Annotated in this window: 107 protein-coding genes and 1 pseudogene (2 of these 108 cut by a window edge); 64 read left to right on the top strand and 44 right to left on the bottom strand. The window is 59.7% G+C overall.

The genetic code is table 11. The features are described 5' to 3' along the window. The 22 genes from mnmE to OH720_RS31535 all read left to right on the top strand — a co-directional run. Positions 1–523: the 3' end of a tRNA uridine-5-carboxymethylaminomethyl(34) synthesis GTPase MnmE gene (mnmE, locus tag OH720_RS31640; RefSeq protein WP_180202061.1), read on the top strand. Its footprint begins 848 nt before the window's first position; the window shows 523 of its 1,371 coding nt (coding positions 849–1,371); the start codon falls outside the window, past its left edge; the stop codon is at positions 521–523. A gap of 550 nt (positions 524–1,073) precedes the next feature. Next, on the top strand, positions 1,074–2,972 hold the full coding sequence (gene mnmG / locus OH720_RS31635; RefSeq protein WP_008064613.1) for a tRNA uridine-5-carboxymethylaminomethyl(34) synthesis enzyme MnmG: 1,899 nt from the start codon (positions 1,074–1,076) through the stop codon (positions 2,970–2,972). Further along, positions 2,969–3,613 carry a 16S rRNA (guanine(527)-N(7))-methyltransferase RsmG gene (gene rsmG, locus OH720_RS31630; RefSeq protein ID WP_008064612.1) on the top strand — a complete coding sequence of 215 codons (645 nt, stop codon included), beginning with the start codon at positions 2,969–2,971 and terminating at the stop codon, positions 3,611–3,613. Before mnmG ends, rsmG begins: the two co-directional genes overlap by 4 nt. An 18-nt stretch (positions 3,614–3,631) precedes the next feature. After that, positions 3,632–4,429 (top strand): ParA family protein, encoded by a 798-nt coding sequence (locus tag OH720_RS31625; protein ID WP_008064610.1) that lies wholly within the window; start codon positions 3,632–3,634, stop codon positions 4,427–4,429. Between the two features lie 9 nt (positions 4,430–4,438). Then, a complete protein-coding gene (locus OH720_RS31620; RefSeq protein WP_272604091.1) occupies positions 4,439–5,311 on the top strand; it encodes a ParB/RepB/Spo0J family partition protein in 873 nt (290 codons plus the stop codon). A 148-nt stretch (positions 5,312–5,459) separates the two neighbouring features. Continuing rightward, the gene (locus tag OH720_RS31615) at positions 5,460–5,867 is read left to right on the top strand and encodes a F0F1 ATP synthase subunit I (RefSeq protein ID WP_008064605.1); all 408 of its coding nucleotides are present in this window, start codon (positions 5,460–5,462) and stop codon (positions 5,865–5,867) included. Positions 5,868–5,883: 16 nt separating this feature from the next. After that, the gene (gene atpB, locus OH720_RS31610) at positions 5,884–6,753 is read left to right on the top strand and encodes a F0F1 ATP synthase subunit A (RefSeq protein ID WP_272604090.1); all 870 of its coding nucleotides are present in this window, start codon (positions 5,884–5,886) and stop codon (positions 6,751–6,753) included. Between the two features lie 134 nt (positions 6,754–6,887). Beyond that, entirely contained in the window at positions 6,888–7,145 is a 258-nt protein-coding gene (gene atpE, locus OH720_RS31605; RefSeq protein ID WP_003097235.1) for a F0F1 ATP synthase subunit C, read from the top strand. 58 nt (positions 7,146–7,203) lie between these two features. Further along, positions 7,204–7,674: a F0F1 ATP synthase subunit B gene (locus OH720_RS31600; RefSeq protein ID WP_008064601.1), complete on the top strand. Its 471-nt coding sequence runs from the start codon at positions 7,204–7,206 to the stop codon at positions 7,672–7,674. Positions 7,675–7,686: 12 nt separating this feature from the next. Then, a complete protein-coding gene (locus tag OH720_RS31595) occupies positions 7,687–8,223 on the top strand; it encodes a F0F1 ATP synthase subunit delta (protein ID WP_008064599.1) in 537 nt (178 codons plus the stop codon). Positions 8,224–8,244: 21 nt separating this feature from the next. Next, positions 8,245–9,789 (top strand): F0F1 ATP synthase subunit alpha, encoded by a 1,545-nt coding sequence (atpA, locus tag OH720_RS31590; protein ID WP_020797985.1) that lies wholly within the window; start codon positions 8,245–8,247, stop codon positions 9,787–9,789. Between the two features lie 50 nt (positions 9,790–9,839). Then, complete coding sequence (gene atpG, locus OH720_RS31585; protein ID WP_008064595.1) at positions 9,840–10,700, top strand: F0F1 ATP synthase subunit gamma; 861 nt, start codon at positions 9,840–9,842, stop codon at positions 10,698–10,700. A 27-nt stretch (positions 10,701–10,727) separates the two neighbouring features. Continuing rightward, positions 10,728–12,107 (top strand): F0F1 ATP synthase subunit beta, encoded by a 1,380-nt coding sequence (gene atpD / locus OH720_RS31580; RefSeq protein WP_008064593.1) that lies wholly within the window; start codon positions 10,728–10,730, stop codon positions 12,105–12,107. Between the two features lie 45 nt (positions 12,108–12,152). Continuing rightward, positions 12,153–12,578: a F0F1 ATP synthase subunit epsilon gene (locus OH720_RS31575; protein ID WP_007969909.1), complete on the top strand. Its 426-nt coding sequence runs from the start codon at positions 12,153–12,155 to the stop codon at positions 12,576–12,578. A gap of 114 nt (positions 12,579–12,692) precedes the next feature. Further along, complete coding sequence (gene glmU, locus OH720_RS31570; protein ID WP_272604089.1) at positions 12,693–14,060, top strand: bifunctional UDP-N-acetylglucosamine diphosphorylase/glucosamine-1-phosphate N-acetyltransferase GlmU; 1,368 nt, start codon at positions 12,693–12,695, stop codon at positions 14,058–14,060. Positions 14,061–14,260: 200 nt separating this feature from the next. After that, the gene (locus tag OH720_RS31565) at positions 14,261–15,040 is read left to right on the top strand and encodes a DeoR family transcriptional regulator (RefSeq protein WP_272606544.1); all 780 of its coding nucleotides are present in this window, start codon (positions 14,261–14,263) and stop codon (positions 15,038–15,040) included. A 1-nt stretch (position 15,041) separates the two neighbouring features. Further along, positions 15,042–16,874, top strand: coding sequence for a glutamine--fructose-6-phosphate transaminase (isomerizing) (gene glmS / locus OH720_RS31560; protein WP_272604088.1), 1,833 nt, complete (start codon positions 15,042–15,044; stop codon positions 16,872–16,874). Between the two features lie 79 nt (positions 16,875–16,953). Next, entirely contained in the window at positions 16,954–17,856 is a 903-nt protein-coding gene (locus OH720_RS31555; RefSeq protein ID WP_272604087.1) for a LysR family transcriptional regulator, read from the top strand. Between the two features lie 130 nt (positions 17,857–17,986). Further along, on the top strand, positions 17,987–18,613 hold the full coding sequence (locus tag OH720_RS31550) for a glutathione S-transferase family protein (protein ID WP_272604086.1): 627 nt from the start codon (positions 17,987–17,989) through the stop codon (positions 18,611–18,613). 63 nt (positions 18,614–18,676) lie between these two features. Further along, positions 18,677–20,707 (top strand): 2Fe-2S iron-sulfur cluster-binding protein, encoded by a 2,031-nt coding sequence (locus OH720_RS31545; RefSeq protein ID WP_272604085.1) that lies wholly within the window; start codon positions 18,677–18,679, stop codon positions 20,705–20,707. A 111-nt stretch (positions 20,708–20,818) separates the two neighbouring features. After that, the gene (locus OH720_RS31540; RefSeq protein WP_272604084.1) at positions 20,819–22,015 is read left to right on the top strand and encodes a DUF3142 domain-containing protein; all 1,197 of its coding nucleotides are present in this window, start codon (positions 20,819–20,821) and stop codon (positions 22,013–22,015) included. Continuing rightward, a complete protein-coding gene (locus OH720_RS31535) occupies positions 22,002–24,131 on the top strand; it encodes a hypothetical protein (protein WP_272604083.1) in 2,130 nt (709 codons plus the stop codon). The genes OH720_RS31540 and OH720_RS31535 overlap by 14 nt, the downstream gene beginning before the upstream one ends. Positions 24,132–24,134: 3 nt before the next feature. Here the strand turns inward: OH720_RS31535 and OH720_RS31530 are convergent, their stop codons facing one another. Continuing rightward, complete coding sequence (locus OH720_RS31530; protein WP_272604082.1) at positions 24,135–24,764, bottom strand: LysE family translocator; 630 nt, start codon at positions 24,762–24,764, stop codon at positions 24,135–24,137. Positions 24,765–24,910: 146 nt separating this feature from the next. Here OH720_RS31530 and OH720_RS31525 point away from each other — a divergent pair, with 146 nt between their 5' ends. Next, on the top strand, positions 24,911–25,384 hold the full coding sequence (locus OH720_RS31525; RefSeq protein WP_272604081.1) for an Lrp/AsnC family transcriptional regulator: 474 nt from the start codon (positions 24,911–24,913) through the stop codon (positions 25,382–25,384). Positions 25,385–25,417: 33 nt separating this feature from the next. On the opposite strand, the gene lpdA is transcribed toward OH720_RS31525, so the two are convergent. Further along, positions 25,418–26,818 carry a dihydrolipoyl dehydrogenase gene (lpdA, locus tag OH720_RS31520; RefSeq protein WP_272604080.1) on the bottom strand — a complete coding sequence of 467 codons (1,401 nt, stop codon included), beginning with the start codon at positions 26,816–26,818 and terminating at the stop codon, positions 25,418–25,420. A 217-nt stretch (positions 26,819–27,035) separates the two neighbouring features. On the opposite strand from lpdA, the gene hflK (OH720_RS31515) reads away from it, so the two are divergent. From hflK (OH720_RS31515) to cfaB, 5 genes are all read left to right on the top strand, one after another. After that, complete coding sequence (gene hflK, locus OH720_RS31515; protein ID WP_272604079.1) at positions 27,036–29,000, top strand: protease modulator HflK; 1,965 nt, start codon at positions 27,036–27,038, stop codon at positions 28,998–29,000. Further along, on the top strand, positions 28,997–30,037 hold the full coding sequence (gene hflC / locus OH720_RS31510) for a protease modulator HflC (protein WP_272604078.1): 1,041 nt from the start codon (positions 28,997–28,999) through the stop codon (positions 30,035–30,037). The genes hflK (OH720_RS31515) and hflC overlap by 4 nt, the downstream gene beginning before the upstream one ends. Beyond that, positions 30,034–31,092 carry a protease modulator HflK gene (gene hflK, locus OH720_RS31505; RefSeq protein WP_272604077.1) on the top strand — a complete coding sequence of 353 codons (1,059 nt, stop codon included), beginning with the start codon at positions 30,034–30,036 and terminating at the stop codon, positions 31,090–31,092. Before hflC ends, hflK (OH720_RS31505) begins: the two co-directional genes overlap by 4 nt. Next, positions 31,089–33,002, top strand: coding sequence for a heavy metal translocating P-type ATPase (locus OH720_RS31500; RefSeq protein WP_272604076.1), 1,914 nt, complete (start codon positions 31,089–31,091; stop codon positions 33,000–33,002). Before hflK (OH720_RS31505) ends, OH720_RS31500 begins: the two co-directional genes overlap by 4 nt. Before the next feature lie 168 nt (positions 33,003–33,170). Continuing rightward, on the top strand, positions 33,171–34,355 hold the full coding sequence (gene cfaB, locus OH720_RS31495) for a C17 cyclopropane fatty acid synthase CfaB (protein WP_272604075.1): 1,185 nt from the start codon (positions 33,171–33,173) through the stop codon (positions 34,353–34,355). Here cfaB and cls read toward each other — a convergent pair. Then, positions 34,352–35,791, bottom strand: coding sequence for a cardiolipin synthase (cls, locus tag OH720_RS31490; protein ID WP_272604074.1), 1,440 nt, complete (start codon positions 35,789–35,791; stop codon positions 34,352–34,354). The two genes, cfaB and cls, sit on opposite strands and share 4 nt — an antisense overlap. 133 nt (positions 35,792–35,924) lie before the next feature. Here cls and OH720_RS31485 point away from each other — a divergent pair, with 133 nt between their 5' ends. Beyond that, the gene (locus OH720_RS31485) at positions 35,925–36,446 is read left to right on the top strand and encodes a DUF3617 domain-containing protein (protein WP_020797958.1); all 522 of its coding nucleotides are present in this window, start codon (positions 35,925–35,927) and stop codon (positions 36,444–36,446) included. Between the two features lie 66 nt (positions 36,447–36,512). Here OH720_RS31485 and OH720_RS31480 read toward each other — a convergent pair whose 3' ends face one another. Together OH720_RS31480 and folE2 are read right to left on the bottom strand one after the other, a co-directional pair. Next, complete coding sequence (locus OH720_RS31480; RefSeq protein ID WP_272604073.1) at positions 36,513–37,403, bottom strand: His/Gly/Thr/Pro-type tRNA ligase C-terminal domain-containing protein; 891 nt, start codon at positions 37,401–37,403, stop codon at positions 36,513–36,515. Between the two features lie 195 nt (positions 37,404–37,598). Continuing rightward, a complete protein-coding gene (gene folE2 / locus OH720_RS31475; RefSeq protein ID WP_272604072.1) occupies positions 37,599–38,495 on the bottom strand; it encodes a GTP cyclohydrolase FolE2 in 897 nt (298 codons plus the stop codon). A 93-nt stretch (positions 38,496–38,588) separates the two neighbouring features. Here folE2 and zigA point away from each other — a divergent pair, with 93 nt between their 5' ends. Next, complete coding sequence (zigA, locus tag OH720_RS31470; RefSeq protein ID WP_272604071.1) at positions 38,589–39,794, top strand: zinc metallochaperone GTPase ZigA; 1,206 nt, start codon at positions 38,589–38,591, stop codon at positions 39,792–39,794. A gap of 3 nt (positions 39,795–39,797) precedes the next feature. Here the strand turns inward: zigA and OH720_RS31465 are convergent, their stop codons facing one another. Continuing rightward, positions 39,798–40,154 carry a hypothetical protein gene (locus tag OH720_RS31465; RefSeq protein ID WP_008064555.1) on the bottom strand — a complete coding sequence of 119 codons (357 nt, stop codon included), beginning with the start codon at positions 40,152–40,154 and terminating at the stop codon, positions 39,798–39,800. Positions 40,155–40,180: 26 nt separating this feature from the next. Here OH720_RS31465 and OH720_RS31460 point away from each other — a divergent pair, with 26 nt between their 5' ends. Continuing rightward, positions 40,181–41,146 carry a CobW family GTP-binding protein gene (locus OH720_RS31460; protein ID WP_272604070.1) on the top strand — a complete coding sequence of 322 codons (966 nt, stop codon included), beginning with the start codon at positions 40,181–40,183 and terminating at the stop codon, positions 41,144–41,146. Positions 41,147–41,158: 12 nt separating this feature from the next. Here OH720_RS31460 and OH720_RS31455 read toward each other — a convergent pair whose 3' ends face one another. Further along, entirely contained in the window at positions 41,159–41,572 is a 414-nt protein-coding gene (locus tag OH720_RS31455; RefSeq protein ID WP_008064553.1) for a DUF3301 domain-containing protein, read from the bottom strand. Between the two features lie 120 nt (positions 41,573–41,692). On the opposite strand from OH720_RS31455, the gene pdxY reads away from it, so the two are divergent. Next, positions 41,693–42,565 carry a pyridoxal kinase PdxY gene (gene pdxY, locus OH720_RS31450; protein WP_008064552.1) on the top strand — a complete coding sequence of 291 codons (873 nt, stop codon included), beginning with the start codon at positions 41,693–41,695 and terminating at the stop codon, positions 42,563–42,565. A gap of 63 nt (positions 42,566–42,628) precedes the next feature. Here pdxY and OH720_RS31445 read toward each other — a convergent pair whose 3' ends face one another. After that, positions 42,629–43,111 carry an acyl-CoA thioesterase gene (locus OH720_RS31445; RefSeq protein WP_008064551.1) on the bottom strand — a complete coding sequence of 161 codons (483 nt, stop codon included), beginning with the start codon at positions 43,109–43,111 and terminating at the stop codon, positions 42,629–42,631. Between the two features lie 286 nt (positions 43,112–43,397). On the opposite strand from OH720_RS31445, the gene OH720_RS31440 reads away from it, so the two are divergent. Further along, positions 43,398–45,161 (top strand): cation:proton antiporter, encoded by a 1,764-nt coding sequence (locus tag OH720_RS31440; protein WP_272604069.1) that lies wholly within the window; start codon positions 43,398–43,400, stop codon positions 45,159–45,161. 23 nt (positions 45,162–45,184) lie between these two features. On the opposite strand, the gene OH720_RS31435 is transcribed toward OH720_RS31440, so the two are convergent. The 4 genes from OH720_RS31435 to uvrD form a co-directional block, all read right to left on the bottom strand. Continuing rightward, positions 45,185–45,592 carry an SMI1/KNR4 family protein gene (locus OH720_RS31435; protein WP_003187120.1) on the bottom strand — a complete coding sequence of 136 codons (408 nt, stop codon included), beginning with the start codon at positions 45,590–45,592 and terminating at the stop codon, positions 45,185–45,187. A 138-nt stretch (positions 45,593–45,730) separates the two neighbouring features. Further along, entirely contained in the window at positions 45,731–46,609 is an 879-nt protein-coding gene (locus tag OH720_RS31430; RefSeq protein WP_180202111.1) for a Tim44 domain-containing protein, read from the bottom strand. Between the two features lie 180 nt (positions 46,610–46,789). Continuing rightward, a complete protein-coding gene (locus OH720_RS31425) occupies positions 46,790–47,230 on the bottom strand; it encodes an EamA family transporter (RefSeq protein WP_272604068.1) in 441 nt (146 codons plus the stop codon). Between the two features lie 159 nt (positions 47,231–47,389). Beyond that, the gene (gene uvrD, locus OH720_RS31420; protein WP_008064545.1) at positions 47,390–49,573 is read right to left on the bottom strand and encodes a DNA helicase II; all 2,184 of its coding nucleotides are present in this window, start codon (positions 49,571–49,573) and stop codon (positions 47,390–47,392) included. Positions 49,574–49,830: 257 nt separating this feature from the next. Between uvrD and OH720_RS31415 the strand changes: the two genes are divergently transcribed. Then, complete coding sequence (locus OH720_RS31415; protein WP_272604067.1) at positions 49,831–52,695, top strand: EAL domain-containing protein; 2,865 nt, start codon at positions 49,831–49,833, stop codon at positions 52,693–52,695. 73 nt (positions 52,696–52,768) lie between these two features. On the opposite strand, the gene OH720_RS31410 is transcribed toward OH720_RS31415, so the two are convergent. Next, complete coding sequence (locus OH720_RS31410) at positions 52,769–53,083, bottom strand: hypothetical protein (RefSeq protein ID WP_272604066.1); 315 nt, start codon at positions 53,081–53,083, stop codon at positions 52,769–52,771. Positions 53,084–53,318: 235 nt separating this feature from the next. Continuing rightward, positions 53,319–53,627, bottom strand: coding sequence for a hypothetical protein (locus OH720_RS31405; RefSeq protein ID WP_272604065.1), 309 nt, complete (start codon positions 53,625–53,627; stop codon positions 53,319–53,321). Positions 53,628–54,014: 387 nt separating this feature from the next. Between OH720_RS31405 and OH720_RS31400 the strand changes: the two genes are divergently transcribed. Then, positions 54,015–54,470, top strand: coding sequence for a hypothetical protein (locus OH720_RS31400; RefSeq protein WP_272604064.1), 456 nt, complete (start codon positions 54,015–54,017; stop codon positions 54,468–54,470). Between the two features lie 60 nt (positions 54,471–54,530). Here the strand turns inward: OH720_RS31400 and OH720_RS31395 are convergent, their stop codons facing one another. Together OH720_RS31395 and aspA are read right to left on the bottom strand one after the other, a co-directional pair. After that, positions 54,531–55,538: an asparaginase gene (locus tag OH720_RS31395; RefSeq protein ID WP_272604063.1), complete on the bottom strand. Its 1,008-nt coding sequence runs from the start codon at positions 55,536–55,538 to the stop codon at positions 54,531–54,533. 303 nt (positions 55,539–55,841) lie between these two features. Continuing rightward, complete coding sequence (gene aspA, locus OH720_RS31390; RefSeq protein WP_008064537.1) at positions 55,842–57,266, bottom strand: aspartate ammonia-lyase; 1,425 nt, start codon at positions 57,264–57,266, stop codon at positions 55,842–55,844. A 180-nt stretch (positions 57,267–57,446) separates the two neighbouring features. Here aspA and OH720_RS31385 point away from each other — a divergent pair, with 180 nt between their 5' ends. From OH720_RS31385 to OH720_RS31365, 5 genes are all read left to right on the top strand, one after another. After that, positions 57,447–58,364 carry a LysR substrate-binding domain-containing protein gene (locus OH720_RS31385; protein ID WP_272604062.1) on the top strand — a complete coding sequence of 306 codons (918 nt, stop codon included), beginning with the start codon at positions 57,447–57,449 and terminating at the stop codon, positions 58,362–58,364. 329 nt (positions 58,365–58,693) lie between these two features. Continuing rightward, complete coding sequence (gene purE / locus OH720_RS31380; protein ID WP_007971731.1) at positions 58,694–59,185, top strand: 5-(carboxyamino)imidazole ribonucleotide mutase; 492 nt, start codon at positions 58,694–58,696, stop codon at positions 59,183–59,185. A gap of 11 nt (positions 59,186–59,196) precedes the next feature. Further along, complete coding sequence (locus tag OH720_RS31375) at positions 59,197–60,279, top strand: 5-(carboxyamino)imidazole ribonucleotide synthase (RefSeq protein ID WP_059403824.1); 1,083 nt, start codon at positions 59,197–59,199, stop codon at positions 60,277–60,279. A gap of 107 nt (positions 60,280–60,386) precedes the next feature. Continuing rightward, the gene (locus OH720_RS31370; RefSeq protein ID WP_008064532.1) at positions 60,387–60,632 is read left to right on the top strand and encodes a GlsB/YeaQ/YmgE family stress response membrane protein; all 246 of its coding nucleotides are present in this window, start codon (positions 60,387–60,389) and stop codon (positions 60,630–60,632) included. An 83-nt stretch (positions 60,633–60,715) separates the two neighbouring features. Beyond that, positions 60,716–61,252, top strand: a complete 537-nt coding sequence (locus OH720_RS31365) for a DUF3299 domain-containing protein (protein WP_272604061.1) — start codon at positions 60,716–60,718, stop codon at positions 61,250–61,252. A gap of 136 nt (positions 61,253–61,388) precedes the next feature. Here OH720_RS31365 and OH720_RS31360 read toward each other — a convergent pair whose 3' ends face one another. After that, positions 61,389–62,288, bottom strand: a complete 900-nt coding sequence (locus tag OH720_RS31360; protein WP_272604060.1) for a D-hexose-6-phosphate mutarotase — start codon at positions 62,286–62,288, stop codon at positions 61,389–61,391. A gap of 73 nt (positions 62,289–62,361) precedes the next feature. Further along, entirely contained in the window at positions 62,362–62,766 is a 405-nt protein-coding gene (locus OH720_RS31355) for an acyl-CoA thioesterase (RefSeq protein ID WP_007896491.1), read from the bottom strand. Positions 62,767–63,127: 361 nt separating this feature from the next. On the opposite strand from OH720_RS31355, the gene OH720_RS31350 reads away from it, so the two are divergent. From OH720_RS31350 to OH720_RS31315, 8 genes are all read left to right on the top strand, one after another. Next, positions 63,128–64,426 (top strand): MFS transporter, encoded by a 1,299-nt coding sequence (locus OH720_RS31350; RefSeq protein WP_272604059.1) that lies wholly within the window; start codon positions 63,128–63,130, stop codon positions 64,424–64,426. A gap of 235 nt (positions 64,427–64,661) precedes the next feature. Beyond that, the gene (locus tag OH720_RS31345; protein ID WP_272604058.1) at positions 64,662–65,660 is read left to right on the top strand and encodes a phosphate ABC transporter substrate-binding protein PstS; all 999 of its coding nucleotides are present in this window, start codon (positions 64,662–64,664) and stop codon (positions 65,658–65,660) included. Positions 65,661–65,882: 222 nt separating this feature from the next. Beyond that, positions 65,883–68,165: an ABC transporter permease subunit gene (locus tag OH720_RS31340; RefSeq protein WP_272604057.1), complete on the top strand. Its 2,283-nt coding sequence runs from the start codon at positions 65,883–65,885 to the stop codon at positions 68,163–68,165. Positions 68,166–68,180: 15 nt separating this feature from the next. Then, complete coding sequence (gene pstA / locus OH720_RS31335; RefSeq protein WP_272604056.1) at positions 68,181–69,851, top strand: phosphate ABC transporter permease PstA; 1,671 nt, start codon at positions 68,181–68,183, stop codon at positions 69,849–69,851. Positions 69,852–70,010: 159 nt separating this feature from the next. Next, the gene (gene pstB / locus OH720_RS31330) at positions 70,011–70,844 is read left to right on the top strand and encodes a phosphate ABC transporter ATP-binding protein PstB (protein WP_008064516.1); all 834 of its coding nucleotides are present in this window, start codon (positions 70,011–70,013) and stop codon (positions 70,842–70,844) included. A 72-nt stretch (positions 70,845–70,916) separates the two neighbouring features. Beyond that, the gene (gene phoU, locus OH720_RS31325; protein ID WP_272604055.1) at positions 70,917–71,678 is read left to right on the top strand and encodes a phosphate signaling complex protein PhoU; all 762 of its coding nucleotides are present in this window, start codon (positions 70,917–70,919) and stop codon (positions 71,676–71,678) included. A 167-nt stretch (positions 71,679–71,845) separates the two neighbouring features. Next, positions 71,846–72,739, top strand: a complete 894-nt coding sequence (locus OH720_RS31320; RefSeq protein ID WP_272604054.1) for a response regulator — start codon at positions 71,846–71,848, stop codon at positions 72,737–72,739. A 197-nt stretch (positions 72,740–72,936) separates the two neighbouring features. After that, positions 72,937–73,833, top strand: coding sequence for a M23 family metallopeptidase (locus OH720_RS31315; protein ID WP_272604053.1), 897 nt, complete (start codon positions 72,937–72,939; stop codon positions 73,831–73,833). Positions 73,834–73,909: 76 nt separating this feature from the next. Here OH720_RS31315 and OH720_RS31310 read toward each other — a convergent pair whose 3' ends face one another. From OH720_RS31310 to phoB, 3 genes are all read right to left on the bottom strand, one after another. Beyond that, complete coding sequence (locus OH720_RS31310; RefSeq protein WP_272604052.1) at positions 73,910–75,250, bottom strand: hemolysin family protein; 1,341 nt, start codon at positions 75,248–75,250, stop codon at positions 73,910–73,912. Between the two features lie 123 nt (positions 75,251–75,373). Beyond that, a complete protein-coding gene (gene phoR, locus OH720_RS31305; RefSeq protein WP_272606543.1) occupies positions 75,374–76,660 on the bottom strand; it encodes a phosphate regulon sensor histidine kinase PhoR in 1,287 nt (428 codons plus the stop codon). A gap of 81 nt (positions 76,661–76,741) precedes the next feature. Then, positions 76,742–77,431 carry a phosphate regulon transcriptional regulator PhoB gene (phoB, locus tag OH720_RS31300; RefSeq protein ID WP_008064504.1) on the bottom strand — a complete coding sequence of 230 codons (690 nt, stop codon included), beginning with the start codon at positions 77,429–77,431 and terminating at the stop codon, positions 76,742–76,744. A gap of 152 nt (positions 77,432–77,583) precedes the next feature. Between phoB and OH720_RS31295 the strand changes: the two genes are divergently transcribed. Continuing rightward, positions 77,584–77,970 carry a COG4315 family predicted lipoprotein gene (locus tag OH720_RS31295; RefSeq protein WP_272604051.1) on the top strand — a complete coding sequence of 129 codons (387 nt, stop codon included), beginning with the start codon at positions 77,584–77,586 and terminating at the stop codon, positions 77,968–77,970. A 48-nt stretch (positions 77,971–78,018) separates the two neighbouring features. On the opposite strand, the gene ubiA is transcribed toward OH720_RS31295, so the two are convergent. Both ubiA and OH720_RS31285 read right to left on the bottom strand, forming a co-directional pair. Next, the gene (gene ubiA / locus OH720_RS31290; protein ID WP_272604050.1) at positions 78,019–78,909 is read right to left on the bottom strand and encodes a 4-hydroxybenzoate octaprenyltransferase; all 891 of its coding nucleotides are present in this window, start codon (positions 78,907–78,909) and stop codon (positions 78,019–78,021) included. Continuing rightward, a complete protein-coding gene (locus OH720_RS31285; protein ID WP_272604049.1) occupies positions 78,909–79,472 on the bottom strand; it encodes a chorismate--pyruvate lyase family protein in 564 nt (187 codons plus the stop codon). The genes ubiA and OH720_RS31285 overlap by 1 nt, the downstream gene beginning before the upstream one ends. 201 nt (positions 79,473–79,673) lie before the next feature. On the opposite strand from OH720_RS31285, the gene OH720_RS31280 reads away from it, so the two are divergent. The 5 genes from OH720_RS31280 to OH720_RS31260 all read left to right on the top strand — a co-directional run bounded on the left by OH720_RS31280 (position 79,674) and on the right by OH720_RS31260 (position 82,738). Next, a complete protein-coding gene (locus OH720_RS31280) occupies positions 79,674–79,844 on the top strand; it encodes a rubredoxin (RefSeq protein ID WP_007995385.1) in 171 nt (56 codons plus the stop codon). Between the two features lie 18 nt (positions 79,845–79,862). Continuing rightward, the gene (locus tag OH720_RS31275; protein ID WP_272604048.1) at positions 79,863–81,011 is read left to right on the top strand and encodes an NAD(P)/FAD-dependent oxidoreductase; all 1,149 of its coding nucleotides are present in this window, start codon (positions 79,863–79,865) and stop codon (positions 81,009–81,011) included. 194 nt (positions 81,012–81,205) lie between these two features. Further along, complete coding sequence (locus OH720_RS31270) at positions 81,206–81,481, top strand: HU family DNA-binding protein (RefSeq protein ID WP_003213368.1); 276 nt, start codon at positions 81,206–81,208, stop codon at positions 81,479–81,481. Positions 81,482–81,831: 350 nt separating this feature from the next. Further along, a complete protein-coding gene (locus OH720_RS31265) occupies positions 81,832–82,206 on the top strand; it encodes a DUF6124 family protein (protein ID WP_272604047.1) in 375 nt (124 codons plus the stop codon). A 148-nt stretch (positions 82,207–82,354) separates the two neighbouring features. Beyond that, positions 82,355–82,738 (top strand): helicase, encoded by a 384-nt coding sequence (locus tag OH720_RS31260; RefSeq protein WP_272604046.1) that lies wholly within the window; start codon positions 82,355–82,357, stop codon positions 82,736–82,738. Between the two features lie 123 nt (positions 82,739–82,861). On the opposite strand, the gene OH720_RS31255 is transcribed toward OH720_RS31260, so the two are convergent. From OH720_RS31255 to exbB, 6 genes are all read right to left on the bottom strand, one after another. After that, positions 82,862–84,262, bottom strand: a complete 1,401-nt coding sequence (locus OH720_RS31255) for an aminoacyl-tRNA deacylase and HDOD domain-containing protein (protein ID WP_272604045.1) — start codon at positions 84,260–84,262, stop codon at positions 82,862–82,864. A gap of 78 nt (positions 84,263–84,340) precedes the next feature. Next, positions 84,341–86,416, bottom strand: coding sequence for an ATP-dependent DNA helicase RecG (gene recG / locus OH720_RS31250; RefSeq protein WP_272604044.1), 2,076 nt, complete (start codon positions 86,414–86,416; stop codon positions 84,341–84,343). A gap of 8 nt (positions 86,417–86,424) precedes the next feature. Next, positions 86,425–87,354 (bottom strand): hydrogen peroxide-inducible genes activator, encoded by a 930-nt coding sequence (locus tag OH720_RS31245; RefSeq protein WP_008064487.1) that lies wholly within the window; start codon positions 87,352–87,354, stop codon positions 86,425–86,427. 173 nt (positions 87,355–87,527) lie between these two features. Next, a complete protein-coding gene (locus OH720_RS31240) occupies positions 87,528–88,277 on the bottom strand; it encodes a TonB family protein (RefSeq protein WP_180202137.1) in 750 nt (249 codons plus the stop codon). Further along, positions 88,274–88,702 carry a TonB system transport protein ExbD gene (exbD, locus tag OH720_RS31235; RefSeq protein ID WP_272604043.1) on the bottom strand — a complete coding sequence of 143 codons (429 nt, stop codon included), beginning with the start codon at positions 88,700–88,702 and terminating at the stop codon, positions 88,274–88,276. The genes OH720_RS31240 and exbD overlap by 4 nt, the downstream gene beginning before the upstream one ends. Positions 88,703–88,708: 6 nt before the next feature. Continuing rightward, positions 88,709–89,686 (bottom strand): tonB-system energizer ExbB, encoded by a 978-nt coding sequence (exbB, locus tag OH720_RS31230; protein WP_272604042.1) that lies wholly within the window; start codon positions 89,684–89,686, stop codon positions 88,709–88,711. Positions 89,687–89,876: 190 nt separating this feature from the next. Between exbB and OH720_RS31225 the strand changes: the two genes are divergently transcribed. Continuing rightward, entirely contained in the window at positions 89,877–90,734 is an 858-nt protein-coding gene (locus OH720_RS31225; protein WP_272604041.1) for an SDR family oxidoreductase, read from the top strand. Positions 90,735–90,861: 127 nt separating this feature from the next. Here the strand turns inward: OH720_RS31225 and OH720_RS31220 are convergent, their stop codons facing one another. The 6 genes from OH720_RS31220 to OH720_RS31195 all read right to left on the bottom strand — a co-directional run bounded on the left by OH720_RS31220 (position 90,862) and on the right by OH720_RS31195 (position 96,168). Next, positions 90,862–91,602: a hypothetical protein gene (locus OH720_RS31220; RefSeq protein WP_272604040.1), complete on the bottom strand. Its 741-nt coding sequence runs from the start codon at positions 91,600–91,602 to the stop codon at positions 90,862–90,864. Positions 91,603–91,669: 67 nt separating this feature from the next. After that, positions 91,670–92,050 carry a RidA family protein gene (locus tag OH720_RS31215; protein ID WP_003229509.1) on the bottom strand — a complete coding sequence of 127 codons (381 nt, stop codon included), beginning with the start codon at positions 92,048–92,050 and terminating at the stop codon, positions 91,670–91,672. Between the two features lie 27 nt (positions 92,051–92,077). Beyond that, on the bottom strand, positions 92,078–94,183 hold the full coding sequence (spoT, locus tag OH720_RS31210) for a bifunctional GTP diphosphokinase/guanosine-3',5'-bis pyrophosphate 3'-pyrophosphohydrolase (protein ID WP_008062824.1): 2,106 nt from the start codon (positions 94,181–94,183) through the stop codon (positions 92,078–92,080). A 57-nt stretch (positions 94,184–94,240) separates the two neighbouring features. Next, positions 94,241–94,504 carry a DNA-directed RNA polymerase subunit omega gene (rpoZ, locus tag OH720_RS31205; RefSeq protein ID WP_007921129.1) on the bottom strand — a complete coding sequence of 88 codons (264 nt, stop codon included), beginning with the start codon at positions 94,502–94,504 and terminating at the stop codon, positions 94,241–94,243. Positions 94,505–94,671: 167 nt separating this feature from the next. After that, positions 94,672–95,292 carry a guanylate kinase gene (gmk, locus tag OH720_RS31200; RefSeq protein ID WP_046818551.1) on the bottom strand — a complete coding sequence of 207 codons (621 nt, stop codon included), beginning with the start codon at positions 95,290–95,292 and terminating at the stop codon, positions 94,672–94,674. Between the two features lie 12 nt (positions 95,293–95,304). After that, positions 95,305–96,168 (bottom strand): YicC/YloC family endoribonuclease, encoded by an 864-nt coding sequence (locus OH720_RS31195; protein WP_272604039.1) that lies wholly within the window; start codon positions 96,166–96,168, stop codon positions 95,305–95,307. 267 nt (positions 96,169–96,435) lie between these two features. Here OH720_RS31195 and rph point away from each other — a divergent pair, with 267 nt between their 5' ends. The 3 genes from rph to gltS all read left to right on the top strand — a co-directional run bounded on the left by rph (position 96,436) and on the right by gltS (position 99,053). Beyond that, entirely contained in the window at positions 96,436–97,158 is a 723-nt protein-coding gene (gene rph, locus OH720_RS31190; RefSeq protein WP_008062828.1) for a ribonuclease PH, read from the top strand. A 28-nt stretch (positions 97,159–97,186) separates the two neighbouring features. Then, positions 97,187–97,555 carry a DUF4870 domain-containing protein gene (locus OH720_RS31185; RefSeq protein WP_008062830.1) on the top strand — a complete coding sequence of 123 codons (369 nt, stop codon included), beginning with the start codon at positions 97,187–97,189 and terminating at the stop codon, positions 97,553–97,555. 292 nt (positions 97,556–97,847) lie between these two features. Then, complete coding sequence (gltS, locus tag OH720_RS31180; RefSeq protein ID WP_272604038.1) at positions 97,848–99,053, top strand: sodium/glutamate symporter; 1,206 nt, start codon at positions 97,848–97,850, stop codon at positions 99,051–99,053. A 75-nt stretch (positions 99,054–99,128) separates the two neighbouring features. On the opposite strand, the gene OH720_RS31175 is transcribed toward gltS, so the two are convergent. Continuing rightward, complete coding sequence (locus OH720_RS31175) at positions 99,129–99,908, bottom strand: exodeoxyribonuclease III (protein WP_008062840.1); 780 nt, start codon at positions 99,906–99,908, stop codon at positions 99,129–99,131. Positions 99,909–99,990: 82 nt separating this feature from the next. Between OH720_RS31175 and pyrE the strand changes: the two genes are divergently transcribed. Then, entirely contained in the window at positions 99,991–100,635 is a 645-nt protein-coding gene (pyrE, locus tag OH720_RS31170; protein WP_272604037.1) for an orotate phosphoribosyltransferase, read from the top strand. Between the two features lie 82 nt (positions 100,636–100,717). Here the strand turns inward: pyrE and argB are convergent, their stop codons facing one another. The 4 genes and pseudogenes from argB to coaBC form a co-directional block, all read right to left on the bottom strand. Then, positions 100,718–101,623 (bottom strand): acetylglutamate kinase, encoded by a 906-nt coding sequence (argB, locus tag OH720_RS31165; protein ID WP_008047078.1) that lies wholly within the window; start codon positions 101,621–101,623, stop codon positions 100,718–100,720. 17 nt (positions 101,624–101,640) lie between these two features. Then, positions 101,641–103,044 (bottom strand): annotated as a pseudogene (locus tag OH720_RS31160) (phosphomannomutase/phosphoglucomutase); the annotation flags it as partial. A 176-nt stretch (positions 103,045–103,220) separates the two neighbouring features. Then, positions 103,221–103,676 (bottom strand): dUTP diphosphatase, encoded by a 456-nt coding sequence (dut, locus tag OH720_RS31155; RefSeq protein ID WP_272604036.1) that lies wholly within the window; start codon positions 103,674–103,676, stop codon positions 103,221–103,223. A 5-nt stretch (positions 103,677–103,681) separates the two neighbouring features. Continuing rightward, a complete protein-coding gene (gene coaBC, locus OH720_RS31150; protein WP_272604035.1) occupies positions 103,682–104,890 on the bottom strand; it encodes a bifunctional phosphopantothenoylcysteine decarboxylase/phosphopantothenate--cysteine ligase CoaBC in 1,209 nt (402 codons plus the stop codon). A 136-nt stretch (positions 104,891–105,026) separates the two neighbouring features. Between coaBC and radC the strand changes: the two genes are divergently transcribed. Further along, positions 105,027–105,701, top strand: a complete 675-nt coding sequence (radC, locus tag OH720_RS31145; protein ID WP_272604034.1) for a RadC family protein — start codon at positions 105,027–105,029, stop codon at positions 105,699–105,701. Positions 105,702–105,815: 114 nt separating this feature from the next. Here the strand turns inward: radC and OH720_RS31140 are convergent, their stop codons facing one another. Then, entirely contained in the window at positions 105,816–107,402 is a 1,587-nt protein-coding gene (locus OH720_RS31140) for an ABC transporter substrate-binding protein (RefSeq protein ID WP_272604033.1), read from the bottom strand. 446 nt (positions 107,403–107,848) lie between these two features. Here OH720_RS31140 and rpmB point away from each other — a divergent pair, with 446 nt between their 5' ends. Further along, complete coding sequence (rpmB, locus tag OH720_RS31135; RefSeq protein ID WP_003176907.1) at positions 107,849–108,082, top strand: 50S ribosomal protein L28; 234 nt, start codon at positions 107,849–107,851, stop codon at positions 108,080–108,082. An 11-nt stretch (positions 108,083–108,093) separates the two neighbouring features. After that, positions 108,094–108,249, top strand: coding sequence for a 50S ribosomal protein L33 (rpmG, locus tag OH720_RS31130; RefSeq protein WP_007894709.1), 156 nt, complete (start codon positions 108,094–108,096; stop codon positions 108,247–108,249). Between the two features lie 71 nt (positions 108,250–108,320). Here the strand turns inward: rpmG and OH720_RS31125 are convergent, their stop codons facing one another. Beyond that, entirely contained in the window at positions 108,321–108,683 is a 363-nt protein-coding gene (locus OH720_RS31125) for a cupin domain-containing protein (RefSeq protein WP_008054608.1), read from the bottom strand. Between the two features lie 234 nt (positions 108,684–108,917). On the opposite strand from OH720_RS31125, the gene OH720_RS31120 reads away from it, so the two are divergent. Then, on the top strand, positions 108,918–110,411 hold the full coding sequence (locus OH720_RS31120; protein WP_272604032.1) for an aldehyde dehydrogenase: 1,494 nt from the start codon (positions 108,918–108,920) through the stop codon (positions 110,409–110,411). Between the two features lie 176 nt (positions 110,412–110,587). Continuing rightward, positions 110,588–111,733 (top strand): MFS transporter, encoded by a 1,146-nt coding sequence (locus OH720_RS31115; protein ID WP_272604031.1) that lies wholly within the window; start codon positions 110,588–110,590, stop codon positions 111,731–111,733. On the opposite strand, the gene OH720_RS31110 is transcribed toward OH720_RS31115, so the two are convergent. Together OH720_RS31110 and OH720_RS31105 are read right to left on the bottom strand one after the other, a co-directional pair. Next, a complete protein-coding gene (locus tag OH720_RS31110; RefSeq protein WP_272604030.1) occupies positions 111,730–113,298 on the bottom strand; it encodes a phospholipase D family protein in 1,569 nt (522 codons plus the stop codon). The genes OH720_RS31115 and OH720_RS31110 overlap by 4 nt on opposite strands. Before the next feature lie 60 nt (positions 113,299–113,358). After that, positions 113,359–113,881: the final stretch of an aminotransferase-like domain-containing protein gene (locus tag OH720_RS31105; protein ID WP_272604029.1), read on the bottom strand. The gene runs 911 nt beyond the window's last position; only the last 523 of its 1,434 coding nucleotides appear in the window; the start codon falls outside the window, past its right edge; it ends in the stop codon at positions 113,359–113,361.

Below are 113,881 nucleotides of genomic sequence, written 5' to 3'. Positions count from 1 at the left end.
GATTGGTGTGGAGCGGGCATTGAAAGCCATCGGCGAGGCCGATCGGGTACTGCTGGTCGTCGATGCAACGGCGCCGGAAGCGCTCGATCCTTTCGCGCTATGGCCCGAGTTCCTCGAAACCCGCCCTGATCCTGCGAAAGTCACGTTGATCCGCAACAAAGCCGACCTCACAGGCGAAGCCATGGCCCTGGAAGTCAGCGATGACGGGCACGTCACCATCAGCCTCAGCGCCAAGTCCGCAGGAGTGGGCCTGGAGTTGCTGCGCGATCACCTGAAAGCTTGCATGGGATACGAACAGACCTCGGAAAGCAGCTTCAGTGCTCGCCGGCGCCACCTGGAAGCCTTGCGTCACGCCAGTGCATCCCTTGAGCATGGCCGCGCCCAATTGACCCTGGCGGGTGCCGGCGAACTTCTGGCCGAGGATTTGCGCCAAGCTCAGCAGTCCCTGGGCGAAATCACCGGTGCATTCAGCTCCGATGACCTGTTGGGGCGAATCTTTTCCAGCTTCTGCATCGGAAAATAGTCCTTCTGCCATTCACAGACAGGCCGTTCTGGCCTGTCTGCCTCCTCCATTTCCAAAACACCCCTCCAGTGCCGAGCAGATTTATTCCGCTTGAGCGGTTTTTCCCTGCCTGAATTTCCTTAGATTGACGCTTTTCTGTGGATTAAGCCCTGTTAATAACCCCGGCTAAGGGCAGTTGATAACAGGGCCTCAAAACTGAAGATAACCACCCCTGTGGATAAGCACCTCATTCATCCACAGGCTTAAACCGGTTATCCAAGGGCCTCATTGGCACATGACCACAGGGTTTTGAATCTCTGTACACGACGGATTTAAAGGGCTATAGCAATCTATCCACAGAAAGGCCGGTCAGTAGAAATAAACATAAAAACAAAGATTTAATAAATTTCTCTCTTTTTAATTTCTATAACCGCCACTTTTCCACAGCTGGTTAAATTTTGTGCAAAGGGTTCTTTAGGAAGGGCGAAGTCCCTATACTTGTCGACCAGGTCCAAAAACCTGAGCTCAAACTATTCCTGAATTACCTACTTAAGCAGGCACGAGGTGCGTGGTGGATTTCCCTTCCCGTTTTGAAGTGATCGTCATCGGCGGCGGTCATGCCGGTACCGAGGCAGCACTGGCCTCAGCACGTATGGGGGTCAAGACCCTGTTGCTGACGCATAACGTGGAAACCCTCGGTGCCATGAGTTGCAACCCGGCCATTGGCGGGATCGGCAAAAGCCATCTGGTCAAGGAAATCGACGCCCTCGGCGGTGCGATGGCCATTGCTACCGATAAAGGCGGCATCCAGTTTCGCGTCTTGAATAGCCGCAAAGGCCCAGCCGTGCGTGCAACCCGTGCTCAGGCGGATCGGGTTCTGTACAAGGCGGCCGTACGCGAAATCCTGGAAAACCAGCCGAACCTGTGGATATTTCAACAGGCTGCAGATGACCTGATCGTCGAGCAGGAACAAGTCCGCGGTGTCGTTACCCAAATGGGCCTGCGTTTCCTGGCCGATTCGGTGGTATTGACCACCGGTACGTTCCTCGGTGGACTTATCCACATCGGTTTGCAGAACTTTTCTGGCGGACGCGCCGGTGATCCGCCATCGATCGCGCTGGCTCACCGTCTGCGTGAACTGCCGTTGCGTGTCGGTCGGTTGAAAACCGGTACTCCACCGCGTATCGACAGCCGGTCTGTGGACTTTTCGGTAATGACCGAACAACCGGGCGATACACCGATCCCGGTGATGTCGTTCATGGGCAACAAGGAACAGCATCCACAGCAAGTCAGTTGCTGGATTACCCACACCAACGCGCGCACCCACGAAATCATTGCCGCGAACCTCGACCGTTCGCCGATGTATTCCGCGGCGGGTGAAATCGAAGGCATCGGCCCGCGTTACTGCCCGTCGATCGAAGACAAGATCCATCGTTTTGCCGACAAGCAAAGCCATCAGGTCTTCATCGAACCGGAAGGTCTGACGACAAACGAGCTGTATCCGAACGGAATCTCCACTTCCTTGCCGTTCGACGTGCAATTGCAGATCGTGCAATCGATCCGCGGCATGGAAAACGCACACATCGTGCGTCCGGGCTACGCCATCGAATACGATTACTTCGACCCGCGTGACCTGAAGTACAGCCTGGAAACCAAAGTCATCGGCGGTCTGTTTTTTGCCGGGCAAATCAATGGCACCACCGGTTACGAAGAAGCCGGCGCCCAGGGTTTGCTGGCCGGGACCAACGCCGCATTGCGAGCCCAAGGAAAAGATGCCTGGTGTCCGCGTCGCGACGAAGCCTACATAGGTGTGTTGGTCGACGACCTGATTACCCTCGGGACCCAGGAACCGTACCGGATGTTCACATCCCGTGCCGAATACCGCCTGATCCTGCGCGAAGACAACGCTGACCTGCGTTTGACCGAAAAAGGCCGCGAATTGGGTCTTGTCGATGACGTGCGTTGGGCAGCGTTCTGCAAAAAACGCGAAAGCATCGAGTTGGAAGAGCAGCGTCTGAAAAGTACCTGGGTACGGCCAGGCACCGAACAGGGCGACGCGATCGCCGAAAAATTCGGCACGCCACTGACCCACGAATACAACTTGCTCAATCTGCTGAGCCGTCCGGAAATCGACTACGCTGGTCTGGTCGCCGTGACCGGTGGCGGTGCAGAAGATCCACAGGTTGCCGAGCAGGTCGAAATCAAGACCAAATACGCCGGCTACATCGACCGCCAGCAGGATGAAATCGCGCGTCTGCGGGCCAGCGAAGACACCAAGTTGCCTGTGGATATCGATTACACGAACATTTCCGGACTTTCCAAAGAGATCCAGAGCAAGCTCGGCGCGACCCGTCCAGAAACCTTGGGTCAGGCGTCACGCATCCCGGGCGTGACACCGGCAGCCATTTCCTTGTTGATGATTCATCTGAAAAAACGCGGCGCGGGCCGTCAGTTGGAGCAAAGCGCTTGAGTTCGTTGGTCACCCCGCAACACGCAGAAGAGTTATCCACAGGCGCTCGTCAGCTCGGTGTCGCTCTGACCGAAACCCAGCATGCACAGCTGCTGGGTTATCTGGCCCTGTTGATAAAATGGAACAAGGCCTACAACCTCACGGCCGTGCGCGATCCCGATGAAATGGTGTCCCGTCATTTGCTCGATAGCCTGAGCGTGATGTCGTTCGTCGAAAACGGTCGCTGGCTCGATGTTGGCAGCGGCGGCGGCATGCCGGGCATTCCCTTGGCCATCCTGTTTCCCGAGTCGCAAGTGACCTGCCTGGACAGCAACGGCAAGAAAACCCGCTTCCTGACCCAGGTCAAACTCGAGCTGAAACTGGATAACCTGCAAGTTATCCACAGTCGCGTCGAAGCGTTCCAGCCTGCACAGCCATTCAACGGGATCATCTCCCGGGCCTTCAGCAGCATGGAAAACTTCAGCAACTGGACGCGCCACCTCGGTGACACCGATACACGCTGGCTGGCAATGAAGGGCGTTCATCCCGCCGATGAGCTGGTAGCATTGCCGACAGACTTCCACCTCGATAGCGAACACGCCCTGGCCGTTCCTGGTTGCCAAGGCCAACGCCATCTGCTGATACTGCGCCGCACGGCATGATTGGGAACACAAGCAAGAATGGCTAAGGTATTCGCGATTGCGAACCAAAAGGGTGGTGTGGGCAAGACCACCACCTGTATCAACCTCGCAGCATCCCTGGTCGCGACCAAGCGTCGGGTATTGCTGATCGATCTCGATCCACAGGGCAACGCCACCATGGGTAGCGGTGTGGATAAACACGGCCTGGAAAACTCGGTCTATGACCTGTTGATCGGTGAATGCGATCTGGCCCAGGCCATGCATTTCTCCGAACACGGCGGTTACCAGCTGTTGCCGGCCAACCGGGACCTGACCGCGGCCGAAGTGGTTCTGCTGGAAATGCAGATGAAGGAGAGCCGCTTGCGCAGTGCGTTGGCGCCGATCCGTGAAAACTACGATTACATTTTGATCGACTGCCCGCCGTCACTGTCGATGCTGACGTTGAACGCACTGGTTGCCGCCGACGGGGTAATTATCCCCATGCAGTGCGAGTACTTCGCACTCGAAGGCTTGAGCGACCTTGTGGATAACATCAAGCGCATCGCCGAGCTGCTCAATCCGAACCTCAAGGTCGAAGGCCTGTTGCGTACGATGTACGACCCGCGCCTGAGCCTGATGAACGATGTGTCGGCCCAGCTCAAGGAACACTTTGGCGATCAGCTGTACGACACGGTCATTCCGCGCAACATTCGCCTGGCCGAAGCGCCGAGCTACGGCATGCCGGCCCTGGCGTACGACAAATCATCGCGCGGTGCCGTGGCCTATCTGGCCCTGGCGGGCGAAATGGTCCGTCGCCAACGCAAAAACTCACGCATCGCCGCTGCTCAGGCAACTTAAGGAATCCCCATGGCCGTCAAGAAACGAGGTCTCGGACGTGGACTGGATGCACTGCTGAGTGGTCCGAGTATCAGCGCGCTGGAAGAACAGGCGGTGCAGGCCGATCAGCGAGAGCTGCAGCACCTGCCGCTGGATCTGCTGCAGCGCGGCAAGTACCAGCCGCGTCGCGATATGGATCCCCAGGCGCTGGAAGAACTGGCGCAATCGATCAAGGCACAAGGCGTGATGCAGCCGATCGTGGTGCGTCCGATCGGTGGCGGTCGCTACGAGATCATTGCCGGCGAACGCCGCTGGCGCGCCAGCCAGCAGGCTGGCCAGGAAACCATTCCGGCGATGGTGCGCGATGTCCCGGATGAAACGGCGATTGCCATTGCGCTGATCGAGAACATTCAGCGCGAAGACCTCAATCCGATCGAAGAAGCGGTGGCCTTGCAGCGTCTGCAGACGGAATTCCAGCTGACCCAGCAACAAGTCGCCGAAGCCGTGGGCAAGTCCCGGGTAACCGTGGCCAACCTGCTGCGCCTGATTTCGTTGCCGGAAGTTATCAAGACCATGCTTTCCCATGGTGACCTGGAAATGGGTCATGCCCGGGCATTGCTCGGTTTGCCGGATAATCAACAGGTTGAAGGGGCGCGACATGTTGTCGCACGCGGGCTGACCGTGCGCCAGACTGAAGCACTGGTTCGCCAGTGGTTGAGTGGCAAACCGGAGCCTGTGGAACCCTCCAAACCGGACCCGGATATTGCCCGCCTGGAACAGCGCCTGGCCGAGCGCCTAGGCTCTGCGGTGCAGATCCGCCACGGGAAGAAGGGTAAGGGACAACTGGTCATTGGTTACAATTCTTTGGATGAACTTCAGGGCGTGCTCGCACACATCCGCTGAAACAATTCCTTATGTAGCGCGCAGTCGGAAATCACTACCTGACAGTTGAATAGGGGCAGAACCGCCCCTATACTCTGCGCGCATTTTGTCGGCACAAATTATGCCAAGTTATTGAATTCTGGCAGCCGACCATTGGAGAGCAATAGTGATGGAAACCCGCACGCCAAACCGCTTGCCCTTCCATCGCCTGGCAGTTTTTCCGGTGTTAATGGCTCAATTTGTCGTTTTGCTGATTGCTGCTTTGGCGCTCTGGCAATGGCATGGAGTCGTTGCCGGGTACTCGGGACTTTGCGGAGGCCTGATAGCCTTGCTGCCCAATGTTTATTTCGCTCACAGGGCATTTCGGTTTTCCGGCGCCCGAGCAGCCCAGTCCATCGTCCGGTCTTTTTATGCCGGCGAGGCGGGCAAACTGATTTTGACGGCAGTGCTGTTTGCACTGGTGTTCGCAGGTGTGAAGCCACTGGCACCGATTGCAGTATTCGGTGTCTTCGTGCTGACTCAGTCGGTCAGCTGGTTCGCTCCCCTGCTGATGAGAACAAGACTTTCGAGACCTTAGGGCGTTTGAGGCAACCATGGCAGAAACAACCGCTTCGGGCTATATCCAGCACCACTTGCAGAACCTGACCTTCGGTCAGCTCCCTACCGGCGGCTGGGGCTTTGCCCACACCGCAGCAGAAGCCAAGGAAATGGGCTTCTGGGCTTTCCACGTCGATACCCTCGGCTGGTCGGTCGCATTGGGTCTGATCTTCGTTCTTCTTTTCCGCATGGCGGCCAAGAAAGCGACTTCCGGTCAACCAGGTGCTTTGCAGAACTTCGTTGAAGTATTGGTCGAATTCGTCGATGGCAGCGTGAAAGACAGCTTCCATGGCCGTAGCCCGGTGATTGCACCGCTGGCACTGACCATCTTCGTCTGGGTGTTCCTGATGAACGCCGTCGACCTGGTACCGGTCGACTGGATTCCTCAGCTGGCCATCCTGATCTCCGGCGACCACCACATCCCGTTCCGCGCCGTGTCGACTACCGACCCGAACGCGACCCTGGGCATGGCGTTCTCGGTTTTCGCACTGATCATCTTCTACAGCATCAAGATCAAGGGCTTCGGCGGCTTCATCGGCGAACTGACCCTGCACCCGTTCGGCAGCAAGAACATCTTCGTTCAAGCCCTGCTGATCCCGGTGAACTTCCTGCTGGAATTCGTGACCCTGATCGCCAAGCCGATCTCCCTGGCCCTGCGTCTGTTCGGCAACATGTATGCCGGTGAGCTGGTGTTCATTCTGATCGCTGTGATGTTCGGCAGCGGCCTGCTCTGGCTTAGTGGCCTGGGCGTTGTTCTGCAGTGGGCGTGGGCTGTGTTCCACATCCTGATCATCACCCTGCAGGCGTTCATCTTCATGATGCTGACCATCGTTTACCTGTCGATGGCGCACGAAGAAAACCATTAAGACCAGTCTCGACTAGTCTGATGTCCCTCCCGGTCAAACGGGAGGGTGCTCCTAACGGGGCATCTGAAACGATTTGTTTTACCGCTTTAAATTAAAAAAACCTAAACCATACGACGTAAAAGTCGGGAGGAAAGATGGAAACTGTAGTTGGTCTAACCGCTATCGCTGTTGCACTGTTGATCGGCCTGGGCGCACTGGGTACCGCAATTGGTTTCGGCCTGTTGGGCGGCAAGTTCCTGGAAGGCGCAGCGCGTCAGCCAGAAATGGTTCCAATGCTGCAAGTTAAAATGTTCATCGTTGCCGGTCTGCTCGACGCCGTAACCATGATCGGTGTTGGTATCGCTCTGTTCTTCACCTTTGCGAACCCGTTCGTTGGTCAAATCGCTGGCTGATTACTCGGATCTTCCGGGTAATTTGGTGTGATGGACAACGTAACTGCGAGGTGTTGGCGTGAACATTAATGCGACCCTGATTGGCCAGTCCGTTGCGTTCCTGATTTTTGTACTGTTCTGCATGAAGTTCGTATGGCCTCCGGTCATTGCGGCATTGCACGAACGTCAAAAGAAGATCGCTGATGGTCTGGACGCTGCCAGCCGTGCAGCTCGCGACCTGGAGTTGGCCCAAGAGAAAGCGGGTCAGCAACTGCGCGAAGCGAAAGCTCAGGCAGCTGAAATCATCGAGCAAGCCAAGAAACGCGGTAATCAGATTGTTGAAGAGGCTGTTGAAAAAGCCCGTATCGACGCTGACCGTGTGAAGGTTCAGGCTCAGGCCGAGATCGAACAGGAACTGAACAGTGTCAAAGACGCGCTGCGTGCCCAAGTGGGCTTGCTGGCAGTCGGCGGCGCCGAGAAGATCCTGGGTGCCACAATCGATCAAAACGCGCACGCAGAGCTGGTTAACCAACTGGCTGCTGAAATCTAAGCGAGGGCGATCATGGCAGAACTGACCACGTTGGCCCGACCTTACGCTAAGGCGGCCTTCGAGCACGCTCAGGCCCACCAGCAACTGGCCAATTGGTCAGCCATGCTCGGCCTGGCAGCAGCGGTATCGCAAGACGATACCCTGCAGCGCGTGCTCAAGGCCCCGCGACTGACGAGCGCAGAAAAGGCCGCCACGTTCATTGACGTGTGCGGCGACAAGTTCGATGCCAAGGCACAGAATTTCATCAACGTCGTTGCCGAAAACGACCGTCTCCCGCTGTTGCCGGAGATCTCCGCTCTGTTCGACCTGTACAAGGCCGAGCAAGAGAAGTCGGTAGACGTTGAAGTGACCAGTGCATTTGCATTGAACCAAGAACAGCAAGACAAACTCGCCAAGGTTCTCAGTGCACGACTCAACCGGGAAGTGCGCCTGCAAGTTGCGGAGGATGCCGCCCTGATAGGTGGTGTCGTAATCCGCGCCGGCGACCTGGTTATCGATGGCTCGATTCGCGGCAAAATCGCGAAACTTGCCGAAGCATTGAAATCTTGAGTTTGAAGGGGCAGCAGAGCAATGCAGCAACTCAATCCTTCCGAAATAAGTGAAATTATCAAGGGCCGCATCGACAAGCTCGATGTGACCTCCCAAGCCCGTAACGAAGGCACTGTCGTCAGCGTATCTGACGGTATCGTGCGGATTCACGGTCTGGCCGACGTAATGTACGGCGAGATGATCGAGTTTCCGGGCGGCGTCTACGGTATGGCCCTCAACCTGGAGCAAGACTCCGTAGGTGCCGTTGTACTGGGCGCTTACCAGTCTCTGGCTGAAGGCATGAGCGCCAAGTGCACCGGCCGCATCCTCGAAGTTCCGGTTGGTAAGGAACTGCTGGGTCGTGTAGTCGACGCACTGGGTAACCCTGTTGACGGCAAAGGTCCACTGGGCAACACCGAGACCGACGCGGTCGAGAAAGTTGCTCCAGGCGTGATCTGGCGTAAGTCGGTAGACCAGCCTGTACAGACTGGCTACAAGGCTGTCGATGCCATGATCCCTGTCGGCCGTGGCCAGCGTGAGCTGATCATCGGTGACCGTCAGATCGGTAAAACCGCTCTGGCGATCGACGCGATCATCAACCAGAAGAACAGCGGCATTTTCTGCGTCTACGTAGCCATTGGTCAGAAACAATCGACCATCGCCAACGTGGTTCGCAAGCTGGAAGAAAACGGCGCCCTGGCCAACACGATCATCGTGGCTGCCAGTGCTTCGGAATCTCCTGCGCTGCAATTCCTGGCACCGTACTCCGGTTGCACCATGGGTGAATTCTTCCGCGACCGCGGTGAAGACGCGCTGATCGTTTATGACGATCTGTCCAAGCAAGCAGTGGCTTACCGCCAGATTTCCCTGCTGCTGCGCCGTCCACCAGGTCGTGAAGCTTACCCAGGCGACGTGTTCTATCTCCACTCCCGTCTGCTGGAGCGCGCATCCCGCGTTTCGGAAGAGTACGTAGAGAAGTTCACCAACGGCGCAGTGACCGGCAAAACCGGTTCCCTGACCGCACTGCCGATCATCGAAACCCAGGCTGGCGACGTTTCCGCGTTCGTTCCGACCAACGTGATTTCCATCACCGACGGTCAGATCTTCCTGGAATCGGCCATGTTCAACTCGGGCATCCGCCCTGCAGTGAACGCCGGTGTTTCGGTATCCCGTGTGGGTGGTGCCGCTCAGACCAAGATCATCAAGAAGCTGTCCGGTGGTATCCGTACCGCTCTGGCTCAGTACCGTGAACTGGCGGCATTCGCCCAGTTCGCTTCTGACCTGGACGAAGCGACCCGTAAGCAACTTGAGCATGGTCAGCGCGTTACCGAGCTGATGAAGCAGAAGCAATACGCCCCAATGTCGATCGCTGACATGGCGTTGTCGCTGTATGCCGCTGAGCGTGGGTTCCTGACTGACGTCGAAATCGCCAAGGTCGGCAGCTTTGAACAAGCGCTGATTGCTTACTTCAACCGCGATCACGCCGAATTGATGGCGAAGATCAACGTGAAGGGTGACTTCAATGACGATATCGACGCTGGCATGAAAGCCGGTATCGAGAAGTTCAAGGCCACCCAAACCTGGTAAGCCGCAGCGGGAGCCGCAAGGCTCCCGCTTGCTAACCTGATAGGTGTTACATGGCAGGCGCAAAAGAGATTCGCAGTAAGATTGCGAGCATCAAAAGCACGCAAAAAATTACCAGCGCCATGGAAAAAGTGGCGGTCAGCAAAATGCGCAAGGCACAAATGCGCATGGCTGCTAGCCGTCCTTATGCGGAGCGCATCCGCCAGGTTATTGGGCATCTGGCCAACGCCAACCCGGAATACCGCCACCCGTTCATGATCGACCGCGAAATCAAGCGTGTTGGTTATGTCGTAGTGAGCAGTGACCGTGGTCTGTGCGGTGGCTTGAACACCAACCTGTTCAAGGCCCTGGTCAAGGACATGGCGGTAAACCGCGAGAAAGGCGTCGAGATTGATCTGTGTGTAGTAGGTAGCAAGGGTGCGGCCTTTTTCCGTAACTTCGGCGGCAACGTCGTAGCAGCTATCAGCCACCTGGGTGAAGAGCCGTCGATCAACGACCTGATCGGTAGCGTCAAAGTGATGCTGGATGCCTACCTGGACGGCCGTATTGACCGCCTGTCCGTGGTTTCCAACAAGTTCATCAACACCATGACGCAACAGCCTACCGTGGAGCAATTGATTCCACTGGTGGCAACCCCGGATCAGGACCTCAAGCACCACTGGGACTATCTCTACGAACCGGATGCCAAAGAGCTGCTTGACGGCTTGATGGTCCGCTACGTTGAGTCGCAGGTCTACCAGGCGGTGGTCGAGAACAACGCGGCTGAACAAGCTGCGCGGATGATCGCGATGAAGAACGCTACCGACAACGCCGGTGATTTGATCAGCGATTTGCAGCTGGTCTACAACAAGGCGCGTCAGGCTGCGATCACCCAAGAGATCTCGGAAATCGTCGGCGGCGCTGCCGCGGTTTAACGGTTCAAATATTCAGAGGATCCAGCTATGAGTAGCGGACGTATCGTTCAAATCATCGGCGCCGTTATCGACGTGGAATTTCCACGCGACAGCGTACCGAGCATCTACAACGCGCTTACAGTTCAAAGCGCGGCCGCAACCACCCTGGAAGTTCAGCAGCAGCTGGGCGACGGCGTGGTTCGCACCATTGCGATGGGTTCCACCGAGGGCTTGAAGCGCGGTCTGGAAGTGACCGACTCTGGCGCAGCCATCTCCGTACCGGTCGGTAAAGCGACCCTGGGCCGGATCATGGACGTACTGGGCAACCCGATCGACGAAGCTGGCCCAATCGCCACCGACGAGCGTTGGGGCATCCACCGTGCAGCGCCTTCGTTCGCTGAACAGGCAGGCGGCAACGACCTGCTGGAAACCGGCATCAAGGTTATCGACCTGGTTTGCCCGTTTGCCAAGGGTGGTAAAGTTGGTCTGTTCGGTGGTGCCGGTGTAGGCAAAACCGTAAACATGATGGAACTGATCCGTAACATCGCCATCGAGCACAGCGGTTATTCCGTGTTCGCAGGTGTTGGTGAGCGTACTCGTGAGGGTAACGACTTCTACCACGAGATGAAGGATTCCAACGTTCTGGACAAAGTGGCACTGGTTTACGGTCAGATGAACGAGCCGCCGGGTAACCGTCTGCGCGTAGCACTGACCGGCCTGACCATGGCCGAGAAGTTCCGTGACGAAGGTAACGACGTTCTGCTGTTCGTCGACAACATCTATCGTTACACCCTGGCCGGTACTGAAGTATCCGCACTGCTGGGCCGTATGCCTTCGGCAGTAGGTTACCAGCCGACCCTGGCTGAAGAGATGGGCGTTCTGCAAGAACGTATCACTTCGACCAAGGAAGGTTCGATCACTTCGATCCAAGCGGTATACGTACCTGCGGACGACCTGACCGACCCGTCGCCAGCGACCACCTTCGCCCACTTGGACGCCACCGTCGTTCTGTCCCGTGACATCGCTTCCCTGGGTATCTACCCAGCGGTAGACCCACTGGACTCGACTTCGCGCCAGCTGGACCCGAACGTTATCGGCCAGGACCACTACGACACCGCTCGCGGCGTTCAGTACGTTCTGCAGCGTTACAAAGAACTGAAGGACATCATTGCGATCCTGGGTATGGACGAGCTGTCGGAAGCCGACAAGCAGTTGGTAAACCGTGCTCGTAAGATCCAGCGTTTCTTGTCGCAGCCGTTCTTCGTGGCTGAAGTCTTCACCGGTGCATCGGGCAAATACGTTTCCCTGAAAGACACCATTGCTGGCTTCAAAGGCATCCTCAACGGTGACTACGACCACCTGCCAGAACAAGCGTTCTACATGGTTGGCGGCATCGAAGAAGCGATCGAGAAAGCCAAGAAACTGTAATCCCGGCGCCCGGAAACGGGCGCTAATTTAGGTTGAGGCAATCAGATGGCTATGACAGTCCATTGCGATATCGTCAGCGCGGAAGGAGAAATCTTTTCCGGTCTGGTCGAGATGGTGATTGCGCACGGTGCACTGGGTGATCTTGGTATCGCCCTGGGTCACGCGCCGCTGATCACTAATCTGAAGCCAGGTCCGATCCGCCTGGTCAAGCAGGGCGGGGAAGAGGAGGTGTACTACATCTCCGGTGGTTTCCTCGAGGTTCAGCCGAACATGGTCAAGGTTCTTGCCGACACCGTGCAACGTGCTGCCGACCTGGACGAAGCTTCCGCTCAGGAAGCCGTCAAGGCTGCCGAGAAGGCCTTGCATGAGCGGGGCGCGGAATTCGATTACGGTTCCGCTGCCGCACGTCTGGCCGAGGCCGCAGCCCAGCTGCGTACCGTCCAGCAGATCCGCAAGAAGTTCGGCCACTAAGGCAGCGCTTGTTGTGTGATTGATTAAAAAGGGTAGCCTCGGCTACCCTTTTTTATTTTCCGAAATTCATCACGTTGGTCGCAGCCGCTGACCACCCAGGATTGGTAGCCAGTCATGTCTCTTGAAATCGTTATCCTCGCTGCTGGCCAGGGCACCCGCATGCGTTCGGCCCTGCCGAAAGTCTTGCACCCGATTGCCGGCAATTCGATGCTCGGCCATGTTATCCACAGCGCCCGACAACTTGATCCACAGCGCATTCACGTGGTGATTGGCCATGGTGCCGATGTGGTGCGCGAGCGGCTGGCCGCTGACGATCTCAACTTTGTCCTCCAGGACAAACAACTGGGTACCGGTCATGCCGTGGCCCAGGCTGTTCCCTTCATCAAGGCCGACACCGTGCTGGTGCTTTACGGTGATGTGCCGTTGATTGAAATCGAAACCCTGCAGCGTTTGCTCAAGCTTGCAGTGCCCGGGCAGATGGGTCTGCTCACCGTCGAGCTGGATGACGCAACCGGTTACGGCCGTATTGTTCGCGGCACTGATGGCAAGGTCTCCGCCATTGTCGAGCACAAGGATGCGAACGAAGCCCAGCGCGCCATCAAGGAAGGCAATACCGGCATCCTCGCGGTTCCGGCCGATCGCCTGGCCGACTGGACGGGTCGCTTGTCGAACAATAACGCGCAGGGCGAGTACTACCTGACCGATGTGATCGAAATGGCAGTCAGTGACGGACTGGAGGTGGCCACTGAACAACCCCACGATGCCATGGAAGTGCAGGGCGCCAACGACCGCAAGCAGCTTTCCGATCTTGAGCGTCATTATCAGCTGCGCGCCGGCCGTCGCTTGATGGCCCAAGGCGTGACCCTGCGCGACCCGGCCCGTTTCGATGTTCGGGGTGAAGTCAGTGTGGGTCGCGATGTGCTGATCGATATCAACGTGATCCTCGAAGGCAACGTTGTCATCGAAGACGACGTGGTAATTGGCCCGAACTGCGTGATCAAGGACAGCACCTTGCGTAAAGGCGTGGTGATCAAAGCCAACAGCCATATCGAAGGAGCGATTCTCGGTGAAGGCAGCGATGCCGGTCCGTTCGCGCGTTTGCGTCCAGGCACTGTGCTCGAAGCGCGGGCGCATGTGGGTAACTTCGTCGAGCTGAAAAATGCACATCTGGGTGAAGGTGCAAAGGCTGGCCACCTGACTTATCTTGGCGATGCCGAGGTGGGCGCGCGCACCAACATCGGTGCCGGCACCATCACGTGCAACTACGATGGCGCGAACAAGTGGAAAACCGTGCTGGGCGAAGATGTGTTCATCGGTTCCAACAACTCGTTGGTGGCACCTGTGGATATCTTGGATGGTGCTACCACGGCGGCTGGTTCGACTATTACCTCCACTGTGGATAAAGCGCAGTTGGCAGTAGGCCGTGCGCGCCAAAAGAACATCGACGGTTGGAAGCGGCCGGAGAAGCTCAAGAAGAGCTAAGTTATCCACATATTAATGCTCGCCAGTAGTTATTCACAGGGTATAGCCTGTCAATAATATTAACCGGCAGGCCTCGCTTGGTTCGGGAGGCTTGCTGTTGATATTTTTATCCACAGGGTCTTTTGATCACTCCTCGCTTGACGAAGTTTCACTGATAGGGTTTGATTGCTTTCGTTATCTTTCGAATCGAAACTTATCAAATCATGTCGAAGCGCAACACACCTCAGCGACGCCACAACATCCTTGCCTTGCTGAACGAGCAGGGCGAAGTCAGTGTGGATGAGTTGGCCAAGCGTTTCGAAACCTCAGAAGTTACGATCCGCAAGGACTTGGCAGCTCTTGAGAGCAACGGCCTGTTACTGCGTCGTTATGGCGGCGCGATCACCCTGCCTCAAGAACTTGTGGCTGACCTTAGTCAACCGGTCTCCAGGTACAAGCAGGCCATCGCCCGCGCAGCCGTCGCGCGGATTCGCGAACATGCACGCATCATCATAGACAGCGGCAGCACGACCGCATCGATGATTCCGGAATTGGGCCAGCAACCGGGCCTGGTGGTGATGACCAATTCCCTGCACGTCGCCAACGCCTTGAGCGAACTTGAGCATGAACCGGTGCTGTTGATGACCGGTGGCACCTGGGACCCGCATTCCGAGTCCTTTCAGGGGCAGGTCGCCGAGCAGGTACTACGCTCCTACGACTTCGATCAATTGTTCATCGGCGCCGATGGTATTGATCTGGTCCGCGGTACAACGACCTTCAACGAATTGCTGGGGCTCAGCCGGGTCATGGCCGAAGTTGCCCGTGAAGTGGTCGTAATGGTGGAGGCCGACAAGATCGGCCGCAAGATTCCCAACCTGGAACTGCCCTGGAGCAGCGTCCATACCCTCATTACCGATGATCGCCTGTCGCTCGAAGCGCGGGATCAGATACAAGCCCGCGGTATCACTTTGATTTGCGTGGCTGTCAGTCAGGAGAAATAACATGTGTGGAATTGTCGGCGCAGTTGCAGAACGTAACATCACCGCCATCCTGGTCGAGGGCCTCAAGCGCCTGGAGTACCGTGGGTACGACAGCGCGGGCGTAGCGGTGTACACCAACGATCAGAAGCTCGAGCGCGCGCGTCGCCCGGGCAAGGTCAGCGAACTTGAGCAGGCCTTGGCCGAAGAACCGCTGGTTGGTCGACTGGGTATTGCCCACACTCGTTGGGCCACTCACGGTGCACCGTGCGAGCGCAACGCGCATCCGCACTTCTCTGGTGATCTGGCCGTGGTGCACAACGGCATCATCGAAAACCATGAAGCCCTGCGTGAACAACTCAAGGCTTTGGGTTACGTCTTCACCTCGGACACCGACACAGAAGTCATCGCCCACCTGCTGAACCACAAACTCAAGGATCTTCCTGACCTGGCCGAGGCCCTCAAGGCAACGGTGAAGGAACTGCACGGTGCTTACGGTCTGGCGGTGATCAGCGCTCAGCAACCTGATCGCCTGGTGGCGGCCCGCAGTGGCAGCCCGCTGGTGATCGGCCTGGGCCTGGGTGAGAACTTCCTGGCGTCCGACCAATTGGCGCTGCGCCAGGTGACTGACCGCTTCATGTACCTGGAAGAGGGCGATATCGCCGAAATTCGCCGCGACAACGTGCAAATCTGGGATGTCAGCGGCAAGGCTGTCGTGCGCGAGAACGTGCAGTATCGCGATGGCGCCGAAGCGGCTGAAAAAGGCGAGTTTCGCCATTTCATGCTCAAGGAAATCCACGAGCAACCGTCCGTGGTGCAGCGCACCCTGGAAGGTCGTTTGAGCCCGAACGGTGTGCTGGTACAGGCTTTCGGCCCACAGGCCGCCGAGCTGTTCGCCAAGGTGCGCAATGTACAGATCGTCGCCTGCGGCACCAGCTATCACGCTGGCATGGTTGCCCGTTACTGGCTCGAAGAACTGGCCGGCATTCCGTGCCAGGTCGAAGTCGCCAGCGAGTTCCGCTACCGCAAGGTCGTGGTGCAACCCAACACTCTGTTCGTGACTATCTCCCAATCCGGCGAAACCGCCGACACCCTGGCTGCGCTGCGCAATGCCAAGGAACTGGGCTTCCTCGCCAGCCTGGCAATCTGCAACGTCGGCATCAGCTCGCTGGTGCGTGAATCCGACCTGACCCTGCTGACCCAGGCCGGTCGCGAAATCGGCGTGGCGTCTACCAAAGCCTTCACCACACAATTGGTGGGTCTGCTGTTGCTGACTCTGTCCCTGGGCCAGGTACAGGGCTCGTTGGCCAATGGCGTTGAAGCAACGCTGGTCGAAGAGCTGCGTCGCTTGCCAACCCGACTGGGTGAAGCGCTGGCGATGGACAGCACCGTGGAGAAAATCGCTGAGCTGTTCGCCGAGAAGAATCACACCCTGTTCCTGGGACGCGGCGCGCAATTCCCGGTCGCGATGGAAGGGGCCCTCAAGCTCAAGGAAATTTCCTACATCCACGCCGAAGCCTACCCGGCTGGCGAACTGAAGCACGGCCCGTTGGCGCTTGTGGATAACGACATGCCAGTAGTCACCGTAGCGCCAAACAACGAACTGCTGGAGAAACTGAAATCCAACCTCCAGGAAGTCCGCGCCCGGGGTGGCCAACTGATCGTTTTCGCTGACGAGAAGGCTGGTATGACTAACGGTGAGGGCACCCACGTTGTGCACATGCCGCACATCCACGACATCCTGTCGCCGATCCTCTACACCATCCCGCTGCAGTTGCTGTCGTACTACGTTGCTGTGCTGAAAGGTACCGACGTTGACCAACCGCGGAACCTGGCGAAATCGGTGACTGTGGAATAAGTTATCCACAGCTGATCGAACCTTGAAAAATCGCAGCCCATTGGTTGCGATTTTTTTTATCTGAATCGAGGACACGCCCATGGACCGCTTCCAGGAAATGCAGGTCTTCGCCGCCGTCGCCCAGGACCAGGGCTTTTCGGCGGCGGCACGGCGGTTGGGCCTGTCGGCCGCCAGCGTTACTCGGGCGGTGGCGGCGCTGGAGAAGCGCATTGGCACGCAGTTGCTCACGCGCACTACGCGCAGTGTGTATTTGAGCGAGGCGGGGCAGCGTTATCTGGAGGACTGTCGGAGAATTTTGGCCGAGGTGCAGGAAGCTGAGGATTCGGCGGCGGGCAGTCACGCCCAGCCCCGTGGGCAATTGACGATCACGGCGCCGGTTTTGTTTGGTGAGTTGTTCGTCACTCCACTGATGGTGAGTTTTCTCACGCGATTTCCCGACGTGACGATCAATGCGCTGCTTGTAGATCGGGTGGTGAGTGTCGTCGAGGAAGGTGTTGATGTTGCCATCCGCATCGGTGAGCTTCCTGATAGCAACCAGCATGCGATCCGGGTGGGAGAAGTGCGGCGGGTGATCTGTGCATCGCCGCAGTTCCTGGCTATCCATGGTCGGCCAAAACATCCACAAGAGCTGGCTCAGGCGCCGATTATCGCGACGTCTGCCATTGGACAATTGAAGCACTGGCCTTTCCTCGAGCGTGGGGAGCCACTGAGTGTCCGGGCAGAACCGCGTTTGACGGTGACGGCGAATCAGGCAGCGATCACCGCTGCTGCGCTTGGACTGGGCTTCACCCGGGTTCTGTCCTATCAGTCGGCGAGCAAAGTGGCGGCCGGGGAGTTGGAGATCGTTCTGGCGGATTTCGAAATGCCGCCATTGCCCATCCATGTGCTCTATCAAGGCGGGCACAAAGCTGCGGCGCGCGTTCGCAGTTTTGTCGACTTTGTGGTGAAGGCACTGCGCGAACATCCGGCTTTGCAGGACTGATGATTTGTTTCACTGGATGAAATAATTGATTGCGTTTGCTGGGTATTCTGTTGTTTTGGTGACTGGTAGAAGATGGCCGCCATCGGTGCTGATCTCTCCCGACTAGCGCCACTGACCTGCGGAGTCGACCATGCAAGCCATCAAACTCTACAACTTCCCACGTTCCGGCCACGCGCATCGTGTGGAACTGATGCTTTCGCTGCTGCAACTGCCGACCGAGCTGATCTTCGTCGACCTGGCCAAGGGCGAGCATAAAAAACCGGAGTTCCTGGCCCTCAACGCTTTTGGCCAAGTGCCGGTGCTGGACGATCAAGGTGTGGTGCTGGCGGATTCCAATGCGATCCTGGTCTATCTGGCGCAAAAATACGGGAACGGTCGCTGGCTGCCAGCCGATCCGGTAGGTGCCGCTAAAGTGCAGCGCTGGTTGTCGGCCGCTGCCGGGCCAATCGCCTTTGGCCCCGCCCGGGCCAGGCTGATCACCGTTTTCGGTGCGCCGTACAACCCTGATGAAGTGATTCCTTACGCCCATAGCGTGCTTAAGGTGATCGATACGGAACTGGCCAACACGCCTTTCCTGGCTGGCAGCGAACCGACCATCGCCGACGTGGCTGCCTACAGCTACATCGCCCATGCACCGGAAGGCAATGTGTCGCTGGACGACTACGCCAACATCCGCGCGTGGCTGGCTAGGGTCGAAGCCTTGCCCGGTTTCGTCGGCATGCCGCGTACTGTCGCCGGCCTGCAAAAAACTGCCTGATGTTTTTCGCCCGACTCTGTCGGGCCCTTCACGCTGTGCCAATGGCGCAGGGGAGAAGCCGCAATGGACCATTCACCGTGGCATGCTGGAGAGAAAGAGTTGCAGGCTCATATTGGTGTCAGTGAGCGAATGGACGTACTAGGGCGCAGGGTGATTCGCGACCAGATGCCGGATCAACACCGCACCTTTTATCAGCAGCTTCCGTTCATGTTGTACGGCGCGGTGGATGCTGACGGTCGCCCTTGGGCCAGCGTGCTTGAAGGTGAACCGGGTTTTGCTCATTCACCCGAACCAGGATTGTTGCAATTTAGCAGCTTGCCGGCTGCCGATGATCCCGCGCAGTTGAGCGTGGGGGCGGCGATCGGGCTGCTGGGCATTGAATTGCATACCCGGCGCCGTAATCGCATCAATGGCCATATCGGTGCAATGAGCGCCAGCGAATTTGCAGTGAGGGTGGATCAGTCCTTTGGTAATTGCCCGCAGTACATCCAATTGAGGCAGTTCCGTTCGGTACCCCTGGCGGATCCGGCAACACGTCCCGCGCAGCAATTCAATGAACTGGATGACGCGGCCAAAGGCATGATTGCCGATGCGGACACCTTCTTTGTCGCGAGTTTCGTGGACGTCGATGGCGTACGGTCGGTGGATGTTTCCCACCGTGGCGGTCAGGCGGGTTTCGTCCAGGTGGAAGGCAATCGCCTGACCATCCCGGATTTTGCCGGCAACCTGTTTTTCAATACCCTGGGCAATTTGCTGATCAATCCAAAGGCTGGTTTGCTGTTCATCGATTTCAATACCGGTGACCTGCTACACCTCAGCGGGCGCACCGAAATCATTCTTGAAGGCCCGCAGGTTGAGGCATTTCAAGGTGCCGAACGTTTGTGGATGTTCCACGTGGAACACGTTGTGCGTCGTCCCGCTGCCCTCGGTTTGCGCTGGCGCTTTGACGGTGTTTCTCCCACCAGTTTGCTGACGGGTACTTGGGAGCAGGCCAAGGCGCGCTTGCAAGCCAAGACCTTGGGCGATCAATGGCGGCCGCTGCGGGTGGTGCGGATCGAAGCGGAAAGCCAGCACATCCGCTCGATCTATATGGAGCCAGCCGACGGCGCCGGGTTGCCATTGTTTCAGGCCGGCCAGCATTTACCGTTGCGCTTCAACATTGATGGCGAAACCCATATCCGCACGTACAGCCTGTCGAGTGCGCCATCGGATGACTTTTTCCGTATCAGCGTGAAGCGTGATGGTCGGGTATCGTCGCACCTGCATGAACAGGTTCGCGTCGGTGACCTGTTGGAGGCACGGGCGCCCCAAGGGCATTTCACCGTGGCGCCCCATGAGCGTCGGCCTCTGGTGTTGTTGGCCGCTGGCGTGGGAATTACGCCGCTGCTGTCGATGCTGCGTGAGGTGGTCTATCAAGGCTTGCGCACCCGCCACATCCGGCCGACCTGGTTCTTCCAGAGTTCGCGCACGTTGGCCGATCAGCCGTTTCGCCCCGAGGTGGATCGCTTGCTCGAGCGTGTCGGCGACGCGGTCAGGGTGGTACGCCTGCTCAGTCAACCTGAGCCAGGGGCGCAGGAGGGCGAGGACTTCGATTTGACCGGGCGAATCGATGTCGGTCGGCTCTCGGAACTGCTCGAGGTCGAGGACTACGATCAGCTGGATTTTGTCCTCTGTGGGCCCGGCAGTTTTACCCAGGCGCTGTACGACGCCCTGCGCGAACTGGATATTCGCGACGCGCGGATTCACGCTGAAACCTTCGGTCCCTCGACGTTGCGCCGTCGGCCCGACCCCGACGCCGTAATCATCGAACAACCGCCAGCGGCGACCACCTCGGTGCCGGTGGTGTTCGAGCGCTCAGCCAAGGAGGCGCGTTGGCAACCGGACGGCGGCACTCTGTTGGAGCTGGCGGAAAGCCGCGGATTGCACCCGGAGTTCAGTTGCCGTGGCGGTTCTTGTGGGACCTGCAAGACCCGGCTGATCAGCGGCCAGGTCAATTATCCGCAGCCACCCGCGGAGGTACCGGACGAAGGTCAGGTGCTGATTTGTTGTGCTGTACCGGCTCAAGGCGCGCAGCCTCTGGTCCTGGACCTCTGAGGGATCATCGCAGGAGCCATTGCCCATTGGTCGATGGCTGAGTAGGGTAGGAGTCGTACGAAAAAGGGCCGAGAAGGGCCCTTTGTGCATTTCAGGGACAGGCGTTTTCTCATGGTTTTTCTCACTCGCGTGATCGTCTCGCTGATGGCGCTCGCGCTGCTTGGTGGTTGCGAGCAGCACGACGCACCGCCACTCGATCAGCAACTCTATGTCTGGCAACGGCAATGGACTCCAGCGCATGACGCTGCATTGCGAGACAGTCGCGCCGATTTTTCCACCTTGCGGGTGCTTGCACTTCAGGCCTTCCCTCAGGCGGGCTGGAGTCGCGCGCGGATTGATCCGGCGCTGCTCAAGCGCGATGGCAGGCCGTTGATTGCGGTGGTTCGCCTGGATGGCCAGCTCAAGTCGCTGGATCAGGACGAGGTCATGGGGCAGATCCAGCAACTGATCAGCGATTGGCAGGGCCAGGGACTGATCCTCGCCGGGGTGGAAATCGACCACGATGCGGGCAACGCCCGGCTACCCGCCTATCGTGAGTTTCTTGCGCACCTGCGCTCTGTGCTGCCGACGTCCATGGCCTTGAGCATCACCGCATTGCCAGCGTGGCTCGACAGTCCAGAGTTGCCGGCGTTGTTATCCACCGTCGATAGCAGCGTGTTACAGGTACATGCCGTGAGCGATCCTCGACGCGGTTTGTTCGATCCCGACCTCGCTCGCCAATGGGCAATGGCCTGGAGTCGCCTCACGTCGAAACCCTTTTTCCTGGCCCTGCCGGCCTATGGTGTCGCGTTGTTGCCGAGTGTCGGTGGCGCGCCCATCGTGGAGAGCGAAGTTGCGATTGAACGTCACGGCAAGCGCCGGGAGCTGTTGGCTGATCCGCTGCAATTGAGCAAGCTTGCTGCCCGGTTGCGCGCGGATCCGCCGGCTCATCTGGCCGGCTTGATCTGGTTTCGCCTGCCTTTGACAAACGACCGTCGAGCCTGGAGCCTGGCGACCTTGCGCGCGGTGTCGCGTGGTGAAGTTCTTGGGAGTCATCTGGCACTGAATCTTTCGGAGCACGGAGGCCTCTATGACATCGCTATCACCAATGTGGGCAACCTCGATAATGCCTGGCCCGAGCGCGTGACGCTGGCGGTACAAGGTTGCGAGGGCGCCGATGCGCTGGCCGGTTATACGTTGCAACAAGAGCCGAACCTGCTTACCTTCACCCGCCTGCGCGACGGTCGGATAGCGGCTGGCGGACAGCGCGCCATCGGTTGGGCACGCTGCGCAACCATTGATCAAGGAGCTTCGAATGTTCACCCGTAACTGGCCCCGTCACTTGCTCTGTCTGAGCCTTGGCCTGCCGTTGGCGGCCATGGCGTGCGGGCCGGATTTCCCCATGCGGCTGCTGGACAATCGAGGACAATCGCTGGCGGAGTTGCCGGAAGGCAATTTCAGTTTCGAGGTGAGTCGCCTCGGTCATGGGATTACCGGTCTCAAGCCTGTCACGGCAGCCACCCTCGACCCGGGCGCAGCCTATGGTGAAACCTCCGATCACGCACAGCTGCGGGATCAGGCCGAGCAGGCGGGTTTGACCCATGAACAGCAGGCGCAGGTGAAACTGTTGCGCGGGCTCGCCGATGCCCGCCAGGTTGAAGCACAGGGTGCGAGCCTGCCCGCCGAGCTCAAGTTGTATCTGGCGGGCGCGGTGGCGTTCAATGCCGGCGACCAGGCGCTGGCTGCCGAATACTTCCGCCAGGTGCTGGCGCTGCCCGCTGATCAACGGGCATTGCGCAGTACCTGGGCTGGCTACTCGCTGGGGCGGGCGTTGTTCGCCATGAGTTCGCAGGCTGATGCGGCCCCCGACCTGCTGGAACAATCGCGCAAAGCCTTCGAGCAAACGCGTCAGCTGAGCATTGACGGCTTCAGCGATCCGCTGGAACTGGGCGTCGCCAGCCTCGGTGAAGAAGCCCGCGTGGCCCGGACGGCGGGTGACTGGAACCGCGCCATCGAACTCTATGCCACGCAAAACCTTCAGGGTTCGGCCGTGGGTTACACCTCGTTGAAGCTGTTGATGGCTGATCTGGCTTCGATGCCCGAGGACCAACTGGCCGTACTGCTCAAGGGAAAGCCCGTGCAGCAACTGGTGACCGCCTCCTTGATCAGTCGGCTGGGCTGGTCATTCGGTGATCAACCACCGAACGAGAAAAAACTGATCAAGCTGTTGCAGGACAGCACGCGCGGCAGCCTCGACAATGCGGACCGCCTGGCCGCGATGAATTATCAACAGGGCGATTTCAGCAGTGCCAAAACCTTTCTCGAGCACGCCGGCGATGGCGGCCTGGCCTGGTGGCTGCGGGCCAAACTGGCGGTGCGCGATGGCGATAAAGCGGCGGCGGCTGGAGCGTATGCCAAGGCAGCCAAGGCCTTCCCGCAGAATGAATCGTGGGGCGATCGGAGAACGCCGGACTTCGATTTCGAAACCCTGCAACCCAAATGTCGGGTCGAAGGCGAAAGCGCGATCCTGGCCCTGCAACGCGGGGATTATCTGCAGGCGTTCGACCAGTTGTACCGCAGCCAAGGCATCTATTGGTTCGATGCGGCCACTGTTGCCGAGCGTGTCCTGACGCTGGATGAGCTCAAGCACTACGTCGACACCCAGGTTCCGGCACCGCCACCACGCAGTCAGCAGGACATGGACAACTACGTACCTCTGCCGGTGGCGGCGAGCTTGCGCAATCTGCTGGGGCGGCGTTTGCTGCGCGAAGGGCACTACGAGCAAGCGCCGGCTTATTTCGATAACGATGGCTTGCGCCACAAAGCCAGGTTGTACGGCCAACAACGGATGGCGGCCGATTCGGCGTGGTGGCCGACGCGACGTGCCGCGGCACTGTTCAACGCGGCCTGGACCGCTCGGGAGTGGGGGATGGATATCCTCGGCTACGAAATGGCGCCGGACTATGCCACGTTAGGTGGCAACTTCAGTCTTGAGAGCACTGAACTCAAGGTCGGGCCACTGGTAGCCGAGGACGAAGTGAAGCGTCAGCAAGCCAGTGCCGCCCAACCCGATCAGCGCTACCACTATCGCTTCGTGGCGACCGCACTGGCCAGCCGAGCTGCCGACAATTTGCCGCACACCAGCCAGGCGTTTGCCGCAGTGCTGTGTGAAGCGGCCGGCTGGAACAGCAGCCTTGAAGAACAAAGTGCGCTCTACCAGCGATATGTCAACGAGGGGCCATTCGTGGAGTGGGCGGCGGATTTTGGGCATCAATGCCCATATCCCGACTTTGAGAACGCCGACAAGCGCTATGTCACCCAGGCCACCGACGCTGCTCGTTCGGCCCTGCGACCGTACAAGACTGCTCTGCAGATAGGTGGCGTGCTGCTGGTCATGGCAGTGGCGCTGGTGCAGGTCAAGCGCCGCCGCCGCAAGGTGCGATGAGGTTCAAGCCTGTTGAACAAAGGTCAGCCGCACGGCGAAACCGATCAACAGGCTACCGAACAGCCATTGTTGCAGGCGCTGGGCGCCGGGGCTGCGTTGCAGCCAACGACCCAGCGCGGCACCGGTCAAGGCGTAGGTGCTATCGAACAGCAAGCCGACACCGACCAACACCAGGCCCAGGACCGCAAATTGTGCGAGCACCGGTCCGTTGAGTGGATCGATGAACTGCGGGAGCAACACCGAGCAGAACAGCAGCGCCTTGGGATTGAGCAGATTGGTCAGTAAACCGCGGCGGATGGCTTCGCCCCAGCGTGGTTTTTCGTCCGTTGCACCTGGCCCGTTCAAGCTTGGCAGCATCGTCGTTCGCAAACATTGAATGCCGATCCACAGCAGATAGGCAGCGCCCACCAGGCGCACCACGTCAAACGTCCAGGGCGCTGCCTTGAACAATGCCGCCAACCCCAACGCCGCCAGCACCACATGACAACCACGGGCGATCCCCAGGCCGACCGCCGTGGCCAATGCAGCGCCTTTGCCCTGACGGGCACCCGTTTGCAGCAGCAGGATCATGTCCGGGCCGGGTAACAGATAGACCACTGCCAACGCCATGAAAAACAGCCCCAATCCCGCCATGTTGCACCCCTGTTCGTTGTCGATTCAGTAGGGCCAGTCTAGAGCCAGGGAGCAGGGCATGTGCTTGCGTAGTTCGCTTCTAAAGCTGTCTGGTTTGGCATAACCTGCCAACAAATCACAGCTCAGCCAGCAGGATCTGCCAAACGATGAAACTGGATGCCTACGACCGCAAGATTCTCGCCGCGCTGCAACGGGATGGTCGCCTGAGCAATGTGCAGTTGGCTGACGAAATCGGTCTGTCGGCTTCGCCATGCTTGCGCCGGGTACGGATGCTGGAAGAGGCTGGGGTGATTCGTGGTTATCAGGCCAATCTGGATCGCGACGAAGTCGGGCTCGGGTTGACCGTGTTCGTCGGGGTGAAAGTCGAGCGCCATAACGATGAACAGGCTGAATCTTTTCGCTTGGCCGTGACGGCATTGCCTGAGGTTATTTCGGCGTTCCTGGTGTCAGGAGAGTCGGATTTTCTGTTGCAAGTGGTGGTACCGGATTTACGTGCCTACGACCGGTTTCTTACTGGCTGTTTGTTGAAGCTGCCAGGTGTGAGCGATATCCGCAGTAACTTTGCGATTCATACGGTGAAGACGCCGGGAGCATTGCCGTTGGGGCATTTGCCGCTATAGACGGCCTATGCCCCATCGCGAGCAAGCTCGCTCCTACATCTGCGTCGCCATCCCCTCCACATTCATCGCCGCCTGGCGCAAGGCTTCGGAACGGGTCGGGTGTGGATGACAGGTCAGGGCAATGTCTTCGGCGGACGCGCTGAACTCCATGGCCACGCAATACTCGCCAATCATTTCACTGACGCTTGGCCCCACGAGATGCACACCGAGAATTTCGTCGGTGCGCTCATCGGCCAGCACTTTGGCGAAACCTTCGGTTTCGTGATTGATCTTCGCCCGGCTGTTGGCGGTAAACGGAAATTTGCCGACTTTGAATGCGCGACCTTCGGCCTTCAGTTGTTCTTCGGTCTTGCCAACACTGGCTAGCTCGGGTTTGGTGTAAATCACGTTGGGGATCAGCTCGTAATTGACCTCGCCAGCCTTGCCGACGATCTGTTCGACGCAGGCCATGGCTTCGTCCTCGGCCTTGTGGGCAAGCATGGGGCCGGAGGTGACATCGCCAATCACCCAGACCCCCGCGGCCTCAGTGCGGTGCCCCTTGTTGGCGAGCATGCCGCGTTTATCGGTAGCGAGGCCGACGTTCTCCAACCCCAGGCCTTGGGTGTAAGGCCGACGTCCGATCGCCACCAGCACGTAATCGGCCTCCAGCGACTCGGCGGTGCCGCCCGAGGCGGGCTCGACGCTGAGCTGCACACCGGTTGCGGACGTCGTGGCGCTGGTCACTTTTGAACTCAATTTGAAACTGATGCCTTGCTTGCTCAATGAGCGTTGCAGGGTTTTGCCTGCTTCGCCGTCGACACCCGGGCAGATCCGATCAAGGAATTCGACCACGGTCACTTGCGCTCCCAAGCGCCGCCAGACCGAACCCAGTTCCAGCCCGATCACCCCGGCGCCGATCACCACCAGGTGTTTCGGCACTTCTTTCAATGACAGTGCGCCGGTGGAATCGAGGATGCGTTGGTTATCGATGTCCACGCCGGGCAGGGGAGTGGGTTCGGAACCGGTGGCGATGATGATGTCTTTGCCGGTCAGTTCGGTCTTGCCGCTGGCGTTATCCGTCACGGTGACTTTGCCCGGACCGTCGATGTGGCCCCAGCCTTTGATCCAGTCGACCTTGTTTTTACGAAAGAGAAACTCGATGCCCTTGGTCAGCCCGGTCACGCTTTCATCTTTCTGTTTCATCATCTGGGCAAGGTTGAGCGTGGGCTTGACCTCGATCCCAAGGTTGGCGAATTCCGTTCCCATGGCTGCATCGTAAAGTTCGGAGGCGTGCAGCAATGCCTTGGACGGCATGCAGCCGACGTTCAGGCAGGTGCCGCCGAGCGTGGCGCGGCCTTCTACGCACGCCGCCTTCAATCCCAGTTGGCCCGCACGGATGGCTGCGTTGTAGCCACCGGGGCCACCACCGAGTATCACGACGTCATAGGTGCTCATGGATTTACTCCTGGATTGAAAGCGGATCGGGAGGGGTAAAAGTAGTCTTTGAATAAAATTACGAACGTAATATGTGCGTTCCGGTGCATTTCGGTCAAGGCTTCAGCTTGGCGACAGGTTGAGCATCTTTAGATAAGGCGATTGAGTACGAAAATTTCACCCATATCGTTATATCGTAACGAAATGCCGCGTGGGCAAAGATAAACACTGGAGTGGTATGCAAGTCGATCTCGAAGAGGGTGATGAGGGAGCGCAGGTAGCCAGGCTACCGCGCTTTCAGCAGGCAGTTTTTCAAGGGCCACGATTGCGCCAGTTCGCCATTGGTCTCGGCGCGCTCGCGGCAATGGGCTTGGTGCTGGGGTTTTTTGTCGGGCTGTTTGCGCCGCAATCCCTTTGGCCTCCTCTGTTATTCAATCAGAGCGCTGCGTTGCTGGTGTTGGTCGCTGGCTTGCAATCGGCCTGGTGGGTGACGAAATGGCGGGCGCGGGCGATGAATCCCTTGGCGCCAGTGGTCGACTCTGAAGAAGCTGAAGCACCGGTGGGCTGGTACGAACGGCTACTGGAGCGAATCAGCCAGCGCTGGCTGAAGCTACTCAGGCAAATCGGTGCGCCAACGCTGTGGCTGGGTGGTTGGGCGCTGCTGGCGTTGTTATGCGTCAATCAGGCCTGGAACCTTGCTTTGCCACCCGCAGCGCTGGGAATGTCGGCCACTATCGGCGCGGCCCTGGGGTTATTGCTGGCCTTTGGATTGCTGGTTCTGGAACGTCAGCTTGCCCAGGAAAACAGCGCTCAATGGCCCGAGGCGCAAGCCTTGGCGCAGCTGACTCGCGTTGCAATCATCAGCCTGATACTTGGAGCGTTATGCCTGCTGTTCGGCAATGAAACTTCGGTTTGGCCGGTGCGTCTGGCCGTACTGATCGGCCTGCTGCCGGGGTTCGTGGCCTTCGAATTGCTACTTCGTGCCGTACTGTCATTGTTCAGCCCACGTCGCGAACAACTTGAACCTGCGCTGCTGGCGCGCAGTTTTGTCGCCGATATGCTGCGCTGGCCACCGCAACCATTGCAGGCGTTGCAGCACGAATTGCACAACCGCTTTGGCATCGACCTGAGGCAGATCTGGGCCTTCACTTACATGCGCCGGGCATTGTTGCCGGTGCTGTTCGTTGTTGCCCTCGTCGGATGGTCACTCAGCGGTGTTCACGAAATTCCGCTGCAAGGGCGGGGGATCTACGAGCGTTTCGGCAAACCGGTGACGGTGTTCGGTCCGGGTCTGCATGCAGGTTTACCGTGGCCGTTGGGCCGGGTGCTGAGTGTCGAAAATGGCGTGGTTCACGAATTGGCCACCAGTGTCGGCGAAACGTCGGCACCCGTGCAGGCAGACCCCGCCGAAGGCCCGGCACCGATGACCGCCAACCGGTTGTGGGACGCCAGCCATGTGAATGACAAATCCCAGGTGATTGCCAGCAGCCGTGCGGACAAGCAGAGCTTTCAGATCGTCAACATGGACGTCCGTTTTGTCTATCGCATCGGTTTGAGCGATCAGGCGGCATTGGCAGCAACCTACAACAGCGCGGATGTGCCAACGCTGATTCGCAGCACCGCCAGCCGCATTCTGGTTCACGACTTCGCCTCACGAACCCTGGACGGTTTGCTCGGTGAGGACCGGGTAGGGCTCGCCGAGGAAATCGGCCGGGCCGTGCAGGTCGACCTGCAGAAACTAAACAGTGGCGTGGAAATTCTCGCCACGGTGGTCGAAGCGATTCACCCACCGGCAGGGGCGGCCAATGCTTATCACGGGGTGCAAGCCGCACAGATCGGCGCTCAGGCGTTGATCGCCCGCGAACGCGGAGCCGCCGCCGAAGCCACCAACCAGGCGCAGTTGCAGGCGAGCATTGCCCGGGATCAGGCAACGGCGAATGCCCATGAAATCAACGCGACGGCCAAGGCGGGCGAGCTGAAATTCAGCGCCGAGAAAAAGGCTTACGCCAGTGCCGGCCAGGCCTTCGTGCTGGAGCAATATCTCGGCCAACTTTCCCAGGGCCTGGCCAATGCCAGGTTACTGGTCCTCGATCATCGTCTGGGCGGCAGCAGCAATGCACCGACCATTGATCTGCGTACATTCACGTTGCCGGCTGACCCTGCGTCGTCGCGTAAAACTGCTCAGCCAGGAGCCGCCAATTGAGCCAACCACATACCCACGATCACGCCGACCACAGTGGCCACGATCACGGCCACGGCGGACATCACCACGGTCATCACCATCACCACCACGGTGATCCGCAGGAAGCCGGTCCATTCCCTTGGCGACGCATGGCCTGGGCGGCGTTGTTGGTGGCCTTTGCCGTGGCGGCTGCGAGCCTGGTGCAAGTGCGTTCGGGCGAAGCCACGGTCATCACTCGTTTTGGCAACCCATCGCGAGTGTTGCTGGAGCCGGGCCTTGGCTGGCGCTGGCCGGCACCCTTCGAAGCGGCGATCCCGGTGGATCTGCGACTGCGCACCACGTCCAGCGGTTTGCAGGATGTGGGCACGCGGGACGGCTTGCGCATCATCGTTCAGGCTTACGTTGCCTGGCAGGTGCAGGGTGATGCGGACAACGTGCAGCGCTTTATGCGCGCAGTGCAAAACCAGCCGGACGAAGCGGCTCGGCAGATCCGCACCTTCGTCGGCTCCGCCCTGGAAACCACGGCCAGTAGTTTCGATCTGGCTAACCTGGTGAACACCGACGCCAATCAAGTGCACATCGCCGATTTCGAAGCGCAGCTGCGCAAGCAAATCGATCAGCAGTTGCTGACCACCTATGGTGTGCGAGTGCTGCAAGTCGGCATCGAGCGCCTGACCTTGCCATCGGTCACGCTCACTGCGACGGTCGATCGCATGCGCGCCGAGCGTGAAACCATCGCGACCGAACGCACCGCCATCGGTAAGCGCGAAGCGGCGCAAATTCGCTCCGCGGCGGAACGTGATGCGCGAATCGTCCAGGCCGATGCCACGGTGAAAGCGGCTGACATCGAGGCGCAATCCCGGGTTGAAGCCGCGCAGATTTATGCGCGTGCCTACGCCGGCTCACCGCAGCTTTACAACCTGCTGCGCTCGCTTGACACCTTGGGCACGGTGATCACCCCAGGCACCAAACTGATCCTGCGTACCGATGCCGCGCCTTTCCGGGTGTTGGTTGACGGTCCGCCGACGCTCGATAGCAAACCCGGATCGCAGCCATGAATTTGGTTCCACGTGGAACACATGAGTTGAGCAGCCCGTGGATTCAGGCCGGACGCTTGGCGTTTCTCGCCCTATATGCAGTGACGGTGTTGGCCGCTTTGGCATGGGCGTTCTCCAATGTGCGGCAGATTGATCCGCAAAATCGCGCGGTTGTTTTGCACTTCGGCGCGCTGGATCGCATCCAGAATGCCGGTTTGCTGTTGGCCTGGCCGCGACCGTTTGAGCAGGTGATTTTGCTGCCAGCGGCGGACCGGGTAATCGAGCGTCGAGTGGAAAACCTGTTGCGCACGGATGCCGCATTGCAGGCCGATCGCGCGGCCAGTTTTGCGACGCCGATCAGTGACGCACTGGCAGGCTCCGGTTATTTGCTGACGGGGGATGCCGGTGTAGTGCAACTGGATGTGCGGGTTTTCTACAAGGTCACTGAGCCGTATGCCTTCGTACTTCAAGGCGAGCATGTGTTGCCAGCCCTGGATCGTCTGGTGACCCGCAGCGCCTTGGCACTCACGGCTGCACGAGATCTGGACACTATTCTGGTCGCACGTCCGGAGTTGATCGGCGCGGATAATCAGGCAGCAGAAAGGCGCGAGCGTCTGCGCGGCGATCTGGTGCAAGGTATCAACCAACGCTTGGCGCAATTGGCCGCGACGGGGCAGGGGCTGGGGATCGAAGTGGCTCGGGTTGACGTGCAGTCGAGTCTGCCGGCGCCGGCGATCAATGCGTTCAACGCCGTACTGACCGCCAGCCAGCAAGCCGACAAGGCCGTGGCCAACGCGCGCACCGAGGCCGAGAAGCTGACCCAGACCGCCAATGAACAAGCCGACCGCACGCTGCAAGTCGCCCATGCTCAATCGAGTGAACGGCTGGCGAAAGCGTCGGCTGATACCGCCACGGTAATGAGCCTGGCCAACGCCCAGCAACAAGCCGCGGACCCGCAAATGTTGCTGCGGATCTACCGCGAGCGGATGCCGAAAATTCTGGGTCAGGCCGGCTCAGTCACCACGGTTGATCCGAAAGACGATTCCCGCCTGATCATTCAGGGAGCTGCACAATGACCGCTCAAACCACCGCTGCACCGAGCATGTTGTCCTCGGCGGAACAACGCAGCGCTGCCCGTCAACTGACCCTGGCCATGCTCGCACTTGGCTTGCTCGCGCTGGGCCTCGTATGGCGCTGGTTGTCGCCGGAACAGACCGGGGTCAGCCAATTGCTACTGGGTGTTGCTTCCGTGCTGGTGGCCGTACCAGTGATGCGTTCGGCCTGGTACAGCCTGCGGTATCCAAGCCTGCATGGCATCACCGATCAACTGATCGCCCTGGCCATGCTCGGTGCGTGGGCGACAGGCGATTTGCTGACGGCGGCATTGCTGCCGATCATCATGATCTTCGGCCATGTGCTGGAAGAGCGCAGCGTGATCGGTTCGCAAGAAGCCATTCATGCTTTAGGCAAACTCACCCGCAGTCACGCGCGCAAGGTGCAGGCCGACGGCTCCATCGTCGAGGTCGACAACGGTACGCTCAGGGCTGGCGATCTGGTGGAAGTCCGTGCCGGTGATCGGGTGCCGGCGGATGGTCGGGTGATGTCCGGCCAAGCGAGTCTGGACACCGCCTCCATTACCGGCGAGTCGGTGCCGATGGAAGCGGGCGTCGGCATGGCGGTGTTCGGTGGCGCGATCAATCTCGATGGCCTGCTGCGCATTGAAGTGACTCGGACCGGCGACGAATCGACCCTCGGCAAAGTGATCGCGCTGATGCAAAACGCCGAGCGTTCCAAACCGCCGATCACCCGGTTGCTGGAGCGTTACGCCGGGAGCTACCTGGTGCTGGTATTGCTGCTGGCCGCAGTCACCTGGTTCATCACCAACGATGCCCAGGCCATGCTCGCGGTGCTGGTGGCTGCCTGTCCTTGTGCGTTGGTGTTGTCGGCGCCCGCGACGGCGATTGCCGGGGTAGCGGTAGCCGCGCGGCACGGCATTCTGATTCGCAGCTCGGCGTTTCTCGAGGAGCTGGCAGACCTCACATCGCTGGTGGTCGACAAGACCGGAACCCTGACCTTCGGTACCTTGCGCCTGCAATCCATCGAGAGCCCGCTGGAGGATCGCAACCCCGTCTTGAAGCTCGCCGCCAGTCTCGGGTCCGCCAGCAGTCACCCGGTCAGCCGGGCGCTGGCGGGGCTGGTCGCACAAGAGCATTTTCTGTTGCTGTCGGACATTCGCGAGCGGCAGGGTTTGGGCGTGGTGGCCATGACGGAGCAGGGCGAGGCCGCGCTGGGGCGCCCGGAGTTGTTCGCCCAATTGGGCATAGCGACCTCAGATGTTCCCGACCACGACGGCCCGATTGCCGGGCTGGCGCTCAACGGCGAGTTCCTCGCTTGGCTGTTGTTGGCCGACAGCGTCAAACCGGAAGCCAGGTTTGCCTTGAGCGAACTGAAGGACCTTGGATTGGGCCGGCAGCTTTTGCTCACCGGCGATCGGCACAGCGTCGCTCACACACTCGCGCGGGATGTAGGCATCAGTGAGGTCGAAGCGCAGGCCTTGCCCGAGGACAAATTGAATCGCGTGTTGAAAGAAATCGGTAACGGTTTTCGTCCTATGGTGGTGGGTGATGGCATCAACGATTCCCTGGCGCTCAAGGCTGGTGTTGTTGGTGTGGCGATGGGCGCAGGCGGGGCGGACATCGCGCTGGCATCAGCGGATATCGTGCTGATCGGTAGCGACCTGCGGCGCCTCGGTACCTGCGTGCGCTTGAGTCGACAGTGCCGTCAGACCTTGCAAGTGAACGTGATCATCGGTTTGGGCTGGACCTTGGCGATCGTTGCTTTCGCGGCGTTTGGTTGGCTCGGGGCAGCAGGGGCGATGATCGCCGCGTTGCTGCACAACCTCAGTACGTTGTTGGTATTGGGTAATGCCGGGCGTTTGCTGCGCTTTCAGGAACCACTGTTCAAGCTCAAGGAAGAGCAGTTCTAAAAATACAGAACTGTTGGCCGAATTTGCAGTCATCTAGGTGAGAGCGGTCATTTCTGCGAATTCGGAACAGTTTTGGAATCATAGAAGTTCACTATGAAATCGATAGCCAGCTATTTTTCAAGGATGGTCTAACCTCTCAGCAGACGTCTGAAACAAGGGGGATTTTCCATGCTCGCGCAACTTCCACCGGCCTTACAGAATCTGCAGCTACCGCTACGCCTGCGACTCTGGGACGGCCATGAGTTCAATCTGGGGCCGACGCCCAGTGTCACAATTGTGGTCAAGGACCCACAAATGGTCACCCAGTTCACCCATCCTAGCCTGGACGCGCTAGGGGCTGCGTTCGTCGAGGGCAAACTGGAACTGGAAGGTTCCATCAGCGATGTGATCCGCGTCTGTGATGAGTGGAGTCAGGCATTGCTCGGTGATCTCGACAGTCAGCCTGTGCGCACCCCCCACGACAAGGAAACAGACGCCAAGGCGATCTCCTACCATTACGACCTCTCGAACGCCTTTTATCAACTGTGGCTCGACAGCGACATGGCGTATTCCTGCGCGTACTTCGAGACGGGCAGTGAGTCCCTTGAACAGGCCCAACAGGCGAAATTCCGTCATCTGTGTCGCAAGTTGCGCCTGCAACCCGGCGAATATCTGCTGGATGTCGGCTGCGGTTGGGGCGGGTTGGCGCGGTATGCAGCCCGGGAATTTGGCGCGAAGGTGTTCGGTATTACCCTCAGCAAGGAACAACTTGCCCTGGCCCGGGAACGCGTAAAAGCGGAAGGGTTGGAGGATTTGGTCGAGCTGCAGTTACTCGACTACCGCGACCTGCCTCAGGACGGGCGCTTCGATAAAGTGGTCAGCGTCGGGATGTTCGAACACGTCGGGCACGAAAACCTGGCCGAGTATTGCAAAACCTTGTTCGGCGCGGTGAAAGAGGGCGGGCTGGTGATGAACCACGGGATCACCGCCAAGCACACCGATGGGCGTCCTGTGGGACGCGGTGCCGGGGAGTTCATCGAGAAGTATGTGTTCCCCAACGGCGAACTGCCGCACCTGTCGATGATCTCTGCCGAGATCAGTGAAGCAGGGCTGGAGATCGTCGATGTCGAGAGCCTGCGTCTGCATTACGCGCGCACCCTGGATCACTGGAGCGAACGCCTGGAAGACAACCTGGAGGCCGCCTCGAAACTGGTGCCGGATCAAGCCCTGCGCATCTGGCGCCTGTACCTGGCCGGTTGTGCTTATGCGTTCGCCCGAGGCTGGATCAACCTGCACCAGATACTCGCGGTGAAAGCCCACGCCGATGGCAGCCATGAGCTGCCCTGGACGCGAGACGATATCTACAATCCCTAGAGGATGGGCGAAATAAGCCGGGCGACCCGCATACCGACTTGCTGCAGGCGATGGGTCTCCCGGCCTTCTTCCTTGGCGATTTCATGAGCCTGGTCGAAGTCGTCGTTGAGCATCTGCTCCACCTGGGCAGCAAACGCCCTGTCGACCGTCAGTAACATCACTTCGAAATTCAATCGAAACGAACGGTTGTCCATGTTGGCACTGCCGATGGCGCTGATTTCACTGTCGATCAACACCACTTTCTGGTGCAGGAAACCGGGTTCGTAGCGGAACACCCGCACACCGGCGCGCACAGCTTCGAAGGCATAGAGGCTGGAAGCGGCGTAGACGATTCGGTGGTCGGGCCTCGACGGCAGCAAAATCCGCACATCCACCCCGCGCAAGACCGCCAGGCGTAACGCAGCGAGGACCGCTTCGTCGGGGATGAAATAAGGGCTGGTGATCCACACCCGTTCGGTCGACGCGTGAATCGCTTCGACGAAGAACAGTGAACAGGTTTCGTAGGCATCCGCCGGGCCGCTGGCAAGCATTTGGCACAGCACTCCGCCGTCCGGATAAACCTGCGGCAGGATCAGCTGCGGTAACTCGCGGGCCGCCCAGAACCAGTCTTCGGCGAAGGACTCCTGCATGCAGGCCACCACTGGCCCCCGTACTTGCACATGGGTATCGCGCCAAGGTGCGAGCGGTGGTTTCTCACCCATGTATTCATCGCCAACGTTGTGGCCTCCCACGAAGCCGAGGATGCCGTCGACGACCACGATCTTGCGGTGGTTGCGAAAGTTGACCTGGAAGCGATTGAGCCAGCCGCTGCGGGTGGCGAAGGCTTTGACCTTGACACCGCCGTCGCGCAGCGACTGGACGTAAGCGTGGGGCAGGGAGTGGCTGCCGATTCGGTCGTACAGCAGGTAAATCACCACGCCTTCGCTGGCCTTGTGTAGCAGCAGGTCACGCAGGCGTCGGCCCAGGCGGTCATCGTGGATGATGAAGAACTGGACCAGTACAGCTTCTCGGGCCTGGCTGATGGCGTGGAAAATCGCCTCGAAGGTCGCCTGTCCATTCACCAGCAAGCGCACTTCATTGTTTGCCAGGCAAGGCATGCGCCCCAGTTTCGGCATCGCCCTCAGTGAAGCGTAGGCGCTGGATGCGCGAGCGGTGAGGGCTTCCTCCACCCACGGTCGCCAGTTGAGCTCGGAGACAGCCTTGCGCATCTCCTCGTTGGCCTGGCGCCGAGCCTTGATGTAACCGTCGAAGGAGCTGCGGCCGAATACCAGATAGGGAATGAGGGTCAGGTAAGGCATGAACAACAGTGACAAGGCCCAGGCAATCGAGCCTTGTGCGGTGCGGACGGTCAACACGGCATGGATTGCCGCAACCAAGCCCAATGAGTGCAGCAGGGCGATGACATAGCCAAAGACATGCGGTCCAAAATAATCCATGGGGGGCAGCCTTGCTCCTGAAGATTCAATGCTTAACAGACCATGTTCCGTGCAGAATGTCGCTATTTAATTGGCCCATGAACCGAAGCCCGCCGGCGACGTCTAACGGCCACTACTGATCAGGAGTTACTCGATGAACGTTCGTCTGCTGGGTTTGGCCATGGCATTTGGTTTGGCACTTCCTGTGGCTGCTCAGGCGCAGATGCTTCAGCCAGGTTTGTGGGAATTGACCTCGAGCAACATGAAAGTCGATGACCAGAACCTGCCGGATCTGCAACTGATCCTGGGTCAAATACAAAGCCAGATGACCCCTGAACAGCGCGCGCAGCTGGAAAAACAGGGCATCACCATGGGTGGCAAAGGGATTCGGGCATGCTTGACCCCAGAGCAGGTCAAGAGCGACAACATTCCGCTGACCGACCCACAATCGGGTTGCAAACAGGAAATCACCGAGCGCACCGGCAACCAGTGGAAATTCCGCTTCAGCTGCCCGAAAGCGCAGGGCGCGGGTGTTGCCACCTTCCTCAGCGATCGCGAGTTCACCACCAAGGTCAACGGTACGTTCAACGCCACCGGCATCCAGCAGAAGGGTAGCCTCGATACCCGTGCGGTCTGGTTGGGGCAGGACTGCGGCACCGTGAAGCCAAGAGCCTAACCTTATCGGGAAAGCCTTGTTCTTGTAGGAGCGAGGCTTGCCCGGGAAGACGTCCGTTCAACCACCTCAAATCCCCGACTGACCCAACCACTCACACACCGCCTCAACCTTCATCCTGCCAAAATCCTCCCCGTTGCGATTGCGCACGCTGACAAACCCGCCAGCCTTTTCCTGTTCGCCGACCACCACCAGGTACGGCACCGTCTGGCTGTGATGCCGAATCTTGTGGCGAACTTTTTCGTTGCGCAGGTCCGCCAGGGCGCGTACGCCACTGCGGCGCAGGCGTTCGGTGACCGCGTGGGCGTAGCTCGCCTGCCTGTCATCCATGCTGACGACCACCACATGGGCCGGCAGGCGCCAATGCTGCAGCTCCAGGTGGCTGGACCAGCAGGTGCCATAGATGCGTTGCTGCAAGGTCCCGTTGATGTGATCGAGGGCAAACGCCTGCAAGACCCTGGTGGTGGGGACATGCGGGCCGCTCGTCAAATAGTCGGTGTCCCCGAGGCGATACAGCGACAGATCGGCGCAAGACGGGGAGTGACTGCGACTGCGGCGAATCGAATGGTTGGCCGCCGCCAATGAGTGCATGCGCGCTTCGATCAGCGGCAAATCAGCGGCCCTGATTGGGCGCTCGACAGCGAACTCGCAATAGAATCCGTCACCCAGCGCCGAGCCGGTTCGCAATTGGGTATGGGAATACAATTGCTTGACCGCCATCGCCAGCACCAGCGAACAGGAGCGCCGGAGAATCTCCAGGCCGTCGGGTTCCTGGGGCGTAACGATGCTGACCCTGGCATTGGCCCGGATCACAAACTCACAGTCCACCAACAGACCGTCCACCCGACCCGCTACCGCAGCGTTGGCCAGCCCGGGGCCAATACTCGCGGCAACTTCATGCACGGTCAGCGGTTGATCGTATTCACGCAATGAACCATCGGGCAGAGTGATCTGGATCATGATTGTTGTTCTCGAATGCTTCGATCACATGCGTCAGCGGATTAACCTTAGATCCAAACCCCGGTCGCTGTCATGTAGACGTTTGTCGTGCTCCCTCAAAACTCTTTCTGCAAAGCCCTGTAGTCGCGCAGAAGCGTGATTGTTGAGGCGCGGCATATCTTCGGTACATATCCCGGCGCAAAGCCTGGAAACGCATTAGGTGGCCTCCCAGTTCCAGCGACTTTCGGCAACGGCATCGTGGGCATGCAGGCTTTCGGCGTGGATGACGCGTATCTGAAAGCCGCTGATGCCGGGTGAGCGTTTCAGGGCCACGTTCAGGCGTCGAGCGGCGTCTTCGCAAAACATCAGGTTCTGTCCATTGGCCAAGGCGAACGCCTGTTCATCAGCACGCTTGACGGCGGTCTGCACGGCTGTGCCGAGCGCAGCCTCGGCATCGTTGATCACGGCGATCAGTGGCAACTCATCCACACACTCGTGCAAACGCAGACTCAATTGCGCCGTGCTGCGTTGACTGTGGGGCGTTGCGACGATGCCTTCAGGGGAGCCGAGCCAAGCCAGCACCTCGGTGTGATGCAACGTCCGGTTGGCAAAATCATCGACGAATTGCTGTTGAATCAATTGACGGGAAAGCGCTGCTGAACAAGGACAGGTTGAGGAATAAGGCAGCGCGATTTTAAGTTCCACGTGGAACATCTGGTTTTTCAAACGGGCTTCGATGCTGACGGGATAGCTTTTCCAGCCGGCCAAAGGACTGAGCAGAGCCGGTCTTTTCAGCAGCAGATCAGTGTGAATGGTCAGGTAGGCGTTGTTTGATAGCCCGTCGTGACTGCTCAGGAAATTGTGTAAAACCCGTCGCAGCTGCTTGGGTGTGAGCGGCTCTTGCTCGAGCGTTTCCAGCGCCAGGTACAACCGTGACATATGAATACCGCGTGCCTCGCCGTTATCGAGACTCACGCCGGCATCGGCCGTCGCAGGCGATTTTTTGCCGTCGAGCAAAACAGGAAGAGCAATGCCACACATGCCCACCCACTCCAGTGGCAGGGCTTGGCGTGAGGCCTGCGTGGCGATGTCCGGAAGAGTCAGTGCGTTCATGAGGAAATCCATCGTGGAGGCGTGCTTGTAATGTTATATGATAACATTCGCGCAACGATAGAATTTTGATGAATGGCCTGTGAGGAGCTTCTGATGTCAAATCGCCTTCCCGTAACCGTGCTTTCGGGCTTTCTTGGGGCCGGAAAAAGTACACTTCTTAATTACATACTACGTAATAGAAATGGCTTGCGCGTTGCTGTTATCGTCAATGACATGAGTGAAATCAACATCGACGGCAGCGAGGTCCAGCGCGATGTCAGCCTCAATCGTGCGCAAGAGAAACTCGTGGAAATGAGCAATGGCTGCATCTGCTGCACGTTGCGTGAAGACTTGTTGAAGGAGGTTAGCTCGCTCGCCCGGGAGGGTCGTTTTGATTACCTGTTGATCGAATCAACCGGCATTTCAGAGCCACTGCCAGTGGCGGAGACATTTACCTTTCGCGATGAAAACGGCCAGAGCCTCACCGACATCGCCCGGCTCGACACCATGGTCACCGTGGTCGATGGCATGAATTTCCTGCTCGACTTCCAGGCTGCCGAAACCCTGGCTTCCCGTGGCGAAACGCTGGGGGAGGGGGATGAGCGGGCGATCACCGATCTGTTGATCGAGCAGATCGAATTCGCCGACGTCATCCTGATCAGCAAGATCGACTTGATCAGCAGCCGCGAACGCGATGAGCTGACGGCAATCCTCAAGCGACTCAACGCTCAGGCGCAGATCATCCCGATGGTCATGGGCGAAGTGCCACTAGAGAAGATCCTCGATACCGGTCGCTTCGACTTCGAGAAAGCGGCGCAGGCGCCGGGCTGGTTGCAGGAGCTGCGCGGCGAGCATGTGCCGGAAACCGATGAATATGGCGTCGCGTCCTACGCCTACCGCGCGCGTCGCCCGTTCCATCCGCAGCGCTTCTTCAATTTCATCGACGGCCCGTGGCTCAATGGCAAGCTGCTGCGCTCCAAGGGTTTCTTCTGGTTGGCGAGTAAACACACCGACGCCGGCAGCTGGTCCCAGGCCGGTGGGATGATGCGTTATGGTTTTGCCGGGCGCTGGTGGCGGTTCGTGCCGAAGGACCAGTGGCCGCAGGACCCGGAAAGCACAGCCGCCATCCTGCAGAACTGGGACGCTGATAGCGGGGATTGCCGGCAGGAACTGGTGTTCATCGGCCAAAACATCGATTTCACGCAGCTTGCCGACGAGCTAGACGATTGCCTGTTGAGCGATGAAGAGATGGCGCTGGGGGCAGAGAGCTGGTGCTCGTTGCCTGATCCGTTCGGCCCTTGGTATGAAGAGGTCGCTTGACCCTCAAGGCTTGAGCCAGGTCCCCTGGCTCTGGGCTTCGCAAAACGGCTGCAAATACGCCGCATCCGTGGCGACGCCGTAATAGTGAATATCCTGCCGGTAAGGCATATTGGCGACTTGGGCGTTGCTGCACACACCGAACGCCCCACCAGGGCATTGGTCGACGTACTGCACCTCGACTTTCTGCCCGGCAAGGCTGGGCTGGCAGAAGCCTTCGGCAAAGAGTTTTTGCGGAATGTTGCGGTTTTGCTGGCAGACTTTCACGTCGAGCCGTTCCGCCTGGCTGTGGACCACACAAGCCTGCGCCAGCGCCTCGCCGCTATTGAGCGCCAGCAGCAACGACATGCCTATCCACCGCATCCTTACCTCCCAAGACATCTTCGATCATGTTGCAGAACATACCCACCCATGTCATCGCCGGGCCATTGGGGGCTGGCAAGACCAGCCTGATCAGGCACCTGCTGGCGCAACGTCCCGCTGGCGAGCGCTGGGCGGTGTTGATCAATGAATTCGGGCAGATCGGTATCGATGCCGCGTTGCTGACCCGTGACGCCGATGGTATCGCACTGGGTGAAGTGGCCGGAGGCTGTTTGTGTTGCGTCAACGGTGCGCCGTTTCAGATCGGCCTCGGGCGTTTGCTGCGCAAGGCGCGGCCGGATCGACTGTTCATCGAGCCGTCCGGGCTGGGGCATCCGGCGCAGTTGCTCCGGCAGTTGGGTGAAACACCGTGGCAAGGTGTCCTGAGTGTCCAACCCTGCGTTCTGGTTCTGGACGCCCAGGCGCTTGCCGCTGGCAAGCCGCTACCGCCGGCGCAACAGGAGGCCCTGGAGAGTGCCGGCCTGTTGCTGATGAACAAGTCGGAGCACCTTGATGAAACCGCTCGCCAACGCCTCGTCGTGCAGTTGCCGGTACGCCCGTTGTACTGGGCGCACCACGCGGCCTTGCCATTGAGCCAGTTGCCTGGCCTGGACGCTCAGGCGGTGGCGGGTGTGGATAACTTCGTGGCGCCCAAGGGGCTGGCGCAGTTGCCGGCGATCTGGACCGATCCTACGCTGCCGATTTGCTTGAGCCAGACGCAGGAGGGTGGCTGGAGCATTGGTTGGCGCTGGCATCCAGGCCAGACCTTTGACACCGACAGGATCGCTCGGTGGCTCGCAGGCCTTGAATGGCGGCGGGCCAAGTTGGTTATCCACGGCACCGAGGGCTGGGTGTCGGCGAATGCGCTGGATAACGCGGTGCTGGAATGGAAAAGCAGCGAATGGCGGCAAGATTCGCGGATTGAGCTCATTTTTAGTGAGTCGCAGGATGTCGAGGGGCTGAAGAAAGGTCTGGACGGCTGTCGGTTGGAGTGAAGACCAAACGACTCATGGCCGCCACTTGGTATGTTCCTGCCGCCACTGGCTCAATTCGATCACCTCGGCACGCGGCTTGACCACGTCGGCCACCGTGGGGGTGTCGTCGAATGGCACGGGATAAGGCGCCAGTTCGATCTGTGCGCTGTGGGGGCCGAATTGTGTGATGGTACCGTTGTGGCGGGTTTCGCCGGTTACGGTGAATTCGAAGTTATACACACGAGCCAATCGTCGCCGGCCATTGGCATCCTTGATGAAGGCGATTTTTTTCAATGCCACGTTGCCATCCAGCAACTCGATGCCGAGCTTGGCGCAATGCTGCTTGACCCGCTCCAGTGCGTGTTCGCGCAAGCCGTGGTTGTGCCATAGCCACGCACCCGCGGTAGCGAAAAGCATCAGTACTAGAATATTTCCGAGGGTCAGCATCAACAGGGCGCTCCAACAAGATAGTGTCAGCTTAACTGTGTCGCCGGTCTGTCGTACAGGCTGCGTTTAGTCGCATACTGCGTGGCTCGAATTTCAATCGTTTTACGGATAACTCACCGCATGAAACGTACACCCCATCTGCTCGCTATCCAGTCCCACGTGGTGTTCGGTCACGCCGGCAACAGTGCCGCGGTTTTCCCGATGCAGCGGGTCGGGGTGAATGTCTGGCCGCTCAACACCGTGCAGTTCTCCAATCACACCCAGTATGGCCAATGGGCGGGTGACGTACTGGCGCCGCACCAGATTCCCGATCTGGTCGAAGGTATCGCGGCCATTGGCGAGCTGGGCAATTGCGATGCGGTACTGTCCGGTTACCTCGGCAGTGCAGCCCAGGGCAGGGCGATACTGACGGGCGTGGCAAAGATCAAATCAATCAATCCCAAGGCGCTGTACCTGTGTGACCCGGTGATGGGCCATCCGGAGAAGGGCTGCAGCGTACCGGCGGAAGTCAGCGATTTCCTGCTGGAGGAGGCCGCCAGCGTGGCCGACTTCATGTGCCCCAATCAACTGGAGCTCGACAGCTTCTCGGGACGCAAGCCGCAGTCGCTGTTCGATTGCCTGGCGATGGCGCGTGCGCTGTTGGCACGTGGGCCGAAGGCGGTGCTGGTCAAGCACCTGGATTACCCTGGAAAAAAGGCGGATGTCTTCGAGATGTTGCTGGTGACAGCCGAAGGCAGCTGGCATCTGCAGCGTCCGCTGCTGGCGTTTCCGCGTCAGCCGGTGGGTGTTGGCGACCTGACGTCGGGGTTGTTCCTGGCGCGCGTCCTGCTGGGCGACAGCCTGGTGGCGGCTTTCGAATTCGCAGCATCGGCGGTGCATGAGGTGTTGCTGGAAACCCAGGCCTGCGCCAGTTACGAGATGGAGCTGGTTCGAGCTCAGGACCGGATCGCCCATCCGCGGGTGCGGTTCGAGGCAACCCCTATCAGTTTGTAATGCGGTTACGGCTAAAAGATCGCAGCCTTCGGCAGCGCCTACAAAAGGCTGCGATCCATTGCTTTAAGCGTCGCCCTTGATTTCCTGATAACGCTTTTCCAGCTCCTGACGAATCTGGCGGCGTTGCTGCGCCTGCATATAGCGGCGCTTGTCTTCACTGTTTTCAGGTTGCAGCGGCGGCACCGGCGCGGGCTTGCGCTGGTCATCCACGGCGACCATGGTGAAGAAGCAGCTGTTGGTATGGCGTACCGAGCGCTCACGGATATTCTCGGTCACCACCTTGATGCCCACCTCCATGGAGGTGTTGCCGGTGTAATTGACCGATGCCAGGAAGGTCACCAGCTCACCGACATGGATCGGCTCGCGGAAAATCACCTGGTCTACCGACAGGGTCACCACGTAGCGGCCGGCATAGCGGCTGGCGCAGGCATAGGCTACTTCGTCGAGGTACTTGAGCAGGGTGCCGCCATGAACATTGCCAGAGAAATTGGCCATGTCGGGGGTCATCAATACTGTCATCGACAGCTGGGCGTTTCCGGGTTCCATAGCGATCTCACGGGTCAAGGCAAGGTTTGAGGGACGCACCTCTGCGGGCGCTTCAGCGGTTTTTTCAAACCAACAGATATCGGGACGCCACGCGGACGACCGCCGTCACGCCCAATCGATCTGTTTCCATATATTGCACCGCCTTTGCGCCGGAAGTCGCGGTGTTACCCTGCAAAAGCCCAGACCCAGGGAATAGTCCTACACGAGAAGCAGATTTTTACACTGCTCAAATCGGAGACTTCCCGCGTCCGGTGATCAAGCCATTGCACCCAAGGAGCTCCACGCCATGCATGCCATCAGTTTTATTCAGGATCTGGCAGTGATCATGTTGGTCGCGGGCGTGGTGACCGTGCTTTTCCACCGGTTCAAGCAACCGGTGGTGCTGGGCTACATTGTGGCCGGCTTCATTATTGGCCCGCACACTCCGCCGTTCAGCCTGATCCACGACGAAGGGACCATCAAGACCCTGGCGGAGCTGGGGGTGATTTTCCTGATGTTCTGCCTGGGCCTGGAGTTCAGCCTGCGCAAGCTGTTCAAGGTCGGCGCCACGGCGTTTATCGCGGCGTTCCTGGAAATCGTGCTGATGATCTGGATCGGCTACGAAATCGGCCGCTGGTTCGATTGGAACACCATGGATTCGCTATTCCTCGGGGCGATCCTGGCCATTTCCTCGACCACCATCATCGTCAAGGCACTCAATGACCTGAAGATGAAAAACCAGCGCTTTGCGCAGTTGATATTCGGCGTACTGATCGTCGAAGACATCCTGGGTATCGGCATCATCGCCTTGCTGTCGAGTATCGCGGTCAGCGGCACGGTCAGTTCGAGCGAGGTGTTCTCCACCGTCGGCAAGCTTTCGCTGTTCATGATTGTCGCGCTGGTCATTGGCATCTTGCTGGTGCCGCGCTTGCTGGCCTACGTGGCCAAGTTCGAAAGCAACGAAATGCTGCTGATCACTGTGCTGGGCCTGTGTTTTGGCTTCTGCCTGCTGGTGGTCAAGCTTGAGTACAGCATGGTGCTCGGTGCGTTCCTGATTGGCGCGATCATGGCGGAGTCGCGGCAGTTGCTGAAAATCGAACGCCTGATCGAACCGGTTCGCGACCTGTTCAGTGCGATTTTTTTCGTCGCCATCGGCCTGATGCTCGATCCCATGATACTGCTGCAATACGCCTGGCCAATTGCGGTGATCACCGTGGCGGTGGTGCTCGGCAAGATGCTGTCGTGCGGCCTTGGCGCCTTTATCGCCGGCAACGACGGACGTACCTCACTGCGGGTCGGGATGGGGCTGTCGCAGATTGGCGAATTCTCTTTCATCATTGCGTCGCTGGGCATGACCCTGCAGGTCACCAGTAACTTCCTTTACCCGGTGGCCGTGGCGGTCTCGGTGCTTACCACGCTGATGACGCCCTATCTGATCCGCGCAGCCGACCCGCTGTCAATCAAACTGGCGGCGGTGATGCCGCAACGGTTGGCTCGGGTGTTGGGGATGTATGGCGAATGGCTGCGCAGCATCCAGCCGCAGGGCGAGGGTGCGTTGCTGGCTTCGATGATTCGGCGGATTTTGCTGCAGGTGGGGGTCAATCTGGCGTTGGTGATTGCGATCTTCTTCGCGGGTGCTTACTTCGCCGAAGGCATGTCTACTTACCTGCAAGACTGGATCAGTGACCCGAGCTGGCAGAAAGCGTTGATCTGGGGCGGGGCGCTGCTGCTGTCGCTGCCCTTCCTGATTGCCGCGTATCGCAAGCTCAAGGCGCTGTCGATGTTGCTGGCGGAAATGGGCGTCAAACCGGAGATGGCGGGCCGTCACACGCAGCGAGTGCGCCGGGTGATCTCCGAAGTGATCCCGATCCTCTCGCTGCTGGTGATTTTCCTGCTGCTGGCAGCCTTGTCGGCCAGTATTCTGCCGACCAACAAGTTGCTGGTCCTGATCGCCGTGGTTGCGGCCGCCGTGGCGGCGTTGCTCTGGCGCTGGTTCATCCGAGTGCACACACGGATGCAGGTGGCCTTGCTCGATACCCTGGAAAACCACAAGGATTCGCCGGGGCATTGATCATGTGAGGGGCGTCAAACGGCTCAGCTTTCCAGCCAGACGTCCCGCGCCCAGTGCCATACCGATTCCCAGGTTTCTTCGGCGATCAGTTCTTCTTCGGCCTGCCAAAGCACCACGGTGCCGTCTTCTTCGACGCAGTAGTAGTCGTCGCCGTCCTGGCAGATCGGGATCAGGCTGCGATCGACGCCTGCATCCCAGGCATTGGCGGCAACGTCCGGCAGGTAGGTGTGGGATTGCGGGTCAGTGACGGTGACCGGCTCCAGGCTGCCATAGACCACGTCGCTGACGGTCAGCAGGAATTCTCTGAAGACGAACGGAATGTCGATGAACAGTTGTTCTTCGATTTCGACCAGCAGATCTTCGTCGGGCAACTCCAAGGGGACCGGTACCGGTTCGTTGGCTTCACGCAGTTGTTCGATGATTTCTTCCACGTCCGGGATCCTCTTGCTTGTATGGCGCGGTTTATATGGGGCGGTTTATACAGTAGCTCGCTATAGATGCAACCGCGAAATAGAAAACCCCAGCCGAGGCTGGGGTTTTTATTACATCAAGTGAAGCGCGGAGGGGAATCAGCCGTTCTGGCGGATACCGGCCACCAGCCAAGGCTGGTTTTCGCCCTGTGCACGTTCCATGTTCCAGCTTTCGCTGAACACTTCACCCTGGTCGAAACGCGAGGTTTTCGACACGCCGCTGAAGGTGAGGGTGGCGATGGTCTTGTCGGCGCGATCATCCACACCGTCCAGTTGCACATTGAGGTTATCAATGTAGGTGGACTGGAAGCCGTCACCCAGGTCAGCACGCTCGCGCTTGAGGAATTCCAGCATTTGCGGGGTCACGAACTCGGCGATCTTGTCCATTTCGTTCGCGTCCCAGTGTTGCTGCAGGGACTGGAAGTGATTGCGCGCGGCTTCGATGAAGTTGTGTTCGTTGAACCAGGCTGGAGCGTTGATTACCGGACGAGCGGCGACCGGTGCTGCCGCTCCGCCGAAGATCGAACCGCCAGCAGGCTTGGGCTCGAACGCTTCACGCTGCATCGGCGCGTAGCCTGCCGGAGCCATTTGCGGCTGCTGCTTGCGACGACGAGCGGCGATGAAGCGGAAGACCAGGAACGCGATGACCGCCATGATCAGGATGTCGAAGATCTGCATGCCCTGGAAACCGTCGCCCATGAACATGGAGGCCAGCAGGCCACCGGCGGCGATACCGGCCAGAGGGCCGAGCCAGCGCGAAGCGCCACCGGCCTTGGCTGCGGCGCCAGCGGCACCGGCTGCACCAGCAGTCGCTGCAGCGCCGCCCATGCCTGGAGAAGAAGGAGCCATCTGGCTGGTCTGGTGTGTCGGCGCAGCGCCTGCGCTTTTGCCACCACCAAAGCGCTTGGCGGCATTGGCGTCGAGGCTCATCGTCAAGCCGATGCACAACGCCATGGCGATGCTAAGAAAACGTTTCATAAAGGGAATTCCCATTTGTGGAAGGCACGCGCGCCATGTTGCACAGCTGAAGTGTTACTGGCTAGCGGCAGAGTGTTTCGAGCTTTTGCCTGACAGGTTGCATTCAGCTTCAGTCAGCGCAATAGGGCTTGTTAACTTTGGTCTGTAGGAAAAGTGGATAAGTTCTGTAGGAAAGGATATCTAGCGTCGCAGCGCGAGCATGATGACGCCCGCCGTGATCAGGCCAATCCCACTCCATTGGCGCAGATCGAGCTTTTCGCCCAGCAGGACCACACCGAGCACGGCCACCAGCACCACGCTGAGTTTGTCCACGGGAGCGACCAGTGAGGCCGGGCCGACCTTGAGTGCGCGGAAGTAGCAAATCCACGACGCACCGGTGGCAAGTCCCGACAACAGCAGGAACAGGTAGCTCTTGGAAGAGATCGATCCTAAAGACTGATATTGGCCCGTGGCGTACAAAATCAAGGCCAGGCTGACCAGTACCACCACGGTGCGTAACAGGGTGGCGAAGTCTGGATTGACGTTTTCGATGCCGATCTTCGCGAAAATGGCGGTCATTGCCGCGAAGACTGCGGATAGAAGGGCCCAGAATGTCCAGGAAGAAAAGAAGCCTGAGCCCATGAGTCGTTTCCTTTCAGTTCAGACGATGCATAACCCTGTGGGAGCGGGCTTGCTCGCGAAAGCGTCAGGTCAGTCGACATTGATAGTGGCTGATCCACCGCATTCGCGAGCAAGTCGAATCGTCGCACCGCCGCTCCCACATTGGTCCGCTGGCGGTCTTTAGATCGCTTCCAGCTTGGCGTAACCCAGCATCAGCCACTTGCTGCCTTCGCTGAAGTTCACCTGCACCCGAGCCGCCGCCCCGGCGCCTTCGAAGTTGAGGATCACGCCGTCACCGAAGATCGAGTGGCGTACAGTCTGGCCCAGGCTAAAGCCGGTCTGCGGAATCTCGCTGCCGCTGAACAGGTTGCTGCCACTCATCGACTGGTTGCCGCCGTACGGCCGGCTGACGCTGTTGGACAGCCGCACTTCCTGAATCAGGCCCTTGGGCACTTCGCGTACGAATCGCGAAACCTTGTTGTAGGTCTCGCTGCCGTACAGGCGTCGGGTTTCAGCATAGGTCATCACCAGGTTTTGCATGGCCCGAGTGATGCCGACATAGGCCAGGCGACGCTCTTCCTCAAGGCGGCCGGGCTCTTCCAGGCTCATCTTGTGCGGGAACAGGCCTTCTTCCATGCCCACAAGGAATACATAGGGGAATTCCAGGCCCTTGGCGCTGTGCAGGGTCATCAATTGAATGCTGTCTTCGTGTTCGTCGGCCTGGGTATCGCCGGCTTCCAGCGAGGCGTGACCGAGGAAGGCCGCCAGTGGCGTCAGGTCCTCGTCCTCTTCGCTGTTTTCGAAGTTGCGCGCCGCGCTGACCAGTTCCTCAAGGTTTTCTACCCGGGCCTGGCCCTTCTCGCCTTTTTCCGCTTCGTGATAGGCGATCAGCCCCGACTGTTCGATGACGGTCTGGGTCATGAGGTGCAACGGCATTTCCATGCACTTGGCGGCGAGGTTCTCGATCAACTCGATAAATGCGCCCAGCGCGCTGGCTGCCCGGCCGGTAACGCCTTTATTGGCCACCAGTAGACGCATCGCTTCCCACATCGACACATCGCTGTGGCGGGCGTGGTCGCGGATCGCTTCGACGGTTTTCTCGCCGATGCCCCGGGCCGGCACGTTGATCACCCTTTCCAGCGCGGCATCGTTGCCACGGCCTTCGAGCAAGCGCAGGTAGGCCATGGCGTTCTTGATTTCTGCACGTTCGAAGAAGCGCTGGCCGCCATAGATGCGGTACGGAATGCGCTCGCGCAGCAAGGCTTCTTCCAACACGCGCGATTGGGCGTTGGAGCGGTACAGAATCGCGATATCGCTGCGAGCCAAGCCGGTTTTCAGCGCACTTTCGATAGTTTCGACAACGTAGCGAGCTTCATCGTGTTCATTGAACGCGGCGTACAGGTTGATCGCTTCGCCGTCGCCGCCATCGGTCCACAGCTCCTTGCCCAAACGCCCGGTGTTGTTGGCGATCAGGGCGTTGGCAGCCTTGAGGATGCCGGCGGTGGAGCGATAGTTCTGCTCCAGGCGAATGGTTTCGGCGTCCGGGAAGTCTTCGGAATACTGGTAGATGTTCTCGATTTTCGCGCCACGCCAGCCATAGATCGACTGGTCGTCGTCGCCGACCACCATCAGGCTGTCGCCACCTTTGGCCAGCAGGCGCAACCAGGCGTACTGCACGGCGTTGGTGTCCTGGAACTCGTCCACCAGGATGTGCCGGAAGCGCTTCTGATAGTGCGCCAGCAGGCCGGGGTGATCGCGCCACAGGTCAAGCGCGCGCAGCAGCAATTCGGAGAAGTCGATCACGCCGGCGCGCAGGCAGGCGGCCTCGTAGGCTTCATAGATGCCGCGCATGGTCGCCAGGAACAGGTCGCCGCTGGCCTGGATGTGTTGCGGGCGCAGGCCTTCGTCTTTCTGCCCGTTGATGAACCATTGGGCCTGGCGGGCGGGCCAGCGCTGTTCGTCCAGGCCGAGCTCGCGGATCACCCGCTTGACCAGGCGTTGCTGGTCGTCGCTGTCAAGAATCTGGAAGGTCTGGCTCAAGCCCGCTTCCTGCCAGTGCGCCCGCAGCAAGCGGTGCGCCAGGCCGTGGAAGGTGCCGACCCACATGCCGGCCGGGTTGATACCCATCAACTGCTCGATGCGCTGTCGCATCTCGGCAGCGGCCTTATTGGTGAAGGTCACCGACAGGATGGAGTGGGGCGAGGCGTTTTCGACCTGGATCAACCAGGCGATACGGTGCACCAGCACTCGGGTTTTACCGGAACCAGCACCGGCCAGGACCAACTGACGACCCACGGGGGCAGCTACGGCCTGGCGTTGGGCATCGTTGAGGGAGTTCAGCAGAAGGGAGAGATCATCGCGCATCAGGGCATTCTAGGGGGCTGCGTCACCACGGGCAAACCCCGCTTCGTTTTAGCCGATGAAAGTTACGCACGGGACGACCGGTCAGTCATCGGTTGCAATCGTTTGCCGGCCCCGTCTGACGGCATTTTGCCACTGCTGACGGCTGATACTTTGGTCTGTTTTTTGATCAGGAGCAGTTTGGTCCGGGCATTGGCTTGTGTATGCTCCGTCCACGTTTCGGGCACATGCTCATCATTATAAGAACAAGAACACTGCCTATGACCCTCAGCATCGACCTGTCGGGCCCTACTGTGGAGCCCCGGGTGATCCGTAAACAATTCGCCATGGAAATGGCGGTCGAACGCACGCGTCTGCTGTATCAGGGTTCCTTGCTGCCCACGCTGTTCATGTTGATCAATGGCCTGGTGTGCGCCGGATTGCTCTGGAGTCCGCAGCGTTATTTCCTGGTCAGTGTCTGGCTGGTGTGGTTGCTGTCGCTGGTCGCATTGCGGGTGATCCAGGTGGCGGCCTTCGATTCGGCGATCCCCAACCGCCAGGCGCATCCGATCTGGCGCCGCATGTTTTTACTGGGATCCGGTCTCACCGGCCTGACCCTGGCCGGTGCCGGCATTGCCCTGGTTCCCGCCGATAACTTCATTCAGCAAGCGTGGGTGTTCGGCCTGATTGGTGCCGCGGCGCTGTCGGCCAGCGTGGCCTACGCGGTGAGTTTGCCGGCGTTCCTGTCCTTCACCTTGCCCTGCCTGTTGCCGGCCATTGCCTATATGTTCTGGGGCGGGGACGAGCACGGTTGGGGCTGGTTCGGCCTGATTCTGCTGGGTGCGCTGAGTGTGGTCGCCTGGCAGGTGAATCGGTTGATCGATCGCGGCCTGTTGCGACGCTTCCAGAATCAGGCGCTGATCGAGAATCTGCAGCAGGCGCAGAACTGCAGCGACCAGCTCAATCAGAAGCTGGCCAGGGAAATCGATCAGCGTCGACGCGCCGAAGACGAATTGCGCGAAATCCAGGTCGACCTGGAAAACCGTGTCGCCCAGCGCAGTCTGGAGCTGGAGGCGGCCAGCCAGGCGCTGAGCCAGAGTGAGGCGCGCCTGGCGCTGGCATTGAAGGCCAGCGAGCTGGGGCTGTGGGACTGGAACCTGCAAACCGACGAAGTCCATCACACGCATATCCAGGAACTGTTTGGCCTGGCGCCGGAACAGGTAACGGCATTACTGCGCCACCTTAAACCGCGCCTGCATCCCGACGATCTTCCTGCACTGAAAAGGGCGTTGGTCGAGCATTTGAAAGGCCGCACCGAGGATTACCAGATCGAGTACCGCGTGCGGCATGGCGATGGCCACTGGGTGTGGATCGAGGACCGCGGACGGGCGGTGGAGCGCGCCGAGAACGGCCGGGTGATTCGCATGGTGGGCACGCGGCGCGATATCAGCGTCGGCAAGGCCCAGGAAGAACAACTGCAGTTGGCGGCGACGGTGTTCGAGGCGGCCAGCGAAGGTATCGTGATTTTCGATCCGAATTACGCCCTGATCGCGGTCAATCAAGCCTTCAGCCGGGTGACCGGTTATGAAATCGAGGAAATTCTCGGGCGTAAAGTGGTCGATTTGCCCTGCAGTCGTGATGCTCGCCGGCATTACGGCGCGATCCATCTGGCGCTGGAGCAGCACGGCAGTTGGCAGGGTGAGCTGGTGGAGACTCGCAAAAATGGCGAGATGTACCCGCAATGGCTGCAATTGACCGCCGTACGCGATTCCCGGGGAAATGTTAGTCATATCGTGGGCTTCTTCGCGGATCTCTCGGCACGGCGAGAATCCGAAGAGCGCATGCGCTACCTGACCCATCATGACGAACTCACGGGCCTGGCCAATCGCTCGATGTTCCGCGAACGGCTGAGCGAGGCGCATCAGCGTGTGCGTCAGGGCGGGTATCGCAGCCTGGCGTTGTTGCACATCAATCTGGATCGCTTCAAGCAGCTCAACGACAGCCTGGGTCACGAGGTAGCCGATCAGCTGTTGCAGAAAATGGCCCGACGGCTGGTCAACGCATTGCCTGAGGCAGACACCATCGCACGCTTGTCCGGCGATGAATTCGCCGTGCTGTTCAATGCCTACGGCAACCTCTCCAGTCTGGCGCGGGTGGCGACTCGCTTGTCGGCCAAATTGCGGTTACCGCTGACCGTTGAGGGTCATGAGCTGGTGGTTAGTGCATCCATGGGCATCAGCCTGTTGCCGGATAACGCCCGGGAAATATCCGCATTGGTCAGTCAGTCAAACATGGCCATGCAGCACGCCAAGCATTTGGGTGGTAACAATTTCCAGTTCTACACCGATAGCCTGCAAGCCAGCACCCTGGAACGCCTGCAGCTGGAAAATCATCTGCGTAAAGCGGTCGAAGAGAAGCAGCTGAAAGTGTTTTACCAACCGAAACTGTGCCTCGCCACGGGCAAGCTCAATGCCGCCGAGGCCTTGGTGCGCTGGGACCACCCGACCATGGGGCGTGTGCCGCCGGGGGATTTCATCGGTCTGGCGGAGGAGACCGGGTTGATCGGCCCGATCGGCGAGTTCGTCTTGCGCCAGGCCTGCTGGCAAGCCTGCGAGTGGCAGCGCCTGGGACTCGAGGCGATCCGGGTGTCGGTCAATCTGTCGGTGCATCAATTGCGCCAGGGCAAGCTGGTCAGCCTGGTGCGCCAGGTGCTGGAAGAAACAGGGCTGGCGCCGCACTACCTGGAGTTGGAATTGACTGAAAGTCAGTTACTCGACAGCGTCGAGCACATTATCGCGACGTTCCAGCAACTGCGTGAGTTGGGGGTGAAGCTTGCGATCGACGATTTCGGCACGGGGTATTCGTCCCTGAGCTACCTCAAGCGCATCCCGGTGGATTACGTGAAGATCGATCAGGCGTTTATCCGGGGCCTGGGAGAGGGTACGGAAGACGCGGCGATCACCCGGGCGATCATTGCGATGGCCCACGGCTTGAAATTGAAAGTGGTGGCCGAAGGCGTTGAGCGGCCGGAGCAGCTTGAGTTTTTGAAAGCTGAGCGTTGTGACGAAGTGCAGGGCTATCTGATCAGTCGGCCGGTTGAGGCTGAGGCCCTGGCGGGTTTGCTACAAGCGCAATGCGTAACGTGAGCGACGAGGTTTCCCGCCAGGTACCTGGTGTGTTTCTGGCGGGAAGTTCTACAGCGCGGAATAAATGCGGCGCTTAGTGGGTAATCTGTACTTTATCGATATGATGCAGCAATTTGCCTTCGTAGAAGATGCTGACGCCGGTGACATTCGAGTTGCCCATTTTTTTGTACTCGACAAACTTGTCTGTTACGACCTGCAGCGACATGTCGTTGGAATTTTCCAGTTGCAATTCCAGGCGCAAATCAAAGGATTTGTCTTGCAGTGCACTCATGACCAGCTTTGGCGTAATGCCCGTGTGAGCAACCGTTACCGTGCCAAAGGTGCGGAAGGAGGCTGCTCCCGGCATTCGGTCGATTTGTGCGGTCCAGTCTTTGGTTTTAATGCTCATGATGTGTAACTCCTGTAATTAGATTAATCGCGTCCTGCGCGAGCAATATATCTAACTCCAGTTTTTTTTGTGTGGGGTGTTTTAATTGAAAATGTAAGCTCGATTGTTGGCGGCTGTTCATCAAGGGCTGAATTTTGAAACTTTTGGGGTTTTGAAGGGCGCGCGCGTTCAGTCTTGGACGTGTGCGCCAGCGACGCCGACACGTACGCAGTGATTGTGACTGCGCCCCTCATGTTTATTTGTCCCGCAACTCGAAGGTGACTGTGCCGAAATCCCGATATTCTGGAATGGTGGGGATCGCGCCTGGGAAGCCACCGCTAACGGAGTACGTACCCTCCTTGATGTCGGCGGGCACGTCGAAGAGTACTACCAGTTGTTCAAATCTTCTGATCACTACCTTTTTCTCGTACGCTTCGTTCTTGAACCGAACATGGAAAAGCCCCTCAAGAGAGTTTGTGTTGGCGTTTTTCAGAATGATGATTTGTTCAGGGAGAACATCTTCAGGGAGGTCAGGTTGAGCATTTGGGTAGTTGGAACTTTCCATCGTGCAGCTCCTCGGCGTATGGGCATGGAACCAGTCCCTCGCGAAACCAGTTCTGACTCATCAATTTAGAAGCTCGGAATTGGCGCGTCTACTGTCAGAGTTGACAGTAGAGAGGGGTTTAAGTGCAGTGTTTGCGTGAAACGACGGTACATGGGCGAAGACATGACTTTTGCCTATCCATTTTATGCTGTCTTATTTGAGCTGGCTACTGTCAAATTTATCAGTTGTTAAAAAATATAACTGCCATTTGTCATGTTTATTTTTGAAGGTATAAAGGTTTGCTTTTTCGACTTTTAAATTTTGATTTTTTTCTAGGTTGAAACTACCGTTGAATCGAGTCGCAATCGGTCATATGCGACGTTCGCGTCATTCACGGAGAGTACAGATATGAAGCAGGCAAATATTGATGATGCCTTTAAGAAGCGCGCAGATGACAGGGCTGCCAAAGGGGATGCTAAATCGCGTGTCATGGGGTATGTGAAAGGTAGGCTGAATGATAAAGCGTTTGAGTATGCAGCAGTAGATCTGTTTTCAGTGCAAAACTCGTGGTACATGAGTTTCAGCAATAGTGGTCCGGGAATCATCAATGTTTTTATAAAAATTCCTGAGGAGGCTTTCAATACTAACGAGTTTAAGTTGAATAACCCCAGGGATTTATTGAGATTCATTACCGCAGAGAAACTATGGGACCTGAGTCAAGGGAAAATGATTGACTTGAAAAAAGATGATGACAATAAGGTCACTGGTAAGTTTGACGCTACTGTATTCACTGGGGTAGGGGATGATCAGGAGCTTGTTCCCGTAGTAGGGGAGATATCAATTTTTACCCCAAAACAAAAATAAATGAATAACCCTCCTATGAGTTTTGGAGGGTTTTTTCTATCAGCGCAGATCTTTACTCAGCTACGCGCTGAATTCTCCAGCAAGATCCAGTTCCATCAACTGTCGGACTTGTGTCGGCTCAAGCTGCGCTCCCAACAAACCATGCAATTTACCGAACGCCGCTTCCCGGGTCATTCCGCCTCCAGACAAAACCCCAACACTGCGCAACCGGCTCCCCGCCTCGTAGACATCCAGCTCCACACCACCTTCATGACACTGTGTCACCGCGACCACCACCACACCGTTGTCACGTGCCCGGGAAAGCGCTGCGAGAAATTCGGGATTGTCGCTCGGTCCGGTGCCGCTGCCATAACACTCCAGCACCAGGCCTTGAATGCCGCTGTCTAGCAGGCCTTCTAGAATCTCGGCGCCGATGCCGGGGAACAAAGGCAGTACCGCGACGTTGGCCAGTTGCCTGGGCTGGTCGTAGTGCAATGGCGTAGATATCGATGGCGCTTTCACGCCGCCGCCCTGACGCTCGAGTCGCTTGAACGGATGTCGACCGAAGCTGCGAATTTTTGCGCATCGCATCGGGTCTAGCAGTTCGCCGTGGAAGTAAAGATGAACGCCCGGTGCCAAGCCTTGGCCAAGGGCCACCAGTGCGCCGCTGAGGTTTTCCCAGGCATCGCTGTCGGCGACGCCGGCCGGCAGCATCGAGCCGGTAAAGCAAACGCGGGCCTGCAGGCCAAGCAACTGAAAGCTCATGGCGGCCGCGCTGTAGGCGAGGGTGTCGGTGCCGTGCAGGATCAGCACGCTGTCGCAGCCTTGCACGTCCACGGCATCGACCACCGCTTCACGCAGTTGCTGCCAATACGCCGGGGTCATGTTGGCGCTGTCGATCAGCGGCGACATCTCGCGAAAGCGCCAATGCGGTACCACGAGATCAGGCTGGCTGTGCAGGTACTCACGCATCCGCGCTTCGAAACCGGATGCCGGCGCCAGGCCGTGGGCGCTGGCCTGCATGCCGATAGTACCGCCGGTGTAGAGCACCATGACGTGCTGGGCGGCAGGGTAGGTCGAGGAATTCATGAAGGCACTCCGAGAACGATGATTTCCTGTGTGGGAGCGGGCTTGCTCGCGAAGAGGGAGTGTCAGGCGATGTAATGTTGCCTGACACTCCCTCTTCGCGAGCAAGCCCGCTCCCACAAGGGGTTTCGCACTTTAACCGATCAATGATGCGCTGCGGGTACGCCCAGATCCAGGTCGGGGAATGTGGCGTCCGGGTGGTGTTTTCAAAAAGTCAAAAAAAAGGGCCTGGAGAGTGATCTCCAGGCCCTCAAAAGGTGAGAGGTGTCTAGTCCCTCGACCTGGTGAGCGGTGCTACAGCGTTGGTCAAGCCTTCAGAGGCACCAGACGCGGGGCAATCATGTTTTCTGGGCGCAGGATGTCGGCGAGCATGGCTTCGTCGAGCAGACCTTCTTCGCGCACCAGTTCCAGCACGCCGCGGCCGCTTTCGAGGGCGATACGGGCGATGCGGGTGGCGTTTTTGTAGCCGATGTACGGGTTCAGTGCGGTGACCAGGCCGATCGAGTGTTCGACCAGTTCACGGCAGCGCGCTTCGTTGGCGGTGATGCCGACGATGCAGTGTTCGCGCAGCATGTCCATGGCGCGTTGCAGCAGGCGGATCGAGTCGAGGATCTTGAAGGCGATCAGCGGCTCCATCACGTTCAATTGCAGTTGGCCGCCTTCGGCTGCCATGGTCAGCGCCAGGTCGTTACCGATGACCTGGAACGCAACCTGGTTCACGGCTTCCGGGATCACCGGGTTGACCTTGCCTGGCATGATCGAGCTGCCTGGCTGACGCGCTGGCAGGTTGATTTCGTTGATGCCGGTGCGTGGGCCGCTGGACAGCAGGCGCAGGTCGTTGCAGATCTTCGACAGCTTGACCGCGGTGCGCTTGAGCATGCCGGAGAACAGCACGAAGGCGCCCATGTCGGAGGTGGCTTCGATCAGGTCGGCGGCTGGAACCAGCGGTTGACCGCTGATCAGGGCCAGACGCTGTACGGCCAGGGCCTGATAGCGTGGATCGGCGTTGATGCCGGTGCCGATCGCGGTGCCACCCAGGTTCACTTCGGTCAGCAGTTCCGGAGCCAGCGTCTTCAGGCGGGCCAGGTCTTCGCCCATCGTGGTGGCGAAAGCGCGGAACTCTTGACCCAGGGTCATCGGCACGGCGTCTTGCAGCTGGGTACGGCCCATCTTCAGGACGTGGTTGAATTCTTCACCCTTGGCCGCGAATGCCTGAATCAGGCTGTCGAGGCTGGCGAGCAGGGTGTCATGACCCAGCAACAGACCCAGGCGGATCGCCGTCGGGTAGGCGTCGTTGGTCGACTGCGCCATGTTCACGTCGTCGTTCGGGTGCAGGTACTGATATTCGCCTTTCTGGTGACCCATGGCCTCCAGCGCGATGTTGGCGATGACTTCGTTGGCATTCATGTTGGTTGAAGTGCCAGCGCCGCCTTGAATCATGTCCACCACGAATTCTTCGTGGAAGTCGCCGCGGATCAAACGTGCACAGGCTTCGCTGATGGCAGCGTGCTTGGCTTCGCTCAGGTGACCCAACTCGCGGTTGGCGTCAGCGGCGGCCTGTTTGACCATGGCCAGACCGACAACCAGTTTCGGGTAGTGCGAAATCGGAACGCCTGAGAGGCGGAAGTTATTCACCGCTCGCAGGGTCTGGATACCGTAATACGCTTGAGCTGGTACTTCGAGAGCGCCAAGCAGGTCATTTTCTGTGCGGAATGATGCAGCGGAGGACATGATAGAAATCATCTCAATATGGACCCGGGCTGTGCCGGAACACTGCAAATGCTAGGCTTGTAGAGAATTTTGGGCCAATGCTGTTAAACACTGGCCTATGCATATTCGGCATAATGCCCATGTGACGCCGTGTTGATGGCGAGCGTGTGACCTAAATTGGTGCGTGTCCGGGAGGGCGTGATGAATCTGGAAAGTAAATGGCTGGAGGACTTCAGTGCCCTGGCCGCCACCCGCAGCTTCTCCCAGGCAGCGGAACGCCGCTTCGTGACTCAACCGGCCTTTAGCCGCCGAATCCGCAGCCTCGAAGCCGCGCTGGGGCTGACGTTGGTCAACCGCTCGCGCACGCCGGTCGAGCTGACAGCTGCGGGCCAGTTGTTCCTGGTTACCGCGCGCACCGTGGTCGAGCAGCTCGGTGAAGTGCTGCGCCACCTGCATCATCTGGAAGGTGGGCAGGGCGAGGTGATGCAAGTTGCGGCGGCGCACTCACTGGCGCTGGGGTTTTTCCCGCGCTGGATCGCGCAACTGCGCAACGAAGGCTTGAACATCGCTACACGGTTGGTGGCGACCAACGTCGGCGACGCCGTGCATGCATTGCGCGAGGGCGGTTGTGACTTGATGCTGGCGTTCTATGACCCGGATGCGGCCATGCAGATGGACCCTGAGATCTTTCCTTCCCTGCACCTTGGGCACACCGAAATGCTCCCGGTATGCGCTGCAGATGAGCAGGGCAAGCCCCTGTTCGATCTGGAGGGTGAGGCTAGCGTGCCGTTGCTGGCCTACAGTGCGGGAGCGTTTCTCGGGCGTTCGGTCAATGGGTTGCTGCGCCAGCGCGCGTTGCGCTTTACCACGGTGTATGAAACCGCCATGGCCGACAGCCTGAAAAGCATGGCACTGGAAGGGCTGGGCATTGCCTGGGTCCCGCAACTGAGTGTGCGCGCCGAACTGGCACGCGGTGAGTTGGTGGTCTGTGGCGGTCCGCAATGGCATGTGCCGCTTGAGATCCGCCTGTATCGCTGTGCGCTGGTGCGCAAGGCGAATGTGCGGTTGTTGTGGCGCAAGCTGGAGGGCGGGGCAGCGCAGGGCACCACCGGTTCTTGAGCACCACGTACATCCCTGTGGGAGCGGGCTTGCCCGCGAAGGGGCCAGTAAATTCAACATAAATGTGTGTTGTGCCGACGCCATCGCAGGCAAGCCAGCTCCCACAGGGATTTGTGGTGTATCGGATTGACCTTCAGGTCAATAAAACCGGTGCTTTGCGCCGTTTGACAGATGGTCGCAATGGGGGCTGTTTATCTGCCTCATTGAGGTATACTGCGCGGCCTTCGGCCGGTTCGCCTGGCCATAATTCGTACAATCAAGCCACGCATTCTGCGTGGCTTGTTGTTTTTTGATGCGCCTGCGGGCGCCCAGAGAGAAGAGGCACGACGATGAGTGCATTGGTTGGCGTGATCATGGGCTCCAAGTCCGATTGGTCCACCCTTAGCCACACCGCCGATATGCTGGAAAAGCTCGGCATCCCTTACGAGGTGAAAGTGGTCTCTGCCCACCGTACCCCGGACCTGCTGTTCCAGTACGCTGAAGAAGCCGAGGCGCGTGGCATCGAGGTGATCATCGCCGGTGCCGGTGGCGCGGCCCACTTGCCTGGCATGTGTGCGGCCAAGACCCACCTGCCGGTGCTGGGCGTGCCGGTGCAGTCGGCGATGCTCTCGGGTGTCGATTCGCTGCTCTCGATCGTGCAGATGCCAGCAGGCATTCCGGTTGCCACCCTGGCCATCGGCAAGGCCGGTGCGATCAACGCAGCCCTGCTGTCGGCGAGTATCCTGGGCGCCAAGCACCCGCAGTTCCACGCGGTGCTGAAAACCTTCCGTGCTGAGCAGACAGACAGCGTCCTGGAAAATCCAGACCCACGCATCGCCTGAGGTTGTTGACGATGAAGATCGGTGTAATCGGTGGCGGCCAGTTGGGTCGCATGTTGGCGCTGGCGGGCACTCCGCTGGGTATGAACTTCGCTTTCCTCGACCCGGCTCCGGACGCGTGTGCCGCCGCGTTGGGCGAACACCTGAGAGCCGATTACGGCGACCAGGATCACCTGCGTCAGCTGGCCGATGAAGTCGATCTGGTGACCTTCGAGTTCGAGAGCGTTCCGGCGGAAACCGTGGCGTTCCTCTCGCAGTTCGTGCCGGTCTATCCGAGCGCCGAAGCCTTGCGGATCGCCCGCGATCGCTGGTTCGAGAAGAGCATGTTCAAGGACCTGGGCATTCCGACCCCGGCGTTCGCCGACATCCAGTCCCAGGCTGACCTGGACGCTGCCGTGGCCTCCATTGGTCTGCCAGCCGTACTGAAAACCCGCACCCTGGGTTACGACGGCAAGGGCCAGAAAGTCCTGCGCACCGCTGAAGATGTGGTTGGCACTTTCGCCGAGCTGGGCAGTGTGGCTTGCCTGCTGGAAGGTTTCGTACCTTTCACCGGCGAAGTCTCGCTGATCGCCGTACGTGCTCGCGATGGCGAAACCCGGTTCTATCCGCTGGTACACAACACCCACGACAGCGGCATCCTCAAGCTGTCCGTGGCCAGCACCGATCACCCGTTGCAAGCCTTGGCCGAAGATTACTCCAGCCGGGTGCTCAAGCAGCTGAATTATGTTGGCGTCATGGCGTTCGAGTTCTTTGAAGTCGACGGCGGCCTGAAAGCCAACGAAATCGCCCCGCGTGTGCACAACTCCGGGCACTGGACCACCGAAGGCGCCGAGTGCAGCCAGTTCGAAAACCACCTGCGGGCGGTTGCCGGCCTGCCGCTGGGTTCGACCGCCAAGGTTGGCGAAAGCGCAATGCTGAACTTCATCGGTAAAGTGCCGGAAACTGAAAAAGTCCTGGCCATCGCCGATTGCCATCTGCATCACTACGGCAAGGCATTCAAGGTCGGCCGCAAGGTCGGTCACGCCAACCTGCGTTGTGCAGACCGCGAAACACTGGCCGCGCAGATCCTCAAGGTCGAAGCGCTTATCGCCGAATAGTTTCATCTGGCAGCGGCGGAACCATTGCGGGACCGCCGTTCTCTCATGGCAGGATGCCAAAGTCTGACTAGGCTTTCGCATAGCCACTTCATTCAGAGGGAAATGCCATGGGAATTATCGGAACCATCTTTATCGGCTTGATCGTCGGCCTGCTGGCTCGGTTCCTGAAACCGGGCGATGACAGCATGGGCTGGATCATGACCATCCTGCTCGGTATCGGCGGTTCGTTGGCAGCCACTTACGGCGGCCAGGCCCTGGGTTTCTATCAAGCGGGTGAAGGCGCAGGCTTCATCGGGGCACTGGTGGGCGCCGTCATCTTGCTGGTGATCTACGGCTTGATCAAAAAGAACTGATCCAAGCGACAAAGTCCTCTCGGCTGCGCAGCCCGGGAGGACTAGAATGCCCGGCGATTTCCTTAACCCTACCGGGCATTTTCATGCGACGTCTTCTGCTGACTCTTGTTTTACTGAGTACGGGCCTTGCCCATGCCGGCGATTTGCCGGAAACCGACTGGCTCGAACTGATGCCCAAGTCGGACCAGAAAGCCCTCGAGGCCATGCCCGAAATCGACCACGACTCCCCGGAAGCCAATGGCACCTTCACTGAAAAAGGTGGCATGAAGCAGAGCAAGGGTTTGCCTGCGGTGATGTATTCGACCAAGACCGTAGCGTCGATGAACGACAAGGACATCCGTATCGGTGGTTATCCGGTACCGCTGGAGTCCGACGCCAAGGGCCGCAGCACACTGTTCTTCCTGGTGCCATACCCGGGGGCCTGCATCCACGTACCGCCACCGCCACCCAATCAGCTGGTGCTGGTGCGTTATCCCAAGGGCTTGAAGCTGGCTGATATCTACACGCCGCTGTGGGTGACTGGCACGCTGAAGATCGAGAAGGTCAGCAATGACCTGGCGGATGCGGCGTATGCGCTGGATGCGGCGAAGGTGCGGGTGGTGCAGGAGTCGGATTTGTAACTCGCCATTCCGGTTCTGCACAAACTAACTGTGGGAGCGAGCCTGCTCGCGATGAGGCCATGACATTCAACATCTTCGTTGACTATCAGCCCGCTATCGCGAGCAGGCTCGCTCCCACATTGGTTTCTGGTGTTGCTTAGAGTGGTTTGCTGTTGATGCTCACACCCAGCGTATGACTGGCACCCGGTGCCAACGTCACCACATCACCCAGCACATTCGCCGTTTCAATGCACAGCATGCGCTGCCAGCCATCGTCGGCCATGTCGCTGAACGCCGCGGCGCGCTCGGTCCACGGGTTCCAGATCACTGCCGAACGTGAACCGGTACTGGTCAGCTCGATGCGCCGCTCCCAGGCCGGGTCGACAATGCCGAGCCGGGGCGGCGTATCGAGGTAGATGCGATCGGTTTCGCCGGTAAAGTGCAAGTCACCGGACTGGGGCACGGTTTTCCAGTCGTCCAGCGTCTCGATATAGCTCAGGCCGTCCAGCCCTTCGACATGCACATGGCGCACATCGCTGACCGCGAAATAGCTGTGCAGCGCCTGGCTGATCGTGACGGTGTCGGTGCCCTGGTTGAGACTGGTCAGGTTGATCTGCAGTTGCTCGTCCAGGCGAATGCTCAGCTTCAGGTCGACCTTGTGCGGCCAGCCTGGCAAGCCGCCTTCGGGGCAGGGCAGGAGGAACTCGATCTTCAGGCTTTCGCCTTCGGCCTCGATGCCGCCCAATTCCCAGTCGATCGCCCGCACCAGCCCGTGAGCGGCGGCGGGTTCGTTGCTGATGCGCATCGCCTGGACGCTCTGCGGGTTGCGCGCCAGGTTACCGAACCACGGCCAGCACACCGGCACACCGGCGCGGATGCTTTTGCCCGCCTTGAAGACAGCCTCGTCGTTGAGCCAGATCAGCGGTGGCTGGCCAGCCAACTGATAGCTGAGGATGTGTGCACCCTGCTGGGCCACCAGCAATTCGGCCTGGCCGTGGCGGATGCGCCAGCAGTTCAGTTCATCCAGTTTGACGGCTTCAACGTTGGGCGTGCTCATGGGACAGCTCTCGATCAGTAACAATGACTGCAATGGACCGCAAAACGCTTGTCGGGTTTAACGCAGCCCGGTTTTAACGTGCTCTGGGTGGAACCGAACGAGTACGGCCGCTGCCATCGATGGCGACGAACACAAACACCGCTTCGGTGACTTTGCGCCATTCGCTGGACAGTGGGTCGTCGCTCCAGACCTCGACCATCATCTGGATCGAGCTGCGGCCGATTTCCAGTGCCTGGGTATAGAAGGAGAGCTGGGCACCCACTGCAACCGGAACCAGGAATGCCATGCGGTCGATCGCGACAGTGGCCACGCGACCACCCGCCACCTTGCTGGCCATCGCAGTACCGGCCAAGTCCATCTGCGCCACCAGCCAGCCGCCGAAAATATCGCCAAAGCCATTGGTTTCGCGAGGAAGCGCGGTGATTTGCAGGGCCAGGTCGCCTTGCGGGATCGGATCTTCTTGTTCGAGCTCTATCATGCCGGGGGTGCCTCTGACCCGTGACTCTTCGTGTGTATTTCAGTGAATAGCCGTCTTCAGGAAAAACGATTCATCCCCGAACATACTGCGTTCGTCACGTTTTTCGTCAGGCGCCTAAAGGGAAACTCTGCGAAATCGCCTATGAACCTGACAGGCGTTTTCGCACAGCAACCCTTACACGTTATTACTTAATGCGAGTATATCGGTCGGTAGACTCCGATACGACCATCCGGTTCTCATTTTGACCATCAAATACGCACCTCTATGTGCTTTTTCGAACAATTTGCTATCGTGCCGGTCCTGCCCGAGCCCTTGCCAGCGTTGTTGGGGCGGCAGATTTGACTATAAGAGATGCCTTGCCATGACCACAGCGCCCTCGAGTATCGCGCAGCCTTCCCAATCCGCACGTCCGTTGACCCGCAACGATTACAAGACGCTATCGCTGTCGGCCCTGGGCGGCGCGCTGGAATTCTACGATTTCATCATCTTCGTGTTCTTTGCGACCGTGGTGGGCAAGCTGTTCTTCCCGGCGGACATGCCCGAATGGCTGCGCCTGATGCAGACCTTTGGCATCTTTGCCGCCGGTTACCTGGCGCGGCCACTGGGCGGCATCGTGATGGCGCACTTCGGCGACCTGCTGGGGCGCAAGAAGATGTTCACCCTGAGCATCTTCATGATGGCGGTACCGACCCTGATCATGGGCCTGTTGCCGACCTACGCGCAGATCGGCATGTGGGCGCCGATCCTGTTGCTGTTGATGCGGGTGATCCAGGGCGCGGCCATTGGCGGTGAGGTCCCGGGTGCCTGGGTCTTCGTTTCAGAGCACGTACCGCAGCGGCATGTCGGCTATGCCTGCGGCACCCTGACCAGCGGCCTGACGGCTGGGATCTTGCTGGGTTCGCTGGTCGCTACGGCGATCAACAGCGTTTACACGCCGGTTGAAGTGGCGGATTACGCCTGGCGGATTCCTTTCCTGCTTGGTGGCGTGTTTGGCCTGTTCTCGGTGTACCTGCGCCGTTGGCTGCACGAAACCCCGGTGTTCGCCGAGCTGCAACAGCGCAAGGCCCTGGCCGAAGAAGTGCCGTTGCGCGCGGTGCTGCGTGACCATCGTGGTGCGATTGCCATTTCGATGCTGCTGACCTGGCTGTTGTCCGCCGCCATCGTGGTGTTGATCCTGATGACCCCGACCGTGCTGCAGACGGTCTACCACTTCGCGCCAACTACCGCGCTGCAGTCCAACAGCGTGGCAATCGTGTTCCTGAGCATAGGCTGCATCATTGCCGGCGCCTTGGCGGACCGTTTTGGCGCGGGGCGTGTGTTCGTTGTCGGTTGCACGGCGTTGCTGGCCAGTTCCTGGACTTTCTATCACAGCCTGGCCGACCATCCCGACTGGTTGTTCCCGCTGTACGCCCTGACCGGCCTGCTGGTGGGCACCATCGGCGCGGTACCGTATGTGATGGTCAAGGCGTTCCCGCCGGTGGTGCGTTTCAGCGGCCTGTCGTTCTCGTACAACGTGGCCTACGCGATTTTCGGTGGTTTGACGCCGATGGTCGTCAGCCTGCTGCTCAAGGAAAGCCCGATGGGGCCGGCGTATTACGTGGCGGTGCTGTGCGGAGTCGGGATTGTGGTGGGTGCGTATCTCTGGAAGAAGGGTCGTTAATTTCGACTTTGATCGTTCCCACGCGCAGCAAAGGAATGCTTCAAGGGACGCTCCGCGTTCCAGCTTTTGAAAGGGTCGCGGAGCGACCCTGGCTGCATTCCCACGCAGAGCGTGGGAACGATCTGTCGCCAGATGCTGGCCTTTCATCCAATTGTCATATTTCAGCCATAGAGTGTTCACACGGCCTGCTGATACTTGGCCCCGAATAACACACCCTATCTGCTAGGAGTAAGGCATGAAACTGAAGCGTTTGATGGCGGCAATGACTTTTGTCGCTGCTGGCGTTGCGACTGCCAACGCGGTTGCCGCTGTTGACCCGTCGATCCCGAGCTACACCAAGACCACCGGTGTGTCGGGCAACCTGTCCAGCGTCGGCTCCGATACCCTTGCCAACCTCATGACCCTCTGGGCTGAGAACTACAAAAAAGAATACCCGAACGTAAACATCCAGATTCAGGCCGCTGGCTCCGCCACTGCGCCACCTGCGCTGACTGAAGGCACCTCCAACCTGGGCCCGATGAGCCGCAAGATGAAGGACACCGAACTGGCTGCCTTCGAGCAGAAGTACGGCTACAAGCCAACCGCTATTCCGGTTGCAGTGGACGCCCTGGCCGTCTTCGTGCACAAGGACAACCCGATCCAGCACCTGACCATGGAACAGGTCGATGCGATCTTCTCGTCCACTCGTCTGTGCGGCGCTAAAACCGACGTTAAAACCTGGGGTGACCTGGGCGTGACGGGCGACCTGGCCAACAAGCCGGTGCAACTGTTCGGTCGTAACTCGGTATCCGGCACCTACGGCTACTTCAAGGAAGAAGCCCTGTGCAAAGGTGACTTCAAGCCAAACGTCAACGAACAACCAGGTTCGGCTTCGGTCGTGCAGTCGATCAGCTCCTCGCTGAACGGCATCGGTTACTCGGGCATCGGCTACAAGACCGCTAGCGTGAAGACGGTGGCCCTGGCCAAGAAAGGCTCCACTGACTTCATCGAAGACACCGAAGAAAACGCCCTGAACGGCAAGTACCCGCTGTCGCGCTTCCTGTACGTATACGTCAACAAAGCCCCGAACAAGCCTCTGGCCCCGCTGGAAGCCGAGTTCGTGAAGCTGGTTCTGTCCAAACAGGGCCAGGAAGTCGTGGTGAAAGACGGTTACATCCCACTGCCAGCCAAAGTTGCTGCAAAAGCACTGGCTGACCTGGGTCTGCAGGAAGGTAACAACGTAGCAAAAAAGTAAAACCCTAGGTCCGGGGTAAACCCCGGACCTGTAGGAGCGAAGCTTGCTCGCGAAAGCGATGGTTCATTCAGCATTGACGGTGAATGTAATGACGCCTTCGCGAGCAAGCTCACTCCTACAACCCCCCAAATTCTCGCTCCGCTGCCGGTTTCACCGGGTGGCGGATTTGTTGCGTCACTGCACTGTCATCTTTCTGTCATACAGGATCGCTAGGGTGTGCGAATGAATGATCTGGCCAATTCCACAATGACTACAAATCCCCCCAAGCGAATTGATTTCAATACGCCTGAGTTGCAACGCAAGCGCCGCATCCGCGCGCTCAAGGATCGCCTGACCCGCTGGTACGTCCTGGTGGGCGGCCTCGCCGTTCTCGCCGCGATCACGCTGATCTTTTTCTTCCTCGCCTACGTGGTGATGCCCCTGTTCCAGGGTGCCAGCCTGACTGCCAAGGACGCCATCACGCCTGCCTGGATGCAAGATGCCGGCAAGCCACTGATGTTTTCCCTTGAAGAGCAGAACCAGGTCGCCATGCGGGTTTCCGACAGGGGCCAGGCACTGTTCTTCGACATCGACAGTGGTGCTGAACTCAAGCGCGTCGATCTGCCGCTTCCGGCCGGTGCTACCGTGACGTCCATCGGTGACGACCAGCCAGGTCAACCGCTGGTGGCGGTGGGATTGTCCAACGGCCAGGCCATGGTGTTCCGCCACACCTACAAAGTCAGCTACCCGGACGGCAAGAAGACTATCTCGCCGGCCATTGAATATCCGTATGGCGAAACCCCGATCACGCTGAACGAGGCGGGCGGTGCGCTGGAACATGTCAGCCTCAACGCCAACGATTCGACCCTGATGCTGGTGGGTTCTACCGGTTCGCAACTCAATGTTCTGTCGCTGACCAGCGAAGAAAACATGATGACCGGCGAAATCACCAGCGAGCAGAAGCGCATCGATCTGCCGCAGATGACTGAGCCTGTGAAGAACATCTTCGTCGACCCGCGTCAGCAGTGGCTGTACGTGATCAACGGTCGTGCCCAGGCCGACGTCTTCAGCCTGCGCGACAAGAGCCTTAACGGTCGCTACAAACTGCTGGAAAACGGTGACGCCGAAATCACCGCCAGTACCCAGCTCGTAGGCGGCATCTCGTTGATCCTTGGCGACTCCAAAGGTGGCCTGGCCCAGTGGTTCATGGCCCGCGACCCGGATGGCGAGCAGCGCCTGAAGCAGATCCGTACCTTCCAGATGGGCACCACGCCTATCGTTGAAATCACCGCCGAAGAGCGCCGCAAGGGCTTCGTGGCCCTCGATGCCTCCGGCAAGCTTGGCGTGTTCCACAGCACCGCACACCGTACCTTGCTGGTCGACCAGGTGGTCGAAGGCCAGGGCCTGTTCGGTCTGTCGCCACGGGCCAACCGCGTGATCGTCGAAGCCGGCGGCAAGCTGCAACCGCTGCTGCTGGACAACCCGCACCCGGAAGTATCGTGGAGCGCGTTGTGGAGCAAGGTCTGGTACGAAAACTACGACGAGCCTAAATACGTCTGGCAATCGACCGCCGCCAACACCGACTTCGAACCGAAACTGAGCCTGTCGCCGCTGACCTTCGGTACCCTGAAAGCCGCGTTCTACGCCATGCTGCTGGCCGCTCCACTGGCCGTCGCCGCGGCGATCTACACCGCGTACTTCATGGCCCCGGGCATGCGTCGCAAGGTCAAGCCGGTGATCGAGCTGATGGAAGCGATGCCGACGGTGATCCTCGGTTTCTTCGCCGGCCTGTTCCTCGCGCCGTATGTGGAAGGGCATCTGCCAGGCATCTTCAGCCTGCTGATGCTGCTGCCAGTCGGCATCCTGGTTGCCGGTTTCACCTTCAGCCGCCTGCCGGAATCGATTCGCCTGAAAGTCCCTGACGGCTGGGAAAGTGCCCTGCTGATTCCAGTGATCCTGTTCGTTGGCTGGCTGTCGCTGTACATGAGCCCGTACATGGAGAACTGGTTCTTCGGCGGCGACATGCGCATGTGGATCTCCCACGACCTGGGCATCACCTACGACCAGCGCAACGCATTGGTAGTCGGCCTGGCCATGGGCTTCGCGGTCATCCCAAACATCTACTCCATCGCCGAAGACGCCGTGTTCAGCGTGCCGCGTGGCCTGACCCTGGGTTCCCTGGCCCTCGGTGCCACGCCGTGGCAGACCATGACTCGCGTGGTGATCCTCACCGCCAGCCCGGGCATCTTCTCGGCGCTGATGATCGGCATGGGCCGTGCAGTCGGCGAAACCATGATCGTGTTGATGGCCACCGGTAACACCCCGGTCATGGAAATGAACCTGTTCGAAGGCCTGCGCACCCTGGCCGCCAACGTCGCGGTGGAAATGCCGGAGTCGGAAGTCGGCGGCAGCCACTACCGCGTGCTGTTCCTCTCGGCGCTGGTGCTGCTGTTGTTCACCTTCATCATGAACACCCTCGCGGAACTGATTCGTCAGCGTCTGCGCAAGAAATACTCGTCGCTTTAAGAAAGGTAGAAGTCTGTGAAACAGAACTCCCTGAAAGGATGGTTCAAGAGCGGCGCCCCGGGCGTCTGGATCAGCGGTGGCGCGGTGTCCATCGCGGTCATCATGACCATTGGCCTGCTGGCGGTGATTGCCGTGCGTGGCCTGGGTCACTTCTGGCCGGCGGATCTGATCCACGCCAGCTACGACGTGCCGGGCCAGGCCAATCACCTGGTCGTTGGCGAAGTGGTGCAGAAGGAAGAAGTGCCGCGTGCGCGCCTGAAGAGCGCCGGCCTGCCGGTGCCTGACGAAGGCCCGGAGTTCATGACCCGCGAGCTGATCAAGGTCGGCAACCGTGACCTGAACGGCACCGATTTCACGTGGATCGTCGGCGAGTGGCTGACTAAACAGACGACGCCAGTCGAACTGATGGCGCTGGAACGTCGCGAGTGGGGCAATTTCTACGGCTACCTGGTCAACGTCAAACAGGACGGCAAGGTGATTGCCGAAGGCGAGGCTGCGTGGCCTGAGCTGCAGGCGCGGATCGACCGTGTGAATCAGCTGGCTGGCCAGCTCAAGACCCTGGAAAAAGTCGACATCGGCGCGATCAACGCTGGCCTCGAACGCATCCGCCTGCACGGCCGCAAACTGGAACTGGATGGCAAGCTCGACGCCGCCGCGCAAGCGGACATGGAGTCCGAGCGCGCCGAGCTCAATGCCCGCTATCAGGACGTTGAAGCTCGCCTGGGTGATCTGCACGCGCAGTTCAACCGCGACAGCCTCACCGCCCGTGATGCCAACGGCAAGGAAATCGAAATTGGCCTGGGTAAAGTGGTTCACGCCTACCAGCCGAACGCCATGGGTACCTTCACCAAGATCGGTTTCTACTTCAGCAAGGTCTGGGAATTCCTGAGCGACGACCCGCGTGAAGCGAACACCGAAGGCGGTATTTTCCCGGCGATCTTCGGCACCGTGATGATGACGTTGATCATGGCGATGATCGTGACCCCGTTCGGCGTCCTGGCCGCGGTGTACCTGCGTGAATACGCCAAGCAGAACACCCTGACCCGGGTGATCCGCATCGCGGTGAACAACCTGGCGGGCGTTCCGGCCATCGTTTACGGCGTGTTCGGCCTGGGCTTCTTCGTCTACGTACTGGGTGGCTCGCTTGACCGTCTGTTCTTCCCTGAAGCCTTGCCGGCGCCGACCTTCGGCACACCGGGCCTGCTCTGGGCATCGTTGACCCTGGCGCTGCTGGCGGTGCCGGTGGTGATCGTGGCCACCGAAGAAGGCCTGGCGCGGATTCCTCGCACCGTGCGCGAAGGCTCGTTGGCCCTCGGCGCGACCAAGGCGGAAACCCTGTGGAAGATCGTACTGCCAATGGCCAGCCCGGCGATGATGACCGGCATGATCCTCGCCGTGGCCCGCGCCGCCGGTGAAGTGGCGCCGCTGATGCTGGTGGGTGTGGTGAAGCTGGCGCCGTCGCTGCCGGTGGATGGCAACTACCCGTACCTGCACCTGGACCAGAAGATCATGCACCTGGGCTTCCACATCTATGACGTCGGCTTCCAGAGCCCGAACGTCGAAGCCGCGCGGCCGCTGGTGTACGCCACGGCGCTGTTGCTGGTGCTGGTGATCGCGACATTGAACCTGTCGGCCGTTTATATCCGTAACCACCTGCGCGAGAAGTACAAGGCGCTGGATAGCTAATCACGCCGCTCCCTGTAGGAGCCAGGCTTGCCGGCGAAGGCGTCCTCGAGATCGCCTTCGCCGGCAAGCCTGGCTCCTACGGGAAAACGGCAACACCCCTGGCCCATTTTGTGAGGCCAGCGGCAACTGAACCGAATTTGTTAGCACAGGGAGCCTCCCATGCAGCACGAAGCACATACCCACGGCATCAACATGTCGGCCCTGGGTCGCGACAAACAGAGCCTGAGCCTCGAGCAGGAAACCGTGGCCATCGAAGTGCCGGGCCTGAGCCTGTTCTACGGCGACAAACAAGCGCTGTACGACGTCAGCATGAACATCCCGAAACAGCGCGTGACCGCCTTCATCGGCCCGTCCGGCTGCGGCAAGTCCACGCTGCTGCGGACCTTCAACCGCATGAACGACCTGGTGGATGGCTGCCGCGTCGAAGGCGCGATCAACCTGTACGGCAACAATATCTACCGCAAGGGCGAAGACGTGGCCGAGCTGCGTCGTCGCGTTGGCATGGTGTTCCAGAAGCCGAACCCGTTCCCGAAAACCATCTACGAAAACGTGGTCTACGGCCTGCGCATCCAGGGCATCAACAAGAAGCGCGTACTGGACGAAGCCGTCGAGTGGGCGTTGAAAGGCGCGGCACTGTGGGATGAGGTCAAGGACCGCCTGCACGAATCGGCACTGGGCCTTTCTGGTGGTCAGCAGCAACGTCTGGTGATCGCCCGTACCATCGCCGTGGAGCCGGAAGTGCTGCTGCTCGACGAACCGTGCTCGGCACTCGACCCGATCTCGACGCTGAAAGTCGAAGAGCTGATCTACGAACTGAAATCCAAGTTCACCATCGTCATCGTGACCCACAACATGCAGCAGGCCGCGCGGGTTTCCGACTACACGGCGTTCATGTACATGGGCAAACTGGTGGAGTTCGGCGACACCGACACCCTGTTTACCAATCCGGCGAAGAAGCAGACCGAAGACTACATCACCGGTCGTTACGGCTAGGAAAGCTGTGGTTGCTCACTGAACTGACGCTGCGGCCCACCGCACCTTACCGGACGCTCCAAGGACGCCAACATGATTAGTAAAGAAGGCCTTACCCACCACATTTCCCAGCAGTTCAACGCCGAACTCGAGGAAGTGCGCAGCCACCTCCTGGCCATGGGCGGGCTGGTGGAAAAACAGGTCAACGACGCGGTCACCGCGCTGATCGAGGCCGATTCCGGCCTGGCCCAGCAGGTGCGTGAGATCGACGACCAGATCAACCAGATGGAACGCAATATCGACGAAGAATGCCTGCGCATTCTGGCCCGTCGTCAGCCGGCGGCGTCCGACTTGCGCCTGATCATCAGCATTTCCAAATCGGTGATCGACCTGGAGCGCATCGGTGACGAAGCGACCAAGATCGCCCGTCGCGCCATCCAGCTGTGCGAAGAAGGCGAAGCACCGCGTGGTTACGTCGAGGTTCGCCACATCGGTGACCAGGTGCGAAACATGGTCCGTGATGCGCTGGATGCCTTTGCCCGTTTCGATGCCGACCTGGCGTTGTCGGTGGCGCAGTACGACAAGATCATCGACCGCGAATACAAGACCGCCTTGCGTGAGCTGGCGACCTACATGATGGAAGACCCTCGCTCTATCTCGCGGGTCTTGAGCATCATCTGGGTACTGCGTTCGCTGGAGCGTATCGGCGACCACGCACGCAATATTTCGGAGCTGGTGATTTACCTGGTGCGCGGCACCGACGTACGTCACCTGGGTCTCAAGCGCATGAAGGAAGAAGTTGAAGGAACCAGCGGCGAAACCGCTAATGTTCCGGGCGAATCTGACGATAAGTAAGATTGCCCAATCAAAGCGCCCGGCCTATTGGCCGGGCGTTTTCGTTTGCGGTTCACGAATTCGAAAAGCAGCACCCGCGATCGAAAAGTCCCGGAGTGACTGAGTTTTTTGGCAATGTGCCATCAGCAAGACGGTAGGCTTGCCGGGATTTTTTAAAGGGGTTATGGATGAGTAAGGTCAGTGTGTTGGTCGTGGACGATGCCTCGTTCATTCGTGACCTGGTGAAGAAATGCCTGCGCGACTATTTCCCGGGCATGCGCATCGAAGACGCGGTCAACGGCCGCAAGGCTCAGTCGCTGCTGGCAAGGGAGGCCTTCGACCTGGTGCTGTGCGATTGGGAAATGCCGGAAATGTCCGGCCTGGAACTGCTGACCTGGTGCCGCGAGCAAGACAGCCTCAAAGGCATGCCATTCGTGATGGTGACCAGCCGCGGCGACAAGGAGAACGTCGTCCAGGCGATCCAGGCCGGCGTTTCCGGCTACGTCAGCAAGCCGTTCACCAACGAGCAACTGATCACCAAGGTCAAGCAAGCGCTGCACAAGGTCGGCAAACTCGACGGCCTGATGAGCGTGGCGGCCACCAAGACAATCTCGGCATTCGGCAACGACACCCTGAACGCATTGACCGGCAACAAGCCTGCCGTGAGCGCTCCAGCGGCTGCTGCACCGTCCCCGGGCTTGCTCAACAACCCGCCGGCCAAGGCCCCGGTGGCGGCTGCCGGCGCTGGGCGAGGTCAGGGTCAGCTGCGGTTGCCCAATGGCATCCAACAGTGCGTGATCAAGGCGCTGAGCCTCAAGGAAGCGCTGCTGGTGGTCAAGCGTACCGACAACCTGCCGCAGGTTCTCGACAGCGCCGTACTGGACCTGGAGCAGGGCGAGCGCGCCGAAGTGGCCCGCCTCAATGGCTACCTGCACGCCGTCGTGGCCCACGAGCCCAAGCCCGACAGTGACTGGTTGCAGCTGACCTTCCGCTTCGTCGATCAGGACGCGCAGAAACTGGACTACCTCTCCCGGCTGATTGCCCGGGGTACCGCGCAGAAACATTTCATTCCAGGCGCGTAAATCCGGGTTTGCCTGCCAAGCCGCCTTCGCGGGCAAGCCTCGCTCCTACAACGGATTGCCTATTACCCGTAGGAGCGAGGCTTGCCCGCGAAGAGGCCCTGGAAATCACCGCACATCTGTCTGAACATCTGCCGACTACCCGGGTCCATTGCAGCTGCTAGGCTCAATCCAAAACCTGACTCGACAGAATCCCGCCCATGCTCGTGCGCCTGCTGTTTTTCTGTGGTCTGTTCATAGCCTCGACCGCGGCCGTGGCCATGACCATCTACAAGTCCACCGACGTCAATGGCGTGGTCTCCTACAGTGACCGCCCCACGACAGGCTCCAAGGTGTTCACTTTCCAGGACCGCATGGACGAGCGCCTTGAGCGGCAGGTGTACCTCGTCATCACGAAGAAGGACGGGGTGGACAGCGTGTACGTGCGCAATGACTTGTACGCGCCGGTAGAGATCGAGTTGAGTTTCGCCGGGTTGAAGAACGTCAGCGGCGCGCCGAGTCGACCGATTCGCCGGGTAATGCCGTTGCGCAGCAGCATTCGCCTGGCGCAGCTCACGGCGACTAAGGCCGGGAGCCCGATTGCCTACATCCCCAGGTTTGAATATTCCCTGGGCGACCCCGCAGGCGCCTCCATGGCCTATCGCTACCCGCTGCCCTGGCGTGGCGGGCCGTTCCGGGTCAGCCAGGGCGCCAATGGCCAATACAGCCACTTCGGCCCGAAGAACCGTTACGCCATAGACATCGCCATGCCCGAAGGCACGCCGATCATCGCCGCGCGAGGCGGGACCGTGATCAAGACCGAAAACAGTCAGAGCGGGCGTGGCACCGACGCGTCGGGCAATTTTGTGCGGGTGCTGCACGATGACGGGACCATGGGCGTATACCTGCACCTGAAACAGGGCTCGGTCAGCGTTCGGGAGGGGCAGCGGGTGGCAGTGGGCAGCCCGTTGGCGCTGTCGGGCAATACCGGCAACAGCAGCGGGCCACACCTGCACTTCGTGGTGCAGCGCAATACCGGGATGGGGCTGGTATCGATTCCGTACCAGTTCAATCAGCCGGTCAATGCGTTGCCCAACTTTGCGTTGGGCAAACAATGATGGGGTGTCTAGGGTTGACGCCTTGTAGGAGCGAGGCTTGCCCGCGAAGGGCGCGCCGCGAATCCGAATCAGCGCATCAATCGAGCATTAACACCTTGGCCAACACAATCTTCGGCCCTTTCATCTTCTTGATGATGATGCGCAGACCTTCGACTTCCAGCACTTCTTCCTCTTCAGGAACGCGCTTGAGGCTCTCATAGACCAAACCTGCGAGGGTTTCGGCTTCAACGTGGTCCAGATCGATGCCCAGCAGGCGCTCGACCTTGAACAGTGGCGTATCGCCCCGTACCAGCAGCTTGCCTGGCTGATAGGCGAGGATGCCGCGCTCGGCCTTGCGGTGTTCGTCCTGGATATCGCCCACCAGCACTTCCAGCACGTCTTCCATGGTCAGGTAGCCGATGATGTTGCCGTCGGCCTCTTCGACCACGGCGAAGTGCGAGCCGCCCTTGCGGAACTGCTCCAGCAACTGCGACAGCGGCATGTGCCGCGACACGCGCTCCAGCGGGCGGGTCAGTTCGGCCAGGTTGAACGACTCGGGAATGTGGTCCAGGGCCGCCAGCTCAAGCAGCAGGTCCTTGATGTGCAGCAGGCCGACGAACTCCTGGCGCTCGCTGTCGTACACCGGGTAGCGGCTGAACTTGTGGCGACGGAACATCGCCAGGATTTCCTTGAGCGGCGCGTTGAATTCCAGGGTCACCAGGTCTTCGCGGGAGTTGGCCCAGTCGACCACTTCCAGCTCGCCCATTTCCACAGCAGAGGCCAGAACGCGCATGCCCTGGTCGCTCGGGTCCTGGCCACGGCTCGAGTGCAGGATCAATTTCAGTTCTTCGCGGCTGTAATGGTGCTCGTGATGCGGGCCGGGTTCGCCTTGCCCTGCGATGCGCAGGATCTGGTTGGCGCTGGCGTTGAGCAGGTAAATGGCCGGGTACATGGCCCAGTAGAACAGGTACAGCGGTACGGCGGTCCACAGCGACAGCAATTCGGGTTTGCGGATGGCCCAGGATTTCGGGGCGAGCTCGCCGACCACGATGTGCAGGTACGAAATGATGAAGAACGCGGTGAAGAACGACACGGCCTTGACCACTTCGGCCGAATCGACGCCCACGGCGCTCAGCACGGGGGCCAGAAGGTGCGCGAACGCCGGCTCACCGACCCAGCCAAGGCCCAGCGAGGCGAGGGTGATACCCAACTGGCACGCCGACAGGTAAGCATCGAGCTGACTGTGCACGGTGCGCAGGATGTGTCCGCGCCAGCCGTGCTGCTCAGCGATGGCTTCGACCCGGGTCGAGCGCAATTTGACCATGGCGAATTCCGCCGCAACGAAAAAGCCGTTGAGCAATACCAGGATCAGAGCAAAAAGGATCATGCCGAAGTCGGCGAATATTGTTGCGAGGGACAAGCCAGGGGAAGGGTCCATGATGGAGTTTTGCGGGTTCCGTGTATTCGAAAGGAAAGAAAAAAGTGCGCCTGAAAGGCAGGCACAAGTCAGCCAATGTAGCGGCTGACTGGGCAATTGCCTAGTGGCGCGTGCTGGCCGGTATCAGTCGGCGGTGCTGATCACCCGGGATTTGCTGACCTGGGCCGGCGCGAAATGGCAGGTAAACGTGCTGCCGTGTCCCGGCACGCTGCTGATTTCCATCCGCGCACGGTGACGCAACAACACGTGTTTGACGATCGCCAGGCCCAGCCCGGTGCCGCCGGTGTTGGAGTTGCGGCTGGAGTCGACCCGGTAGAAGCGTTCGGTCAGGCGCGGCAGGTGTTTGCTGTCGATGCCAATCCCGGAATCCTGCACGCTCAGGTGCGCGCCTTGCTCGTCGCCCCACCAGCGGATGCGGATGTTGCCTTCGGCCTGGGTGTATTTCACCGCGTTGAACACCAGGTTGGAAAACGCGCTGCGCAGTTCCGCTTCACTGCCCTTGAGCAGGATCGTCGGGTCGGCTTCGAGGGTGATTTGCTGGTTTTTCTGGCCGGACAGCTGTTGAGCGTCGCCCTTGATCGATTGCAGCAAGCCGTCGATGGCCACTGGTTGGTTGTCCGACGGGTAATCGGTGGCTTCCAGCTTGGCCAGCAACAGCAGGTCGTTAAGCAAGGTCTGCATGCGCCCGCCTTGCTGCTGCATTTGCTGCAGGGCACGGGTCCAGCGCGGGTTCACTTCCTCGACGTTGTCGAGCAGGGTTTCCAGATAGCCGCAGATCACCGTCAACGGCGTGCGCAGCTCGTGGGAGACGTTGGCGATGAAGTCTTTGCGCATCTGCTCCAGCTGATGGATACGCGTCACGTCGCGCACCAGCATCAGGTGCTCATTGTTGCCGTAACGGGTGATGTACAACTGGATGCGCATCCGGTCGTTGGTCGGCGAAGGGATTTCCAGCGGTTCGGCGTAGCTGTCCTGTTCGAAATATTCCTTGAAGCGCGGATGGCGTACCAGGTTGGTCACAGGCTGGCCGCTGTCCTGCGGCGTCTTGAGGCCCAGCAGGGTTTCGGCGGCACGGTTCCACCATTCCAGGTTGCCGTCGCTGTCGAGCATGACCACTGCATCTTTCAAGGCTGCGGTGGATTCCTGGACCCGGTCGATGACCGCTTGCAGGCGCCCGCGAACGCGTTGGTCGCGACGTTGCAGATGGTAGATGCTGTCGAACACTTCGCCCCACAGGCCGTAGCCATCAGGTGGCGCTTCATCGGGTTTGTGCAGGCGCAGCCATTCGTGCAGGCGCAGCAGTTGCTTGAGGGTCCAGGCCAGGTAAACGCCGAGTCCCGCGGCGAGGCTCCAGCCGTAGTAGCCGGTGATCAGGCCGATCACCAGGCAGGCGGTGACCAGCAGCAGCATGTGGCGAATCAGGGTGCCATGCCAGTTTTGGTTCACTTGAAAGCGCGTCCTTGTCTACTTCTAAAACGGGGGAAATCCGGGTCAGGCTTTTGTGGAAAAGCGGTAACCGGTGCCGCGCACGGTTTGTACCAGGTTTTCGTAGGCATCGCCGAGGGCTTTGCGCAGGCGCCGGATGTGCACGTCTACGGTGCGCTCCTCGACATACACATTGCCGCCCCAGACCTGATCCAGCAACTGGCCACGGGTGTAGGCGCGTTCCTGGTGGGTCATGAAGAACTGCAGCAGACGGTATTCAGTGGGCCCCATTTCCGCCGGTTTGCCGTCGATGGTCACGCGGTGGCCAATCGGGTCCAGCAGCAGGCCGCCGACTTCGATCGGCGCTTCGCCATCGCTAGGGCCGGCACGGCGTAGCACGGCCTTGAGGCGTGCAACCAGCTCGCGCGGGGAAAAGGGCTTGGTGATGTAGTCATCGGCGCCGACTTCCAGGCCCTGGATCTTGTTGTCCTCTTCGCCCTTGGCGGTGAGCATGATGATCGGGATATCCCCGGTCAGCTCGTCGCGCTTGAGGCGGCGGGCCAGCTCGATGCCGGACGTGCCGGGCAGCATCCAGTCGAGCAGGATCAGGTCCGGTTTGCGGTCGACGATAATGGCGTGGGCCTGCTGGGAGTTCTCCGCCTCCAGGCAGTCATAGCCGGCCATTTCCAACGCAACGGCGATCATTTCGCGAATGGGCGCTTCGTCGTCGACGATCAGAATGCTCCTGCCAACCATGCCTTAATCCTCTTGTCATTTAACTGTCTTGCGCCGCATTAGATAACGGAATTATTGCAGTCGTGTGACAGTATTTTAGTCGCCCGGCGATTGTCATGAACCTGGACTAAGCTCTAAGTCCGAATCCTGACAACCACAAACGGAAGGTTTCCATGAAACACATTGCTCAATCCTGGAAGGCTTTGCTGGTAACTGCTGCGCTAACGCTGCCGACCATGGCCTTCGCCGCCGACCCCGCGATGATGAAGGACGGCATGATGGTCGATCATAAGGGAATGACCTTGTACACATTCGACAAGGACTCGGGTGGCAAGTCGATGTGTAATGGTGATTGCGCCAAGAACTGGCCACCGATGATGGCGCCGGCGGGTGCCGCGGCTACAGGCAAGTGGAGTGTGATCAAGCGTGATGACGGCACCAGTCAATATGCTTACGACGGCAAGCCGCTTTATACGTTTGTGAAAGATGAAAAGCCTGGCGATATGACGGGCGACAAGATGAAAGACGTCTGGCACGTTGTTCACGAATCGCAGAAGTAACGGATTCGGCCCGGTGTGATTGCCCCGGTTTACGGGGCAATCATCGTTTTAGCGCAACCCGTAATCCAGCACGATCCCGACAAAAATCGCCATCCCGGCCCAGTGGTTGTGCAAGAACGCCTTGAAACAGCGCATCCGGTCCTTGCTGCGGGTGTACCAGAACTCCCAGGCAAAACAGCCCGCCGCCACCGTCAGTCCCAGATGGAACCAGCCGCCGAGCTCGAATTTCGCCCCGGCCAGCAGCAGGCAACCTAATGCCAACCCTTGCAGGGTCAGGATGATCACCCGGTCTGCCTCGCCAAACAGGATCGCCGTGGATTTCACGCCGATCTTCAAATCGTCGTCGCGGTCGGTCATCGCGTAGTAGGTGTCGTAGCCCACCGTCCACATCAGGTTAGCGATCCACAGCAGCCACGCCGCCGCAGGCAGTTCCCCGGTCTCGGCGGTGAAGGCCATCGGCATGCCCCAGGAAAACGCCGCGCCCAACACCACTTGCGGGTAATAGGTGTAGCGCTTCATGAACGGGTAAGTGAAGGCCAGGGCCAAACCACCGAACGACAGCCAGATCGTTGCCGCATTGGTGCACAGCACCAGCAGGAAACTCAGGCCCATCAGCAGCGCAAAGAACACCAGCGCTTCTTTGGAGCTGATCCTGCCGCTCGGCAGCGGGCGCTGTTCGGTGCGTTTCACATGGCCGTCGACCTTGCGATCCGCCCAGTCATTGATTACACAGCCGCCCGCGCGGGTCAGCACCACGCCAAGGACGAAAATCACGATATTGGCCAGCGATGGCGAACCCTGGCCGGCAATCCACAGCGCCCACAGCGTCGGCCACAGCAGCAGGTAAATGCCGATCGGCTTGTCCATGCGCGTCAGCTGAATGAAATCCCAGGCCCGGGGATTCAAGCGGTTCAAGGACTTGAGCAGGCTCTGGTACATCAGCAATTCTCCGGATGGGCGCGGGCGGCGCTCCACAGGGTCGGCAGGAAGATCTCGGCCACCAGCACGCTCAAGGCGCCACGGTCGAAGCGCGAGCGACGGGCCCACAGCCCAGGCGTTCGCACTTCACTTGGCAGCCACGCCTGCGGGTAGTGGCAAACCTCGATGGCCCGGCGCTGGAAAGCGTGATCGCAAAACAGCAACTCGCCCAGCGATCGGCTGCCCAATTCATCCATGTGCAAGCCGTCGCCCTGCAACGCACTGCGTGCAGCGACGCTGCGGGCAAACACCAGGGCTTGCCCGTGACCACGCAAATACACCTCGCGCACCCAGCCTTCACTGCCTTCGGCCAGGTCGAGCGCGGCGCATTCATCCGTACGCAGGGTCTGCCAGCCTTCGAACAACGGCGTGACGCTAAACGCATCATTCGTCAGGTGAATGAGGCGCCTGGTCAGCGAGCCATGATCGAACAACCAATCGAGGATAGACGTGTCGGGCAGAGGCGTCAGTTGGCTTTCAAGGAGCCAGATCGGAGGCGGGCAGGGGGATTCTGTGTGTTGCACAATGAGTCATTATTGGCAGCAAAGGAGGTCGCGAGCTTACCATGTGCGCCACGAATTTTGATTGACCCGGCGGCCCATTGCGCCGAACAGGCTTGCATCTGTTGGGCCCGATCAGTAAAAAAACGCTTTGAGCTGGATGGCAACGCAGTAACCATCGACCGTCCGCGCCGGCAATAGCCTGAATCCCGAGGAAATACCTGAATGAAAAAGTGGCAATGTATCGTCTGCGGCCTGATCTATAACGAAGCCGACGGTTGGCCCGATGACGGCATTGCGCCGGGCACCCGTTGGGAAGACGTCCCGGCAGACTGGCTGTGCCCGGACTGCGGTGTGGGCAAAATGGATTTCGAAATGATCGAAATCGCCGCCTGAATAACTGAGGAGTAAGGAATGAACGCACCTGTCGTAATCGTTGGTACCGGGCTGGCGGGCTACAACGTGGCTCGCGAGTTTCGCAAACTCGACAGCGAAACCCCGCTCCTGCTGATTACCGCCGATGACGGGCGCTCCTACTCCAAGCCGATGCTCTCCACCGGTTTCGGCAAAAACAAGGATGCCGACGGCCTGAGCATGGCCGAACCGGGCGCCATGGCCGAGCAGTTGAAGGCCGAAGTGCGTACCCATACCCGAATCAGTGGCATTGACCCTGGTCACAAGCGCCTGTGGATCGGCGAAGAATCGGTCATTTACCGTGACTTGATTCTGGCCTGGGGTGCCGAAACCGTACGCGTACCCATCGAAGGCGACGCGGCGGATTGCGTGTTCCCGATCAACGACCTGGAAGACTACGCACGCTTTCGCGCGGCAGCGGCCGGCAAGCGTCGGGTCCTGTTATTGGGCGCCGGCCTGATCGGCTGCGAATTCGCCAACGACCTGACCCTGGGCGGCTACGAGGTGCAACTGGTTGCACCGTGCGAGCAGGTCATGCCGACCCTGTTGCACCCGGCGGCGGCGGCAGCGGTCCAGGCCGGGCTGGAAAGCCTGGGTGCACGCTTCCACCTCGGTCCGGTGCTCAATCGCCTGGAGCGGGTTGCTGACGGCCTGGAAGCCCATCTTTCTGATGGCCAGGTCATCCCGTGCGACGTGGTGGTGTCGGCCATTGGCCTGCGTCCGCGCATCGACCTGGCCGCCGCTGCCGGCCTGCAAGTCAATCGCGGCGTAGTGGTCGACCGTCACCTGCAAACGTCCCACGCCAACATCTACGCCCTGGGCGACTGTGCCGAGGTCGATGGGCTGAACCTGTTGTACGTGATGCCCCTGATGAGCTGTGCGAGGGCGCTGGCCCAGACCCTCGCCGGCAACCCGACGGTGGTCAACTATGGACCGATGCCGATCACCGTCAAAACCCCGGTGTGTCCATTGGTGGTTTCCCCGCCGCCACGGGGTACGGAGGGCGTCTGGACCGTCGAAGGGCAGGGCGCTGACATCAAGGTTTTATGCCGCGATAACAACGGCAAACTGCTCGGTTATGCCCTGACTGGCGCGGCCGTGATGGAAAAACTGGCCCTCAACAAAGAGCTACCGGCACTGCTGGCGTAAATACCGGTCGTTCTGTCGGAATCACCCCCCTTTTGCCCAAACATTGGCCGCGCCGACACTGGCGCGGCTCCTCACTGCGTGCCATCCTCACTCCCGTCGGCCGCAGAGTAGAGCACCTGCGGCGCTTTGGGCGCTGCTCCACAGAGAGCGGCACGGACATAACAACAAAAAACCGTCAAAGGGGCTTCACTAATATGCGCAAACCAGAACTCGCCGCAGCCATTGCTGAAAAAGCAGATCTCACCAAAGAGCAGGCCAACCGCGTCCTCAACGCCGTTCTCGAAGAAATCACCGGCGCCCTGCACCGCAAAGACAGCGTGACGCTGGTAGGTTTCGGCACCTTCCTGCAACGCCATCGCGGTGCCCGCACCGGCAAAAACCCGCAAACCGGTGAGCCGGTTAAAATCAAGGCCAGCAACACTGTTGCGTTCAAGCCGGGTAAGTCGTTGAAGGATAGTGTTAATCCGTAATTCGCATCCCCTTTGCGGGGTTGCGCAATAAAAAATGGGCGCGCCAACCGGGTTGGGTGCCCATTTTTTTGGTATCGACTTTAACGCCGTGGGGTTCACCCATAACCCGGCGTCTTTGAGGGAAATGTCCGAGAGTGTTGTGGGATGGAGGAGTGAAAGATCGTCCGAACGCGATCCGAACCTTCGAAAGCTCCAATGCCTCCAAACGGCGGGTTTTAAATCGTTAAACGCGGCTGGAAAATGATGAAATCCCTTACAAAATTGAGGAAGCATCCGACGCTTTTTTAAGGTTGGCCTTCGGAAGCGCGACGGTTAGCGTGGTCACTCCCCATATTCCTCGGAGATGCACCATGCCCAAGGTCAACGAACTGCCAGCCGGATCAGCAAGCGAAAGCACAACCCCGTACATGTCCGCGACTTCAAGAAAGTTGCACCATGCAGCCACTCGCGCCCTGGACCATTACCTCAAACCCAATGCCCTGGTCATGGCAGGGGCTCATCCGCCCGGCACGATCTTCGTCGTGGCGCCTGACATCGACAACGAAACGCTATTGGCGCACGCCTGTGAGTCGTTGGCGACGGCCAATGTGATGGCGAGTGAAATCGCCGCGATGCTGGAAGGGGCGCACCGCAGCACGATGCTGGCGCTTCAGCAGGTGATCATGCTCGGTGAGTTGGCGGTGAATCGGGTGCTGGATAACGTCGCCCCGACGCACCCTGCCTGAGTCGGGAAGAGCAGGGCTTACGTCAGTGACTTGGTAGTCATCTGCGTCAAAAAACCGGGCATCTCCTCCTAACGTAACTCGAAGGTGGCGTTCTGGCATTTAATCGCTACACTGCGCGGGCCGTTCATTTTTCTTTTGAGGCTTGCGCATGAAATTTCGTTTTCTGCTGTGGATGCTGGGTTTGTTGATGGGTAAGGCCAGTCGGACCAATCCGGCGTTTCAACAGCAGCTGGGTGACAAGGAACTGGTGTTTCAGCTGCAGACCCTGGACGGGAAAGTGGCGCGGCACTTCCGGGTGAAGGATCAGCGCATTACCAGCAAGGCAGGCGTATACGCCGAGCCGGCGTTTGCGATTGCCTTCAAGGATGCGGCGTATGGCTTTGACACCATGCAGGCCAAGAACAAGCAGTTGGCCTTCATGACGGGGATTCAGGACAAGTCGATCCAGATCAAGGGCAACCCGGCGCTGGTGATCTGGTTTCAGGGGCTGACCAAGTATTTGAAGCCGAAGAAGGCCAAGGCGAAGGCTTGAGTTTTTTCAGTTGGACCGAGTTGGGTTCTTCGCCCGTAGGAGCCAGGCTTGCCGGCGAAGAACGATGACGCGGTGTGACAGATACACCGCGGCGTCTGGTCAGCGGGCTTACCGGCGATGCTGTCAGGGCTGGCTGAACTGCGAAGCCAGTTCACGCAGCAACACTTCAGCCTCAAGCACTTTGCTAACGACGTCTTCAGCCTTGGCACGGCTCAGGCCGAGTCGCTCCAGCAGGGCATCGGGGATGTCTTCATCCGGTCCGGAGCCAATACCGCGGCTGCGCAGCAGGCGCACCGCCAGGCAAACCAGGTTCGGGTATTCGGCAAAGGTGCCGTCGTAGCCTGGGTCGTGCTGGAAGCGCAGCGCGGTGGTGAGTTCTTCCGGCATGTCCCAGTAGCGCATCAGCCATGAGCCGATCTGTTCACGGCTGATGCCCAGCAGGTGTTGCTCGATGTAGCTGTGGCACAGGTGCGGGTTGACCTCCATGTGCCGGCAGATCAGCGAGAAGTGCGGCGGGAACACGTGGGCCAGCAGCAGGTAGCCGAAGTTGTGCAGCAGGCCCGCCAGGTAGGTCAGGCCCGCTTCCGGGCGCTGGGTGCGGGGCATGGCTCTGGTCAGCCCTTCGATGACCGCGGCCGTGTAGATCGATTGCTGCCAGTACGGGGTGCTGTGTTGTGGATGGTCCTTGGGCAGGCTCAAGGTTTTGCCCAGGGCCAGGCCCAGCGCCAGGTTGATCACCAGGTCGAAACCCAGTACCCGGACGATCGCATCCTCTACCGAACGAATCTTGCCGGGTGAGGCGTAGTAGGGCGATGCGGCCCAACTCACCACCTGTGCGGCCAGCGCCGGGTCGGTTTCGACCACGCCGGTAATGTCGTCGATGGTGGCGTTGGGGTCGACGCGCAGCTTGATGATCTTCTGTGCCGTTTCAGCCAGCGGTGGAATCTCGATGGTTGCTTCCAGTCGTTGCTGGATACGTCGTGCGGTGAACGCCTGGACGGCCTGGGAGATTTCCTCGCGGTCATCGTCAGGGCGATCGAGGTTGGGGCGGATGCTGCTCAGGTTCTCGCCGAAGTTGGCGGCGCTGGCCTTGGTCAGCATGGACCGGAAGGCGTCACTGCTGATCTCCAGCAGCACGCCCGGCTCACCCGAATTGACCAGCACCATGGGCTCGCGCAACAGGCTTTCTTCATACAGGCAGGGCGAGCTGGTCAGCGATGGCAGGCCCGGCAGCAGGCTCAGGCTGTGTTTGCCGAGCATTTTCTGCAGGCGCTCGGTCGACACGGCCGTGAGGCGGCGGCCGGTGAGTTCGGTCAGGCGATTGAGGTCCAGCAACTGGCTCTGCGGATACAGCACCATCAGTGCACCGACACTGTCATCGAGCAGCACGGCCTGGACTTTGCGCGCGGCGTTCAGGCCGTGATGGTCAAGCACTTCTTCGAAGGCGATGCCCATTTTGTCCAGCAGCAGCCGAATGACCGACGGAGCGTGCGGGTCAGCGGGTGCGAGGGCAACTTCGGTCATGGTCTGTATCCGTTTCAAAACAATTTCAGGAGTATAACCAGCTTGCTCAAGGCCATGGTCTGGAAACTGAGACGCTGCTCACACTTGGCCGTATTGCTGCCCATGGCGCAGCCAGCGATCGAGTAACGGGCTGACATGGTCAGGCCAGCGCTCCAGCAGGGCTTGGGCGGCGTCGCGTACGGCAGGCAGCAGGTCGGCGTCGCGCATCAGGTCGGCGACCTTGAATTGCAGCAGGCCGGTTTGCCGTGTACCGAGCATTTCGCCGGGACCGCGCAGTTCGAGGTCTTTTTCGGCGATCACAAAGCCGTCGTTGGTTTCGCGCATGATACCCAGCCGCTGGCGTCCGATCTGTGACAACGGCGGGTGATAAAGCAGCACGCAGTGGCTGACCGCGCTGCCCCGCCCGACGCGCCCGCGCAGCTGGTGCAATTGCGCCAAACCCAGGCGTTCGGGGTTTTCGATGATCATCAGGCTGGCGTTGGGCACGTCCACGCCGACTTCGATCACGGTGGTGGCGACCAGCAACTGCAGGTTGCCAGCTTTGAACTCGGCCATCACCGCCGCTTTTTCGGCAGGCTTCATGCGTCCATGGATCAAGCCGACTTTCAATTCGCCGAGAGCGGCGGTGAGGTCTTCGTGCGTAGTTTCGGCGGCCTGGCAGGTCAGCTCTTCCGATTCTTCGATCAGCGTGCACACCCAATAGGCCTGACGCCCTTCGGCACAAGCACCGCGCACCCGTTCGATCACTTCGACGCGCCGGGTGTCGGTGACCAGCACCGTGTTCACCGGGGTACGGCCTGGGGGCAGTTCGTCGAGGATCGAGGTGTCGAGGTCGGCGTAGGCGCTCATGGCCAAGGTTCGGGGGATCGGCGTGGCGGTCATGATCAGCTGATGCGGGCACATCCGTCCGCCGACGCCTTTCTGCCGCAGCGCCAGGCGCTGCTGTACGCCAAAGCGGTGCTGTTCGTCGATGATCGCCAGCGCGAGATTCTTGAACTGCACTTCGTCCTGGAACAGCGCGTGGGTGCCGACCACCATCGGTGCGCCGCCCGCAATCTGCTCAAGCGCGGCGACACGGTTCTTGCCCTTTAGCTTGCCGGCCAGCCAGGCGACTTCGATGCCCAGCGGTTCGAGCCAGCGCTTGAAGGTGATGAAGTGCTGCTCGGCGAGGATTTCGGTGGGCGCCATCAGGGCAACTTGATAACCGGCTTCCAGCGCCTGTAGTGCAGCCAGCGCGGCGACCACGGTTTTGCCCGCGCCGACGTCGCCCTGAATCAGTCGCAACATGGGTTCGTGCTGGCTGAGGTCGTAGGCGATTTCGTTGCCGACCCGCTGTTGTGCGCCGGTCGGGGTGAAGCCCAGGTTGGCCAAATACTGGGTGGGCAGCTTCGTGGCTTTCGGCATCGCTGGCGCGCGCAGGGCACGCATGCTCTCGCGCAAGCGTTGCTGCGACAGTTGATGGGTCAGCAGTTCTTCGAAGGCCAGGCGGTGCTGGGCCCAGTGATGACCCAGGGCGAGTTCGTCGACATCGGCATCGGCAGGCGGGTTATGCAGGTAGCGGATCGCATCGGCCAGCGGCGCCAGTTGGTAATCGCGGGCCAGTTCCTTCGGCAGCCAGTCGGGCAGGCTGCTGGGGCCGAGCAAGGTCAGGGTTTGCAGGCAGAGCTGGCGCAGGCGCTGTTGGGTCAGGCCCTCGGTGAGCGGGTACACCGGGGTCAGGGTTTCATCCACGGGCGGCGGTTCGTCGCCGGTGATGGCGCGGTATTCCGGGTGGTAGATCTCGAGCCCCGAGGCACCGGGCCGCGCTTCGCCGTAGCAGCGAATCCGCGTGCCGCGCTTGAGACCTTCTTTCTGCGCGTTGCTGAAGTGATAAAAGCGCAGGCTGAGCCCGCCGGTACCGTCCTGCAGGCGCACCACCAGGCTGCGGCGTCGGCCCATGACCACATCGGCGCCGCTGACGGTGCCTTCGATCACGGCATCTTGCCCTGGGCGCAGCGCGCCGATCGGCACGACGCGAGTGCGATCCTGGTAGCGCAGCGGCAGATGAAACAGAACGTCCTGGAGATTTTCCAGGCCGACCTTGGCCAGTTTTTCGGCCATGGCTTCGCCGACACCCTTGAGTGCCGTCACCGACACTTGCGACAACTCGGTCATGGCGTGGCTTAACCGGCCGTTACCGGTGCGGCGGGTTTGGCCACCGAGCACAGGCGAATGGAGTCAGCGAGGATTTCAATGGCCTTTGGCCGCGGGAAGCTGGCACGCCAGGCGATGGCTACGGTGCGAAATGGCACTGGCGCCGACAGTGGCCGGACTTCGATCACGCCGGGGGCGTAGTGATGGCTGTCGACTGCCGACAGCGGCAGGATCGAAATGCCAAGACCGGAAGCCACCATGTGGCGGATGGTTTCCAGCGAGCTGGACTCCACCGTGGTGTGCTTGGCGCCGTCGTTGCCCTTGGCCAGGGTCGGGCAGGCTTCGAGTACCTGGTCGCGGAAGCAATGGCCTTCGCCGAGCAGCAGCAGGCTTTTGTCGTTGAGCAGGTTGGCGTCGATGGATTCTTTCTGTGTCCATGGGTGCTGGGCCGGCATCAGGACATAGAACGGCTCGTCATAGAGCTGCAAGGTCAGCACGTCGGCTTCGTTGAACGGCAGGGCGATGATGATCGCGTCGAGTTCGCCGTTGCGCAGTTTGTCGCGCAGCACGTGGGTGAAATTTTCCTCGATGTACAACGGCATCTGCGGGGCAACCCGGTGCAGTTGCGGAATCAGGTGCGGGAACAGATACGGGCCGACGGTGTAGATCGCGCCGACCTTGAGTGGCGCGGTCAACTGGTTCTTGCCGGCCTGGGCCAGTTCGCGGATGCCTTGGGCCTGCTCGAGCACTTTTTGCGCCTGGGCGACGATGCCCTCGCCGACGGGGGTCAAGCGCACGGCGCTTTTGCTGCGCTCAAAAATCAGCACACCGAGTTCGTCTTCAAGCTTTTTCACGCCCACCGACAGGGTCGGTTGGCTGACGTGACAACGCTCGGCGGCATGGCCGAAGTGTTGTTCTTGGGCGAGGGTAACGATGTAGCGTAATTCTGTGAGGGTCATAGCAAGCGTCCATGAAGTTGCGGGCCAAGCATACCGCTTGCAATCGATAGACGCACGTTATCAGAAGGCAGGTGGCGAGTGACACAGGGTAATATCGGTTTGGCGTTTCCAGATACGCAAAAGGCACCTTTCGGTGCCTTTTGCAGTTCCAGTTTCCTGGGTTGCCGTTGTGATTAGCGTCGGCGTTTGTCGATCGAGTAAACAAAAGGTGCAACGATTTCGATCGAGCCGTTGGTCAGCATGTCGGCCGGTGGTTTGGGCAGCGGCTGGGCACGGCGGATCATGTCCAGGGTCGCTCGGTCCAGATCGGCTGTGCCCGAGGCGCCAACCAGTTCGAAGGACAGGACGTTGCCTTCGGCATCCACCACGAAACGCAGGCGGTTCATGCCTTCCTTGCCCCGTGCCTGTGCGCTGGCCGGATACTTCTTGTACTTTTGCAGGTGCGCCAGCAATGCGCCTTGCCAACTGGCCTTGGCCGCGACTTGAGCGGCGGAAGGGCCAGGTGCAGGCTGGGCGGATTTCTCCGACGGGGCCTGGGTCGGTTGCGCCTCGCTCGGTTTGGCTTCCGACGGTTTTTCCTTCGGCGGCTCGGGCTTCTTCTCTACCGGTTTGGGCGGCTGAGGCTTCGGCTTGGGTTTTACCGGCTTGGGCACGGCAATCTCGGCCTTCGGCGCTTCGGCAAGCTTGGGTATCGGCAGTTCTTCGACCGGAGCGGGCGGCTGCGGTGGCGTGACGACCTTCGGCGGTGCAGGCGGTGGCGGGGCGGGAACCGGTGCCAGCTCGACCATCATTGCCTGGGGTGGCAATTCGATGGGCGGGTGGGCCGTCCAGTTCACGGCCAGCGCGATGGCCAGCGCGTGAACGCCCAGCACAATGGCCAGGCTACCGCTGTAACGCGTCAGCTTATGGCGCGTAGTGATCATTTCTTGGCTGCCGTCTCGAGTCCGACCAGGCCGACCTTCAGGTAACCGGCGGCACGCAGATTGTCCATTACGTTCATCAGGTCGCCGTAATCCACACCTTTATCGGCCTGGAAGAAGATCGTCGTGTCTTTCTTGCCCTGGGTCCTGGCGTCGAGCGTGGCGCCAAGTGCTTCGGCCTTCACTTCGTCTTCGCCGAGGAAAAGGCGCTGGTCAGCCTTGACGCTGAGGAACACCGGTTTCTCCGGCCGTGGCGCCGGCTTGGCGGTGGACGCCGGCAGGTCGACCTTGATGTCCACGGTGGCCAGCGGGGCCGCCACCATGAAGATGATCAGCAGCACCAGCATCACGTCGATGAACGGCGTGACGTTGATTTCGTGGTTTTCGGACAGATCGTCGTCTGCCCCTTCTTTCAAATGCAGGCCCATGGCCGATTACCCCACTTTCACCATGTGCGGTTGCGAGCTGCTGCGCTCAGGCTGGTGGTCGAGGTCGCGGCTGACCAGCAGCAGGACCTGTGCCGACGCGTCGGACACCTGAGCCTTGTAACCGGCGATGGAGCGGGCGAAGACGTTGTAGATCACCACCGCAGGGATCGCTGCAACCAGGCCCAGAGCGGTTGCCAGCAGGGCTTCGGCGATGCCGGGGGCCACGACGGCGAGGTTGGTGGTCTGGGTCTTGGCGATGCCGATGAAGCTGTTCATGATGCCCCATACGGTACCGAACAGGCCGACGAACGGTGCAGTGGAACCGATGGTGGCGAGCACGCCGGTACCGCTGCTCATGTTGCGACCGCAGGCCGCGACCAGGCGCTCAAGGCGGAAGCTGACGCGTTCCTTGATGCCTTCTTTCTCACGGCTGTTGACCGACAGGCGCATCTCTTCAAGGGCGTCATGGACCAGCAGGTTGGCCAGGGTGCCTTCCTTTGCCGCAGTGGCACTGGCTTCTTTAAGGGAGGCGGATTTTTTCAGCTGGGCGATTTCACCGCGCAGACGACGCTTGGCGCCCATCAACTCAAGACCTTTGGCGATCCAGATGGTCCAGGTGATGATCGAGGCGATGGCCAGGCCGATCATCACGATTTTGACGATGATGTCGGCGTTCTGGTACATGCCCCACGGCGACAGGTCATGGGCCATGCCCAGGGTGTTGTCGGCCTCCAGGACTTCGGGAGCGTTTTCACCGTTAGTGTCTGCCGGTACTGCCTGGGCAGGATCGGTCGCAACCGGTGTCACTGCTGGAGCGGCGTGGTCGGCCTGGGCAGGTGCGGCGGCAGCAGCCGGTGCGGCGGGGGCTTGTGCGTCAGCAAAAGCGGCGGTTGGCGCCAGCATCAGGCTGAGTAGCAGGGCGGCCGCCGCGCTCCAGGCGCGAGGTCGTTTGGTTGGCGAAGCGGAGAGTTGATTACGTGTCATGCTGGGCCGGACCTGAAGGAAAAAGACGGTTAATGTTCTTCCAGGCCTCGTGAGGCCGAGAACAAAAGTGGTCCGCATTATTGCAAGTAATTCTTGTTAACAGAAGTAATAGAGTATCTTTTTTTCCTGCATTGCTAGCCGCTCGTCCATTGGCAGCGCTGGTTTGTCCATTTTTGAGGAGAGTTTCCTGATGTCCGCACCCTCTGTTTTGATCGCCGGTTGCGGTGATGTCGGCAGTCGTCTGGCCACGCAATTGTTGAAAGGCGGGTGGGAAGTCCATGGCCTGCGCCGTGACGTTTCGCGCCTGCCCGACGGGGTTGTAGGAGTGGCTGGCGACTTGTTCAACAAAGACTGCCCGGCGACCTGGCCGGTGGGTGCGGTGGACTACCTGGTGTATTGCGCGGCCGCCACCGATCACGATGAAGCCGGTTACCGCGCCGCTTATGTCCAGGGCCTGCAGCATGTGCTGGAGTGGCTGGAGGACTATGGGCAGGTGCCCAATCGCTTGCTGTTCGTTTCCAGCAGCAGTGTCTACGGCCAGCAGCAGGGCGAGTGGATTGACGAGACTTCGCCAGCCGTAGCGGCGGGTTATTCAGGGCGGGTGATGCTCGAAGCGGAGCAGATTGCGCTCAATAGCGGTATCCCGGCCAGTATCGTGCGTCTGACCGGAATCTACGGGCCGGGTCGTGAGTGGTTGCTGACCCAGGTTCGCCGGGGCTATCGCGTGGCGGTCGATCCACCGCTGTACGCCAATCGCATTCATGCCGATGACGCGGCCGGGTTGATGGCCTGTCTGTTGGAGGCGGACCGGCGTGGCGTGGCACTGGATGACGTCTATATTGGCGTTGATGACGCGCCCGCAGCGCTGGCGGATGTGGTGGGCTGGTTGCGCGAGTATCTGGGTGTGACCGAATGGGCGGAGGACGCCACTGTGCGCCGCACCGGGAGCAAGCGTTGCAGCAATGCGCGGGCGAAGGCGTTGGGTTGGACGCCGAAGTACCCGAGTTTTCGCGAGGGTTATGCGGCGATCATTGAAGGGCGTTGCTGACTTTCAGGCACCCTGAGGCACCTGTAGGAGTGAGCCTGCTCGCGATGGCGATGTAACAGTCAACGAGGATGTTGAATGTTATGGCCTCATCGCGAGCAGGCTAACTCCTACATGGGGTAATCGGTGCTTACTGTTTTTCCAGCAACCACTTGCGATTGCCCGGCGTGTACTGGGGCATTTCGTCTGCCTGGGCGGTATTCACTGCCTGGAAAATTTCCAGTTCCTTGCCTTTGCGCGCAAAGATCCAGGGGTTTCCCTGGCCGTTGAGTTGCAACCACATGTTGTCATTGCCACCGCTCATCGATGCACAATCACCCGCCAGGCACAGGGCATAACGATCGGCCTCCGGCAGGCCGATGACCTGGCCATCGGCCTGGAACTGCACGCTATTGCCTTCGCCAGGGCCGCTGACGACCTTCCAGCTGCCGCCCATGTACGCCGAGTACAGCGCGCGCTCGAAGCTGGCACCCATCGGTGCGCCATCCGGAACCGGAATCAGTGCGCGGTCGAAGACCTGCTCAGGCTCGTTATCGCTGGCGGCCTGGCTCAATTGCTTGCCGTCACGCTTGAGCTCGCTGGCAGAGCTGCCATAAAAGTCGACTTTCCAGGCGCCGGACTGTTCGCCCAGCAACTTGCCTTCGACATTTTCAAAACCATTGGTGTAGCGGGCCTGGCTGGCCTTGGTGTTGACGTCCCATTCCAGGTTCGGACCATAGGCCTGGAGGGCTTCACGCAGGGGGCCGCCTTTGGCTGCAGCATCGATCGCCGCCTGGTTGATCCAGGTGCCGCTAATGTCACGGTCGGCAGGGTTGCTGGCACATCCGCCCAAAAGCAGGGCGAGCAGCGAGAGAACAAGCGCGTTGCGCATGGTGGAATCCTTTCAGACTTTCTTTACTGCAGAGCGGTCGGCGCAGCCATGGGCTGCGCCAGACGCATTACTCGATGACCAGGATGGCATCCATTTCAACCTGCGAACCCTTTGGCAGGGCCGCAACGCCAATGGCGGCGCGAGCTGGGTAAGGCTGGTCGAAGTATTTGCCCATGATCTCGTTGACCTTGGCGAAGTGGCTCAGGTCGGTGAGGAAGATGTTCAGCTTGACGATGTCCTTGAACGAACCGCCAGCAGCTTCAGCCACGGCCTTCAGGTTCTCGAACACCTGGACGGTCTGGGCTTCGAAGCCTTCGACCAGTTCCATGGTTTTTGGGTCCAGGGGAATCTGGCCCGACATGTAGACGGTGTTGCCAGCCTTGATCGCCTGGGAGTAAGTACCGATGGCGGCCGGGGCCTTGTCGCTGGTGATAACAGTCTTGGTCATGAATGACTCCTTGTAATGGTTGGATGGCTACGCGCGCATGCGGGTGATGCGGATCACCCCGGTCAGGGCGCGCAGTTTTTTGATCACGCGGGCCAGGTGCACGCGGTCGTGTACGCTGACCACCAGTTGGACCACGCTGATGCGACCATCGCGTTCATCCATGCTGATTTTTTCGATGTTGCCGTCGGCCGCGTTGACGCTGCTGGCCAACAGGGCGATCAGGCCGCGCTGGTGTTCCAGCTCGACGCGCAGTTCGACGTTGAATTCGCCGGTGACATCCTTGGCCCACGAGAGCTGGATGCATTTTTCCGGGTTGTGGCGGATTTCGCTGATGTTGCGGCAGTTGTCCAGGTGCACGACCATGCCTTTGCCCGCGGACAGGTGGCCGACAATCGGGTCGCCCGGGATCGGCGTGCAGCACTTGGCGTAGCTGAGGACCAGGCCTTCGGTGCCGCGAATCGCCAGCGGGCCTTCCGGGCTCGGTAACTGTTCGCCTTCGCCGAGCAGGCGTCGGGCGACGACGTAGGCCATGCGATTGCCCAGGCCGATGTCTTCAAGCAGGTCTTCGATCAGTTCGAGACGGTATTCGGCGAGCATCGCCTTGACGCGTTCGGCCGGGATTTTTTCCAGCGAGCTGTCGAAACCGTTGAGCACCTTGTTCAGCAGGCGTTCGCCCAGGCTGATGGATTCGGAGCGGCGCTGCAGTTTCAGTGCATGGCGGATGTGGGTGCGCGCCTTGCCGGTAACCACGAAGTTGAGCCAGGCCGGGTTCGGCCGTGCGCCCGGAGCGCTGACGATCTCGACCGTGGAGCCGCTTTGCAGCGGTTCGGACAGCGGTGCGAGACGACGGTTGATCCGGCAGGCAATGCAGCTGTTGCCGACGTCGGTGTGCACCGCGTAGGCAAAATCGACCGCCGTGGAGCCCTTGGGCAGCTCCATGATCCGGCCTTTGGGCGTGAACACGTAGACCTCGTCCGGGAACAGGTCGATCTTCACGCTTTCGATGAATTCCAGCGAATTGCCGGCCCGTTGCTGCATTTCCAGCACGCCCTTGACCCACTGGCGGGCACGGGCATGCGTGCCTTTTGGCTGCTCGTCGCCGCTGGATTTGTACAGCCAATGGGCGGCGATGCCGTTGTTGGCCATCTCTTCCATTTCGCGGGTGCGGATCTGGATCTCGATCGGAACACCGTGCATGCCGAACAGCGTGGTGTGCAGCGACTGATAGCCGTTGGCCTTGGGAATCGCAATGTAGTCCTTGAAGCGACCCGGCAACGGCTTGTACAAATTATGAACAGCGCCTAGCACGCGGTAGCAGGTATCGACCTTGTCGACGATGATCCGGAACGCATAGACGTCCATGATCTCGTTGAAGGCCCGACGCTTGCCGCGCATCTTCTTGTAGATGCCGTAGAGGTGTTTCTGCCGACCGCTGACCTCGCCCTGGATGCCGTCGATGGCCAGGCAGTGACTGAGGGATTCTTCGATCTTGTTGACGATTTCCTTGCGGTTGCCCCGGGCGCGCTTGACTGCCTGGTAGATCCGCGCGGAACGCATCGGGTGCATGGCCTTGAAGCCGAGGTCTTCGAATTCTATGCGGATGGCGTGCATGCCCAGCCGGTTGGCGATGGGTGCATAGATTTCCAGGGTTTCCTTGGCTATGCGCCGGCGTTTTTCCCCGGACAGCACTTCCAGCGTGCGCATGTTGTGCAGGCGGTCGGCCAGCTTGACCAGGATCACGCGAATGTCGCGGGCCATGGCCATGGCCATTTTCTGGAAGTTTTCAGCCTGGGCTTCGGCCTTGGTCTCGAAGTTCATCTGGGTCAGTTTGCTGACCCCGTCGACCAGTTCGGCCACGGTTTCGCCAAATTGCGCTTGCAGCGCTTCCTTGGCAATGCCGGTGTCTTCGATCACGTCATGCAGCATGGCCGCCATCAGGCTCTGATGGTCCATGTGCATGTCGGCAAGAATATTCGCCACCGCAAGTGGGTGCGTGACGTACGCCTCACCGCTACGGCGGCGTTGGCCGTCGTGGGCTTGTTCGGCGTAGAAATACGCTCGGCGGACCAGGTTGACCTGGTCTTTGCCGAGGTAGGTCGATAAGCGATCGGCGAGGGCGTCTATGCTCGGCATGATGTCTCCTGCCGTAAGCTTTTATCCCGCGCCGTGCTACGTCGACCAGGCATAGGCTTAGACGGCCTCGTTGGACTCGTCCTCGAATGCAGCGAAAAGCGGTTCATCTTCAACGATTTCGGCTTCGGCGATAGCTGCGTAGTCGATCAGGCCTTCAGCGATTTCACGCAGGGCGACGACGGTAGGCTTGTCGTTTTCCCATGCTACTTTCGGCTCTTTGCCGCCGGTGGCCAGTTGACGGGCACGCTTGGTAGAGAGCATGACCAGCTCAAAGCGGTTATCCACGTGTTCTAGGCAGTCTTCAACGGTTACGCGGGCCATGGTCTTCCTCGTAGCAAATGCAATATGCGCGCTGCCCGGATGGGCGAGCGGACTCAACAGTTTAAAAAATCACCAGCGATTAGGGAAGCGCTGATTTTTTGACCAAGCTCTTCAACGCGCTGCAAGTGCCAATGTAAAGCCCTTGCAGCTGTTTTGGGAAGAGCTCTTTAGCCGAGCAATTCAGCCAGTAATTTGCCAAAACGTTGCTGCTGGCGTTTCTGTTGCAGCTGATTGGCGCGGAAAATCGCCTTCAGGTCGTGCAGCGCGTGGGCGAAATCGTCGTTGATCACCAGGTAGTCGTAGTCGACGTAGTGGCTCATTTCGCTGACGGCTTCACGCATGCGGCCGTCAATGATCTCGTCACTGTCCTGGCCACGGTTGGTCAGGCGCTGGTGCAGGGCCTGCAACGACGGCGGCAGAATGAAGATCGAGCGGGCCTGGGGCATCAGCTTGCGTACTTGCTCGGCGCCTTGCCAGTCGATTTCCAGAATCAGGTCGTGGCCTTCGTCCAGGGTCTGCTGCAGGTGGCTTTGCGAAGTGCCGTAGAGATTGCCGAATACTTCGGCGCGCTCGAGGAAGTCGCCGTGCTCGATCATCTTCACGAACTCGCTGCGGTCGACGAAGTGATAGTTCACGCCATTCACTTCACCGGGACGCATGGCGCGAGTGGTGTGGGAGACCGAGACGCGGATCTCCGGATCGGCGTCGGTCAGGGCCTTGACCAGGCTGCTCTTGCCCGCGCCCGAAGGGGCGGAAATGATGTATAGGGTGCCAGTGCTGTGGGTCATGTCGGGGTTGCCTTACTCAATATTCTGCACTTGTTCGCGCATCTGCTCGATCAACACCTTGAGGTTGACCGCCGCCTGGGTGCTGCGCGGGTCGAAGGCTTTGGAGCCCAGTGTGTTGGCTTCGCGGTTGAGCTCCTGCATCAGGAAGTCCAGGCGCCGCCCGGCGGCACCGCCGGACTTGAGCACCCGGCGAACTTCGATGATGTGAGTGCTCAGGCGATCCAGTTCTTCGGCAACGTCGCTTTTTTGCGCGAGCATGACCATTTCCTGCTCCAGACGCTGCGGGTCCATCTCGGCCTTCATGTCGGCAAAGCGGTCGAGCACTTTCTGGCGCTGGGTGGCGAGCATCTGCGGAACCAGTTCGCGCAGGGTCACCACGTCTTCTTCGATGGACGTCAGGCGGTCATTGATCAACCGCGCCAGTTCCGCGCCTTCGCGCTCACGGCCGGCCTTGAGCTCCTTGAGGCCCTGGTTGAACAGTGCCAGCGCCTCGGCGTTCAGCGCTTGAGGGTCGGTCGCATCGCCCACCAGTACGCCGGGCCAGGCCAGTACTTCGAGCGGGTTCAGCGCTGCCGGGTTCTTGATCAGGCTGGCGATGGTCTCGGCGGCCGCAACCAGTTGTGCTGCGCGCGCCTGGTCCACTTGCAGTGGTTTGCCGGTGTTTTCTTCGGTGAAGCGCAGGGTGCATTCGAGCTTGCCTCGGGACACGCCCTGGCGCAGCGCCTCGCGGACGGCGCCTTCGAGGTCGCGGAAGGACTCCGGCAGGCGCAGGTGGGGTTCCAGGTAGCGGCTGTTGACCGAGCGCAGTTCCCAGCTCAGGGTGCCCTGGACCCCGGCTTTCTCGACGCGGGCGAAGGCGGTCATGCTGTGCACCATGGAGGTACCTCGCAATGCAGATCGGCGCGCAACTGACGTTCCGGCCATCTGATATCAATGAATTTAAGCTGACTGGCAGCAAAGGCGCAGGATTGTAGCGCAGTGGCGTGGATGCGCCCAAACACACGGTGTGACAAAGGCCTGCAAGTCGTCGGCAGCGGGCTGTGCAGAGCCTTCGCTCGTCCGAGGAATTTTTTAGAAGTGCCCAGTCGTGGCTGGCGGCTCTATAATGCTCCGCAGTTTTCCGTCCCCGTACAGGTATCCCTTATGAAACGTCCAAGTGGTCGCGTTGCCGATCAGCTCCGCTCGATCCGCATTACCCGCAACTACACCAAACACGCCGAGGGATCCGTACTGGTGGAGTTCGGTGACACCAAGGTGATCTGCACCGTCAGCGTCGAAAACGGCGTGCCGCGGTTCCTCAAGGGCCAGGGCCAGGGCTGGTTGACGGCCGAGTACGGCATGCTGCCGCGCGCTACCGGCGAGCGTAACCAGCGTGAAGCCAGCCGTGGCAAGCAAGGCGGTCGCACCCTGGAAATCCAGCGCCTCATCGGTCGCTCCCTGCGCGCTGCGCTGGACATGTCCAAGCTGGGCGACGTCACCCTGTACGTTGACTGCGACGTGATCCAGGCTGACGGCGGTACGCGCACCGCCTCCATCACCGGCGCCATGGTGGCCCTGGTCGATGCCTTGAAAGTGATCAAGAAGCGCGGCGGCCTCAAAGGCGGCGACCCGCTCAAGCAAATGATCGGTGCCGTGTCGGTGGGTATGTATCAAGGTGAGCCTGTGCTCGACCTCGACTACCTGGAAGACTCGGCTGCCGAGACCGACCTGAACGTGGTGATGACCAGCTCTGGCGGCTTCATCGAAGTCCAGGGCACTGCCGAAGGCGCGCCGTTCCAGCCTGAAGAGCTGAACGCCATGCTGGAACTGGCGAAAAAAGGCATGAACGAAATTTTCGATCTGCAGAAAGCTGCACTGGCTGACTGATTGGATTGATACAGGCAAGGAGGACGCCATGAGTGACGAGCAGCAGTTGCTTCCCGTACCGGGCAAAGAGGTTCGGCAGTGGGCAATGTTTTGTCACTTGTCCGCCTTGCTGGGAATTTGGATTCCGTTCGGCTCGCTGATCGGCCCGCTGGTGCTGTGGCAGTTGAAGCGCGAGATGGACCCGTTCATCGACGCGCAGGGCAAGGAGGCGCTGAACTTTCAGATCACCGTCGCCATTGCTTCTGCCATTTGCCTGCTGCTGATGCTGGTGATTATCGGGTTTTTCCTGTTTGGCCTGGTGGCGATCGGGGCCCTGGTGTTGACGATCATTGGCGGCGTAAAAGCCAATGAAGGGGTGCCTTATCGGTATCCGTTCACCTGGCGATTGATCAAGTAAGCCAGGCACGGAAGTTTGGTTAAAATTAAATGCCCCGACCTGTCGGGGCATTTTTTTGAACTCGTTTTAGTCACAAACTGCAATGGTTCAGTGCGGGATATGTGCTTGGCAATCAGACTTGGCGATTGATAAAGTTGCGCCAAGTAATATTTACTAAGAAATATTTCGATACATTCAGACCATTGAGGGTCCCTGAATCTAAAAGCAATCAGTGTTGAGAGTAATCAACCTGTTCTTGAGGCGTGTCCAGGTAAAAAGTTCGCCCCTGAATATATACCCAAGAATACCCTGAATGATTCAGCTTGATTTTTATGGAACACTTGTCGCCGCCTCTTTAGTGCTATTGCTGGGGCGGGGGCTTGTTGCGCGCGTCGGTTTTTTACGCACTTATAATATTCCGGAACCTGTAGCGGGTGGCCTGGTAGTTGCCCTGGTACTTTTGGCCTTGCGAGGCCTGGATATTCAAGTTCGATTTGATACCTCGCTGCAAACTCCGTTGATGTTGGCGTTTTTTGCCACCATTGGCTTGAGCGCGGACTTTGCCAGCCTGAAGAAAGGCGGGCGGGTAGTGGGGATTTTCCTGCTGGCGGTCACTGGACTCTTGATAGTCCAGAATGCCATGGGCATCGGGCTCGCAACGACGTTGGGGCTCGATCCCTTGATGGGCCTGCTGACAGGCTCGATTACCCTGGCTGGCGGTCACGGTACCGGTGCTGCGTGGGGAGCGACGTTCAGTGAGAAGTACGGTCTGGCGTCAGCCTCTGAGCTTGCGATGGCCTCTGCAACCTTTGGCCTGGTGCTAGGCGGTTTGATTGGTGGTCCTGTGGCTCGCCTGCTCATCAACCGGGTTCAGACACCCGGTATTGAGCAAGAAAAGCCACGGCTACCAAAGGGCTTTGAGCAGCCGAACAAAGAGCGCTCAATTACGCCATTTTCGTTTATCGAGACACTTGCACTGATTTCGGTCAGCTTGCTGGCAGGCTCCCTGCTCAATAGTCTGCTTCACGAAACTGCATTTGAATTGCCGACGTTCGTCTGTGTGTTGTTCGTGGGCGTACTGTTACGCAACGGGCTTTCAGCGCTTGGTTTGTATCAGGTATTTGAGCGTGAAGTCTCGGTGCTGGGGAATGTCAGTTTGTCGCTGTTTCTGGCGATTGCACTGATGTCGCTTAAACTGTGGGATCTGGCTGCGCTGGCTTTGCCGTTCTTCATTATCCTGGCGGCACAAACGTTGGTCATGGCGCTGTTTGCAGTATTCGTGACATTCAGGGTCATGGGCAGCAACTACGATGCGGCAGTATTGGCGGCAGGGCATTGCGGGTTTGGACTGGGTGCAACACCGACTGCAATCGCCAACATGCAGGCGGTGACACAGCGCTACGGGCCGTCCCAGATAGCCTTCCTGGTGGTGCCAATGGTGGGGGCTTTCTTCATCGACATCATTAATGTGATTGTCATCAAGATGTACCTGGCGCTGCCGTTTTTCGCCATCGCCTGAAGTTAAAGCTGCGTACGACCAAAACAAAAAATGCCCGTATCTTGCGATACGGGCATTTTTTTTAACCGGCGAGACCTAGATGGTCAGCGTCCAGTCGTAGTCCACGATCAGCGGCGCGTGTTGCGAGAACCGTGGCTGACGTGGCAGGCGCGCACTGCGTACGAAGCGGCGCAGGCCCGGCGTCAGGATCTGGTAATCGAAACGCCAGCCGAGGTTGAGCATTTCGGCCTGTTCGTTATCCGGCCACCAGCTGTACTGGTCGCCTTCACGGCTGACTTCGCGCAGGGCATCGACATAACCCATGTTGCCGACAATCTCGTCCATCCAGGCGCGTTCAGGCGCAAGGAAGCCCGGTGATTGCTGGCTGTCACGCCAGTTCTTGATGTCCAGTTTCTGTTGCGCCACATACAGCGAGCCACAATAAATGTACTCGCGGCGTTTGCGCCGCTGCTTGTCCAGGTACTTGGCGAAGTCGTCCATGAGCTTGAACTTCTGGTTCAAGTCCTCATCGCCGTTCATCCCCGAAGGAAGCAGCAGGGTTGCAATACTGACTTTGTCGAAATCTGCTTGCAGGTAGCGCCCGTAGCGGTCGGCCGTCTCGAAACCGAGACCGCTGATGACAGCCTTCGGTTGCAACCGCGAGTACAAAGCCACGCCGCCTTGGGCGGGAACTTCGGCGTCGCAGGCATAAAGGAAGTATCCATCCAGTTGGAAGGCTGGATCGTCCAGTTCAAAGGCGGAGGCACGGGTGTCCTGCAGGCAGATGACGTCGGCATTCTGTGCCTGCAGCCAACTGAGCAAACCTCGCTCGACTGCGGCCTGAATACCATTGACGTTCACACTGATGATCCGCATAAATGGCCCCAAAAATCGCGTGCGTGTATGATACACGGCGTCAACCTAATTAGCTAAATCCGTGGTATTTGGGGTTTTTTTCATGCAAGCGTATCAGCGCGATTTCATTCGTTTTGCCATCGATCGCGGCGTTTTGCGCTTCGGTGAGTTCACCCTGAAGTCCGGGCGCACCAGTCCTTACTTCTTCAATGCGGGCCTTTTCAACTCGGGTTCGGCCCTGGCGCAGCTGGGTCGTTTCTACGCCGCAGCCATTGCCGAAAGCGGCATTGCCTTCGATGTCCTGTTCGGCCCGGCCTACAAAGGGATCCCTTTGGCGGCGACCACTGCAGTGGCATTGGCCGAGCATCACGGTCGTGACCTGCCATGGTGCTTCAACCGCAAGGAAGCCAAGGCGCACGGTGAAGGCGGCAGCCTGGTCGGCGCTCCGCTGACCGGCGATGTGCTGATTATCGACGACGTGATTACAGCTGGCACCGCGATCCGTGAAGTGATGCAGATCATCGCTTCCCAGGACGGCGCCAAGGCAGCCGGCGTGCTGATCGCCCTGAACCGTCAGGAGCGTGGTAACGGTGAGTTGTCGGCAATCCAGGAAGTGGAGCGTGATTTCGGTATTCCGGTGATCAGCATCGTTTCGCTGAACCAGGTGCTTGAATTCCTCGCCGACGATCCGCAACTCAAGCAGCACCTGCCTGCTGTGGAAGCCTACCGCGCCCAATTCGGCGTGTAATGCCATCCCCCCACAGGGATCGTGGGCAAAAAAAGACCCCGCTCAGCCTGGCTGAGCGGGGTCTTTTGGTTTGCGCTATCGCTTATGGACGCTTGCGATTGCTGATCAGGGTGCCCACACCGGTATCGGTGAAGATTTCCAGCAGAATCGCATTCGGTACCCGGCCATCAATGATCAACGAGCTGCCCACACCGCCCTGGACCGCTTCCAGTGCGCAGCGGATCTTTGGCAGCATGCCGCCATAGATGGTGCCGTCGGCGATCAGGTCGTCGACCTGCTGGGTGGTCAGGCCGGTCAGAACCGTGCCCGACTTGTCCATCAGGCCCGCAATGTTGGTCAGCAACATCAGTTTCTCGGCTTTCAGCGCCTCGGCCACCTTGCCGGCCACCAGGTCGGCGTTGATGTTGTACGACTCGCCATTGGCGCCAACGCCGATTGGCGCGATCACCGGGATGAAATCACCTTTGACCAGCAGGTTCAGCAGATCGGTGTTGATGCCGACGACTTCGCCGACATGGCCGATGTCGATGATTTCCGGGGTGGTCATCTCTGGCGTCTGGCGGGTGACGGTGAGTTTCTTCGCACGAATCAGCTCGGCGTCCTTGCCGGTCAGGCCGATGGCGCTGCCGCCGTGACGGTTGATCAGGTTGACGATGTCCTTGTTGACCTGGCCACCGAGGACCATCTCGACCACGTCCATGGTCGCGGCATCGGTAACGCGCATGCCGTCGACGAAGTGGCTCTCGATCGACAGGCGCTTGAGCAGATCACCGATTTGCGGGCCGCCGCCGTGAACCACGACCGGGTTGATACCTACGGCCTTCATCAGCACGATGTCGCGGGCGAAGCCGGTTTTCAGCTCCTCGCTTTCCATCGCGTTGCCGCCGTATTTGATCACCAGTGTCTTGCCGACATAGCGGCGAATGTAAGGCAGCGCTTCGGACAGGACCTTGGCGGTGTTGGCGGCGGCTTCGCGTTCGAGGGTCATTCAGGGCTCCGGGTGAATCAGAACGGTAGTTGGAGATCAGGTGCAACACGCTTCAACTGGACGTGGAAAACGTCCTTGATGCGTTGCAATTCAGCCTCGTCATCGGCCTCGAAACGCAGCACCAGCACCGGAGTGGTGTTGGAGGCGCGTACCAGGCCCCAGCCTTTGGCATAGTCGACTCGCACGCCGTCAATAGTGGTCAGGTCGGCGCCTTCACCCCACTTCGCGTCGTGCAATGCATCAATGATGCTGAATTTGCTCTCTTCGGTCACATGGATATTGATTTCCGGCGTAGAAATATCGTTCGGGAAGGTCGCGAACAACTCTTCGGCGGTGGATTTTTCCTTGCTGAGGATCTCCAGCAACCGCGCGGCGCTGTAAATGCCGTCGTCGAAACCGAACCAGCGCTCCTTGAAGAAGATGTGCCCGCTCATTTCGCCGGCCAACAGGGCGCCGGATTGTTTCATTTTCTTCTTGATCAAAGAATGACCGGTTTTCCACATGAGCGGACGACCGCCGTATTGCTTGATCAGCGGAATCAGGCGTCGGGTGCATTTGACGTCGAAGATGATTTCCGCGTCGGGGTTGCGTGCTACCACATCTTTGGCGAACAGCATCAGCAGGCGGTCCGGGAACACGACGCTGCCGGTGTTGGTGACCACGCCCACGCGATCGCCGTCGCCGTCGAAGGCCAGGCCCAGGTCAGCCTTCGTTTCCTTGACCTTGGCGATCAGGTCTTGCAGGTTTTCCAGCTTGCCCGGATCCGGGTGGTGGTTGGGGAAATTGCCGTCTACATCGCAGAACAACGGGATGACTTCGCAATTCAGGGCTTCGATCAGTTGCGGGGCGATCACACCGGCCGCGCCGTTGCCGCAATCGACCACGACTTTCAGGCGGCGGGCCAGCTTGATGTCCTGGACGATTTCAGTGTTGTAGCGGTCGAGGATCTCGACCCGGGTGATGCTGCCCTTGCCGCTGCTCAGGTTGTTGCTCTTGAGGCGGTCGTGCAGGGCCTGGATCTGTTCGTTGGCCAGGGTGTCGCCGGCAATGACGATCTTGAAACCGTTGTAGTTCGACGGGTTGTGGCTGCCGGTGAGCATCACGCCGGATTTGCCGGCCAGTACGTTGGCGGCGTAGTACAGCGCTGGCGTTGGCACCAGGCCGACATCGCTGACGTGGCAGCCGCTGTCGGCCAGGCCTTGGATCAGCTGTTCAACCAGCTCCGGGCCGGACAGGCGACCGTCACGGCCAACGGACACATTGGGTTCATCCTGGGCCAGACTCTGGGCACCGATGGCGCGACCGAGCCAGTAAGCCGTTTCGGCGTTGAGAAATTCCGGGACGGTGCCGCGTATGTCATAGGCGCGGAAAATACTGTCGGGGAACTTGGGGGCAACGCGTACTGGGGTGCTCATCTGGGGAAATGCTCCATATTGAAAGTGGCTGGACCTGCCTGCGAATGACTCGCCGGCAGGTTCAAACTGAAAGGTATGACGGCGTTTTTCGCGCAGAGTTCGTGCTGCGAAAAGGCCATGCCAGCGACGCGAGCGGTGTTTTGCTCGCTCAATCCCTTGATTTCAGGCGCATAGAGAGCGGATTAGTGACTGCCGGAATGACCGAAACCGCCGGTACCGCGCTGGGTCTCGACGAACTCCTCAACCATTTCGAAGTGCGCCTGCACCACGGGCACCAGCACCAGTTGCGCCAGGCGCTCGCCGACGGCCATGGTGAAGTCGGTCTGGCCACGGTTCCAGCAAGAGACCATCAGCGGTCCCTGGTAGTCGGAGTCAATCAGCCCGACCAGGTTGCCCAGCACGATGCCGTGTTTATGGCCCAGGCCGGAGCGCGGCAGGATCAGCGCTGCGAGGTTCGGGTCGCCGATGTAGATCGACAGGCCAGTGGGGATCAGTACCGTTTCACCCGGCTTGATCACGATGTCGTGTTCCAGCATGGCGCGCAGGTCGAGGCCGGCGGAGCCTGGCGTGGCGTACTGCGGCAGCGGGAATTCGGTACCGATGCGGGGGTCGAGGATCTTGGCTTGCAAAGCGTGCATGTAAATTAAACCTGGTTCAGACGTTCGGCGATAAAAGTGATCAGCTGTCGAGCAATCTTGCTCTTGCTGGTCTGGGCGAAGAGTGTGGCGTGAAGTTCACGGTCGATCACGCTGCAGGCGTTTTCTTCGCTGTTGAAGCCAATGCTCGGGTTGGCGACGTCGTTGGCGACGATCAAATCGAGGTTCTTGTCTTTCAGCTTGCGGGCAGCGTAGTCGAGCAGGTGTTCGGTTTCGGCGGCGAAACCGACACTGAATGGACGGTCGGGGCGTGTGGCGATGCTGGCCAGGATGTCCGGGTTGCGCACCATTTGTAGCAACAAGCCGTCGCCGTTCGTAGGATCTTTCTTGAGTTTCTGTGGTGCGACGACTTCCGGGCGGTAATCCGCGACCGCTGCCGAGGCGATGAACAGGTCGCAAGGAATCGCGGCTTCGCACGCGGCGAGCATGTCGCGGGCGCTGACGACGTCAATGCGCGTAACGCGGTCCGGGGTCGGCAGATGCACAGGGCCCGTGATCAGGGTTACGCGGGCGCCGGCTTCAACCGCCGCTTCGGCCAGGGCAAAGCCCATTTTTCCCGAGCTGTGGTTGGTGATGTAGCGCACCGGGTCGATGTTTTCCTGGGTCGGGCCGGCGGTGATCAGCACGTGCTTGCCCGTCAGTGCCTGGCGCTGGAAGCAATCTGCCGCACATTGAGCCAGCTCCGTGGCTTCGAGCATACGCCCCAGGCCGACGTCGCCGCAGGCCTGGCTGCCCGAGGCCGGACCGAAGGCCTTGAAGCTGCGGCTTTCGAGGGTTTGCAGGTTGGCCTGGGTGGCCGGGTCGCGCCACATGGCCTGGTTCATCGCCGGAGCGACGGCAACCACTGCGTCGGTGGCCAGCACCAATGTGGTCAGCAGGTCATCGGCAATGCCCTGTGCCAGGCGCGCGATCAAATCTGCGGTGGCAGGTGCGATCAGCACCAGATCGGCCCATTTGGCCAGTTCGATGTGGCCCATCGCCGCTTCGGCCGCCGGGTCCAGCAGGTCCAGGTGGACCGGATGCCCGGACAGGGCCTGCATGGTCAGCGGGGTTATGAACTCGGCGCCGCCACGGGTCATGACCACGCGCACTTCGGCGCCCTGATCGATCAGGCGGCGAACCAGGTCGGCGCTCTTGTAGGCAGCAATACCGCCGCCCACGCCCAGAACAATGCGTTTCCGATACAGCCGCTGCATAGGCCTGCCTTTCATTTTCGTTGATGACTGCGTTGCGATACCCCCTCCCCAGGAGTGAAATCGCCCGCAAAAAAGATGGGCTACGATATCACAGCGACCGCTACGGAACAGCGGCGCCCACAGACAGGGAGGTGCTATGAGTATTCGCGATTGGCCGGCGTCGGAACGGCCGCGAGAGAGGTTGCTTGAACAGGGCTCGGGAAGTCTTTCGGACGCCGAGTTGCTGGCGATATTTTTACGCACCGGCGTGGTGGGTAAAAGTGCCGTAGATCTGGCGCGACACCTGTTGAATCAGTTTGGCAGCCTGCGTTTACTACTGGAGGCCGACCAGGAAGCGTTCAGCAGGCAATTGGGGCTCGGGCCAGCGAAATTCGCGCAGTTGCAGGCTGCTCAAGAAATGAGCAGGCGCCATTTGGCCGAGCGTGCGCGCGAAAAGTCGGCACTGGAAAATCCGCAGGCGGTGCGTGAATACCTCAAATCGATGCTGCGACATGAGCCCCACGAGGTGTTTGGCTGCCTGTTTCTCGACTCCAGGCATCAGGTGTTGACTTTTGAGGTGCTGTTTCGCGGCTCGATCGACAACACCAGCGTTCATCCGCGGCAAGTGGTCAAGCGTGCACTGGCTCACAATGCGGCGGCACTGATCCTCTGCCACAACCATCCGTCGGGCAACACTGACCCCAGCCAGGCCGACCGGCTGCTGACCAAGCGCCTGCAAAAGGCGCTGGACCTGATCGATGTGCGGGTGCTTGACCATTTCATCATTGGCGATGGCAACCCGCTGTCGATGGCGGAGTATGGGTGGATGTGAACCCCTGTAGGAGCGAGCTTGCTCGCGAAGGCGTCGTGTCAGTCAACGTATTCAGTGACTGAATGGACGCCTTCGCGAGCAAGCCCGCTCCCACAGGTTTTGTGTTGAGACGGACTATTTGATGTTGACCTTCGAATAATCCTGCCGCCCGAACGGGCTGACCGAGTAACCCTCGACATCCTTGTTGGTCAGGGCGAAGGCGGTTGGGTGCGCCAGGGGCAGCCACAATGCCTGTTGCTGGATCTGCGTCTGGGCCTGTTCGTAGAGTTTGCTGCGCACACCTTGCTCGCCGGTGGTCTTGCCGGCGCTGATCAACTTGTCCAGGTCCTGGTTGCAATAGCGGGCAAAGTTGGTGCCGGACTTGACCGCCGCGCAGGAAAACTGTGGCGTGAGGAAGTTGTCGGGGTCGCCGTTGTCACCGGCCCAACCCATGAACAGCAGGTCGTGTTCACCAGCCTTGGCGCGACGGATCAACTCGCCCCATTCGATCACGCGGATTTCGGCTTGAATGCCGATTTCCGCCAGATCGGACTGGAGCAGTTGGGCGCCGAGACTCGGGTTGGGGTTCAGCAGGCTGCCGGAAGGGCGGGTCCAGATCGTGGTCTGGAAGCCATCCTTGAGGCCGGCTTTAGCCATCAACGCCTTGGCCTTCTCGATGTCGTGCGGGTAACCCGGCAACGTTTTCGCATAGCTCCAGGTGTTGGGCGGGTAGGGGCCGTTGGCGGCTTCGGCGGTGTCTTCGAACACGGCCTTGACGTAGTTGGCCTTGTCGAAGGCGAGGTTGATCGCCTGGCGCACTTCAGGCTTGTCCAGCGGGGGGTGCTGGCTGTTGATGGCAACGAAGGCGGTCATGAAGGCGTCAGTCTTTTCGACCTTCAGCGTCGGCTCTTTCAGTGCGGCCTGGACATCCAGAGGCTTGGGCGACAGGGCGATCTGGCATTCATTGCGGCGCAACTTCTGCAAGCGCACGTTGGCGTCAGGGGTGATGGCAAAAATCAGCGGGTCAACCGAAGGCTTGCCGCCGAAGTACTCGGCATTGGCTTTGTAACGAACGGTGGCGTCCTTCTGGAATCGCGTGAAAACGAACGGGCCAGTGCCGATTGGTTGGTTGTTGAGCTTCTCCGGCGTGCCGGCTTTCATCAGTTTGTCGGCGTACTCGGCCGAGTAGATCGAGGCGAAACCCATGCTCAGGGTGGCGAGAAAGGTCGAGTCCGGGTGGTCAAGGGTAAAACGTATGGTCAGCGGGTCCAGTGCGTCGATCTTCTTGATCAGTGCGGGCAATTGCATCGACTGGGCGTGGGGAAAACCGCTCTGGGCGACCTTGTGCCAAGGGTTGGCCGGGTCGAGCATGCGGTCGAAGCTGAACTTCACGTCCTCGGCAGTCAGTTCGCGCGTTGGGCTGAAGTAGTCGGTGCGATGAAATTTCACCTGCGGGTGCAACTTGAAGACGTAGGTCAGGCCATCCGGTGTGACCTCCCAGCTGTCCGCGAGGCTGGCGACCACTTTGCCGCTGGCCGTGTCGAAGTCCACCAGGCGGTTCATCAGCACGTCGGCCGAGGCGTTGGTGGTGGTCAGCGAGTTGTATTGCACCACGTCGAACCCTTCGGGGCTGGCCTCGGTGCAGACGCTCAGGGCGGCGGCGTAGGCCTGTGGGCCCAGCAGAAGCGGGGCAAGCAACAGCGGTAGGGCAGCGAGGCGCATGGTCGGGTTCCTTTACAGATCGAAGGCCCATCTGCAAGTGCAGTCTGGAAAAGGCTTACCCTAGTGGGCTGGATTGTAAATGACTATCCCCTTTTTCATTTTCAGGGGACTATAGCCGATCGATTCTGGTGAGTGCTGGTTGGAAAAACGCTGGATTGGCCTGTCGGGAAGATTCTCTGCGACGAGCGGTCGCAATCGACGATAGCCTTGATCCAAGGCGCTTGGCGCCTGAAAAATGGGGTTTTTATCAATTCAACGCACACCGAATGTTGTTGCTCTCCAGTCTTTCTGGTATAAAGCAGCGCTCTTTTCTAGGGGCCCGGTTCCTTCACTGTAGGTGTAGCCGGTAAGACCTCTAAAGAATCGCGGCGCCTGGCGCCACAATGACTAGAGATTAAGCGGCCAACCCATGCCGGGTTGGGCATGTGGTTTTAGAGGGCTGAGGCATGTCTAGAGTATGTCAAGTTACCGGTAAGGGTCCGGTAACCGGGAATAACATTTCCCACGCAAACAACAAAACCCGTCGTCGTTTCCTGCCGAACCTGCAGCATCACCGCTTCTGGGTTGAAGAAGAGAAACGTTTCGTGCGTCTGCGCGTATCTGCCAAAGGCATGCGTATCATCGACAAGCGTGGCATCACTGTCGTGCTGGCCGAAATCCGCGCCGCTGGCAAGATCTAAGGGAGCTAATCATGCGTGAATTGATTCGTTTGATTTCGAGCGCCGGTACTGGTCACTTCTACACTACCGACAAGAACAAGCGTACTACCCCGGACAAAATCGAGATCAAGAAATTTGATCCGGTTGTTCGCAAGCACGTGATCTACAAGGAAGGCAAAATCAAGTAATTGATTTTTCCCGACTTACGAAAAAGGCCCGTATCGCGAGATACGGGCCTTTTTTGTTGCCTGGCAAAAAATCAGGCCTTCTGTTCAAACGCCACATAGATCTTGCGGCAAGGTTCCAGCACTTCCCAGGTACCCCGGAACCCGGCCGGGATCACGAAGCGATCGCCCGCGCGCACGGTTTTGCTGTTGCCGTCGTTGTCACGCAGCACAGAAACACCCTGCACGATTTCGCAGTATTCATGCTCGGTGAAATTCACCAGCCACTGGCCGACGGCACCTTCCCACACGCCGGCATTCAACTGGCCGCAAGGACTGTTGTAGTGGTTGTACACTGCTTGCTCGGGATCGCCCTTGAGGACTTTCGCCGGGTCTGGGCGATAGCGCTCGACAGCAGTGGTGGCCTGGCTGAAGTCGACGATGTTCTGGATGCTCATTGTTGTATTCCCCCGTGATTGCGACGCGAGTGGTTGAAAGAACCAAAGTCTATGTTTATTAAAATGAACATCGCAAGGCCGTTTGCCGGCCTTATGTCAAATATATTGAAACTTCACCTGCCGCTGGTTTAGGGTGGTGGTTGCCTTCGGCCGTAAGCAGGCCGACGGGGCAGAATTCCTGACAGCGCCCGCGAAGAACGCGGGTGTCGTATTCAACAAGAGGAGGACACTCGCATGACCACCCTGACTCGTGCCGACTGGGAACAACGCGCTCGCGATCTGAAGATCGAAGGCCGCGCCTACATCAATGGTGAATACACCGATGCCGTCTCCTCCGAGACCTTCGAGTGCATCAGCCCGGTCGATGGCCGCCTGCTGGGCAAGATTGCCAGCTGTGACGCCGCCGATGCCCAGCGCGCTGTTGAAAACGCCCGCACCACCTTCAATTCCGGTGTCTGGTCGCGCCTGGCGCCGACCAAGCGCAAAGCCACCATGATTCGTTTCGCCGGCCTGCTGAAACAGCACGCCGAAGAGCTGGCCCTGCTTGAAACCCTGGACATGGGCAAGCCGATCAGCGACTCCCTGTACATCGACGTTCCCGGCGCGGCGCAAGCCCTGAGCTGGAGCGGCGAAGCCATCGACAAGATCTACGACGAAGTGGCGGCTACCCCGCACGATCAGCTGGGCCTGGTCACTCGCGAGCCTGTCGGCGTTGTCGGCGCCATCGTGCCGTGGAACTTCCCGTTGATGATGGCCTGCTGGAAACTCGGCCCGGCGCTGTCCACCGGTAACTCGGTAATCCTCAAGCCGTCGGAAAAATCCCCGCTGACTGCCATCCGCATCGCCGCCCTGGCGGTTGAAGCCGGCATTCCGAAAGGCGTGCTCAACGTGCTGCCGGGTTACGGTCACACCGTCGGCAAGGCCCTGGCCCTGCACAACGATGTCGACACCCTGGTGTTCACCGGTTCGACCAAGATCGCCAAGCAACTGCTGATCTACTCCGGCGAGTCGAACATGAAGCGCGTCTGGCTCGAAGCCGGTGGCAAGAGCCCGAACATCGTGTTCGCCGATGCGCCGAACCTGCAAGAGGCTGCCGAAGCCGCTGCCGGCGCCATCGCCTTCAACCAGGGCGAAGTCTGCACCGCCGGTTCGCGCCTGCTGGTGGAGCGCTCCATCAAGGATAAATTCCTGCCGCTGGTGATCGAGGCCCTGAAAGGCTGGAAGCCGGGCAATCCGCTGGATCCGGCGACCAACGTCGGTGCACTGGTCGATACCCAGCAGATGAACACTGTGCTGTCGTACATCGAATCTGGCCATGCCGACGGCGCCAAACTGGTGGCCGGTGGCAAGCGTACGCTTCAGGAGTCGGGCGGCACCTACGTTGAGCCGACCATTTTCGATGGCGTGAGCAACGCGATGAAAATCGCCCAGGAAGAAATCTTCGGGCCAGTGTTGTCGGTCATCACCTTCGACAACGCCGAAGAAGCCGTCGCCATCGCCAACGACACGCCTTACGGCCTGGCCGCAGCGGTGTGGACTGCCGACATTTCCAAGGCTCACCTGACCGCCCGCGCACTGCGCGCCGGTAGCGTCTGGGTCAACCAGTACGATGGTGGCGACATGACCGCGCCGTTCGGTGGCTTCAAGCAGTCCGGCAACGGTCGCGACAAGTCGCTGCACGCGTTCGACAAGTACACCGAGCTGAAGGCGACCTGGATCAAGTTGTAATGTGACGCGAGCCCTGGCTATGCCGGGGCTCAACGCAGATCTCCTGTGGGAGCGAGCCTGCTCGCGATAGCGGTATGACAGTCGACGTCAATGTTGAATGTTGCTCCGTCATCGCGAGCAGGCTCGCTCCCACAGTGTTTTGTGCTGTACAAAAATTATCCACAGGAGCGTGGAACATGCGTTGGGCGACGTATTTCGCCGTGTTGGCGTCTGTCTTGAGTGTCGGCCTGGCCCTGGGTGTCAGCATGCCGCTGGTGTCGTTTCGCCTGGAAAGCTGGGGCTACGGCTCGTTTGCCATCGGCGTAATGGCGGCGATGCCGGCCATTGGTGTGTTGTTGGGTGCGAAGATTTCCAGTCATTTGGCGGCGCGTCTCGGCACGGCCAATCTGATGCGCCTGTGTTTGTGGGGCGGAGCTGTGTCCATCGGTCTGCTGGCGTTGTTGCCCAGCTACCCGATCTGGCTGGTGCTGCGCTTGATGATCGGTGTGGTTCTTACCCTGGTGTTCATCCTGGGTGAGAGCTGGATCAACCAACTGGTGGTCGAAGAGTGGCGCGGGCGGCTGGTGGCGCTCTACGGCAGTAGTTATGCGTTGAGCCAGTTGGCCGGCCCGATATTGCTGGGCGTGCTGGGCACCGAGCACGATTATGGTTTCTGGGTCGGCGTCGGATTGCTGGTGGCGGCGCCGTTGCTGTTGTTGGGCCGCAGTGGCGCGCCCAGTAGCGAGGCCTGCAGCGTGACGTTCGGCGATTTGCTGACCTTCTGCCGCGGTTTGCCGGCGATTGCCTGGGCGGTGTCGCTGTTCGCGGCGTTCGAAGCCATGATCCTGACGTTGCTGCCGGTGTATTGCCTACGGCAGGGCTTCACCACGGAAATCGCCCTGGCGATGGTCAGCACCGTGGTGGTGGGGGATGCTTTGCTGCAATTGCCAATCGGCGCGTTGGCGGATCGGATGTCGCGCCGCGCACTGTTCACCTGGTGCGCAGTGGTTCTGCTGGTGTCGAGTCTGGCGATCCCGTTGCTGATCGACACGTTGCTGATCTGGCCGCTGTGGGTGCTGTTCGGCGCCAGCGCTGGCGGGCTGTTTACCTTGTCGTTGATCCTGATTGGCGAGCGTTATCGCGACGATGCGCTGGTTCGGGCCAATGCCCACATCGCACAGCTGTGGGGGATCGGTTGTCTGCTCGGGCCGTTGATCGCCGGTGCTGGCAGCCAGTGGATCAGCGGGCATGCGTTGCCATTGCTGATGGCGGCGGGAGCGCTGGGCCTGGTGATTCTGCTGTCGCGCCAAGGGGCATTTGGTACGGTGGTCGAGCCGGCCTAGAGCATGCGCTCCAACCCGACCGTGTTGCTGAGCCAGGCATTGAAGCGTCGCCACCAACTGGCCGGTTCCTCGGTCAGGGTGTGCATTTTGCCGTCATCTTCGGTCACCCATACCACTTGGCCATTCTCCAGCCGCGCCTGATAACTCAGGGCCGGCGCCATGCCTTCCAATGCCAGTTCGCGCACCCGGGCTGCGAGTTCCGGGCTGTCCACCAGCACGCCGACCTCGGTGTTCCACAGCACCGAGCGCGGATCGAAGTTGAAGGAGCCAATGAAGGATTTCTGCTGGTCGAAGATGATCGCCTTGCTGTGCAGGCTGGAATCCGACTCGCCATAGGATCTGCGGGAAAACAGGCGAGGCCCGCTGCCGCTTTCATCGCCGGGCTGGCGGCGCAGCTCGAAGAGTTGCACGCCATGCTCCAGCAGCGCTTTGCGATACGGGGCGTAGCCGCCATGCACCGCCGGCACGTCCGTGGCCTCCAATGAATTGGTCAGCAACCTCACCGACACGCCGGCATCGGCGCGGCCGGTCAGATACACCAGGCCTGGCTGGCCGGGCACGAAGTAGGCCGAAATCATCACCAGTTCTTTACTGACGCCATTGAGCTCGGGCGCCAATTGGGTGGTCAGCAGCAGCTGCGGGTCTGGCTCGCCGTCCGCCAGCACCTTGCTCGGTGCGTCCCACAACGCCTGGTTCCAGGCCCAGATCAGCTCCTTGCGCCAGGTATCCAGGCGCGGGTCAGTGGCAAACTTCATCAACTGTTGAAAGAGCGCATGGTTCTGTTTGCGTGATTCTTCCAGGGATTCTTCCAGCCGGGTCCGGGTGTTTTTCAGATCCTGTGCGGTCGGTTTGCTCGACAGGAACTGTTCGACCGGTTTGCTCAGGGCGCTGTTCCAGTACTGGTCGAAACTGTGGCCCAGCTGCTCGGCGACGGGGCCGACACCGAGTATGTCGATATCGGTGAAATTCAGGTTCGGCTCGGCATCGAAATACTCGTCCCCCAGATTGCGCCCGCCAACGATGGCCATGCTGTTATCGGCCAGCCACAACTTGTTGTGCATGCGCCGGTGTTGCTGCGACAGATTGAACAGGCGGCCCATGGTGCGTGTGACGCCGGTGCTGCGCCCCAGATGCAAGGGGTTGAACACACGAATCTGAATCTGTGGATGCGCCGCCAGGGTGGCGATGGTGACGTCCTGGCCGTCGCTGGTGGTGTCGTCGAGGAGAATGCGTACACGTACGCCGCGGTCAGCAGCCTTGAGCATTTCTTTCACCAGCATTCGCGTGCTGACGCCGTCATGCACGATGTAGTACTGCAAATCGAGGCTGCCCTGGGCGTTGCGGATCAGTTCAGCGCGGGCGGTGAAGGCTTCGGTGCTGTCCGATAACAGGCGAAAGCCGGACTTGCCTTCATGGGGTGCCGCCTGGGCCTGGACCGAACGACCGAATGCCGACGCGCTTGCCGGCAGCGCCTGGCTCGGTTCGCGCTGCACGTCGAAGCTGGCGCAGCCGCCAAGGAACGAAGCAAGTAACACCAGAACAAGCAGGGGCTGTCTGACTCTCACGTGGGACCGTTCCGATTGGCGGCAGATGTTGGCATATGGACGCTGGTCTGCGCAGAAAGGTCAGTCGATCAGCCCATCGGTCTCCGCCAATAACTTGATGGCGGCGGCCCCGACCTTGCGCACGGCTTCTTCAATCTGTGCCGTTGGTTTGGCAGCGTAGTTCATGCGCAGGCAATTGCGATATTTGCCCGAGGCGGAAAAGATGCTGCCGACGGCAATCTGTACGCCCTGATCGTGCAAGGCGCGATTGAGTTTCAGGGTGTCGAAGCCTTCCGGCAGTTCGACCCACAGCATGAAGCTGCCTTGCGGGCGGCTGGCACGGGTGCCTGCGGGGAAGTACCGCGTCACCCAATCGATCATCGCGTCGCGATTGCGCTGGTATTGGGTGCGCATCCGCCGCAAATGCGGTTCGAAATGACCGGCCTTGAGAAACTCGGCGATGGCAATCTGCGGTTGCGGCGCGGTCGAGCCGGTGCTGATGTACTTCATGTGCAGCACGCGCTCCAGATAGCGTCCCGGGGCGACCCAACCGATGCGCAGGCCGGGCGCGAGGGTCTTGGAAAATGAACTGCAGAGCAGGACG

The sequence above is a fragment of the Pseudomonas sp. WJP1 genome, from assembly GCF_028471945.1.
Taxonomy (GTDB): Bacteria; Pseudomonadota; Gammaproteobacteria; order Pseudomonadales; family Pseudomonadaceae; genus Aquipseudomonas.
The sequence above is the reverse complement of the archived record's forward strand: the minus strand, read 5'-3'. Positions and strand labels throughout refer to the sequence as shown.

Excerpts from the sequence above, each read along its gene's own strand:
- OH720_RS31115 (WP_272604031.1), top strand. The coding sequence starts at position 110,588 with ATGCGTTGGGCGACGTATTTCGCCGTGTTGGCGTCTGTCTTGAGTGTC.
- radC (WP_272604034.1), top strand. The coding sequence starts at position 105,027 with ATGAGTATTCGCGATTGGCCGGCGTCGGAACGGCCGCGAGAGAGGTTG.
- OH720_RS31345 (WP_272604058.1), top strand. The coding sequence starts at position 64,662 with ATGAAACTGAAGCGTTTGATGGCGGCAATGACTTTTGTCGCTGCTGGC.
- OH720_RS31425 (WP_272604068.1), bottom strand. The coding sequence starts at position 47,230 with ATGGGCTCAGGCTTCTTTTCTTCCTGGACATTCTGGGCCCTTCTATCC.
- gltS (WP_272604038.1), top strand. The coding sequence starts at position 97,848 with ATGATTCAGCTTGATTTTTATGGAACACTTGTCGCCGCCTCTTTAGTG.
- atpB (WP_272604090.1), top strand. The coding sequence starts at position 5,884 with ATGGCAGAAACAACCGCTTCGGGCTATATCCAGCACCACTTGCAGAAC.
- OH720_RS31465 (WP_008064555.1), bottom strand. The coding sequence starts at position 40,154 with ATGCGGTGGATAGGCATGTCGTTGCTGCTGGCGCTCAATAGCGGCGAG.
- OH720_RS31195 (WP_272604039.1), bottom strand. The coding sequence starts at position 96,168 with ATGGTGCACAGCATGACCGCCTTCGCCCGCGTCGAGAAAGCCGGGGTC.
- OH720_RS31500 (WP_272604076.1), top strand. The coding sequence starts at position 31,089 with ATGACCGCTCAAACCACCGCTGCACCGAGCATGTTGTCCTCGGCGGAA.
- OH720_RS31280 (WP_007995385.1), top strand. The coding sequence starts at position 79,674 with ATGAAAAAGTGGCAATGTATCGTCTGCGGCCTGATCTATAACGAAGCC.
- OH720_RS31315 (WP_272604053.1), top strand. The coding sequence starts at position 72,937 with ATGCTCGTGCGCCTGCTGTTTTTCTGTGGTCTGTTCATAGCCTCGACC.
- exbD (WP_272604043.1), bottom strand. The coding sequence starts at position 88,702 with ATGGGCCTGCATTTGAAAGAAGGGGCAGACGACGATCTGTCCGAAAAC.
- OH720_RS31480 (WP_272604073.1), bottom strand. The coding sequence starts at position 37,403 with ATGATCCAGATCACTCTGCCCGATGGTTCATTGCGTGAATACGATCAA.
- OH720_RS31270 (WP_003213368.1), top strand. The coding sequence starts at position 81,206 with ATGCGCAAACCAGAACTCGCCGCAGCCATTGCTGAAAAAGCAGATCTC.
- pdxY (WP_008064552.1), top strand. The coding sequence starts at position 41,693 with ATGAAACGTACACCCCATCTGCTCGCTATCCAGTCCCACGTGGTGTTC.
- purE (WP_007971731.1), top strand. The coding sequence starts at position 58,694 with ATGAGTGCATTGGTTGGCGTGATCATGGGCTCCAAGTCCGATTGGTCC.
- OH720_RS31410 (WP_272604066.1), bottom strand. The coding sequence starts at position 53,083 with ATGAGCATTAAAACCAAAGACTGGACCGCACAAATCGACCGAATGCCG.
- OH720_RS31575 (WP_007969909.1), top strand. The coding sequence starts at position 12,153 with ATGGCTATGACAGTCCATTGCGATATCGTCAGCGCGGAAGGAGAAATC.
- OH720_RS31310 (WP_272604052.1), bottom strand. The coding sequence starts at position 75,250 with ATGGACCCTTCCCCTGGCTTGTCCCTCGCAACAATATTCGCCGACTTC.
- OH720_RS31620 (WP_272604091.1), top strand. The coding sequence starts at position 4,439 with ATGGCCGTCAAGAAACGAGGTCTCGGACGTGGACTGGATGCACTGCTG.
- OH720_RS31140 (WP_272604033.1), bottom strand. The coding sequence starts at position 107,402 with ATGCGCCTCGCTGCCCTACCGCTGTTGCTTGCCCCGCTTCTGCTGGGC.
- OH720_RS31370 (WP_008064532.1), top strand. The coding sequence starts at position 60,387 with ATGGGAATTATCGGAACCATCTTTATCGGCTTGATCGTCGGCCTGCTG.
- rph (WP_008062828.1), top strand. The coding sequence starts at position 96,436 with ATGAAACGTCCAAGTGGTCGCGTTGCCGATCAGCTCCGCTCGATCCGC.
- OH720_RS31245 (WP_008064487.1), bottom strand. The coding sequence starts at position 87,354 with ATGACCCTCACAGAATTACGCTACATCGTTACCCTCGCCCAAGAACAA.
- argB (WP_008047078.1), bottom strand. The coding sequence starts at position 101,623 with ATGACCCTCGAACGCGAAGCCGCCGCCAACACCGCCAAGGTCCTGTCC.
- glmS (WP_272604088.1), top strand. The coding sequence starts at position 15,042 with ATGTGTGGAATTGTCGGCGCAGTTGCAGAACGTAACATCACCGCCATC.
- OH720_RS31415 (WP_272604067.1), top strand. The coding sequence starts at position 49,831 with ATGACCCTCAGCATCGACCTGTCGGGCCCTACTGTGGAGCCCCGGGTG.
- OH720_RS31220 (WP_272604040.1), bottom strand. The coding sequence starts at position 91,602 with ATGCGCAACGCGCTTGTTCTCTCGCTGCTCGCCCTGCTTTTGGGCGGA.
- OH720_RS31320 (WP_272604054.1), top strand. The coding sequence starts at position 71,846 with ATGAGTAAGGTCAGTGTGTTGGTCGTGGACGATGCCTCGTTCATTCGT.
- uvrD (WP_008064545.1), bottom strand. The coding sequence starts at position 49,573 with ATGCGCGATGATCTCTCCCTTCTGCTGAACTCCCTCAACGATGCCCAA.
- OH720_RS31430 (WP_180202111.1), bottom strand. The coding sequence starts at position 46,609 with ATGAAACGTTTTCTTAGCATCGCCATGGCGTTGTGCATCGGCTTGACG.
- OH720_RS31540 (WP_272604084.1), top strand. The coding sequence starts at position 20,819 with ATGGTTTTTCTCACTCGCGTGATCGTCTCGCTGATGGCGCTCGCGCTG.
- spoT (WP_008062824.1), bottom strand. The coding sequence starts at position 94,183 with ATGCCGAGCATAGACGCCCTCGCCGATCGCTTATCGACCTACCTCGGC.
- OH720_RS31460 (WP_272604070.1), top strand. The coding sequence starts at position 40,181 with ATGTTGCAGAACATACCCACCCATGTCATCGCCGGGCCATTGGGGGCT.
- OH720_RS31295 (WP_272604051.1), top strand. The coding sequence starts at position 77,584 with ATGAAACACATTGCTCAATCCTGGAAGGCTTTGCTGGTAACTGCTGCG.
- phoR (WP_272606543.1), bottom strand. The coding sequence starts at position 76,660 with ATGCTGCTGCTGGTCACCGCCTGCCTGGTGATCGGCCTGATCACCGGC.
- OH720_RS31365 (WP_272604061.1), top strand. The coding sequence starts at position 60,716 with ATGCGACGTCTTCTGCTGACTCTTGTTTTACTGAGTACGGGCCTTGCC.
- OH720_RS31185 (WP_008062830.1), top strand. The coding sequence starts at position 97,187 with ATGAGTGACGAGCAGCAGTTGCTTCCCGTACCGGGCAAAGAGGTTCGG.
- atpE (WP_003097235.1), top strand. The coding sequence starts at position 6,888 with ATGGAAACTGTAGTTGGTCTAACCGCTATCGCTGTTGCACTGTTGATC.
- OH720_RS31175 (WP_008062840.1), bottom strand. The coding sequence starts at position 99,908 with ATGCGGATCATCAGTGTGAACGTCAATGGTATTCAGGCCGCAGTCGAG.
- OH720_RS31555 (WP_272604087.1), top strand. The coding sequence starts at position 16,954 with ATGGACCGCTTCCAGGAAATGCAGGTCTTCGCCGCCGTCGCCCAGGAC.
- rpoZ (WP_007921129.1), bottom strand. The coding sequence starts at position 94,504 with ATGGCCCGCGTAACCGTTGAAGACTGCCTAGAACACGTGGATAACCGC.
- atpG (WP_008064595.1), top strand. The coding sequence starts at position 9,840 with ATGGCAGGCGCAAAAGAGATTCGCAGTAAGATTGCGAGCATCAAAAGC.
- OH720_RS31440 (WP_272604069.1), top strand. The coding sequence starts at position 43,398 with ATGCATGCCATCAGTTTTATTCAGGATCTGGCAGTGATCATGTTGGTC.
- OH720_RS31545 (WP_272604085.1), top strand. The coding sequence starts at position 18,677 with ATGGACCATTCACCGTGGCATGCTGGAGAGAAAGAGTTGCAGGCTCAT.
- atpD (WP_008064593.1), top strand. The coding sequence starts at position 10,728 with ATGAGTAGCGGACGTATCGTTCAAATCATCGGCGCCGTTATCGACGTG.
- OH720_RS31595 (WP_008064599.1), top strand. The coding sequence starts at position 7,687 with ATGGCAGAACTGACCACGTTGGCCCGACCTTACGCTAAGGCGGCCTTC.
- rpmG (WP_007894709.1), top strand. The coding sequence starts at position 108,094 with ATGCGTGAATTGATTCGTTTGATTTCGAGCGCCGGTACTGGTCACTTC.
- ubiA (WP_272604050.1), bottom strand. The coding sequence starts at position 78,909 with ATGTACCAGAGCCTGCTCAAGTCCTTGAACCGCTTGAATCCCCGGGCC.
- phoU (WP_272604055.1), top strand. The coding sequence starts at position 70,917 with ATGATTAGTAAAGAAGGCCTTACCCACCACATTTCCCAGCAGTTCAAC.
- atpA (WP_020797985.1), top strand. The coding sequence starts at position 8,245 with ATGCAGCAACTCAATCCTTCCGAAATAAGTGAAATTATCAAGGGCCGC.
- gmk (WP_046818551.1), bottom strand. The coding sequence starts at position 95,292 with ATGACCCACAGCACTGGCACCCTATACATCATTTCCGCCCCTTCGGGC.
- OH720_RS31395 (WP_272604063.1), bottom strand. The coding sequence starts at position 55,538 with ATGAATTCCTCGACCTACCCTGCCGCCCAGCACGTCATGGTGCTCTAC.
- OH720_RS31615 (WP_008064605.1), top strand. The coding sequence starts at position 5,460 with ATGGAAACCCGCACGCCAAACCGCTTGCCCTTCCATCGCCTGGCAGTT.
- recG (WP_272604044.1), bottom strand. The coding sequence starts at position 86,416 with ATGACCGAGTTGTCGCAAGTGTCGGTGACGGCACTCAAGGGTGTCGGC.
- OH720_RS31405 (WP_272604065.1), bottom strand. The coding sequence starts at position 53,627 with ATGGAAAGTTCCAACTACCCAAATGCTCAACCTGACCTCCCTGAAGAT.
- OH720_RS31260 (WP_272604046.1), top strand. The coding sequence starts at position 82,355 with ATGAAATTTCGTTTTCTGCTGTGGATGCTGGGTTTGTTGATGGGTAAG.
- cfaB (WP_272604075.1), top strand. The coding sequence starts at position 33,171 with ATGCTCGCGCAACTTCCACCGGCCTTACAGAATCTGCAGCTACCGCTA.
- pyrE (WP_272604037.1), top strand. The coding sequence starts at position 99,991 with ATGCAAGCGTATCAGCGCGATTTCATTCGTTTTGCCATCGATCGCGGC.
- glmU (WP_272604089.1), top strand. The coding sequence starts at position 12,693 with ATGTCTCTTGAAATCGTTATCCTCGCTGCTGGCCAGGGCACCCGCATG.
- lpdA (WP_272604080.1), bottom strand. The coding sequence starts at position 26,818 with ATGAGCACCTATGACGTCGTGATACTCGGTGGTGGCCCCGGTGGCTAC.
- pstB (WP_008064516.1), top strand. The coding sequence starts at position 70,011 with ATGCAGCACGAAGCACATACCCACGGCATCAACATGTCGGCCCTGGGT.
- OH720_RS31400 (WP_272604064.1), top strand. The coding sequence starts at position 54,015 with ATGAAGCAGGCAAATATTGATGATGCCTTTAAGAAGCGCGCAGATGAC.
- exbB (WP_272604042.1), bottom strand. The coding sequence starts at position 89,686 with ATGACACGTAATCAACTCTCCGCTTCGCCAACCAAACGACCTCGCGCC.
- OH720_RS31360 (WP_272604060.1), bottom strand. The coding sequence starts at position 62,288 with ATGAGCACGCCCAACGTTGAAGCCGTCAAACTGGATGAACTGAACTGC.
- OH720_RS31265 (WP_272604047.1), top strand. The coding sequence starts at position 81,832 with ATGCCCAAGGTCAACGAACTGCCAGCCGGATCAGCAAGCGAAAGCACA.
- OH720_RS31550 (WP_272604086.1), top strand. The coding sequence starts at position 17,987 with ATGCAAGCCATCAAACTCTACAACTTCCCACGTTCCGGCCACGCGCAT.
- OH720_RS31350 (WP_272604059.1), top strand. The coding sequence starts at position 63,128 with ATGACCACAGCGCCCTCGAGTATCGCGCAGCCTTCCCAATCCGCACGT.
- folE2 (WP_272604072.1), bottom strand. The coding sequence starts at position 38,495 with ATGAACGCACTGACTCTTCCGGACATCGCCACGCAGGCCTCACGCCAA.
- phoB (WP_008064504.1), bottom strand. The coding sequence starts at position 77,431 with ATGGTTGGCAGGAGCATTCTGATCGTCGACGACGAAGCGCCCATTCGC.
- OH720_RS31225 (WP_272604041.1), top strand. The coding sequence starts at position 89,877 with ATGTCCGCACCCTCTGTTTTGATCGCCGGTTGCGGTGATGTCGGCAGT.
- dut (WP_272604036.1), bottom strand. The coding sequence starts at position 103,676 with ATGCACGCTTTGCAAGCCAAGATCCTCGACCCCCGCATCGGTACCGAA.
- OH720_RS31355 (WP_007896491.1), bottom strand. The coding sequence starts at position 62,766 with ATGATAGAGCTCGAACAAGAAGATCCGATCCCGCAAGGCGACCTGGCC.
- OH720_RS31625 (WP_008064610.1), top strand. The coding sequence starts at position 3,632 with ATGGCTAAGGTATTCGCGATTGCGAACCAAAAGGGTGGTGTGGGCAAG.
- hflK (WP_272604077.1), top strand. The coding sequence starts at position 30,034 with ATGAATTTGGTTCCACGTGGAACACATGAGTTGAGCAGCCCGTGGATT.
- OH720_RS31125 (WP_008054608.1), bottom strand. The coding sequence starts at position 108,683 with ATGAGCATCCAGAACATCGTCGACTTCAGCCAGGCCACCACTGCTGTC.
- OH720_RS31120 (WP_272604032.1), top strand. The coding sequence starts at position 108,918 with ATGACCACCCTGACTCGTGCCGACTGGGAACAACGCGCTCGCGATCTG.
- aspA (WP_008064537.1), bottom strand. The coding sequence starts at position 57,266 with ATGTCCTCCGCTGCATCATTCCGCACAGAAAATGACCTGCTTGGCGCT.
- zigA (WP_272604071.1), top strand. The coding sequence starts at position 38,589 with ATGTCAAATCGCCTTCCCGTAACCGTGCTTTCGGGCTTTCTTGGGGCC.
- OH720_RS31535 (WP_272604083.1), top strand. The coding sequence starts at position 22,002 with ATGTTCACCCGTAACTGGCCCCGTCACTTGCTCTGTCTGAGCCTTGGC.
- OH720_RS31455 (WP_008064553.1), bottom strand. The coding sequence starts at position 41,572 with ATGCTGACCCTCGGAAATATTCTAGTACTGATGCTTTTCGCTACCGCG.
- OH720_RS31240 (WP_180202137.1), bottom strand. The coding sequence starts at position 88,277 with ATGATCACTACGCGCCATAAGCTGACGCGTTACAGCGGTAGCCTGGCC.
- OH720_RS31530 (WP_272604082.1), bottom strand. The coding sequence starts at position 24,764 with ATGGCGGGATTGGGGCTGTTTTTCATGGCGTTGGCAGTGGTCTATCTG.
- hflK (WP_272604079.1), top strand. The coding sequence starts at position 27,036 with ATGCAAGTCGATCTCGAAGAGGGTGATGAGGGAGCGCAGGTAGCCAGG.
- OH720_RS31385 (WP_272604062.1), top strand. The coding sequence starts at position 57,447 with ATGAATCTGGAAAGTAAATGGCTGGAGGACTTCAGTGCCCTGGCCGCC.
- OH720_RS31340 (WP_272604057.1), top strand. The coding sequence starts at position 65,883 with ATGAATGATCTGGCCAATTCCACAATGACTACAAATCCCCCCAAGCGA.
- rpmB (WP_003176907.1), top strand. The coding sequence starts at position 107,849 with ATGTCTAGAGTATGTCAAGTTACCGGTAAGGGTCCGGTAACCGGGAAT.
- coaBC (WP_272604035.1), bottom strand. The coding sequence starts at position 104,890 with ATGCAGCGGCTGTATCGGAAACGCATTGTTCTGGGCGTGGGCGGCGGT.
- OH720_RS31215 (WP_003229509.1), bottom strand. The coding sequence starts at position 92,050 with ATGACCAAGACTGTTATCACCAGCGACAAGGCCCCGGCCGCCATCGGT.
- OH720_RS31375 (WP_059403824.1), top strand. The coding sequence starts at position 59,197 with ATGAAGATCGGTGTAATCGGTGGCGGCCAGTTGGGTCGCATGTTGGCG.
- OH720_RS31485 (WP_020797958.1), top strand. The coding sequence starts at position 35,925 with ATGAACGTTCGTCTGCTGGGTTTGGCCATGGCATTTGGTTTGGCACTT.
- OH720_RS31445 (WP_008064551.1), bottom strand. The coding sequence starts at position 43,111 with ATGGAACCCGGAAACGCCCAGCTGTCGATGACAGTATTGATGACCCCC.
- OH720_RS31525 (WP_272604081.1), top strand. The coding sequence starts at position 24,911 with ATGAAACTGGATGCCTACGACCGCAAGATTCTCGCCGCGCTGCAACGG.
- OH720_RS31255 (WP_272604045.1), bottom strand. The coding sequence starts at position 84,262 with ATGACCGAAGTTGCCCTCGCACCCGCTGACCCGCACGCTCCGTCGGTC.
- OH720_RS31275 (WP_272604048.1), top strand. The coding sequence starts at position 79,863 with ATGAACGCACCTGTCGTAATCGTTGGTACCGGGCTGGCGGGCTACAAC.
- cls (WP_272604074.1), bottom strand. The coding sequence starts at position 35,791 with ATGGATTATTTTGGACCGCATGTCTTTGGCTATGTCATCGCCCTGCTG.